The organism is Nocardiopsis potens DSM 45234, assembly GCF_000341105.1.
Lineage (GTDB): Bacteria > Actinomycetota > Actinomycetes > Streptosporangiales > Streptosporangiaceae > Nocardiopsis_A > Nocardiopsis_A potens.
The window spans coordinates 56,671-170,487 of the sequence record NZ_ANBB01000037.1; the positions used below are offsets into that span (position 1 = coordinate 56,671).

General features: G+C 75.2%; 93 protein-coding genes, 2 tRNA genes, 1 other RNA gene and 1 riboswitch (2 of these 97 cut by a window edge). Of the genes, 56 read left to right on the forward strand and 40 right to left on the reverse strand.

Features of this window, described 5'->3' with window-relative positions; all coding sequences use genetic code 11:
• Both D459_RS0114240 and D459_RS0114245 read right to left on the reverse strand, forming a co-directional pair.
• Positions 1 to 79, reverse strand: partial view of a DUF397 domain-containing protein gene (locus D459_RS0114240; protein WP_017593688.1) — the 5' end (the start) only. Its footprint begins 161 nt before the window's first position; the window shows 79 of its 240 coding nt (coding positions 1–79); it begins with the start codon at positions 77 to 79; its stop codon lies off the left edge, out of view.
• Positions 63 to 887, reverse strand: a complete 825-nt coding sequence (locus D459_RS0114245; protein WP_017593689.1) for a helix-turn-helix domain-containing protein — start codon at positions 885 to 887, stop codon at positions 63 to 65. Before D459_RS0114245 ends, D459_RS0114240 begins: the two co-directional genes overlap by 17 nt.
• A gap of 159 nt (positions 888 to 1,046) precedes the next feature.
• Between D459_RS0114245 and D459_RS0114250 the strand changes: the two genes are divergently transcribed.
• Entirely contained in the window at positions 1,047 to 1,976 is a 930-nt protein-coding gene (locus D459_RS0114250) for a hypothetical protein (protein WP_241485042.1), read from the forward strand.
• 1,666 nt (positions 1,977 to 3,642) lie between these two features.
• Here D459_RS0114250 and pgl read toward each other — a convergent pair.
• The 6 genes from pgl to tkt form a co-directional block, all read right to left on the reverse strand.
• Positions 3,643 to 4,425, reverse strand: a complete 783-nt coding sequence (gene pgl / locus D459_RS0114255) for a 6-phosphogluconolactonase (protein ID WP_017593691.1) — start codon at positions 4,423 to 4,425, stop codon at positions 3,643 to 3,645.
• On the reverse strand, positions 4,422 to 5,363 hold the full coding sequence (locus D459_RS0114260; RefSeq protein WP_017593692.1) for a glucose-6-phosphate dehydrogenase assembly protein OpcA: 942 nt from the start codon (positions 5,361 to 5,363) through the stop codon (positions 4,422 to 4,424). Before D459_RS0114260 ends, pgl begins: the two co-directional genes overlap by 4 nt.
• Positions 5,364 to 5,391: 28 nt before the next feature.
• The gene (gene zwf / locus D459_RS0114265) at positions 5,392 to 6,921 is read right to left on the reverse strand and encodes a glucose-6-phosphate dehydrogenase (protein WP_026120389.1); all 1,530 of its coding nucleotides are present in this window, start codon (positions 6,919 to 6,921) and stop codon (positions 5,392 to 5,394) included.
• Positions 6,922 to 6,932: 11 nt separating this feature from the next.
• A complete protein-coding gene (locus tag D459_RS0114270; RefSeq protein ID WP_017593694.1) occupies positions 6,933 to 8,576 on the reverse strand; it encodes a hypothetical protein in 1,644 nt (547 codons plus the stop codon).
• A 138-nt stretch (positions 8,577 to 8,714) separates the two neighbouring features.
• Positions 8,715 to 9,818: a transaldolase gene (gene tal, locus D459_RS0114275; protein ID WP_017593695.1), complete on the reverse strand. Its 1,104-nt coding sequence runs from the start codon at positions 9,816 to 9,818 to the stop codon at positions 8,715 to 8,717.
• Between the two features lie 34 nt (positions 9,819 to 9,852).
• Entirely contained in the window at positions 9,853 to 11,949 is a 2,097-nt protein-coding gene (gene tkt, locus D459_RS0114280) for a transketolase (protein ID WP_017593696.1), read from the reverse strand.
• A 523-nt stretch (positions 11,950 to 12,472) separates the two neighbouring features.
• On the opposite strand from tkt, the gene D459_RS0114285 reads away from it, so the two are divergent.
• Both D459_RS0114285 and D459_RS0114290 read left to right on the forward strand, forming a co-directional pair.
• Entirely contained in the window at positions 12,473 to 13,435 is a 963-nt protein-coding gene (locus D459_RS0114285) for a heme o synthase (protein ID WP_017593697.1), read from the forward strand.
• Between the two features lie 36 nt (positions 13,436 to 13,471).
• Positions 13,472 to 14,776, forward strand: a complete 1,305-nt coding sequence (locus tag D459_RS0114290; protein WP_017593698.1) for a PrsW family intramembrane metalloprotease — start codon at positions 13,472 to 13,474, stop codon at positions 14,774 to 14,776.
• On the opposite strand, the gene D459_RS0114295 is transcribed toward D459_RS0114290, so the two are convergent.
• Positions 14,727 to 15,779, reverse strand: a complete 1,053-nt coding sequence (locus D459_RS0114295; protein WP_017593699.1) for a COX15/CtaA family protein — start codon at positions 15,777 to 15,779, stop codon at positions 14,727 to 14,729. The genes D459_RS0114290 and D459_RS0114295 overlap by 50 nt on opposite strands.
• Positions 15,780 to 15,930: 151 nt before the next feature.
• Here D459_RS0114295 and D459_RS0114300 point away from each other — a divergent pair, with 151 nt between their 5' ends.
• The gene (locus tag D459_RS0114300) at positions 15,931 to 16,974 is read left to right on the forward strand and encodes a hypothetical protein (RefSeq protein WP_017593700.1); all 1,044 of its coding nucleotides are present in this window, start codon (positions 15,931 to 15,933) and stop codon (positions 16,972 to 16,974) included.
• A gap of 75 nt (positions 16,975 to 17,049) precedes the next feature.
• On the opposite strand, the gene D459_RS0114305 is transcribed toward D459_RS0114300, so the two are convergent.
• Positions 17,050 to 18,465 (reverse strand): FAD-binding oxidoreductase, encoded by a 1,416-nt coding sequence (locus D459_RS0114305; RefSeq protein WP_017593701.1) that lies wholly within the window; start codon positions 18,463 to 18,465, stop codon positions 17,050 to 17,052.
• 112 nt (positions 18,466 to 18,577) lie between these two features.
• On the opposite strand from D459_RS0114305, the gene D459_RS33635 reads away from it, so the two are divergent.
• Complete coding sequence (locus D459_RS33635; protein WP_017593702.1) at positions 18,578 to 19,285, forward strand: TetR/AcrR family transcriptional regulator; 708 nt, start codon at positions 18,578 to 18,580, stop codon at positions 19,283 to 19,285.
• A gap of 224 nt (positions 19,286 to 19,509) precedes the next feature.
• Positions 19,510 to 20,814 (forward strand): hemolysin family protein, encoded by a 1,305-nt coding sequence (locus D459_RS31610; RefSeq protein ID WP_017593703.1) that lies wholly within the window; start codon positions 19,510 to 19,512, stop codon positions 20,812 to 20,814.
• A gap of 1,855 nt (positions 20,815 to 22,669) precedes the next feature.
• On the opposite strand, the gene D459_RS0114320 is transcribed toward D459_RS31610, so the two are convergent.
• Complete coding sequence (locus D459_RS0114320) at positions 22,670 to 23,602, reverse strand: EamA family transporter (protein WP_017593704.1); 933 nt, start codon at positions 23,600 to 23,602, stop codon at positions 22,670 to 22,672.
• Positions 23,603 to 23,728: 126 nt separating this feature from the next.
• Between D459_RS0114320 and D459_RS0114325 the strand changes: the two genes are divergently transcribed.
• Positions 23,729 to 24,949: an arginine deiminase gene (locus D459_RS0114325; RefSeq protein ID WP_017593705.1), complete on the forward strand. Its 1,221-nt coding sequence runs from the start codon at positions 23,729 to 23,731 to the stop codon at positions 24,947 to 24,949.
• On the opposite strand, the gene D459_RS0114330 is transcribed toward D459_RS0114325, so the two are convergent.
• From D459_RS0114330 to D459_RS0114345, 4 genes are all read right to left on the reverse strand, one after another.
• On the reverse strand, positions 24,930 to 25,301 hold the full coding sequence (locus D459_RS0114330; RefSeq protein ID WP_017593706.1) for a hypothetical protein: 372 nt from the start codon (positions 25,299 to 25,301) through the stop codon (positions 24,930 to 24,932). The genes D459_RS0114325 and D459_RS0114330 overlap by 20 nt on opposite strands.
• A gap of 22 nt (positions 25,302 to 25,323) precedes the next feature.
• Complete coding sequence (locus D459_RS0114335) at positions 25,324 to 25,536, reverse strand: type II toxin-antitoxin system HicB family antitoxin (protein ID WP_017593707.1); 213 nt, start codon at positions 25,534 to 25,536, stop codon at positions 25,324 to 25,326.
• Positions 25,537 to 25,622: 86 nt separating this feature from the next.
• On the reverse strand, positions 25,623 to 26,414 hold the full coding sequence (locus D459_RS0114340) for an ABC transporter permease (protein ID WP_017593708.1): 792 nt from the start codon (positions 26,412 to 26,414) through the stop codon (positions 25,623 to 25,625).
• On the reverse strand, positions 26,411 to 27,361 hold the full coding sequence (locus D459_RS0114345) for an ABC transporter ATP-binding protein (RefSeq protein ID WP_017593709.1): 951 nt from the start codon (positions 27,359 to 27,361) through the stop codon (positions 26,411 to 26,413). Before D459_RS0114345 ends, D459_RS0114340 begins: the two co-directional genes overlap by 4 nt.
• A gap of 322 nt (positions 27,362 to 27,683) precedes the next feature.
• On the opposite strand from D459_RS0114345, the gene D459_RS31615 reads away from it, so the two are divergent.
• Genes D459_RS31615 through D459_RS0114385 form a run of 8 tightly spaced genes read left to right on the forward strand, consistent with a single transcriptional unit; the run spans position 27,684 to position 34,360 of the window.
• Positions 27,684 to 28,475: a helix-turn-helix transcriptional regulator gene (locus D459_RS31615; RefSeq protein WP_394296694.1), complete on the forward strand. Its 792-nt coding sequence runs from the start codon at positions 27,684 to 27,686 to the stop codon at positions 28,473 to 28,475.
• A 19-nt stretch (positions 28,476 to 28,494) separates the two neighbouring features.
• Positions 28,495 to 29,907: a Fe-S cluster assembly protein SufB gene (gene sufB / locus D459_RS0114355; protein ID WP_017593711.1), complete on the forward strand. Its 1,413-nt coding sequence runs from the start codon at positions 28,495 to 28,497 to the stop codon at positions 29,905 to 29,907.
• 1 nt (position 29,908) lies between these two features.
• Entirely contained in the window at positions 29,909 to 31,078 is a 1,170-nt protein-coding gene (sufD, locus tag D459_RS0114360) for a Fe-S cluster assembly protein SufD (RefSeq protein WP_017593712.1), read from the forward strand.
• Positions 31,071 to 31,400, forward strand: coding sequence for a non-heme iron oxygenase ferredoxin subunit (locus tag D459_RS0114365; RefSeq protein WP_017593713.1), 330 nt, complete (start codon positions 31,071 to 31,073; stop codon positions 31,398 to 31,400). Before sufD ends, D459_RS0114365 begins: the two co-directional genes overlap by 8 nt.
• A 12-nt stretch (positions 31,401 to 31,412) precedes the next feature.
• Positions 31,413 to 32,180, forward strand: coding sequence for a Fe-S cluster assembly ATPase SufC (sufC, locus tag D459_RS0114370; RefSeq protein WP_017593714.1), 768 nt, complete (start codon positions 31,413 to 31,415; stop codon positions 32,178 to 32,180).
• A complete protein-coding gene (locus D459_RS0114375; RefSeq protein ID WP_017593715.1) occupies positions 32,177 to 33,466 on the forward strand; it encodes a cysteine desulfurase in 1,290 nt (429 codons plus the stop codon). The genes sufC and D459_RS0114375 overlap by 4 nt, the downstream gene beginning before the upstream one ends.
• A 19-nt stretch (positions 33,467 to 33,485) precedes the next feature.
• Positions 33,486 to 34,001 (forward strand): Fe-S cluster assembly sulfur transfer protein SufU, encoded by a 516-nt coding sequence (gene sufU / locus D459_RS0114380; RefSeq protein WP_017593716.1) that lies wholly within the window; start codon positions 33,486 to 33,488, stop codon positions 33,999 to 34,001.
• Positions 33,998 to 34,360 (forward strand): metal-sulfur cluster assembly factor, encoded by a 363-nt coding sequence (locus D459_RS0114385; RefSeq protein ID WP_017593717.1) that lies wholly within the window; start codon positions 33,998 to 34,000, stop codon positions 34,358 to 34,360. Before sufU ends, D459_RS0114385 begins: the two co-directional genes overlap by 4 nt.
• 193 nt (positions 34,361 to 34,553) lie before the next feature.
• On the opposite strand, the gene D459_RS0114390 is transcribed toward D459_RS0114385, so the two are convergent.
• Together D459_RS0114390 and D459_RS0114395 are read right to left on the reverse strand one after the other, a co-directional pair.
• On the reverse strand, positions 34,554 to 36,641 hold the full coding sequence (locus D459_RS0114390) for a hypothetical protein (RefSeq protein ID WP_017593718.1): 2,088 nt from the start codon (positions 36,639 to 36,641) through the stop codon (positions 34,554 to 34,556).
• A gap of 312 nt (positions 36,642 to 36,953) precedes the next feature.
• On the reverse strand, positions 36,954 to 37,379 hold the full coding sequence (locus D459_RS0114395) for an SseB family protein (RefSeq protein ID WP_017593719.1): 426 nt from the start codon (positions 37,377 to 37,379) through the stop codon (positions 36,954 to 36,956).
• A gap of 349 nt (positions 37,380 to 37,728) precedes the next feature.
• Between D459_RS0114395 and D459_RS31620 the strand changes: the two genes are divergently transcribed.
• Positions 37,729 to 38,508 carry an SGNH/GDSL hydrolase family protein gene (locus D459_RS31620; protein WP_017593720.1) on the forward strand — a complete coding sequence of 260 codons (780 nt, stop codon included), beginning with the start codon at positions 37,729 to 37,731 and terminating at the stop codon, positions 38,506 to 38,508.
• Between the two features lie 344 nt (positions 38,509 to 38,852).
• Here D459_RS31620 and fabF read toward each other — a convergent pair whose 3' ends face one another.
• The 4 genes from fabF to D459_RS0114420 all read right to left on the reverse strand — a co-directional run bounded on the left by fabF (position 38,853) and on the right by D459_RS0114420 (position 42,354).
• Positions 38,853 to 40,085 (reverse strand): beta-ketoacyl-ACP synthase II, encoded by a 1,233-nt coding sequence (gene fabF, locus D459_RS0114405; RefSeq protein ID WP_017593721.1) that lies wholly within the window; start codon positions 40,083 to 40,085, stop codon positions 38,853 to 38,855.
• Between the two features lie 126 nt (positions 40,086 to 40,211).
• Positions 40,212 to 40,454: an acyl carrier protein gene (locus tag D459_RS0114410; RefSeq protein WP_017593722.1), complete on the reverse strand. Its 243-nt coding sequence runs from the start codon at positions 40,452 to 40,454 to the stop codon at positions 40,212 to 40,214.
• Between the two features lie 54 nt (positions 40,455 to 40,508).
• The gene (locus D459_RS0114415; protein ID WP_017593723.1) at positions 40,509 to 41,474 is read right to left on the reverse strand and encodes a beta-ketoacyl-ACP synthase III; all 966 of its coding nucleotides are present in this window, start codon (positions 41,472 to 41,474) and stop codon (positions 40,509 to 40,511) included.
• A complete protein-coding gene (locus D459_RS0114420) occupies positions 41,467 to 42,354 on the reverse strand; it encodes an ACP S-malonyltransferase (protein WP_017593724.1) in 888 nt (295 codons plus the stop codon). The genes D459_RS0114415 and D459_RS0114420 overlap by 8 nt, the downstream gene beginning before the upstream one ends.
• Before the next feature lie 346 nt (positions 42,355 to 42,700).
• On the opposite strand from D459_RS0114420, the gene D459_RS0114425 reads away from it, so the two are divergent.
• The 3 genes from D459_RS0114425 (at position 42,701) to D459_RS0114435 (ending at position 48,884) form a co-directional block, all read left to right on the forward strand.
• Positions 42,701 to 43,873 (forward strand): PucR family transcriptional regulator, encoded by a 1,173-nt coding sequence (locus D459_RS0114425; protein ID WP_020380178.1) that lies wholly within the window; start codon positions 42,701 to 42,703, stop codon positions 43,871 to 43,873.
• Positions 43,874 to 44,250: 377 nt separating this feature from the next.
• The gene (locus D459_RS33640) at positions 44,251 to 45,111 is read left to right on the forward strand and encodes a hypothetical protein (protein ID WP_026120393.1); all 861 of its coding nucleotides are present in this window, start codon (positions 44,251 to 44,253) and stop codon (positions 45,109 to 45,111) included.
• Between the two features lie 164 nt (positions 45,112 to 45,275).
• A complete protein-coding gene (locus tag D459_RS0114435) occupies positions 45,276 to 48,884 on the forward strand; it encodes a hydantoinase B/oxoprolinase family protein (protein WP_017593726.1) in 3,609 nt (1,202 codons plus the stop codon).
• A gap of 1,399 nt (positions 48,885 to 50,283) precedes the next feature.
• Here the strand turns inward: D459_RS0114435 and D459_RS0114440 are convergent.
• Positions 50,284 to 50,991 carry a GntR family transcriptional regulator gene (locus D459_RS0114440; protein ID WP_017593727.1) on the reverse strand — a complete coding sequence of 236 codons (708 nt, stop codon included), beginning with the start codon at positions 50,989 to 50,991 and terminating at the stop codon, positions 50,284 to 50,286.
• 229 nt (positions 50,992 to 51,220) lie between these two features.
• Here D459_RS0114440 and D459_RS0114445 point away from each other — a divergent pair, with 229 nt between their 5' ends.
• The 5 genes from D459_RS0114445 to D459_RS0114470 all read left to right on the forward strand — a co-directional run bounded on the left by D459_RS0114445 (position 51,221) and on the right by D459_RS0114470 (position 56,298).
• On the forward strand, positions 51,221 to 52,456 hold the full coding sequence (locus D459_RS0114445; RefSeq protein ID WP_017593728.1) for an NRAMP family divalent metal transporter: 1,236 nt from the start codon (positions 51,221 to 51,223) through the stop codon (positions 52,454 to 52,456).
• Between the two features lie 53 nt (positions 52,457 to 52,509).
• Positions 52,510 to 53,310, forward strand: coding sequence for a LamB/YcsF family protein (locus tag D459_RS0114450; protein ID WP_017593729.1), 801 nt, complete (start codon positions 52,510 to 52,512; stop codon positions 53,308 to 53,310).
• The gene (locus D459_RS0114455; RefSeq protein WP_017593730.1) at positions 53,298 to 53,909 is read left to right on the forward strand and encodes a 5-oxoprolinase subunit B family protein; all 612 of its coding nucleotides are present in this window, start codon (positions 53,298 to 53,300) and stop codon (positions 53,907 to 53,909) included. Before D459_RS0114450 ends, D459_RS0114455 begins: the two co-directional genes overlap by 13 nt.
• Before the next feature lie 641 nt (positions 53,910 to 54,550).
• Positions 54,551 to 55,465, forward strand: a complete 915-nt coding sequence (locus tag D459_RS0114465; RefSeq protein WP_017593732.1) for a 5-oxoprolinase subunit C family protein — start codon at positions 54,551 to 54,553, stop codon at positions 55,463 to 55,465.
• Positions 55,466 to 55,512: 47 nt separating this feature from the next.
• The gene (locus D459_RS0114470) at positions 55,513 to 56,298 is read left to right on the forward strand and encodes a putative hydro-lyase (RefSeq protein ID WP_026120395.1); all 786 of its coding nucleotides are present in this window, start codon (positions 55,513 to 55,515) and stop codon (positions 56,296 to 56,298) included.
• 1,223 nt (positions 56,299 to 57,521) lie between these two features.
• On the opposite strand, the gene D459_RS0114475 is transcribed toward D459_RS0114470, so the two are convergent.
• Positions 57,522 to 59,249, reverse strand: coding sequence for a DUF7800 domain-containing protein (locus D459_RS0114475; protein ID WP_020380179.1), 1,728 nt, complete (start codon positions 59,247 to 59,249; stop codon positions 57,522 to 57,524).
• Between the two features lie 160 nt (positions 59,250 to 59,409).
• On the opposite strand from D459_RS0114475, the gene D459_RS0114480 reads away from it, so the two are divergent.
• The 5 genes from D459_RS0114480 to D459_RS0114500 all read left to right on the forward strand — a co-directional run bounded on the left by D459_RS0114480 (position 59,410) and on the right by D459_RS0114500 (position 61,477).
• Positions 59,410 to 59,838, forward strand: a complete 429-nt coding sequence (locus D459_RS0114480; RefSeq protein ID WP_017593735.1) for a secondary thiamine-phosphate synthase enzyme YjbQ — start codon at positions 59,410 to 59,412, stop codon at positions 59,836 to 59,838.
• A gap of 136 nt (positions 59,839 to 59,974) precedes the next feature.
• On the forward strand, positions 59,975 to 60,406 hold the full coding sequence (locus D459_RS0114485) for a DUF3052 domain-containing protein (RefSeq protein ID WP_026120396.1): 432 nt from the start codon (positions 59,975 to 59,977) through the stop codon (positions 60,404 to 60,406).
• A gap of 143 nt (positions 60,407 to 60,549) precedes the next feature.
• The gene (locus tag D459_RS0114490; protein ID WP_017593737.1) at positions 60,550 to 61,011 is read left to right on the forward strand and encodes a peroxiredoxin; all 462 of its coding nucleotides are present in this window, start codon (positions 60,550 to 60,552) and stop codon (positions 61,009 to 61,011) included.
• 85 nt (positions 61,012 to 61,096) lie between these two features.
• On the forward strand, positions 61,097 to 61,369 hold the full coding sequence (locus tag D459_RS31630; protein WP_020380180.1) for a hypothetical protein: 273 nt from the start codon (positions 61,097 to 61,099) through the stop codon (positions 61,367 to 61,369).
• Between the two features lie 34 nt (positions 61,370 to 61,403).
• Positions 61,404 to 61,477: transfer RNA gene (locus D459_RS0114500), tRNA-Val, on the forward strand.
• 107 nt (positions 61,478 to 61,584) lie between these two features.
• Here the strand turns inward: D459_RS0114500 and D459_RS0114505 are convergent.
• On the reverse strand, positions 61,585 to 61,860 hold the full coding sequence (locus tag D459_RS0114505; RefSeq protein ID WP_017593739.1) for a hypothetical protein: 276 nt from the start codon (positions 61,858 to 61,860) through the stop codon (positions 61,585 to 61,587).
• A gap of 359 nt (positions 61,861 to 62,219) precedes the next feature.
• A complete protein-coding gene (locus tag D459_RS0114510; RefSeq protein ID WP_017593740.1) occupies positions 62,220 to 62,561 on the reverse strand; it encodes a hypothetical protein in 342 nt (113 codons plus the stop codon).
• A gap of 271 nt (positions 62,562 to 62,832) precedes the next feature.
• On the opposite strand from D459_RS0114510, the gene D459_RS35430 reads away from it, so the two are divergent.
• The 4 genes from D459_RS35430 to D459_RS0114535 all read left to right on the forward strand — a co-directional run bounded on the left by D459_RS35430 (position 62,833) and on the right by D459_RS0114535 (position 64,662).
• A complete protein-coding gene (locus D459_RS35430; RefSeq protein WP_017593741.1) occupies positions 62,833 to 63,003 on the forward strand; it encodes a TetR/AcrR family transcriptional regulator in 171 nt (56 codons plus the stop codon).
• Positions 63,004 to 63,417: 414 nt separating this feature from the next.
• Positions 63,418 to 63,831 carry a sensor histidine kinase gene (locus D459_RS34375; RefSeq protein WP_081620570.1) on the forward strand — a complete coding sequence of 138 codons (414 nt, stop codon included), beginning with the start codon at positions 63,418 to 63,420 and terminating at the stop codon, positions 63,829 to 63,831.
• 88 nt (positions 63,832 to 63,919) lie between these two features.
• Positions 63,920 to 63,985: riboswitch (guanidine-III (ykkC-III) riboswitch) on the forward strand.
• A gap of 16 nt (positions 63,986 to 64,001) precedes the next feature.
• Positions 64,002 to 64,316, forward strand: coding sequence for a DMT family transporter (locus D459_RS0114530; protein WP_017593744.1), 315 nt, complete (start codon positions 64,002 to 64,004; stop codon positions 64,314 to 64,316).
• Between the two features lies 1 nt (position 64,317).
• A complete protein-coding gene (locus D459_RS0114535; RefSeq protein ID WP_017593745.1) occupies positions 64,318 to 64,662 on the forward strand; it encodes a DMT family transporter in 345 nt (114 codons plus the stop codon).
• A 251-nt stretch (positions 64,663 to 64,913) separates the two neighbouring features.
• Here D459_RS0114535 and D459_RS0114540 read toward each other — a convergent pair whose 3' ends face one another.
• The 3 genes from D459_RS0114540 to D459_RS0114550 all read right to left on the reverse strand — a co-directional run bounded on the left by D459_RS0114540 (position 64,914) and on the right by D459_RS0114550 (position 68,041).
• Positions 64,914 to 65,987: a HEAT repeat domain-containing protein gene (locus D459_RS0114540; RefSeq protein ID WP_017593746.1), complete on the reverse strand. Its 1,074-nt coding sequence runs from the start codon at positions 65,985 to 65,987 to the stop codon at positions 64,914 to 64,916.
• A gap of 4 nt (positions 65,988 to 65,991) precedes the next feature.
• A complete protein-coding gene (locus tag D459_RS0114545; RefSeq protein WP_017593747.1) occupies positions 65,992 to 66,663 on the reverse strand; it encodes a HEAT repeat domain-containing protein in 672 nt (223 codons plus the stop codon).
• Positions 66,664 to 66,799: 136 nt separating this feature from the next.
• Complete coding sequence (locus D459_RS0114550; protein WP_017593748.1) at positions 66,800 to 68,041, reverse strand: FAD-dependent monooxygenase; 1,242 nt, start codon at positions 68,039 to 68,041, stop codon at positions 66,800 to 66,802.
• Positions 68,042 to 68,163: 122 nt separating this feature from the next.
• Between D459_RS0114550 and D459_RS0114555 the strand changes: the two genes are divergently transcribed.
• The 3 genes from D459_RS0114555 (at position 68,164) to D459_RS33645 (ending at position 71,045) form a co-directional block, all read left to right on the forward strand.
• Positions 68,164 to 68,766, forward strand: coding sequence for a TetR family transcriptional regulator (locus D459_RS0114555; RefSeq protein WP_017593749.1), 603 nt, complete (start codon positions 68,164 to 68,166; stop codon positions 68,764 to 68,766).
• An 84-nt stretch (positions 68,767 to 68,850) separates the two neighbouring features.
• Positions 68,851 to 68,922 (forward strand) — tRNA-Val (locus D459_RS0114560).
• Between the two features lie 221 nt (positions 68,923 to 69,143).
• Complete coding sequence (locus tag D459_RS33645) at positions 69,144 to 71,045, forward strand: hypothetical protein (protein WP_017593750.1); 1,902 nt, start codon at positions 69,144 to 69,146, stop codon at positions 71,043 to 71,045.
• 23 nt (positions 71,046 to 71,068) lie between these two features.
• On the opposite strand, the gene D459_RS0114570 is transcribed toward D459_RS33645, so the two are convergent.
• On the reverse strand, positions 71,069 to 71,620 hold the full coding sequence (locus tag D459_RS0114570) for a CGNR zinc finger domain-containing protein (protein ID WP_017593751.1): 552 nt from the start codon (positions 71,618 to 71,620) through the stop codon (positions 71,069 to 71,071).
• A 79-nt stretch (positions 71,621 to 71,699) separates the two neighbouring features.
• On the opposite strand from D459_RS0114570, the gene D459_RS31640 reads away from it, so the two are divergent.
• Complete coding sequence (locus D459_RS31640; protein WP_193790252.1) at positions 71,700 to 73,190, forward strand: MFS transporter; 1,491 nt, start codon at positions 71,700 to 71,702, stop codon at positions 73,188 to 73,190.
• A gap of 32 nt (positions 73,191 to 73,222) precedes the next feature.
• Here the strand turns inward: D459_RS31640 and D459_RS0114580 are convergent, their stop codons facing one another.
• Positions 73,223 to 74,002 (reverse strand): DUF3592 domain-containing protein, encoded by a 780-nt coding sequence (locus D459_RS0114580; RefSeq protein ID WP_017593753.1) that lies wholly within the window; start codon positions 74,000 to 74,002, stop codon positions 73,223 to 73,225.
• A gap of 963 nt (positions 74,003 to 74,965) precedes the next feature.
• Here D459_RS0114580 and D459_RS0114585 point away from each other — a divergent pair.
• The 5 genes from D459_RS0114585 to D459_RS0114605 all read left to right on the forward strand — a co-directional run bounded on the left by D459_RS0114585 (position 74,966) and on the right by D459_RS0114605 (position 81,065).
• A complete protein-coding gene (locus D459_RS0114585; protein ID WP_017593754.1) occupies positions 74,966 to 75,751 on the forward strand; it encodes a DeoR/GlpR family DNA-binding transcription regulator in 786 nt (261 codons plus the stop codon).
• A 29-nt stretch (positions 75,752 to 75,780) separates the two neighbouring features.
• On the forward strand, positions 75,781 to 77,175 hold the full coding sequence (locus D459_RS0114590; protein ID WP_017593755.1) for a GntP family permease: 1,395 nt from the start codon (positions 75,781 to 75,783) through the stop codon (positions 77,173 to 77,175).
• A gap of 9 nt (positions 77,176 to 77,184) precedes the next feature.
• Positions 77,185 to 78,531, forward strand: coding sequence for a four-carbon acid sugar kinase family protein (locus D459_RS0114595; protein WP_017593756.1), 1,347 nt, complete (start codon positions 77,185 to 77,187; stop codon positions 78,529 to 78,531).
• A gap of 79 nt (positions 78,532 to 78,610) precedes the next feature.
• Positions 78,611 to 79,636, forward strand: a complete 1,026-nt coding sequence (gene pdxA, locus D459_RS0114600) for a 4-hydroxythreonine-4-phosphate dehydrogenase PdxA (RefSeq protein ID WP_026120398.1) — start codon at positions 78,611 to 78,613, stop codon at positions 79,634 to 79,636.
• A 214-nt stretch (positions 79,637 to 79,850) separates the two neighbouring features.
• Positions 79,851 to 81,065, forward strand: coding sequence for a DUF2157 domain-containing protein (locus tag D459_RS0114605; protein WP_026120399.1), 1,215 nt, complete (start codon positions 79,851 to 79,853; stop codon positions 81,063 to 81,065).
• Positions 81,066 to 81,117: 52 nt separating this feature from the next.
• Here D459_RS0114605 and D459_RS0114610 read toward each other — a convergent pair whose 3' ends face one another.
• Complete coding sequence (locus tag D459_RS0114610) at positions 81,118 to 83,235, reverse strand: HelD family protein (RefSeq protein WP_017593758.1); 2,118 nt, start codon at positions 83,233 to 83,235, stop codon at positions 81,118 to 81,120.
• A 59-nt stretch (positions 83,236 to 83,294) separates the two neighbouring features.
• On the opposite strand from D459_RS0114610, the gene D459_RS0114615 reads away from it, so the two are divergent.
• A complete protein-coding gene (locus tag D459_RS0114615; protein ID WP_017593759.1) occupies positions 83,295 to 83,933 on the forward strand; it encodes a TetR/AcrR family transcriptional regulator in 639 nt (212 codons plus the stop codon).
• Positions 83,934 to 84,106: 173 nt separating this feature from the next.
• On the opposite strand, the gene D459_RS0114620 is transcribed toward D459_RS0114615, so the two are convergent.
• Positions 84,107 to 86,482 carry a Tex family protein gene (locus D459_RS0114620; protein WP_017593760.1) on the reverse strand — a complete coding sequence of 792 codons (2,376 nt, stop codon included), beginning with the start codon at positions 86,480 to 86,482 and terminating at the stop codon, positions 84,107 to 84,109.
• Between the two features lie 261 nt (positions 86,483 to 86,743).
• Between D459_RS0114620 and D459_RS0114625 the strand changes: the two genes are divergently transcribed.
• From D459_RS0114625 to D459_RS31645, 3 genes are all read left to right on the forward strand, one after another.
• The gene (locus D459_RS0114625; RefSeq protein WP_241485038.1) at positions 86,744 to 87,937 is read left to right on the forward strand and encodes a VLRF1 family aeRF1-type release factor; all 1,194 of its coding nucleotides are present in this window, start codon (positions 86,744 to 86,746) and stop codon (positions 87,935 to 87,937) included.
• A 387-nt stretch (positions 87,938 to 88,324) separates the two neighbouring features.
• Positions 88,325 to 90,118: a hypothetical protein gene (locus tag D459_RS0114635; protein ID WP_017593763.1), complete on the forward strand. Its 1,794-nt coding sequence runs from the start codon at positions 88,325 to 88,327 to the stop codon at positions 90,116 to 90,118.
• Between the two features lie 438 nt (positions 90,119 to 90,556).
• Entirely contained in the window at positions 90,557 to 91,228 is a 672-nt protein-coding gene (locus D459_RS31645) for an ArsR/SmtB family transcription factor (RefSeq protein WP_241485039.1), read from the forward strand.
• Positions 91,229 to 92,815: 1,587 nt separating this feature from the next.
• Here D459_RS31645 and D459_RS0114645 read toward each other — a convergent pair.
• On the reverse strand, positions 92,816 to 93,178 hold the full coding sequence (locus D459_RS0114645) for a hypothetical protein (protein WP_017593765.1): 363 nt from the start codon (positions 93,176 to 93,178) through the stop codon (positions 92,816 to 92,818).
• 26 nt (positions 93,179 to 93,204) lie between these two features.
• Positions 93,205 to 93,552 (reverse strand): hypothetical protein, encoded by a 348-nt coding sequence (locus D459_RS0114650; RefSeq protein WP_017593766.1) that lies wholly within the window; start codon positions 93,550 to 93,552, stop codon positions 93,205 to 93,207.
• A 203-nt stretch (positions 93,553 to 93,755) separates the two neighbouring features.
• On the opposite strand from D459_RS0114650, the gene D459_RS0114655 reads away from it, so the two are divergent.
• The 3 genes from D459_RS0114655 to D459_RS33650 all read left to right on the forward strand — a co-directional run bounded on the left by D459_RS0114655 (position 93,756) and on the right by D459_RS33650 (position 99,380).
• Complete coding sequence (locus tag D459_RS0114655; protein ID WP_017593767.1) at positions 93,756 to 95,924, forward strand: hydantoinase/oxoprolinase family protein; 2,169 nt, start codon at positions 93,756 to 93,758, stop codon at positions 95,922 to 95,924.
• 50 nt (positions 95,925 to 95,974) lie between these two features.
• A complete protein-coding gene (locus D459_RS0114660; protein WP_017593768.1) occupies positions 95,975 to 97,720 on the forward strand; it encodes a hydantoinase B/oxoprolinase family protein in 1,746 nt (581 codons plus the stop codon).
• 124 nt (positions 97,721 to 97,844) lie between these two features.
• Positions 97,845 to 99,380, forward strand: a complete 1,536-nt coding sequence (locus D459_RS33650) for a DUF11 domain-containing protein (RefSeq protein ID WP_161634166.1) — start codon at positions 97,845 to 97,847, stop codon at positions 99,378 to 99,380.
• 111 nt (positions 99,381 to 99,491) lie between these two features.
• Here D459_RS33650 and D459_RS0114670 read toward each other — a convergent pair whose 3' ends face one another.
• Genes D459_RS0114670 through D459_RS0114685 form a run of 3 tightly spaced genes read right to left on the reverse strand, consistent with a single transcriptional unit; the run spans position 99,492 to position 101,681 of the window.
• On the reverse strand, positions 99,492 to 100,355 hold the full coding sequence (locus tag D459_RS0114670) for a deoxyribonuclease IV (protein ID WP_026120400.1): 864 nt from the start codon (positions 100,353 to 100,355) through the stop codon (positions 99,492 to 99,494).
• Positions 100,348 to 101,160, reverse strand: a complete 813-nt coding sequence (locus D459_RS31655) for a DUF817 domain-containing protein (protein ID WP_040710096.1) — start codon at positions 101,158 to 101,160, stop codon at positions 100,348 to 100,350. Before D459_RS31655 ends, D459_RS0114670 begins: the two co-directional genes overlap by 8 nt.
• The gene (locus D459_RS0114685) at positions 101,157 to 101,681 is read right to left on the reverse strand and encodes an LURP-one-related/scramblase family protein (protein WP_026120401.1); all 525 of its coding nucleotides are present in this window, start codon (positions 101,679 to 101,681) and stop codon (positions 101,157 to 101,159) included. The genes D459_RS31655 and D459_RS0114685 overlap by 4 nt, the downstream gene beginning before the upstream one ends.
• A 116-nt stretch (positions 101,682 to 101,797) precedes the next feature.
• Here D459_RS0114685 and D459_RS0114690 point away from each other — a divergent pair, with 116 nt between their 5' ends.
• The 6 genes from D459_RS0114690 (at position 101,798) to D459_RS36930 (ending at position 106,306) form a co-directional block, all read left to right on the forward strand.
• Positions 101,798 to 102,646 (forward strand): Nif3-like dinuclear metal center hexameric protein, encoded by an 849-nt coding sequence (locus tag D459_RS0114690; RefSeq protein WP_040710098.1) that lies wholly within the window; start codon positions 101,798 to 101,800, stop codon positions 102,644 to 102,646.
• Positions 102,647 to 102,653: 7 nt separating this feature from the next.
• A complete protein-coding gene (locus D459_RS0114695; protein WP_017593773.1) occupies positions 102,654 to 103,394 on the forward strand; it encodes a zinc ribbon domain-containing protein in 741 nt (246 codons plus the stop codon).
• A 17-nt stretch (positions 103,395 to 103,411) separates the two neighbouring features.
• Positions 103,412 to 104,593, forward strand: coding sequence for a bifunctional RNase H/acid phosphatase (locus D459_RS0114700; RefSeq protein WP_017593774.1), 1,182 nt, complete (start codon positions 103,412 to 103,414; stop codon positions 104,591 to 104,593).
• 259 nt (positions 104,594 to 104,852) lie between these two features.
• An RNA gene (rnpB, locus tag D459_RS33660) (RNase P RNA component class A) lies at positions 104,853 to 105,236 on the forward strand.
• Between the two features lie 139 nt (positions 105,237 to 105,375).
• Positions 105,376 to 105,948: a hypothetical protein gene (locus tag D459_RS37360; RefSeq protein ID WP_017593775.1), complete on the forward strand. Its 573-nt coding sequence runs from the start codon at positions 105,376 to 105,378 to the stop codon at positions 105,946 to 105,948.
• 229 nt (positions 105,949 to 106,177) lie between these two features.
• Complete coding sequence (locus D459_RS36930; RefSeq protein WP_275041854.1) at positions 106,178 to 106,306, forward strand: hypothetical protein; 129 nt, start codon at positions 106,178 to 106,180, stop codon at positions 106,304 to 106,306.
• 21 nt (positions 106,307 to 106,327) lie between these two features.
• On the opposite strand, the gene D459_RS0114715 is transcribed toward D459_RS36930, so the two are convergent.
• The 3 genes from D459_RS0114715 to D459_RS0114725 all read right to left on the reverse strand — a co-directional run bounded on the left by D459_RS0114715 (position 106,328) and on the right by D459_RS0114725 (position 111,539).
• Positions 106,328 to 108,652 carry a SulP family inorganic anion transporter gene (locus D459_RS0114715; RefSeq protein ID WP_017593777.1) on the reverse strand — a complete coding sequence of 775 codons (2,325 nt, stop codon included), beginning with the start codon at positions 108,650 to 108,652 and terminating at the stop codon, positions 106,328 to 106,330.
• 363 nt (positions 108,653 to 109,015) lie between these two features.
• Positions 109,016 to 110,710, reverse strand: a complete 1,695-nt coding sequence (locus D459_RS33655; protein ID WP_026120403.1) for a hypothetical protein — start codon at positions 110,708 to 110,710, stop codon at positions 109,016 to 109,018.
• A gap of 331 nt (positions 110,711 to 111,041) precedes the next feature.
• Positions 111,042 to 111,539 carry a YbhB/YbcL family Raf kinase inhibitor-like protein gene (locus D459_RS0114725; RefSeq protein ID WP_241485040.1) on the reverse strand — a complete coding sequence of 166 codons (498 nt, stop codon included), beginning with the start codon at positions 111,537 to 111,539 and terminating at the stop codon, positions 111,042 to 111,044.
• Between the two features lie 298 nt (positions 111,540 to 111,837).
• Here D459_RS0114725 and D459_RS0114730 point away from each other — a divergent pair, with 298 nt between their 5' ends.
• Positions 111,838 to 113,817, forward strand: the 5' portion of a protein-coding gene (locus tag D459_RS0114730) for an ATP-binding protein (RefSeq protein WP_152522974.1). The gene runs 1,353 nt beyond the window's last position; only the first 1,980 of its 3,333 coding nucleotides appear in the window; its start codon is at positions 111,838 to 111,840; its stop codon lies off the right edge, out of view.

Sequence of the window (113,817 nt, forward strand, 5' to 3'; positions counted from 1 at the left end):
GCCAGGCGACCTCGACACAGCTGCCCTGGGCCGTGCTGTAGCTGCTCTTGTGCCACTGAAGGTCATCCTTCGTCGTCATCGAGTTCTTCCTTGACCTTCCTGATGAACTCGGCGCTTTGCCGAGGGGACATCGCTTCGGCTTGGAGGGCGCCGAAGATCGTCATGCACTGCTGGACCTTACGGCTGTCATCGATGAGAATCTCACCCTGCTGATACTCGGCAGAAGCGACCATGGGCTTGTCCGAGAACGAGTACACCCGGAAAGGTCCGGATGCGCCGGGGTGGCAGCCAGGGTTGGGCGGTACGACCTGAAGACGTATCACTTCCTTCTCTATCAGAGCCAGCACACGTTCCAACTGTGCGGATAGCACTTTGGGGCTGCCGATGATCCTGGTGACGGCACTCGCTTCCAATACCACGTAGATGAGCGGTGGGGTTTCTTTCTCCAAGATCGCTTGTCGTTGCAGTCGGGACTTGGCCATCTCTTCCAGCTCTGCGGCCGACACCCACGGAGCGGTATCTCGGTTGGCGGCCTTGATGTAGTCCTTGGTCTGGAAGAGGCCCGGGATCACCTGGCCCTGGTACTCGCGCAGCTCGGTCATCACGGCTTCCAGCTGCTCGACCTCTTCGTACCACTCCGGCAGCGACGTCGGTGTGTTCGCCGTGTTCCAAGCACGCAGAACTACACCAGAGGTACCGAACAGCTGGTCGAGTTCTCGCGCCCCCTCCTCCTGGAGTCCGCGGGTGCCGCACTCCCAGGCCGAGATCGTGGAGGGGACGACCTGCATCGCCTTCGCCGTCTGTACTTGGGTGAGTTTCGCGCGCTTGCGCGCCTTCCTGATCTCGGCCCCGAGACGGCGCCATGCGGGGTTCAGCCTGCGGTCCATGAGGGCTCCACCTCCACCAGAGAACTACCGGCACGACCAGTAGAGGACGAAGCATTTTCCAAAGTCCACCGAAACGACAAGACTGTGACCTCTTGGTGAGATGTATGGCACTCAGCGTGATCGGTCTTCAGGGTGTTGCCACGGACACACCGATTGGACGTGATCGACGTGGTGACGACCTCTTCCCCGCAGGGCTCCAACGAGTTCGGCCCCCTGCTCCCCGTCCCCTCCGCCCCCGACGAAGTGGCGCACGGCTACACCGCGATCCAGGTGACCCGGCTGGCCGCCTGGGCCGCCCGGGAATGCAACTGGGTCAACGGCATGGCCATGGAGCACCGCGCGCTGACCGCCTGGGAGGCGATCTGCGAGCACCTCGCCCTCGCCTCCACCCGCCCCGAGGAGACCGAGCTGATCGCCACCGGCTGGAAGGCGATGAAGTCCGAGCACTACCAGGACCTCAAGTCCCACGGCTGGGGCGGCCAGAACAAGAAGCTCATCTCCCGCGCCTTCCTGCGCTACTGGACCGACCACTCCGCACCCACCCGCAGCCCGGAGGACGCGATCGTGGACCGGATCGCGCTGGCCCAGATCTGGGCGGCGCTCCGCCCACGGCACCGAGACGTGCTCACCGCGCTGGCCGTCCACGACGACCGGCGCGCCGCCGAGCGGTCGCTCGGCATGGACCCCGTGACCTTCGCCCGCGCGCTGGGGCGGGCCCGGCGAGCCTTCTACGCGCTCTGGCACGAGCACGAGACCCCGTCCAAGATGTGGGGCTACGACCGCCCCGGCGCCCAGCACCAGAACGTCATGTACCTGGTCCGGCTCCGCAAGCGCAAGGCCGCGCAGCGCAGGGCCGAGTCCCGCCCGCGCGGCCGGATCGGCCGCCCGCCCAAGGACATCGGGATCTCGGCCCGGGGGCTGCTGGAGCGCTGGGAGGCGGGGGAGTCCTACTCCGGGCTGGCCCGCGCCTTCGGCGTCAGCAAGGAGATGATCCGCGACCGGATCCTCCGAGCTGAGGCCGAGCGGGCAGAGATAGAGCGAGCGCAGACGGAGCGGACGCAGACGGAACGGGTCGGAGTCCCGGCCTGAGAGAGTGTCGGGGGCGCGGCCGGCTCCACACGCTGACGCGCCCCACGGGGCGGGGTTCAAGCAGCGGCGACGGCAGAGGCAGGGGCGGGGCGGAGGCGGCCGCCCGGGCGCGGCGCCTCGCGTGGCGAGGGTTCAAGCAGGCGGCGAGGGCGGGAGGGGGACCGGCCGGTCGGTTAGGCGCGGCGCCCCACGGAGTACAGGTTCAGGCAGGCGGCAACGGCGCTGGCAGGGCCGGGGCGGAGGCGGTCGCCCGGGCGCGGCGCTCCGCGAAGCGAAGGTCAAAGCGGGCGGCGAAGGCAGCGGTGGGGACCGGCCGGTCGGTTCGGTGCGGCGCCCCGCAGAGCGAAGGTCAAGACGGGCGACGGCGGCGGTAGGGGCGGGGCGAGGGTGGTCGCCCGGGTGTCGGGCCCCACGGGGTCGGGGCTCAAGCGGGCGGCGAGGGCGGGAGTGGGCGGGGCGGCGTGTGCTCCCAGCGAGGGGAGCCGGCCCGCCTGCCCGCGCCCGGCAGGGGCCCTTATCCCTATATGCCTGGTTTGCAGCGAGGAACGGGCGGGGGTGGGGGCGCCCTGCGTACTGCGAGAGCACCCCGATTACATCTACCAGCGAGTAGTAAGCTCCGAGGCCCCCACCACCCCCTCATCGGTTACCCAGAGTGGCCAACCGAGGGGACGAATACGACATCCCGCCCCACGCCATCCCTCCCCGGGTTCCGGCCCCCTGCATCCCGGCCTTGCGGGTGGCTCGAACCCCCGATCACCGGCCCGATCGGGGTCATTCGGGCCTCTAGGGGCCTGTTCCGGGCCGGGATGCGCGCCCGGGAATCACCGGGGTGCTCTCGCGGTGCGCAGGGCGCCCCTCCTCGCCATCACCCTGTGTATTTGCCAAGGTCAGATAGGGGTAGCGGTTTCAAGGGCGGTCGGCCCCGGCGCCCGGGCGACGCGGGAACGGCGAACCCGCCACCCCACCTTGCCCCGACCGCCCCCACCCGCTCTGCCGCACCGGACCGACCAGCCGGCACGCTCTCCCGCCCTTGCCGCCCGCTTGAGCCCCGGCCCCGTGGAGCGCCGCGCCCGGGCGACCACCTGCGCCCCGCCCCTACCGCTGCCGTCGCCGCCTGCCTGAACCCCGACCCCGTGGGGCGCTGCACCGGACCGACCAGCCGGTGCCCACCACTGCCCTCGCCGCCCGTCTCGACCTTCGCTCTTCGGAGCGCCGCGCTCGGGCGACCGCCTGCGCCCCGCCCCTACCTTCGCCGTCGCCGCCGGCCTGAGCCTTCGCTCCGTGGGACGCCGCGCCCGACCGACCAGCCGGTCCCCCTCCCCGCCGTCGCTGCCTGCTTGAACCCTCGCCCCGTGGGGCCCGCGCTCGGGCGATCGCCTTCGCCTCGCCCCTGCCGCTGCCGTCGCTGCCTGTTTGGGCCTTCGCTTCGCGGGGCGCCGCGCCTAACCGACTGGCCGGTTCCTCTTCCTGCCCTCGCTGCCAGCCTGAACCGCCACCCCGTGGGGCCCGCGCTCGGCCAAGACGCTCGGCCAAGACGTCCAGCCGAAAGGCCGCCGGGAAACGCGCCGCGCCGCCTCGGAGGGGTCCGGGGCGGCGCGGGGCGGGTATCGGGAACAGGGGCCGGGGGCGGTGGTGCCGCCTTCGGGCCTCTATTCAGAGCGGTCCTCTAGAGCAGACCTGGGCCGGTGAGGTCCTCCGGGAGGCGGGAGGCGGCCGCGCGGTCCAGGAGGAACAGGGTGCGGGAGCGTCCCCGGGCGCCTGCGGCGGGGACCTGGACCGGGCCCGCCTCCGGGTCCAGGGCCAGGCGGACCGCCTCCGCCTTGGCCCCGCCCGAGGCCAGCAGCCACACCTCGGCGGCGGAGCGGATCGTCGGCAGGGTCAGCGAGACCCGGGTGGGCGGCGGCTTCGGCGCGCCGTGCACCGCCACCACGCTCCGCTCCTCCTCGTACAGCGCCGGCTGCTCGGGGAAGAGCGAGGCCACGTGGGTGTCCGGCCCCACCCCCAGCAGGCACACGTCGAACGCGGGCTCGCCCGGGCGGGCGGCGGCGCGCAGCGCCTCGGCGTAGCGCTCCGCCCCGGCCTCCGGGGAGTCGCCGCCCGGGCCGTCCGGGCCTCCCGGGGCGGGCATCGCGTGCACCCGCGCCGGCTCCAGCCCCACCCCGTCCAGCAGCGCCTCGCGGGCCTGGGTCTCGTTCCGCTCCGGGTCGCCGGCGGGCAGGTAGCGCTCGTCCCCCCACCACACGTCCAGCGCGCCCCAGTCCACCGCGTCCCGGGCCGGCGCCTTCGCCAGCTCGGCCAGGACCGCGATGCCGATGCCGCCGCCGGTCAGCACGATCGACGCCGAGCCGCGTGCGGCCTGCGCGTCCACCAGGCGGGTCACGATCCGGGCCGCGGCGGCCTTGGCCAGCAGCCCGGCATCGGGGTGGACGATCACGGCGGGTGCGCTCACCGGCGCGCCTCCTCTGCTCCCAGGGTGCCGCCCTCGACCAGCCCGGCCAGGTGGGCGGCGGTCCTCTCGTACATCTCGTCGGGGTCCAGCCGGCGCAGCTCCTCGGAGAGCGCCTCGGCGGCGCGCCGCCGGGCCAGCGCCACCACCTGGTCCGGCTGGCCCGGGCGGGACAGCGTCGCCACCCGGCCGTCCATCCGGTGCAGGGTGATGTCCCCGGCGTCGCTGGTGAGCCGGACCGCGGTGATGCCGGGGCCGTTGGAGGCCGACCGCCGCACCGGGACGTCCAGCTGCCGGGAGAGCCAGGCGGCGAGCAGCTCGGCGCTGGGGTAGTGCGGCTCCGCGGTGACCTCGGCGCCGGTCACCCAGCCCGGCGGGTGGTCCATGGCGCTGGCCAGCATCGACCGCCACGGGGTGAGCCGGGTCCAGGTCAGGTCGGTGTCCCCGGGCCGGTAGGCGCGGACCCGGGCGAGCAGGTCCTCCAGCGGGTCGCCGGCGCGCAGCGCGTCGGTGATCCGCCGGTGCGCCAGCCGGCCGACCGGGTCGGCCGACGGGTCGCGCGGGCCGGGGCCGGGCCACCACGCCACCACCGGGGCGTCCGGCACCAGCAGCGGGGTGATCACCGAGTCGGCGTGCTCGCCCAGCGGCCCGTAGAGCCGCAGCAGCAGCGCCTCGCCGGGCCCGGAGGTGCCCGGGCGGCGGATCTCTGCGTCGATCGCCGGCTCGGCCCCGGGGTCGCGCCGGATCAGCGCGATGATCCGGGACGGGTGCTCCCGGCCGGCCTCGGTGGCGGCGCGCACCGCGTCGTAGTGGTCCGCCTCGTCGGTCACCACCACCAGGGTGAGCACCATGTTCATCGCGCCGCCGCCGATGCTCAGCCGCTCGGCGGAGAGCGCCTCGGCGACCTGGGCGGTGTCGGTGCGCGGCAGGTACAGCGTCATCGCCGGTCCTTCCGGTCGTCGTTCCCGGTCACGGGCGCCTCCACTGGCGCCCCTCGCGGGCCAGCATGGCGTCGGCGGAGGCCGGGCCCCACTCGCCGGAGCGGTACTGCTCGGGCTGCCCGGACTCGGCCCAGTGCCGCTCCACCGGGTCCAGGATCTCCCAGGACAGCTCCACCTCCCGCTGGCGCGGGAAGAGCGGCGGGTCGCCGATGAGCACGTCCAGGATGAGCCGCTCGTAGGCCTCCGGGCTGGCCTCGGTGAAGGACTGGCCGTAGGCGAAGTCCATGGTCACGTCGCGGACCTCCATGGCCGCGCCGGGCACCTTCGAGCCGAACCGCATGGTGACGCCCTCGTCCGGCTGGATCCGCAGCACCAGCGCGTTCTGCCCCATGTCCTCGGTGTCGGTCTGGCTGAACACCTGGTTGGGGGTGCGCCGGAAGACCAGCGCCACCTCGGTGACCCGGCGGCCCAGCCGCTTGCCGGTGCGCAGGTAGAACGGGACCCCGGCCCAGCGGCGGGTGTTGACCTCCAGCCGCAGTGCCGCGTAGGTCTCGGTGACCGACTCCGCGGGGATGCCCTTCTCCTGCAGGTAGCCGCAGACCTCGGCGCCGCCCTGCCAGCCCGCGGCGTACTGGCCGCGGGCGGTCCCGGTGGACAGGTCCTCGGGCAGCCGCACCGCGGAGAGCACCTTCTCCTTCTCGGTGCGGATGGCGTCGGCGGTGAAGGAGACCGGCTCCTCCATCGCCACCAGCGCGAGCAGCTGCAGCAGGTGGTTCTGGATCACGTCGCGGGCGGCGCCGATGCCGTCGTAGTACCCGGCGCGCCCGCCCACCCCTATGTCCTCGGCCATGGTGATCTGCACGTGGTCGACGAGGGTGCGGTTCCACAGCGGCTCGAACAGGGCGTTGGCGAACCGCAGCGCCATGATGTTCTGGACGGTCTCCTTGCCCAGGTAGTGGTCGATGCGGAAGACCGAGTGCGGCGGGAAGACCTCGTCCACCACCGCGTTGAGCTCCTGGGCGCTGTGCAGGTCGTGGCCGAACGGCTTCTCGATCACCACCCGGCGCCAGGCGCCGTCGGCGGAGGACGCCAGGTCGGACCGCTTGAGCTGCTTGACCACGCTGGGGAAGAGCGCGGGCGGCAGCGACAGGTAGAAGGCGTAGTTGCCGCCGGTGCCGCGGTCGGCGTCGAGGCTGCGCACCGTGCGGGCCAGCTCGTCGAATGCCTCGTCGTCGTCGAGCTCGCCCTGGACGAACCGCATGCCCTCGCTGAGCTGGCGCCACACGTCCTCGCGGAACGGGGTGCGGGCGTGCTCGCGCACCGCGTCGTAGGCGACCTTCGCGAAGTCCTGGTCCGCCCAGTCCCGCCGGGCGAACCCGACCAGGCCGAAGCCGGGCGGCAGCAGGCCGCGGTTGGCCAGGTCGTAGATGGCCGGCAGCAGCTTCTTCCGGGCCAGGTCGCCGGTGACCCCGAAGAGCACCAGCACGCTCGGCCCGGCGATCCGCGGCAGCCGCCGGTCCAGTTCGCTGCGGAGCGGGTTCGGGGTCGCCCCCGGCATCGCCGGTTCCTTCACCGGGACACTCCTTCCAGGGAGCCGGCCGCCCGGCGCAGCTGCTCGATGCCGGCGGCGCGGTCGGTCAGGTGCAGGCGCACGGCGGGGCGGCCGCGCGAGTCCAGGGCCCCGAAGTCGCCCAGCGCCTGGGCGAGCTGGAGCCGGGCCAGCCCGTAGGGGCGGCCGGGGATCTCCAGGTCCTCCGCGGAGTCCGCGGTGATCTGCAGGAACACCCCGGCGGCCGGGCCGCCCTTGTGGTACTGGCCGGTGGAGTGCAGGAACCGCGGCCCCCAGCCGAAGGTGACCTGCCCCGGGCCGGCGGCGGCCAGCCCGGCGCGCAGGCCCGCCGCGGGGGCGTCGCCCACCCGGTCCAGGTAGGCCATGACGGCGAGGTAGCCGCCCTCGGGGACCGCGCCGAGCAGGCCGCGCAGCAGGCCGGCCAGGTCCTCGGCGCGCGGTGCGGAGCCGGAGGCGTGCACCTCCACCGCGCCCTCGGTGAACAGCGGCTCGCCGGCGGGCAGCGGCCCGGTGCCGGCCCGCTCCAGCAGCGCCTTGGTGTTGTCCTTGGACTCCTGCACGTTGGGCTGGTCGAACGGGTCGATGCCGAGCAGCCGGCCGGCGACGGCGGTGGCGTACTCCCAGGCCAGGAACTGCGCGCCGAGCGGCCCGGTGACCTGGACCAGGGCGCCGCCGTCCGGCGCCGGGCCCGCCTCGGAGCAGGAGACGGGGAGGGTGTCCGGGGCGTCGGTGAACCCGGGCGCGTTGGCGCCCTCGACCACCACCGGCAGCACGCCGGTGCCCTGCTTGCCGGTGGACTCGGCGACCAGCTGCTCGATCCAGTCGCCCAGCCCGATCGGGGTGGCGGCGGCCAGCGCGGCCAGGTTCCGGCCGGAGGCGCCCAGTGCCGCGCCGAGCAGCAGGGCGGGATTGTCCTTGCCCGCGGCCAGCGATTCGGCCAGCGCGGCCGCCTCGTCCAGCAGCGCGGCGACGTCCACCCCGGCCAGCGCCGTCGGCACCAGGCCGAACGCGGACAGCGCGCTGTACCGGCCGCCGACGTCGGGGTCGGCCAGGAAGGTGCGGTAGCCGCGCTCGGCGGCCAGGCCGGCCAGCGGCGAACCGGGGTCGGTCACCACCACGATCCGCTCGGCCGGGTCGATCCCGGCGTCGGTGAAGGCCTTCTCGAACACCCGCCGGTGGCTGTCGGTCTCCACCGTCCCGCCGCTCTTGGAGGAGACCACCAGCACGGTGCGGTGCAGCCGGTCGGCTGCCGCGGCGCGCACCTGCGCGGGGTCGGTGGTGTCCAGGACGGTCAGTTCCGCCCCGCGGGTCGCCGCGATCACCTCGGGGGCCAGCGAGGAGCCGCCCATCCCGGCCAGCACCACCCGGTCCAGCCCGGCGGCGCGGTTCTCCGCGGCGAGCCGGGACAGCTCGGGCAGCAGCTCCCGGGAGGTGTGCGGCAGGTCGAGCCAGCCCAGCCGGACCTCGGCCAGCTCGGCGGCGTCCGGCCCCCACAGCGTGCTGTCCCCGGAGGCCAGTGCGGCCGGGACCCCGTCGGCGGCCAGTGCGGCGACCGCTTCGGCGGCGGCCTCCGCGGCCGCGCCGCGCACCCGCACGGCCAGTCCGCCGGCGCGGGCCTCTTCGACTCGGTTCTCCGTGCTCAACGTGGGTGACCCTTCTAAATCAGCGAGTTCGGCGAAAACTTTCGTGGAGCCCCGTACCCGTTCCGACCCCGGGAAGACGAAGACGGGGGGCCGGGAACGCGGAGAGCGTTCCCGGCCCCCCGCGGGCGGCGGGAACGGTCAGACCGCGCCGAGCGCGGAGCCGACCTTGTCCAGCAGCTGCTCCCAGGACTTCTCGAACTTGGCCACGCCGTCCTCTTCGAGCAGGCGGAGCACGTCGTCGAAGTCGACGCCGGCGCCGGCCAGCGCGTCCAGGTCGGCGCGGGCCTGCGCGTAGCCGCCGCGGACCGTGTCACCGGTGATCCGGCCGTGGTCGGCGACCGCCTCCAGGGTGGCCTCCGGCATGGTGTTGACGGTGTCCGGGGCGACCAGCTCGGTCACGTACCGGGTGTCGTCGTAGGCGGGGTCCTTCACGCCGGTGGAGGCCCACAGCGGGCGCTGCCGGTGCGCCCCGGCGGCCTCCAGCACCCGCCAGGACTCCGAGCCGAAGAACTCCTCGTAGGCCTGGTAGGCGAGGCGGGCGTTGGCGACGGCGGCGCGGCCGCGCAGCGCCTTGGCCTCGGGGGTGCCCTGGGCGTCCAGGCGCTTGTCCACCTCGGCGTCGACCCGGCTGACGAAGAACGACGCCACCGAGTGGATCCGGGAGACGTCCAGCCCGGCCTCGCGCGCCTTGGACAGGCCCTCCTGGAAGGCCTGCATGACGGCGCGGTAGCGCTCCAGGGAGAAGATCAGCGTGACGTTGACGCTGATCCCCTCGGCGAGCGCCCGGGTGATCGCGGGCAGGCCCTCGACCGTGGCCGGGATCTTGATCATCAGGTTGGGGCGGTCGACCAGCCACCACAGGGCGCGCGCCTCGGCGACGGTGCGCTCGGTGTCGCGGGCCAGCCGCGGGTCGACCTCCAGCGACACCCGGCCGTCCCGGCCGCCGGTGGAGTCGAACACCGGGCGCAGCACGTCGGCGGCCTCGCGGATGTCGGCGCCGGTCAGCGCGCGCACCGCCTCGTCCACCGAGACGCCGCGCAGCGCCAGGTCGCGCAGCTGCGCGTCGTAGGCGTCGCCCTCGCCGAGGGCCTTCTCGAAGATCGTCGGGTTGGAGGTCACCCCGACGACGCTGCGCTCGGCGATCAGCTCCTTCAGGTTGCCGGTGCGCAGCCGGTCGCGGCTGATGTCGTCCAGCCAGACCGCGACGCCCTCAGCGGAGAGCTCGCTCAGCGGGTTCGTCATCGACTTCTCGTTTCTCCCTCGAATGGGTCGTGCGTCAGGCGGAGGCGGCGGCGAGGCTGCGGCGGGCGGCCTCCACCACGGCGTCGGCGGTCAGCCCGAACTCCTCGTAGAGCCTCTGGTAGGGGGCGGAGGCGCCGAAGTGCTCCAGGGAGACGGCCTCGCCGGCGTCCCCGGTGAACTCGCGCCAGCCCAGCTCGATCCCGGCCTCCACCGAGACGCGGGCGCGCACCGCGGGCGGCAGCACGCTCTGCCGGTACTCGGCGTCCTGGGCGCGGAACCACTCCACGCACGGCATGGAGACCACCCGGGTCGGGGTCCCCTCCGCCTCCAGGCGCTCGCGGGCGTCCAGGGCGATGGCGACCTCGCTGCCGGTGGCGATGAGGATCGCCTCCGGGGTGCCGGTGGAGGCCTCGGCCAGCACGTAGCCGCCCTTGGCGGTGCCCTCGGCGGAGCCCAGCACGGTGCGGTCCAGCACCGGCACGTTCTGCCGGGTCAGCGCGAGCGCGGCGGGCCGGTCGGCGTTGCCGATCAGGGTGCGCCAGGCGACGGCGGTCTCGTTGGCGTCGGCGGGGCGCACCACGTCCAGGCCGGGGATGGCGCGCAGCGACCACAGGTGCTCGACCGGCTGGTGGGTCGGGCCGTCCTCGCCCAGGCCGATGGAGTCGTGCGTCCACACGTAGGCGACCGGGAGCTTCATCAGCGCGGCGAGCCGCACCGCCGGGCGCATGTAGTCGCTGAACACCAGGAAGGTGCCGCCGTAGGGGCGGGTCGGGCCGTGCAGCGCGATGCCGTTGAGGATCGCGCCCATGCCGTGCTCGCGGATGCCGAAGTGCAGCACCCGGCCGTAGGGGTCGCCGGGGAACGCCTTGCTGGCGGCGCTCTCCGGGAGGAAGGACGGCTGCCCCTTGGGCGTGGTGTTGTTGGACCCGGCCAGGTCGGCCGAGCCGCCCCACAGCTCGGGGAGCTCCGGGGCCAGCGCGCTCAGCACCTCGCCGCTGGCCTTGCGGGTGGCCATCCCCTTGGCGTCGGCCTCGAACACCGGGAGGGCGTCCTCCCAGCCCTCGGGGAGCTTGCCGGACTCCAGGCGGGCGAAGAGCTCGGCGCGCTCGCCGGCCTCGGCCTGCCAGGAGGCGAACCGCTGCTGCCAGGCCTCGTGCGCGGCGCGGCCGCGCTCGGCGGCGGCGCGGGTGTGCGCGAGCAGCTCGGCGGGGACGTCGAAGCGGGCGTCGGGGTCCATGCCCAGCACCTGCTTGGTGGCGGCGACCTCCTCGGCGCCCAGCGCGGCGCCGTGGATGCCGCCGGTGCCCTGCTTGTTCGGCGACGGCCAGCCGATGATGGTGCTCAGCCGGATGAACGACGGCCGCGAGGTCTCGGCGCGGGCCGCCTGGATCGCGGCGTGCAGCGCCTCCACGTCCTCGTGGTAGGTGCCGCCGGCGGTCCAGTCCACGGTCTGCACGTGCCAGCCGTAGGCCTCGTAGCGGGCGGCGACGTCCTCGGAGAAGGCGATCCGGGTGTCGTCCTCGATGGAGATCCGGTTGTCGTCCCAGATCAGCACGAGGTTGCCGAGCTCCTGGGTGCCGGCCAGGGCGCTGGCCTCGTGGCTCACGCCCTCCTGCACGTCGCCGTCGGAGCAGATCGCGTAGACGTGGTGGTCGAAGAGGCTCTCGCCGGGGGCGGCCTCCGGGTCGAACAGGCCGCGCTCGCGGCGGGCGGCCATCGCCATGCCGACCGCGTTGCCGATGCCCTGGCCGAGCGGGCCGGTGGTGGTCTCCACGCCGGCGGTGTGCCCGTACTCGGGGTGGCCGGGGGTGGGGCTGTCCCACTGCCGGAGGTTCTTGACGTCGTCCAGCTCCAGGCCGTAACCGGCCAGGAAGAGCTGGATGTACAGGGTGAGGCTGCTGTGGCCGCAGGAGAGCACGAAGCGGTCCCGGCCGACCCAGTGCGGGTCGGTGGGGTCGTGCCGCATGACCTTCTGGAACAGCAGGTAGGCCGCCGGCGCGAGGCTCATCGCGGTGCCGGGGTGCCCGGAGCCGGCCTCCTCGACTGCGTCCATGGCCAGTGCGCGGACCACATCGACCGAGCGGCGGTCGAGGTCCGACCACGCAAGGGAGTCGGAGGTGTCGGTGTTCACGCGGGCTCAGGGCTCCTTTCGCGCATTCGACCGGTCCCGTGCGGCGTTGGGCCGGGGCACCGTGAATGTGAGGTTGTCCATGCTCATCGGGTCGGTGCGCCGTGCGTCGGGGCGCCGGTCGGCTCCCGGGGAGAGAACACGGCAGGATTGACCAGGTACGACCCTATCGCTCGCGGAAGGGGACGGGACTGTGCGACGCGGCACGTCGGCGCCCGCGGTCAAACGGGGGCAAAGGGGTGCGGGCGGCGCGGAAAGGCCGGGCGGTGCGCGGGCAAGCGGCCCGGCAAGAGCGGGGCCGGGCGGGCCGGCCGGGGGCGGGCCCTGCGGGGACGGAGCGGTCCGCACCGGGCCGGGCGCTGGGCGAGCCCCGGTCGAGGGGGCGGCGCAGGCAGTACTACAGTATGTCGTTGACGGGGTTTTACGGGCTCTTGGCCGGCTGCCGGAGATGCCCCGGATCCCGCTGTGGCGAGCAGTGCAGATCCCTATTTCTTCGAGGTACAGCGTGTCATTGTCCGTAGAGCGGGTGCCCCAGGGGGAGCGGTCCTCCGCGAGCGGCGCCGGCGAGAGCGGCGGGCCGGGGCGCCGGGCGTCCTTCGGCGCCTATGTCCGGGCCTACGTCGCGCTGTCCAAGCCCCGGGTCATCGAGCTGCTGCTGATCACCACGATCCCGGTGATGTTCGTGGCGGCCGGCGGGGTGCCGCCGCTGTGGACCGCGGTGGCCACCCTGGTCTTCGGCACCTTCTCCGCGGCCAGCGCCAACGCCATCAACTGCTACATCGACCGCGACATCGACCAGGAGATGCGCCGCACGCGGCGGCGCCCGGTGGCGATGGACCAGGTCACCCCGCGCGGGGCGATGGTCTACGGGCTGGTCCTGGCGGCGCTGTCCACCGGCGGGTTCGCGCTCTTCGTGAACTGGCTGGCGGCGGCCCTGTCGCTGTTCGCGATCCTGTTCTACATCTTCGTCTACACGATGCTGCTCAAGCGGCGCACCGCGCAGAACGTGGTGTGGGGCGGCATCGCCGGGTGCATGCCGGTGCTGATCGGCTGGGCCGCGGTCACCGAGCGGCTGGACTGGGCGCCGTTCGTCCTGTTCCTGGTGGTCTTCTTCTGGACCCCGCCGCACACCTGGGCGCTGGCGATGCGCTACCGGGACGACTACGCGGCGGCGAAGGTGCCGATGCTCCCGGTGGTCGCCACCGACCAGCGGGTGCTGCTGGAGTGCGTGCTCTACAGCTGGGCCACGGTGCTCACCTCGGTGCTGCTCTGGCCGGTCGCCGGGACCACCCTGTTCTACCTGGCGGTCGCGGTGGTGCTGGGCATCGTGCTGCTGGTGCAGGCGCACCGCCTGCTTGCGGCCAGCCGGGCCGGGGTCTCCGGGGCCAAGCTCAAGACGATGGGCTTCTTCCACCTGTCCAACGCCTACCTGGCGCTGCTGTTCACCGCGGTGACCATCGACCCGCTGCTGCGCGGCTGGCTGACCTGACCCGGGCGGGCCCCGGAGCGGTTACGATCTGGGGCCATGCCCGCTCTCGACAGCAAGGCCATTCTCGAAGGCCGCAAACCGGGGAGCAGGTCCTACGGCCTGCTCATCGGCATTTTCATCAGTGTCCTGTGCACCCTGGGGATGCTCGGCTACCTGCTGCTGTCCGGCCTGGTCACCGGCGGCGTCTCCGGTGTGGTCGGGTTCCTGGTCAGCCTGGTCGCCGCGGTCATCCCGGTGGCGATCCTGATCCCGCTGATCCTGATGCTGGACCGGCTGGAGCCCGAGCCCGGGTCCATGCTGCTGTTCGCGTTCCTGTGGGGCGCGGGCGTGGCGGTCGGCGTCTCGTTCATCCTCAACACCGTCGGCATGCAGCTGGGCACGGTGCCGCTGTTCGGCGCGGACACCGGCACCTACATCAGCACCGCGGTGGGCGCCCCGGTGGTGGAGGAGAGCGCCAAGGGCCTGGTGCTGGTGCTGCTGCTGTGGCGGCGGCGCTACGAGATCGACTCCTACACCGACGGCGTCATCTACGCGGGCATGGTCGCCACCGGCTTCGCCTTCACCGAGAACGTGCTGTACTTCCTCACCTCCTACTTCGAGGAGGGGTTCTTCGGCCTGGCGTTCACCTTCGTGCTGCGCGGCCTGATCGGCCCGTTCGGCCACCCGATCTACACCGCGATGATCGGCCTGGGCGTCGCCTACGCGGCGATGCGCCGCGGCCCGATGCGGCTGGTCGCCCCGGTGGCCGGCTGGGTGGCAGCGGTGCTGCTGCACGCGCTGTGGAACGGCTCGACCATCTTCGGCTGGTACGGCCTGGGCGCCGCCTACCTGGTGCTGTTCTTCGTTCTGGTGGCGATCATCGGCGTCGCGGTGCAGGACCGCCGCCGCCAGATCGCGGCCATCTCCCACTACCTGCCGCCCTACATCCCGACCGGGCTGGTCACGCCGGCCGACATCAGGATGCTGAGCAGCATGGGCGGGCGGCGCGCCGCCCGCGCCTGGGCCTCGCGCAACGCCGGCGTGCGCGGCCGCCGGGCGATGCAGGACTACCAGCTGGCCGCCACCGAGCTGGCGCTGCTCCACCAGCGCCTGGACCGGGGCGTGGCCCGCCCGCACTGGGAGGGCCGCCGGGACGCGTTCCTGGCGCTGATGCACGTGGCCCGGGAGGCGTTCCAGGGCCGGGTGCAGGCGCCCGCGACACCGGCCTGGGCCCCCTCGGCGACCGACTCCGGCTTCCTGCGCCGCTCGGACTTCTCGCACGTCATCGCGGAGGCGCAGGCGCGCCGCGGGTTCAGCGGACCGCCTCCGCAGGCGCCGCCGGGGCGGCCTCCGGGGCGCTGACCCGCTCGGCGGTGCCGAAGTAGAGGCGCAGGATCGCGATCCACACCAGCGCCGACCCGAGCACGTGCAGCACCACCAGCCACTCGGGCAGGCCGAGGAAGTACTGGACGTAGCCGATCACGCCCTGCAGCAGCACCGACCCGAGCAGCAGCAGGCTCTGCACCCGGGGGGTCCGCGCGCCGGCGCGCAGCGTCAGCACCACCATGGCCAGCGCGCCGGCCAGCACCGCCCAGGCCAGCACCGAGTGCACCCGGGTCACCAGCACCAGGTCGAAGCCCCACCGGGGCGCCTCGGCGTCGCCGCCGTGCGGGCCGGTGCCGGTGACCACGGTCCCCGCGACCAGCAGCACGAAGCCCAGCGGCACCAGCGCGGTGGCCAGGGTCCGGGCGGCCGGGCCGACGGTGGGCCGCAGCACCCCCTCGGGTTCGCGGCAGCGCACGTAGTAGGCGACGGCCACCACGACCACCAGGGTGGAGAGCAGGAAGTGCGAGGCGACCGACGCCGGGTGCAGGTCGCTCCAGACGGTGATCCCCCCGACCACGGCCTGGCCCAGCACGCCCAGCGGGATGACCGTCGCCATCACCCGCAGGTCCCGGCGGCGCGGCCGGAGCCGCAGCGTCGCGATGAAGACGATGACCCCCACGGCCAGCACCAGGAAGGTCAGCGTCCGGTTGCCGAACTCGATCGCGGCGTTGAACGCCGAGTGGTCGGTGCCCACCGGGACGAAGCTCTCCTCGGTGCACTTGGGCCACTCCGAGCAGCCCAGCCCGGAGGAGGTCACCCGCACGGTGGCCCCGGTGACCGCGATCCCCGCGTTGACCACGATGTTGCCCAGCGCCCACCAGCGCAGCGACGCGGTCGTGGGCCGCCACACGGTCCGGGCGAGCAGCGCCAGCGCCACCACGCCGACCACGGCGAAGGCCACCTGCCAGGCCCACAGCGGCAGGGACAGGATCTCGATCTCTTCGGCCGCCACCGGGCCCGGACCAGCGTCGATCAGCATACGACAGAGCGTAGTAGATTCTCGGGGCCGCCTGGATCCGGGGCGCCGGGACCGCGTGGCCTGCGCCGACGGGAGAGCGGAAGGCGCCCGCCGCCGCGGCCGGGTCCGGCCGGGAGGGAACGCCCGGCGGTGCCGCGGGGTCGGACCCGGCATGACCGCAGCTCCCCAGGACCCGCCGGACCCGCCCCGAGAGCTCCGCGCCTCGGACGCGGCCGTCGCGGCCTTCGTCCACGTTCCGGCGGCGTCCGCCGCCGTCCTCGGCTGGCTCATGCTGGTGCACAGCGGCTACCCCGCGCCGATGGCCGAGAACCTGCTCATCCTCCTTCCCGTCGCAGGCGCCGCCGCTCTGGCCTCGGGGACGCACTTCAGAGTGCGCAGCGTCCCCGCCCCCTACCGGATCGGCGCCCTGGCGGCGTTCGCGTCGGCCTTCTGCGCCGCCTTCGGCATCGACACGGGGATCTGGTCGACGGGCCGGGAACGGCTCCTCTACCTCGCCTTCCCGGTCTCCCTGGTCTTCGCCGCGCTGCTGGCCGCGGCGAGACTGCCCCGCGGCCGGCTCCGCGTCTCGCCCGCCTGGACCTCGGGGACCGCCTGGGCGGTCGCGGCGGCGGTGCTCCTCCTCGTCGACGGAGCGGTCCGCCACGCCGAGGCGCAGGAGGAGCAGCGGCGGGCGGCCGCCGCCCTGCGCGGGTACGACACCGTGGCCGTCCTCGACGCGCCGGGGTGGCGGCTCGCCCACGCCTACCACGAATCGGACTTCCCCGAGCTGGTCTACCGCGACCTGCTGGGCCGCACGGTCCTGCTCGGCTCCGCGCCGGGGCCGCTTCCGGAGGAGGCGGAGGAGTGGGAGCTCACCGCCGACGTCCTGGACCCCGGGAAGTGCGGCACCGGGCCGGGGGAGCCCAGTGAGGAGGAGTGCGAGGTGCGGGCGGGGATGCTCGTGGTGGAGATGGAGGGGGCGTCCGCCGACCGCTACCTGGGCGACGACACCGACCGGTGGCCGTCCGGGTGGACGGAGGTGCGGACGGAGACCGCCGACGGGCGGTACGTGCGCCTGCGCTCGGACTCCCCGGGCGTCGACCTGGTCGGGCTCGCCGGATCGATCGAGGAGGCGGACCCCGGCGACCCGCGGGCCGACGCCGCGGAGGCGTCCTGCCTGCTCCGCTGCCCGGTGTGGCGGAACTACCACCCGTGAGCGCGGGCGGCCGGGGGAGCCGGACGCCCGAGTGCGCACGGCGCCCCGCCCGCCGAGGCGGTGCGCCGGCCCGGCTCACCCGGCCGGGTCGATGTTGTGGTTGCCGGAGAAGAGGTTGCCCGGGTCCCAGGCGCGCTTGGCCCTGCGCAGCCGCTCGGCGTTGACCGGGGCGTAGACGCCGAGGGCGAACGGGTCGCCGTCGGCGCGCTCGTGGAAGTTGCCGTAGGTCCCGTGCCCCTCCCCGATCGCGGACCAGGCCTTCTCCAGCCGGGCGACGTCGCCGGCGCCGCTCCCCGGGGGGAGGACCCCGGTGAAGACCGCCAGCGCCTCGGCGTCCCGCCAGCCGAACGCGGTCGCGGTGGGCGCCACCCGGCCGAACGCGCCGCCGAGGGCGCGGACGGCCAGGATCGACCCGGGGGCCTGCCCGACCAGGCCGGCCAGGCCGTCGACCACCGCGTCGTCGAGCCGGAGGAAGGCGTTGCGCTCCTCCACGACGACGTCGTCGTGGCCGGCCCCGGGCGCGTCCGCCAGGGCATGCTCCACGACGCCCTCCAGGCCGTCGGGCTCGCCCCCGTCCTGGAGCACCGATACGTAGGAGCGGCGCTCGAACCGGGTGCGGACGATCCCGGGCAGTTCGAGCAGGGGCGCGACGGCGGCGCGGGCCCGGTGCCCGTCGCCGCCGCCCCAGACGGTGAAGATCTGGCAGTTCGCCGGCGCGCCGCCTTCGGCGGGCATGGCGAAGAGGGTGGAGTTCAGCCGCTCGTCGGCGCCGCGCATGGCGTCCCGCCATCCGCGGAGCAGGGCGGCCAGGCTCTCCCGGGACGGACTGACCGCGGTGACGGTGCCGTAGTGGACGGCGGGCAGCGGGTGGGCCTGGAAGGTGAACCGGGTGACCGCGCCGAAGTTCCCGCCGCCGCCCCGCAGCGCCCAGAACAGGTCGGGGTGGTGCTCGGCGTCGGTGTGCAGCACCTCGCCGGCCGCCGTCACCACCTCGGCGGCGAGCAGGTTGTCCAGGGTCAGCCCGTGCCGGCGCACCAGCCAGCCCACGCCGCCGGTGAGCGCCAGCCCGCCCACCCCGACGCTGTCGGTGTCGCCCGAGCTGAGCGCCAGCCCGTGCGGGTGCAGCGCCCGGGCGACCTGCCGCCACACGGCGCCGCCGCCGACGTCGACGCGGCCGCCGCCGCGGACCTCGACGGAGTCCAGCCGGGACAGCAGCACCAGCACCGCGCCGGCGCGGGCGGCGAACGCGCCGTGGCCGCCGCCGCGGACCGACAGGGGCAGCCCGTTCCCGGCGGCGAACCGCACCGTCCGGGCGACGTCCGCCGCCGTGGCGGGCCGGGCGATCGCGGCCGGCGCCGCGGTGCCGCCGTCCTGGGCCGCGGCCTCGGCGAAGCCGGGCTCGCCGGGCAGCAGCACCTCGCCGTCCAGGGCGGCGCGCCACGCGGCGAGCGCGGCGGCCGGTGCGGCCGGCGGTCGGAGTTCTGCGGTCATGGTCGCCTTCCCCGGGTCGTCGCCACTCTTTGTTTGCAGTGCAAACAAGGTCGGTTTGCACCGTACACTCGTCCCGGACACCGCCACAAGCCGCCGAAGGGGGACCGGGCCGATGACACCGGAGCACCGGGAACGGCGGGCGCTGAGCGTCCCGCTGATCGTGGAGGCCGCCATCGCCCTCGCCGACGAGCAGGGCCTGGACGCCGTCTCCACCCGCAGGCTCGGCGGGCGGCTCGGCACCTCCGGAATGGCCGTCTACCGCCACGTCAGCGGCCGCGGAGAGCTGCTGGAACTGATGGTCGACGAGATCGCCGGCCGCTTCGCCTACCCCGAGCCCCGGCCCTCCTCCTGGCGCGAGGCGCTGGAGGCGGCCGGATGGCAGGACTGGCGGGCCTACCGCGCGCACCCGTGGCTGGTCGCGGCGGCGGCCGGCACCCGCCCGCGGCTCGGCCCCAACTCGCGCGCCGCGATGGAGTGGACGCTGGCCGCCCTGGACGGCTTCGGCCTCGGCTCCGCCGAGCGGCTGCACCTGCTGGGGGCCGTCGCCTCCTACGCCAGGGGCCTCGCCCTGGCCTGGATGCCCGAGGGCGGCGCCCCGCCGCCCGAGCCGCCGGACATCGCCCGGCACTGGAAGGAGCGGTTCGCCCCGGGAGGGGACCCCGCCGCGGACCACCCCCGGCTCGCCGCCGCCGTCGCGGAGCTGGCCGGCGACCGGGGCGCGCCGGGCCCCGACGCCGAGTTCGGCTTCGGCCTGGCCCGCGTCCTCGACGGGATCGAACAGCACATCGAACAGCACCTCGCCCACCGGCGCGGCCGCTGACCCCCGGCCCGCCCGCTCCCGGCCGCCGCTGAATCGGTGGCGCCGCGACCGGCCCGGACGGAGACCGGTCCGGGCCCGGCCGGCCCCGGTGCGGCGGCGGCCCGGTCGGCCGGGAGGCGCGCCGGCGCGGCGGCCGAGGGCATGAGCGGGTACCGGAGCGGGAATGCATCCGGTCTCAGCGGTCGCGGAAGCGCAGTACGCGGCAGCCGCCGGGAGGCTCGGCCATGGGGGGCTATGCGACCCAGATCGGTCTCGTCGTGCTGCTGGTGGTGATCAACGCGGCCCTCGCCGGGACCGAGATAGCGCTGGTGACGCTGCGCGCGGGGCAGATCGCGCGGCTGGAGGCGAGCGGGCCGGGAGGCAGGGCGGTGGCGCGGCTGGCCCGCGACCCCAACCGGTTCCTGGCCACCATCCAGATCGGCATCACCCTGGCCGGGTTCCTCGCCTCGGCGACGGCCGCGGTCACCCTGGCCCAGCCGCTGATCGGCCCGCTGGGGTTCCTCGGCGACGCCGCCGGGCCGGTCGCGGTCGTGCTGGTCACCGTGGTGCTCACCTTCTTCACCCTGGTCGTCGGCGAACTCGCGCCCAAGCGCATCGCGATGCAGCGGGCCGAGGCCTGGTCGGCGCTGGCCGCGCGCCCGCTGGAGCTGCTGGGCACCCTCTCCCGGCCGGCGGTGTGGCTGCTCGGCATCTCCACCGACCTGGTCGTCCGGGTGTTCGGCGGGGACCCCCGGTCCCGGGGCGAGGAGGAGATCGGCGAGGACGAGCTGCGCGCCATGGTCTCCGGGCACCGGGGCATGACGCCGACCCAGCGCACCATCATCACCGGCGCCCTGGAGCTGTCCCAGCGCCGGCTCCGGCACGTCCTGGTGCCGCGCCGGGAGGTCGACGCGGTCTCCGCCGCGGCGCCCTCCCGGGAGGCGGCGCGGATCCTCGCCGAGCACGGGCACAGCCGCGCCCCGGTGGTCCAGGGCGACGAGCTGGACGATGTGGTGGGCGTGGTGCACTGGTGCGACCTGCTGCTCAACGACGACCACGCGGGGGCGGTGGCCCGGCCGCCGATGCTGCTCCCCGACACCCTGGGGGTGCCCGCCGCGTTCCAGCGGATGACCGCCGAGCGGCAGCAGCTGGCGGTGGTCATCGGGGAGACCGGCGAGGTGGCCGGCATCGTCAGCCTGGAGGACCTGCTGGAGGAGATCGTCGGCGAGATCTACGACGAGACCGACTCCGACGTCCGGGGCGCCACCCGGCTGGAGGACGGCTCGATCCGGCTGCCCGGCACCTTCCCGGTGCACGACCTGCCCGACGTCGGCGTCCACCCGGAGGACCTGCCGGACGGCTCCTACGTCACGATCGCCGGGCTGGTCATCGCGCACCTGGGGCACATTCCGGAGGCGCCCGGCGAGACCGTCGACATCGGCGGCTGGCTGGCGCTGGTCGCGGCCACCGAGGGCCGCGCCGTCACCGAGGTGATCCTCACCCCCGACGTGGCCGAGGCCGGCGAGGAGACCGGCCCTTCAGAGCGGTGATCTCGACGGCTGTCAGTGGCTGCCGGCGGCCTTGTCGCCGAGTGGCCGCCACAACGAGGAAGGGGAATCCGGGAAGGGGGAGGGGAGCGGGAGACGCCCCACCCGGGCGCGGCGCCTCACGGGACCCGGTGACAGCGGCCCGGGAAGGAACGGCGCGGAGGGCGGTCGCCCGAGCACGGGCCCCACGGAGCGGGGGTTCAAGCAGGCGGCGAGGGCGGGAAGGGGCGACCGGCCAGTCGGTCGGGTGCGGCGCCCCACGAAGTGAAGGTTCAAGCGGGCGGCGAGGGCGGTGGTGGGGGACCGGCTGGTCGGTCGGGTGCGGCGCCCTGCGGGGTGGGGGTTCAGACCGGCGGCGACGGCAGCGGTAGGAGCGGGGCGGAGGCGGCCGCCCGAGGGGCGGGCCCCACGGGGTGGCGGTTCAGGCTGGCGGCGAGGGCGGTGGTGGGGACCGGCCGGTCGGTCGGGCGCGGCGCCTCACGGGGTGGCGGCTCAAACCGGCGGCGACGGCATAGGAAGGGGCGGGGCCGGGCGCCTCACCCGAGCGCGGCGTCTCGCGGAGCGAAGGTTCAAGCAGCGGCGACGGCAGCGGTGGGGGCTGGGGGCAGGTGGTCGCCCGGGCGCGGGCCCCACGGGGTGAGGGTTCAAGCGGGCGGCGAAGGCGGGGAGGGACACCGGCTGGTCGGTCGGGTGCGGCAGAGCAGGGCGGGGGCGGTCGAGGTGGGCCGGGGCGGCGGGATCGCCGTTCCCGCGTCGCCGGGGGCACCGGGGCCGGCCGCCCCTGAAACCGCCGCACCTCCCTGAACTGGATGAATACGCAGGGTGATGGCGAGGAGGGGCGCCCTGCACACCGCGAGAGCACCCCGGTGATTCCCAGGCGCGCATCCCGGCCGGGAACGGGCCCCGGAAGCCCCGAATCGTCCTGATCAGGCCGGTGGTGAAGGGTTCAAGCCGCCTGGAAGGCAGCAAAGTAGAGGCCCGAAACTCGGGCAGGGGCGGCGCGGGGGCGAGATGTCGCTTTTGTTTCCTCGAGGGGCCCCGCCCTGGCCACTCCGGGTAATCAGCGAGGGGGCGATGGGGGTCTCGGGGCTCACTACTCGCTGGTAGATGTAATCGGGGTGCTGCGGAGGTGTGCAGGGCGCCTCCTCCTTCGGCTGTTCCCTGCTGCAAACCCGGCATATAGGGATAAGGCCCCAGGTGGGCCCGCCCTCGCCTTCACCGGGCCCCGCCCTGCTCCCCGCCGGAAGCATGTGCGGGCCGGACCGGTGAGCGCGGCGCCCGCCCCTCCTCGCCTTCGCTGCCTGCTTGAACCCTCGCCCTGTGAGGCGCCGCGCCCGGGCGATCGCCTCCGCCCTGTCCCTACCTTCGCCGTCGCCGCCCGTTTTGACCTTCGCTCCGTGGGGCGCCGCGCCGGACCGACCAGCCGGTTCCCACTGCCGCCTTCGCCGCCCGCTTGAACCCCGACTCCGCGAGGCGCCGCACCCGGCTGGAGCGTCAAGCTCCGTCCCCCCGCTGCCGTCGCTGCTTGTCTTGACCTTCGCTCTGCGGGGCGCCGCGCCGGACCGACCGGCCGGTTCCCACTGCCGCCGTCGCCGCCTGCTTGAACCCTGACCCCGCGAGATGCCGCGCTCGGGTGAGACGCCCGCCCCGTGCCTGCCGCTGCCGTCGCCGCCTGCCTGAACCTTCGCTCTGCGGGGCGCCGCGCCGGATCGACCGGCCGGTTCCCACTGCCGCCTTCGCCGCCCGTCTTAGCCCCCGCCCCGTGGGATGCCGCGCTCGGGCGATCGCCTTCGCGCCGTTCCTTCCCGGGCCGCTGTCGCTGGGTCCCGTGGGCACCGTGCTCGGGAGGAGTGAGGTGTCAGGCCGGGTCGGGAGGGCGTTGGCCGCGGGTGGCGCCGACGCTGGCGGCCACCACGCAGCCGATGGCCAGCCACTGCCAGCCGGAGAGCACCTCGCCCAGCAGTGCCAGGCCGACCAGCGCGGCCGCCGCCGGCTCCAGGCTCATCAGGATGCCGAACACCCGGGTCGGCATCCGGCGCAGCGCCTGCATCTCCAGCGAGTACGGCACCACCGAGGAGAGCAGGCCCACCGCCAGGCCGATCAGCAGCAGCCGCCAGTCGAGCAGGCCCGTCCCGCCTTCGGCGATGCCGGCCGGCGCCATCGCGAAGGCGCCCACCACGCTGGCGATGGCCAGCCCGGAGGTGCCGGCGAAGCGCCGCCCGGTGGACGCGCTGAGCAGGATGTAGGCGGCCCAGGCCGCCGCGGCGAGCAGGGCGAAGCCGACCCCGGCCGCGGTGATGTCGCCGTCGCTGCGGCCCAGCAGCACCACGCCGGTCCCGGCCAGCAGCACCCACAGCACGTCGATCCGGCGCCGCGAGCCCAGGATGGCCACGGTGAGCGGGCCGAGGAACTCGATGGTCACCGCGATGCCCAGCGGGATCCGGGCGATCGCCTGGTAGAGCGCGTAGTTCATGACGGCCAGGGAGAGGCCGAAGGCGACCGCCACCGCCCAGTCGGCGCGCGTACGCCCGCGCAGCACCGGCCGGGCCAGGGCGACGAGCACGATCGCGGAGGTGAGCAGCCGGAGCCAGACCACCGCGCTCGGCGGGAGCACCCCGAACAGGTTCTTCGCGATGCCGGCGCCGGCCTGCACCGACACGATGCCGACCAGCACCATCCAGGTGGGCGGGATGTTGTCGGCGAGCCCGCGCAGGCTCCCGGCGGCGAACGGGTTGGAGAAGAGGGGCCGGCCCGGGTACTCGGGGCGGCCGGAGGCTGCTTCGGCGGTCACGACCGATCATCCTAGGACCTGGGGGGCGCCGCCCGCTTCGGCCTCCCCCGGGTTCACCGGCGCCCCCGGGGGAATGCAGCCTTCGTCCGGAGCAGCCGGAACCCAGGAGACAGGAGAGGGGAGCGCATGGTCTTCCGCGTCGCATCGGAGGTGGGGCGCCTGCGGCAGGTCATCGTGCACCGGCCCGGCCTCGAACTCAAGCGGCTCACCCCGTCCAACAAGGACGCCTTCCTCTTCGACGACGTGCTGTGGGTGAAGCGGGCCCGGGAGGAGCACGACGCCTTCGCCGCCCTGCTGCGCGGGCACGGCGTCGCGGTGCACTACTTCCACGAACTGCTCCAGGAGGTGCTGGCGGTGCCCGAGGCCCGCGCCTTCATCCTGGGCGAGGTGGTGGACGAGCGGTTCCACGGCCCCCGGGCCGCCGACCCGCTGCGCGCCGCCCTGGACGGGATGGGCGACGAGGAGCTGCGCCGCTTCCTCATCGGCGGCATCACCAAGGCCGAGATCCTGGAGCGCTCCGCGGACCCCTCCTCGCTGTGGCTGCACTCCCTGGGCCCGGACGACTTCGTCCTCGACCCGCTGCCCAACCACCTGTTCACCCGGGACACCTCCTGCTGGCTGTACGGCGGGGTGTCGATCAACCAGATGCGGAAGAAGGCCCGGCGCCGGGAGACCGTCCACTACGAGGCGGTCTACCAGTGGCACCCGATGTTCGCCGGGGCCGGGTTCGAGGTCTGGAACCGGGGCCGGGTGCACGCCCCCGCCACCATCGAGGGCGGCGACGTGATGCCGATCGGCAACGCGTCGGTGCTGGTGGGGATGGGGGAGCGGACCCAGCCGCAGGCCGTGGAGCTGCTGGCCCGGGAGATGTTCGCCCGGGGCGGCGCGGAGCGCCTGGTCTGCCTGCGGATGCCGCACGCCCGCGCGGTGATGCACCTGGACACCGTGATGACCAACGTGGACCGGGGCGTGTTCACCGCCTACGCGGGCCTGGGGCTGCTGCCGTCGTTCACCATCGAGCCCGGCGGGGACGGCAAGGAGCTCAAGGTCACCGACCACCCGCCGGAGGACATGTACCGGGTGATCGCCGAGGCCGCCGGGGTGGACCGGCTGAAGGTGCTCACCCCGGTGCAGGACGTGTTCTCCTCCCAGCGCGAGCAGTGGGACGACGGGTGCAACGTCTTCGCCCTGGAGCCGGGGGTGGTGGTCGCCTACGAGCGGAACATGACCAGCAACGCCCACCTGCGGGACAACGGGATCGAAGTGCTCACCATCAGCGGCGGCGAGCTGGGCCGCGGCCGCGGCGGCCCGCACTGCATGACCTGCCCTATCGAACGGGATCCGTGACCGGCTCCGCGGTCTCCGCGGCCGGCGGCCCCCCGGCCGCGGGCCGCACCCGGCGCAGCCCGCCGACCGCTGCGACCAGCAGCAGCGCCCAGGCGGCCGCCTCCAGCCCGGGCTGCACCAGGATCATCGCCAGCCCGACCTCGGTGCGCCCGCCGATCCCGGCGCCGGCCTGGGCCAGCAGCCAGCCGAACGGCAGCGCCGCCGCGGCCAGCTGCACCGCCAGCGCGGCCCACACCAGCCCGCGCCGGGCCGGCCTCCGCCGCACCAGCAGCACCGCGCCGACCGCGAACAGCACCGCGGCGGGCCCGACCGCCCGCACCACCGCAACCCAGGGAACGTCGATGAACTCCACCGGCACACCCTACGGGGACGGCTCAGGCGGCCTGCACCGAGGCCGCGACGGTGGAGGGGACGGGGACCGGCAGGCCCTCGGCGCGGAGCCCGTCGAGGTGGAAGTCGATCGCCCCGCGCATCTCCTCGATGGTCTCGTCCACGGTGTCGCCCAGGGCCACGCAGCCGGGGAGGTCCGGGCACCATGCCCCGTAACCGTCGTGGCCGGGTTCGATGAGGATCACGTACCGGCTCATCCGAGTCCTTCCTTGCTCCCGCACCGGATCCGTCGGTGCCAGGATGCCGGAGCGGCCGCCGGTACGGCGGCTCTTCCGGCGGAAAGTCACTCCCAGCGGAAGAAGCGGGCCGCCAGGGCCGCGCCGGCCGCGGTCCACAGGGCCAGTACCAGGACCGGGGCCAGGGTCGGGGCGGCGCCGTCGGCGAGGACCGCGCGCAGGCCCTCGGCCAGGGCGGTGACCGGGAGGGCCTGGAGGAGCGGCTGGACCGCGTCGGGGAAGCGGTCGGTGGCGAAGACCACCCCGCCCAGGCCGAGCAGGACCACGTAGACCAGGTTGGCCGCGGCCAGGGTGGCCTCGGCGCGCAGGGTGCCCGCCATCAGCAGGGCCAGCGAGCTGAACGCCGCGGTGCCCAGCAGCACCAGCAGCACGCAGTAGGCCAGCCCGGCCGGGTCGGCCGCGGGGCGCCAGCCGAGCAGCACCGCGGTGGCCCCGATGACCAGGAACTGCAGCGCCTCCACCGCGAGCACCGCCAGGGTCTTGGCGGCGAGCAGCCCGAACCGGGAGAGCGGGGTCGCGCCGAGCCGCTTGAGCACGCCGTAGCGGCGCTCGAAGCCGGTGCCGATGGCCTGGCCGGTGAAGGCGGTGGAGAGCACCGCCAGGGCCAGCACGCCGGGGGTGAGGAAGTCGACGCGCGGCCCGGAGCCCAGGTCGAGCACGCCGGTGGTGCTGAAGCCGACCAGCAGCAGCACCGGGATGACCATGGTGAGCAGCAGCTGCTCGCCGTTGCGGAGCATGACGCGCAGCTCCATGCCGGCCTGGGCGGCGACCATCCGGTGCAGTGGGGCGGCGCCCGGCGCCGGGGTGAACGGGGAGGTCCCCGAGGCGGTTGGGGTCATGGTTCTCGCAGCTCGCGTCCGGTGAGTTCGAGGAAGACGTCTTCCAGGGTGCGGCTCTGCACGCGCAGCCCCTCGGGGTCGACGCCGTTGGCGGCGCACCAGGTGCTGACCGTGGCGACCAGCTCCGGGCCGATCCGGCCGTCGGCGTCCTCCCCGGAGACGGTGCAGGCGGTCCGTCCGCCGGCGCCCTCCGCGCGGACCTCCACCCTGGTCCCCTCGGGCAGGGCGGTGCGCAGCGCCTCGGCGTCCAGCCCGGAGCGGGCCTCGAAGCGCAGCTCCTGGCGGGCCCGGGTGAGCTCGGAGGTGCTGCCGTCGGCGACCACCCGGCCGGAGTCGATGATGACCACCCGGTCGGCCAGCCGCTCGGCCTCCTCCATGTAGTGGGTGGTCAGCAGCACCGCCACCCCGGCGTCGCGCAGTTCGGCGACCAGGTCCCAGGTGGCGTGGCGGGCCTGCGGGTCCAGTCCGGCGGTGGGCTCGTCCAGGAAGACGGCCTCGGGGCGGCCGATCACCGCCGCGGCCAGCGACAGCCGCTGCTGCTGGCCGCCGGAGAGCCGGCGGAACGGGGTGCGCGCCGCCGAGGTCAGGCCCAGCCGCTCCAGCAGCGACTCCGGGGCGATCGGGCGGGCGTGGAAGGAGGCCATCAGGCGCAGCCACTCGCCGGCCCGGGCGCCGGTGGGCACCCCGCCGGACTGCAGCATCACGCCGACCCGCGGCTTGAGCCGGGCGGCGTCGGCCACCGGGTCCATGCCCAGCACCCGCACCGTGCCGGCGTCGGCGCGGCGGAAGCCCTCGCAGATCTCGACCGTGCTGGTCTTGCCGGCGCCGTTCGGGCCGAGCAGCGCGGTCACCGCGCCCGCGGGCGCGGTGAACGACAGTCCGGCGACGGCGGTGGTCTCGCCGTACCTCTTGACCAGGTCGGTGACCTCGACCGCGGGTGTTCCCATGGCAGCAGAGTCTATGGGCGCCCCGCCGCCGGGCTGCACCGGCCCGGCCCGGCGGGGCGCCGCGGCCTCCGCCCCGGCCCCCGCGGCGCCGTGCCGGACGGGGCGGATGCGCACCGGCGGGACGTGCGGGGGCGCCGGGGCCGTCCCGGATACCGGTCGCCCTGTATCACATGCCGAGAGAATTTCGGCCCGGCCGCGGCCCGCTGCGGAGTGACGGACCGCTCTCTGCGGGTGAAACGCCTGCAAGGTAAGGCTTGCCTGGGTGATGAATGGCATGGATCACCGTTTGCCCCAACGGAACTATTTACGCCACACTGATGTTGTGAAAAAGGTGAGCGGCGGACAGAGGGCGCGCGAGGGCGGCGCGCACGATCCCGCGCGCACTCCGGCCGTGCCCGACCTGGGCGCCGAGACCGGGACGCGCGCGCGGGTCGCCCGACTCATCCTCGAACAGGGTCCGATCACCGCCTCCAGCCTGGGGGAACGGCTCGGACTCACGCCGGCGGCGATCCGCCGGCACCTTGACAACCTCATGGGCGAGGGCCTCGTGGAGGCCCGCGACGCCCGGCCGATCGGGCGGCGCGGCCGCGGCCGGCCGGCCAGGGTGTTCGCGATCACCGAAGCCGGGCGCGACGCGTTCGTGCACGGCTACGACGACCTCGCCTCCAGCGCGCTCCGCTTCCTGGCGGAGCGGGCGGGACCGGGGGCGGTCACCGAGTTCGCGCGGCGCCAGGTCGCCGAACTGGAGGCCCGCTACCGGCCGCTCCTGGAGGGCGTGCCCCCTCAAGCGAGGGTGCGCAAGCTCGCCGAGGCGCTGACCAACGACGGCTACGCGGCTGCCGCGGCCGAGGCGCCCGCGCCCGGCGGTGGACAGCAGCTCTGCCAGCACCACTGCCCGGTGGGGCACGTGGCGGCCGAGTTCCCGGAGCTGTGCGAGGCGGAGGTGGAGGCCTTCGCCCGCCTGCTGGGGACCCCGGTCCGGCGGCTGGCGACCATCGCCCACGGCGACGGCGTCTGCACCACCCACGTGACACCCCGGGACATCGAGGCCGGCGGTACCGCCCAGGCCCGCCAGACCCCCGCCGACGGCGGGCGAGACCAACAGGACGTCTGAGTCCAGGAGGATCCGCGTAATGACGTCTATCGCGCACCCCGAGCTCGAAGGGCTCGGAACATACGAGTACGGCTGGGCCGACTCCGACGAGGCCGGCGCCTCGGCTCGGCGCGGCCTGAACGAAGAGGTCGTCCGCGACATCGCGGGCAAGAAGTCCGAACCGGAGTGGATGGTCAACACCCGGCTCAAGGCGCTGAAGCTCTTCGACAAGAAGCCGATGCCCTCCTGGGGTGCCGACCTGTCCCGGATCGACTTCGAGAACATCAAGTACTTCGTGCGGTCCACGGAGAAGCAGGCCACCTCCTGGGAGGACCTGCCCGAGGACATCAAGAACACCTACGACAAGCTGGGCATCCCCGAGGCGGAGAAGCAGCGCCTGGTCGCCGGCGTCGCCGCGCAGTACGAGTCCGAGGTCGTCTACCACCAGATCCGCGAGGACCTGGAGGAGCAGGGCGTCATCTTCCTCGACACCGACACCGCGCTCAAGGAGCACCCGGAGCTCTTCAAGGAGTACTTCGGCACCGTCATCCCCTCCGGCGACAACAAGTTCGCCGCGCTCAACACCGCGGTGTGGAGCGGCGGGTCGTTCATCTACGTGCCGAAGAACGTGCACGTGGAGATCCCGCTGCAGGCCTACTTCCGGATCAACACCGAGAACATGGGCCAGTTCGAGCGGACGCTGATCATCGTCGACGAGGGCGCCTACGTGCACTACGTCGAGGGCTGCACCGCGCCGATCTACAAGACCGACTCGCTGCACTCCGCGGTCGTCGAGATCATCGTCAAGAAGAACGCGCGCTGCCGCTACACGACCATCCAGAACTGGTCGAACAACGTCTACAACCTGGTCACCAAGCGCGCCGTCGCCTACGAGGGCGCCACCATGGAGTGGATCGACGGCAACATCGGCTCCCAGGTGACCATGAAGTACCCCGCGGTCTACCTGATGGGCGAGCACGCCAAGGGCGAGACGCTGTCCATCGCCTTCGCCGGCGAGGGCCAGCACCAGGACACCGGGTCCAAGATGGTGCACTGCGCCCCGAACACCTCGTCCACCATCATCTCCAAGTCGGTGGCCCGCGGCGGCGGCCGCGCCTCCTACCGCGGCCTGGTCCAGGTCCAGGAGGGCGCCGACCGGGCCAAGTCCACGGTCAAGTGCGACGCGCTGCTGATCGACACGATCAGCCGCTCGGACACCTACCCCTACAACGACATCCGCGAGGACGACACGGAGCTCGGCCACGAGGCCACCGTGTCCAAGGTCAGCGAGGACCAGCTCTTCTACCTGATGAGCCGCGGCCTGGACGAGGACGAGGCCATGGCCATGATCGTGCGCGGCTTCGTCGAGCCCATCGCGCGCGAGCTGCCGATGGAGTACGCGCTGGAACTGAACCGGCTCATCGAGCTGCAGATGGAAGGAGCGGTTGGTTAAGTTGGCCGCCAATCTCGGAATCAAGGAGCACAGCCACGGAGCGGGCGAGCTCCCGGTCTCCCGGCTCGACGTGCACGGGTCGTTCGACGTGGACGACTTCCCCGTGCCGAACGGGCGCGAGGAGGAATGGCGGTTCACCCCGCTGCGCCGGCTGCGCGGCCTGCACGACGGCCGGGACATCAAGGACGGCAAGGTCTCCGTCGACGTGACCGCCCCCGAGGGCGTCACCCACGAGACCGCGCCCTCCGGCGACCCCCGGCTGGGCACCTCGTTCCTGCCCACCGACCGGGTCTCCGCGCTCGCCTTCCGCGACTTCGGCTCCTTCGGCGAGGCCACCGTGGTGACGGTGGCCCCCGACGCCAAGCCGGCCGACCCGGTCTTCATCAAGATCACCGGGCACGAGCACGGCGACGCCTACGGCCACGTGCTGGTCCGCGCGGGCCGGCACAGCGAGGCCACCGTCGTGCTGGAGTACGCCGGCGACGCGGTCTACGCCGACAACGTCGAGTTCATCGTCGAGGACGGCGCCCGCCTCACCGTGATCAGCCTGCAGGACTGGGACCGCGACGCGGTGCACGTCGGCCACCAGTACACCAAGGTCGGCCGGGACGCGAAGTTCAAGAGCTTCGTGGTCACCCTCGGCGGCGACCTGGTCCGGCTCTCGCCGAAGGTCGGCTACACCGGCACCGGCGGCGACGCCGAGCTGCACGGCCTGTACTTCAGCGGCGAGGGCCAGCACCACGAGCACCGCTCGCTGATCGACCACAACGTCTCGCACACCCGGAGCCGGGTCGAGTACAAGGGCGCGCTCAGCGGCGAGGGCGCGCACGCGGTGTGGATCGGCGACGTGATCATCGGCGAGGGCACCGAGGGCACCGACTCCTACGAGCACAACCGGAACCTCGCGCTCACCGACGGCACCCGGGTCGACTCCGTGCCGAACCTGGAGATCTTCACCGGTGAGGTGGAGGGCGCCGGGCACGCCAGCGCCAGCGGGCGGCTCGACGACATCCACCTGTTCTACCTCCGCTCCCGGGGCATCCCCGAGGACGAGGCCCGCCGCCTGGTCATCCGGGGCTACTTCGCCGAGCTCATCAACCGGATCGAGGTCCCCGAGCTGCGGGACCGGATCATGGCCGAGGTCGAAGAGAAGCTGGCCGAGCATGAGTGACGGCGGTTTCGTGAAGGTCTGCACGCTGAGCGACGTCCCCGACGAGGGGGCGCTCGGCGTGGAGGTCGGCGACACCCCGGTCGCGGTGGTGCGCAGCGAGGGAGAGGTGTACGCGATCAGCGACATCTGCTCGCACGCCGAGGTCAACCTGTCCGAGGGGGAGGTCGAGGACGGCACCATCGAGTGCTGGCTGCACGGCTCCTGCTTCGAACTCTCCTCCGGCAAGCCGATCAACCCTCCCGCCACCCGGCCGGTACCCACCTACGCAGTCAAGATCGATGGCGATGACGTGCTCGTCTCGCTGGACACCGAGAATTCCTGAGGCCTGAATCAGATGACGAAGTTCGAAATCCGCGGGGTGCGCGCCGATGTCCTCATCGGGGCCGAAGAGCGCGAAGAGATCCTGAAGGGCGTCGACCTCACCATCAACTCCGGTGAGACGCACGCCATCATGGGGCCCAACGGCTCCGGCAAGTCCACCCTGGCCTACGCGATCGCGGGCCACCCCAAGTACGAGATCACCGCGGGCGAGGTGCTCCTCGACGGCGAGAACGTGCTGGAGATGAGCGTCGACGAGCGCGCCCGCGCCGGCCTCTTCCTGGCCATGCAGTACCCGGTCGAGGTGCCCGGCGTCTCGATGTCCAACTTCCTGCGCAGCTCGGTCACGGCGATCCGCGGCGAGGCCCCCAAGCTCCGGCAGTTCTCCAAGGAGCTCCAGGGCCACATGAAGGACCTGTCCATCGACGGCTCCTTCGCCGCCCGCGGCGTCAACGAGGGCTTCTCCGGCGGTGAGAAGAAGCGGCACGAGATCCTCCAGCTGGAGCTGCTCAAGCCGAAGATCGCCGTCCTCGACGAGACCGACTCCGGCCTCGACGTCGACGCGCTCAAGGTGGTCTCCGAGGGCATCAACCGGGCCAAGGCCACCCACGAGATGGGCGTCATGCTCATCACCCACTACACCCGCATCCTCAACTACGTGAAGCCCGACCACGTGCACGTCTTCGCCAACGGCCGGATCGCCGAGTCCGGCGGCCCGGAGCTGGCCGACGCGCTGGAGAACGAGGGCTACGAGCGTTTCGTGAAGGCAGGCGCTTCGCAGTGACGGCTACCGAGCCGGGGCGGCTCGACGCCGAGGCGGTCCGGGCGGACTTCCCGATCCTCGCCCGGACCGTCCGCGACGGGCGCCCCCTGGTGTACCTGGACTCCGGTGCCACCTCGCAGAAGCCCCGCCGGGTGCTCGACGCCGAGCGGGAGTTCTACGAGCGGCACAACGCCGCCGTGCACCGGGGCGCGCACCAGCTCGCCGAGGAGGCCACCGACGCCTACGAGGCGGCGCGGGCCACCATCGCGTCGTTCATCGGCGCGGTCCCCGGCGAGGTGGTGTTCACCAAGAACGCGACCGAGGCGGTCAACCTCGTCGCCTACGCGATGGGCAACGCGGCCACCGCGGACGAGCCCTACCGCAGGTTCGCGGTGGGCCCCGGCGACGAGGTGGTCGTCACCGAGATGGAGCACCACGCCAACCTGGTGCCCTGGCAGGAGCTCTGCCGCCGGACCGGCGCGACGCTGCGCTGGTTCGGCCTCACCGAGGACGGCCGGCTCGACCTGTCCGACCTGGACGGGCTGATCAACGAGCGGACCAAGCTGGTCGCGCTCGCCCACCAGTCCAACGTGCTGGGCACGGTCAACCCGGTCCGCGAGATCGCGGAGCGGGCGCACCGGTTCGGCGCCCTGGTGCTGCTGGACGGCGCGCAGTCGGTGCCGCACATGCCGGTCGACGTCGCCGACCTCGGCGCCGACTTCCTGGTGTTCTCCGGGCACAAGATGCTCGGGCCCAACGGGATCGGCGTGCTGTGGGGCCGCGCGGAGCTGCTCGCCGCGATGCCGCCGTTCATCACCGGCGGCTCGATGATCGGCGTGGTGCACATGGAGGGCAGCACCTGGGCCGACCCGCCGCAGCGGTTCGAGGCCGGGGTGCCGATGGCGCCGCAGGCGGTCGGGCTGGCCGCGGCCTGCGACTACCTGTCCGACCTGGGCATGGAGAACGTCGCCGCGCACGAGCACCTGCTCACCGAGTACGCGATCAAGCTGCTCGGCGGGATCGACGGGGTCCGCATCGTCGGCCCCGCCGACACCGTGGACCGGGGCGGGGCGGTCTCCTTCACCGTGGAGGGCATCCACCCGCACGACGTCGGCCAGGTCCTCGACGACCAGGGCGTGGAGGTCCGGGTCGGGCACCACTGCGCCTGGCCGCTGCACCGCCGGTACCAGGTCCAGGCGACCACCCGCGCGTCGTTCTACGTGTACAACACCGTCGCCGACGTGGAGGCGCTCGCCGCGGCCGTCCGGGAAGCCCAGCGGTTCTTCGGCACCGCGCCGGCGCTCTGAGAGAGGTTGACCCACCCCGATGCGTTTGGACGCGATGTACCAGGAGATCATCCTGGACCACTACCGCAACCCGCATAACAAAGGGCTGCGGGACCCGCACGAGGGCGAGGCCCACCACATCAACCCCACCTGCGGGGACGAGGTGACCCTCCGGGTGCACCTGGAGCCGTCCGGGGCGTCCCTGGACGGCGGCGCCACCGTCGCCGACGTGTCCTACGAGAGCATGGGCTGCTCGATCAGCCAGGCCAGCGCATCGGTCATGACCGATCTGCTGATCGGGCGGACGGTGGACGAGGGCATGAAGATGCTCGACTCGTTCAACGAGCTCATGCACTCCAAGGGGCAGGGCGAACCGGATGAGGACGTGCTGGAGGATGCGGTGGCCTTCGCCGGCGTGTCCAAATACCCTGCCCGTATCAAGTGCGCCCTGCTCGCCTGGATGGCGTGGAAGGACGCGACCGTGCAGTCCCTGGAGAAGCAGTCCGCGGACGAGGAGCCCCGCCAGGCCGGGGCAGGACCGGAGGGTGTCTCATGACGGAGAACGAGACCGCGGCGCCCGCCCCAGAGCAGGGCGGCCCGGCCGTGGACGAGGAGCTGGTCGAGGAGATCAGCGAGGCGCTCAAGGACGTCATCGACCCTGAGCTCGGCGTCAACGTGGTCGACCTGGGCCTGCTCTACGGGGTCCGGGCCGACGACTCCGCCATCACGCTGGACATGACGCTGACCAGCGCCGCCTGCCCGCTGACCGATGTCATCGAGGACCAGGCCACCAGCGCCCTGGACGAGTTCGGCCGGGACGTCACGATCAACTGGGTCTGGATGCCGCCGTGGGGTCCGGACAAGATCACCGAGGACGGCCGCGACCAGCTCCGGATGCTCGGCTTCAACGTCTGAGGCCGGACCGGGCGGAAGCAGTGCGAAGGGGCCGCCGCGCCGAACGGCGCGGCGGCCCCTTCGACGTCTCCGGGCCCCGCCCCTTCCCCGCCGGTCTTGCCCTCCCGCGATGGTCCTGCGGCCCTGTCGGAGCGCTCCGACAGGGCCGCGACGCCAAGATCATCGCCGGCGGGCGGTTCTTCCGGGCCGGTCGTCAGTGCGGTGCGAACAGGCTCTGCCGCAGCTCCTCGGCGATGTCGTCGTCGCCGCGCCGGGCGAGCCGGTCGATCAGCTCCTGCGGGTCCGGGACCGGGGCGGCCGGGTCGGCGTCCTCCTCGCTGATCCGCCGGGAGATGATCCGCAGCGCCTCCTCCGCCGGGGCGGGCGCGGTGTAGCCGATCAGGTGCAGCGCCCTGCCGGTGGGGCCGTTGCCGCCCAGTTCGGCGGCGGGGAGCCGGCGGGCCTCCAGCCGGTCGCCGTCCACCGTGATGAAGACCCGGTCGCCGGGCTGGGCGGAGAGCCGGCGCAGCAGCGGCCGCAGCGAGTCGAACGCGGCCTGGTCCCGCCAGACCAGCACCAGCAGGTCGGCCCCGGGCGCGGTGAGGCAGAGCAGCCGGCCCGGCTGCAGCCCCAGGTGGGTGGCGTAGCCGGGGGGCACCGTGACCGGGGCGCCGTTGAGGTGGTCGGCGCCGATGTCCACCCGGTGCCACCAGCGCCCGTCGGGGGCGCGGAAGCAGCGCGGGGAGGACGCGACCCCGGGGCCGGGCGGGGCGGCCGCGGCCGGCCGGGAGGCCTGCTGCGCGGCGGCCGGGGGCGGCGTCCCGGGCCGGCGCCGGATCGGCAGCCCGCTGGCGGTGGCGGAGGGGGCGTCGACCAGCTCGGAGCGGGCCGGGGCCGGGGCGGGCCCCTCCTGCGGGGGCAGCGACGGGTCGAGGATGACCCGGCCGTCGCGGATCTCGATCCCCGGCGTGCTCAGCAGCCAGGCGCGCAGCGACTGCTGCCGGATGCCGATCCGGCCCAGCCGCACGCCCGCGTCGGCCAGGGTCGGCGCGTCGCCGAGCATCTCCCGGGTCTGCCAGCGCAGCCGCTCCGGGTCGTCGGCGACCAGCCAGCCGTTGTGCATCCGCCGGTCGGTGAAGAAGGTGATGACCACCCGCCACAGCGGCGCGTTCAGCGACGGGACGTCGACCGGGTGGTCCGGGTGCGCGTTGATCAGCTGGTCGATGGTGGTGGCGGCGCCGAGCCGGTCGCTCAGCTCGCGCATGTGCCGGCCGATCGGCTCGCCGTCGGGGGAGGCGAGCCAGCGCAGCAGCCGCTCCTCGACGCTGCGCTGGGCGGCGCGGATCTCCCTTATGTCGGTGCTGATCTGGTCGGCCAGCAGCCGGATGCTGATCGGCTCGGCGGAGAACAGCCGCTGCGCGGCCACCGTGCGCTCCAGCGGGCTCCAGCCGCGCAGCAGCTCCTCGATCAGGTCGACCAGCGGGTGCGCGCCCAGCTCGGGCCCGGTGGGCCCGGCGGGCTCGGGCGCGCCGGAGGCGGCCGGGGGGGCGGCGGGGGCCGCGGACGGCTCGGGCCGGGGCGGGGCGGGCGGCGGGGCCGCTTCGCCCGCCGCCTTCTCCTCGGCGTGCTGGGCGCGGAGCGCGCGCAGGGTGCGGATGGCCCGGGACGCGGCGCTCTGCGGCGGCTCCCCGGGGCCCCCCGCGACCTCGGGCGGGAGGGCCGGCGGGGCCTCGTCCTCGGCGCCGGTAGCGGTGGACAGGTAGCCCAGGGCGCGCCGGACGTGCTCGGGCGCGGTGTCGGGGAGCCAGTGCGCGATGGTGCGCACCGCCTCGATGATGAGCGCGGGGGAGGGCAGCGGGGTGCGCCCCTCATCGCCGCCGAACGGCTGCACGGCCCGCCAAGCGGCGGCCCCGATCACCTCGATCCGGCCGCACTCCTCGGTGAACGCCCAGGTCTTCATCTCGGCGGGGGAGGCGGTCACCAGCGCCTCCCAGCTGCCCGCGGTGGCCAGCACCGCGCCGCGCACCGGCTCGGCGATGTCGTCGACGTCCACCGAGGAGGCGAGCAGCGGCGGCAGGAACTCGCCGATGGGCAGGTGCTCCCAGTACTCGGCGGCCAGTAGCGCGAGGTTGTGCGCCAGCCAGGCGGTGCCCGCGATGTCGAGCACCCTGGGCAGCGGCACGGAGCGCCACCAGCCGTCGACGAGGCGGCTGTGCCGCAGGAAGGGGGTGAGGTCGGAGGGCCGGTGCCAGCGGAGGGCCGGGGCCAGGTCCGTCAGGCAGACCGGGGAGATGGCGTTCATCTGCTCGGGACCTCGGCCTCCAGGGAATCGGCGCGTTCGAAAGGAAAGAACCGCACGTGCATTGGGTCAGTGCTCCACTGTATGCGTCCTTTGCCGGTTTCGGGGCCGTGCGGCCGCGATGGGGGGTGGGCGGGCCGCGGACGCCGCGGGCCTGCCGGAGATCGTACGTCGCCGCACCGCCCATGGGTAGCCCCGGCGGTGCGCCGCGCGACCCGCGGAACCGCGCCCCCGCGCGCGATCCGCTCCCCGACCGAACCGTACTATGACCCGCGCCACATGTGCGGCCGGTCGGGGAGCGCGGTCAGCGGCGGGTCACGCGGAGGCCAGGGCCGGCACCGCCTCGGGCGGGACCGGCAGCCCGGCCGCGTTGCCCGGGTTGACGGCCAGGCCGACCCCCTCGGGGAGCACCTGGGCCAGGTCGCGGGCGTCCAGCACCGCGCAGGGGATGTCCCCGCTGCGCTGCTCGTACTGCTCCTGCGAGGTGAAGACCGGGATGAACACCGCGCCGTCGAGCTCCAGCGAGGGCAGTGCGACGGCGCCGTCCTCCTCCCGCCGGCCCGACCCCTCGGGCACCGGCACCCACACCCGGCCCGCGCCGAGCGCCTCCAGGAAGGCCGCGTCGGGCGCGGTGTCCTCCGGGTCCTCCCGGTCGGCCTCCAGGACCCGCAGGAGGGCCTGCTCGACGGGGTTGGCGGGGAACCCCGGGCCGTAGCCGGCCGGGGAGTCGTGGCTGGTCATGCTGGACGGATCCGTTCCTTCCCGGGGGCCGCGCCAGGTCACGGTAGGGACCTGCGCCGGTCTCGGTCGGGATTCACTCCCGCCCCCGGCGGATACGCGGCGGTATGCTTGTCGGGCACGCCGTACCCCCGTCCCTCGCCTCCGACACCTGGTCGCCGGTGTCGCGCGAGGCACACAGGCGGCGCTCCCAGCCCCGCGCACCGTCGGCGGAAGCGGCGTGCCCCGCGCAGCCGTGCGGGGCGACGACCGGCCCGACGATCGACCAGCACGATGGGTAGAAGTGACTGACCTGGAGATGAACCCCCCAGGAAGAGCGCAGGCGGAGAGCCCGGCGGTCATCCGCTCGTACATGGCGATCGGCGACAGCCTCACCGAGGGACTGGAGGACGTGGGTCCCGACGGCGGCTACCGGGGGTTCGCCGACCGGCTCGCCGAGCACCTCGCCGAGGGAGTCCCGGGGTTCCGCTACGCCAACCTCGCCGTCCGCGGCCGCCGGATGCGCCACATCGCCGGCGAGCAGCTCGACTCGGTCCTGGAGCAGCGCCCCGACCTGGTCACCGTGCACGCCGGCGGCAACGACGTGCTGCGCCCCAACGCCGACCTGGACGGGCTCGCCGGCCGGCTGGAGGAGGCCGTGCGGCGGATGCGCGCGGCCGGGGTCCGCGTGGTCCTGCTCTCCGGGCACGACACCGGCTGGGTGCCGGTGCTGCGCATCTACCGGGGGCGGATCGCGGTGTTCAGCATGCACCTGCGGGCCATCGCCGAGCGCACCGGCTGCGACATCGTCGACCTGTGGTCCATGGCGGCGCTCAACGACCCGCGGGCCTGGAGCGAGGACCGGCTGCACTTCAACGGGGAGGGCCACCGCATCGTCGCGGCCCGGATCGCCGAGCTCCTCGGCCGCCCGATGGGCCCGCGCGAGCTCTGGGCCGACCCGTGGGACACCCCCACCGAGCGGCTCCCCAAGATCCTGCGCCGCCGCGAGCACCGCCGCTGGGCGCGGACGTACCTGGTGCCCTGGCTGGGCCGGCGCGCCCTGGGCCGCTCCTCCGGCGACGGCCGCCTCCCCAAGCGCCCGCACCTGGAGGAACTCGCCCCCCGCGACGAGACCGAACCGCCCCGCGACTGAGCGGCCCCCGGCCGCCCTGCACCCGCCCGCGTCGCGCGGCACCGGGAACCGCGAAGAAGGGCGGACCGGGGGGTCTCCCCGGTCCGCCCTTTCTCTCCGTGCCAGGGAGGGGCGGTCAGGTGCAGCACCGTTGAGTGAATCCCAGCGTTCCTCGAATCATCGGGAAGCGCCGGTGAAATCCCCAGCAGTCGCCGGCCCCGCTGCGCCGGCCGTGCGCGCCGGCGCCGCCCGGCTCCTCTCCGGTGACGCTGCGCACCACGTCGGGGCCGGTGACGAAGACCCTGCCGCGCTCGGATCCCCGGGCACGGGGACGGGGCGGCGCGGGTCCGGCGGGTCCGGCCGGGTCAGACCCGGCGGAAGGCCACGGCGACGTTGTGCCCGCCGAAGCCGAACCCCTCGTTGATCGCGGCCACCGTGTCGGCGGGCAGGTCGCGCGGCTTGTCCCGGACGATGTCCACCACGACCTCGGGGTCGAGCTCGTCGATGTTGATCGTCGGCGGGATGCGGCCCTCGTGCAGCGCCAGCACCGTGGCGATGGACTCGACGGCGCCGGCGCCGCCCAGCAGGTGCCCGGTCATGGACTTGGTGGAGGTGACCGCCACCCGGTCGGCCGCGGCGTCGCCCAGCGCGCGCCGGATCGCCACGGTCTCGCCGACGTCGCCCGCCGGCGTCGAGGTGGCGTGCGCGTTGACGTGCGTGATCTCCTCGGGGCGCAGCCCGGAGTCGTCCAGCGCCGCGCGGATCGCGCGGACCTGGCCGTCGGGGTCCGGGGAGACGATGTCGTGGGCGTCGGCGGAGTAGCCGGCGCCGGCCGCGACCGCGTACACCCGGGCGCCGCGGGCCGCGGCGTGCTCGGCGGACTCCAGCACCAGGATCCCGGCGCCCTCGCCCATGACGAAGCCGTCCCGGGAGGTGGCCCAGGGCCGCGAGGCGCCGGCCGGGTCGTCGTTGTTGGTGCTCAGCGCGCGCATCGAGGCGAACGAGGCGATGTTCAGCGGGTGGATCGCGGCCTCGGTGCCGCCGGCGATGACGATGTCGGCGCGGCCGGAGCGGATCAGCCGGATCGCGTCGGCGACCGCCTCGGCGCTGGACGCGCAGGCGCTGACCGGCGCGTGCGCCGCGGCGCGGGCGGTGAACTCCAGGGAGACCGCGGCCACCGGGCTGTTCGGCATCAGCATCGGCACGGTGAAGGGCGACACGCGCCGCCAGCCCTTCTCCCGGAACGTGTCGTACTGCTCGAGGATGGTGAGGATGCCGCCGATGCCGCTGGAGACGACGGCGCCCAGGCGCAGCGGGTCGACCTCGGGGGCGCCGGCGTCCTGCCAGGCCTCCTTGGCGGCGACCAGCGCGAACTGCTGGGTGCGGTCGAGCCGGCGCAGCCGCGCGCGCGGGAAGAGTTCCGCGGGGTCCTGAGCGGCGCGCCCGGCGATGCGGACGGGCAGCTCCTCGGCCCACTCCTCGTCGATGGTGGTGATTCCGGACCGGCCTTCGAGGAGGGCGGACCAGGTCGAGGCGACGTCACCCCCCACAGGGGTGGTGGCGCCGAGGCCAGTGACGACGACTTCGGTGGTGCTCATCGGCCTTTATCGCCCTTCGGGTCTCGTCGGTCGGTTCCGGCCGCGGTGCGGCCGGCCGGGGGATGCGGCGGCGGTCCGGGCCGCGGAGGCGCGGGGAGCGCCGCCGCGGCCCCGCCGCGGCCGCGCCTACTTCTGGATGAAGTTGATGACGTCCTGGACCGTCTTGAGGTCCTTCAGCTGGTCGTCGGGGATCTCGCTGCCGAACTTGTCCTGAGCGGCGACGGCGATCTCCACCATCGACAGGGAGTCGATGTCGAGGTCGTCGACGAAGCTCTTCTCGGGGGTCACGTCGGCGGCCGGAACACCGGCGATCTCGTCGATGATCTCGCCGAGACCCTCGAGGATCTCCTTCTCGCTGTGCTGCGCCATGGTGTCGCTTTCTCCTTAGTTCGTTCTCTCACCGGGGGCGGGGCCCGCGGTGGGTCAGGGGATGCGCAGGACCTGGGCCGCGTAGGTCAGGCCGGCGCCGAATCCCAGGGTGAGCACGGTGCTCCCCGAGGGCAGCTCCCCGCGTTCGGTCATCCGGGCGATGGCCAGCGGAATGGACGCGGACGAGGTGTTGCCAGCGGAGACGATATCGCGGGCGACGACCGCCTGCGGCGCTCCGAGCCTGCGCGCGATCGACTCCACGATCCGCAGGTTGGCCTGGTGCGGGACGAACGCGGTCAGCTCCGCCGGGTCCACCCCCGCCCGCTCCAGCGCCTCCAGCGCGACCTTGTACAGCTCGGTGGTGGTCCACCGGAACACCGCCTGGCCCTCCTGGTAGAGGTAGCGGTGCTCGCGCAGGTAGATCTTGTCGGCCCGCTCGCCGGAGCTGCCCCACACCACGGGGCCGACGGCGTCCTCCTCGGCGGCCGAGACCACCGCGGCGCCCGCGCCGTCGGCGAAGATCACGCAGGTGGAGCGGTCGTCCCAGTCCACCCAGTCGGAGAGCTTCTCCGAGCCGATCACCAGCACGTTGCGGGCCGAGCCGCCGCGGACCGCGTCGGCGGCGATGCCCAGCGCGTAGCAGAAGCCGGCGCAGGCGGCGTTGACGTCGAAGGCGCCCGGCGCGGTGATGCCCAGCTTCGCGGCGACGCTCGCCGAGGCGTTGGGGATCTGGTCCTGCTGGGTGCAGGTGGCGACGATGACCAGGTCGATGTCGTCCGGGGAGAGGCCGCCGGCCGCCAGCGCCTTGCCGCCGGCGGCGACCGCCATGCTCACCACGGTTTCGGCGGGGCCGGCGATGCGGCGCTCGGCGATCCCGACCCGGCTGCGGATCCACTCGTCGGAGGTGTCCACCCGCTGGGCGAGGTCGTCGTTGGTGACCACGTTGGCGGGCTGGTACTCGCCGAAGGAGACCAGGCGCGCGCCGCGGGGGCGGTCGGTGCGGCCGCTGTCGTTACTCATCGGAGGGGCCTTCCACGAGGACGGCGTCGCCGGAGTGCTTCGCGACGAGCTCCTTCGCCCGCTCGAGGTCGTCCGGCGTCTTGACGGCCAGCAGCTCCACGCCGCGCAGGGCGCGCTTGGCCAGCCCGGTGAGCGTCCCCGCCGGGGGGAGCTCGATGATCGCGGTGACGCCCAGGTCCGCCAGCGTCTGCGTGCAGGCGTCCCAGCGGACCGGGGAGCTGATCTGGGAGACCAGCCGGTCCAGGTACTCGCCGCCGGACTCCACCACCGCGCCGTCGCGGTTGGAGAGCAGCCGGGTCCGCGGGTCGGCGGCGCCGACCCGGCCGGCGACCTCCCGCACCCGCTGCACCGCCGGGGCCATGTGCTCGGTGTGGAACGCGCCGGCCACCGACAGCGGGCGCAGCCGCGCCCGGGCCGGGGGCTCCTCGGCGAAGGCGGCCAGCCGCTCCAGGGTGCCGGCGGCGACGATCTGGCCGGAGCCGTTGTCGTTGGCGGGGGTCAGCCCGGCGGCCTCGATCGCGGCCAGCACCTCGGCGCGGTCGCCGCCGAGCACCGCGGTCATCCCGGTGGCGGTCGCCGCGGCGGCCTCGGCCATGCCCCGGCCGCGCTCGGCGACCAGGGCGAGCGCGTCCTCGGGGGAGAGCACGCCGGCGAGCGCGGCGGCGGTGAACTCCCCGACGCTGTGCCCGGCGACCGCGTCGGCCCTGGCGGCCGCGGTCTCCAGGTCGCCGAAGAGCGAGACGGCGGCCGCCATGCCGGCGCTGACGAGGAGGGGCTGGGCCACCGCGGTGTCGCGGATCTCGTCCGCGTCCGCGGTGGTGCCGTAGCGCACCAGGTCCAGCCCGGCCACCTCGGACCACGCGGCGAAGCGCTCGGCCATGCCGGGCGCCTCCAGCCACGGGGAGAGGAAGCCGGGTACCTGGGCGCCTTGGCCCGGAGCAACGATTACAAGCACGACAACCACCCTGCCCTGTAGGACATCACCAGTTGGATGAGGAGCATGACGAAGTTTAGGAGAGACCGCTTGTCGGACTTCTACAACATAGGGGCGGTTAGGCACCTGATCGGGGCCGGATGTGACCGGGGTCGCGCACTCGGCGGGTGCGGAGTGCGCCGTTCTTCCGGCGGGATGCCACTCTGGGAGCGTGAGCACTGGATCCGCTGATCAGAACGAACACGACCAGGAGAACGGGCGCCCCGCGGAGGAGGGCCCGGAGGCCGGCGCCGTGCGTGCGGCGACCGTGCAGCGCCTGGAGCGGGCCATGGGCGCGCTGGGCACCGCCGCCGTGGCGCGGATGGAGAGCCGGCTGTCCTGGTTCCGCAGGATGTCGGCGGAGGACCGCTCCTGGGTGGGGCTGGTCGCCCAGTCCGGGGTGGCGGCCTTCGTCGACTGGTTCAAGAACCCGGAGCGGGGCCGGCCCGCGATCACCGTCGAGGTCTTCGGCACCGCCCCGCGCGAGCTGACCCGCTCGGTCACCCTGCAGCAGACCGTCGACATGATCCGGGTCGTCATCGACGTGGTGGAGAACCAGGTGGAGGAGCTGGCCGCGCCCGGCGGCGAGCAGCAGCTGCGCGAGGCGGTGCTGCGCTACACCCGGGAGGTGGCGTTCAGCTCGGCCAAGGTGTACGCGCGCGCCGCCGAGGCGCGGGGCGCCTGGGACGCCCGGCTGGAGGCGCTGATCGTCGACGCGCTGCTGCACGGGGACCGGGACGAGGGGCTGCAGACCTGGGGGTCGGCGCTGCGCTGGACCCGCACCCCGGTGATCGCGATCGCCGGCCACGCCGGCGAGGACGGAGAGGCGGTCCTGGAGGACCTGCGCAACGCCGCGCGCCGGTCCGGCCACGACGTGATCGCCGGGCTCCAGGGCGACCGGGTGGTCGCGGTGCTCGGGGTGAACGAGAAGGACGTCCGCGACGACGGGGTGTCGGCGGCGGTCACCGAGCCGCTGACCGAGCTGTTCGGGCCCGGCCCGGTGGTGGTCGGCCCGCCGGTCGGCGAGCTGCCCCGGGCCGGCGCGTCGGTGCGCGCCGCGGTGAGCGGGCTGCGCGCCGCGGTGGGCTGGCCGGACGCGCCCCGCCCGGCGCTCGCCGAGGACCTGCTGCCGGAGCGGGCGCTGCAGGGCGACCCGAGCGCCCGGACCCAGCTGGTGGAGGAGATCTACAAGCCGCTGCGCGGGGCCGGGTCGCCGCTGCTGGACACCCTCTCGGTCTACCTGGAGCACGCCTCCTCGCTGGAGTCGACGGCGCGGATGCTCTTCGTCCACCCGAACACGGTGCGCTACCGGCTGAGCCGGATCGCGGAGCTGACCGGGCACATGCCGGCCGACGGCCGCGGGTCGTTCGTGCTCCGCATCGCGGTCACCCTGGGCAGGCTCGCGGAGACCGGCGAGGAGCCCTGACGCCCCGGTGGTACGGGGCCGTGCCGCGGACCGCGGACCGCGGAGCGAAGGGGCGATCGGGCCCACCGGAATCTCCCGGAATGTGGGGTGAACGGCGGAACGCGACGGTTGCCCCGCACGTTGTGACGGGGGAGGATGGGGGCGGTGCCGCGGAGCGGCGTCCCTCCCGGTGGGGCGGGGTTCGCGGTGCCCGAGGCATCGGTGCCGACGGTGTGATGCGGGCCGCTCCGGCGAACGCGCTCCCGGGGGTGAACCCCTTGCCGGGCGCGGGCGTCTCCTCCCCGGAGGCGGACGCGGGGTCAGGATTCGGGGCGGGCACCGGTCCGCCGCCGAAGAAGTCGGAACTCAGGCGGTGTGGGGGCATTGCGGTGAGAAAGATGAGCGCGGAGCCGGTGAAGCGGCTGTACCGCGAAGCGGTCGATGCGGTCATGGCGCCCGACGAGGCCGGGAGGCTCTGGCGCACGGTCCTGGTCTGCCTGCCCGCCCCGATCCCGATACTGGCCCTGGTCGCCCTGGCGGTGGGCGGCGGCTGGTCGGCCGCGGGCGTGTGGATCCTGGCGTCGGTCTCGGTCGCGGTGGCGGCGCTGCTGCTGGCCGCCGTGGTCCAGCCGTCGCCGCTGCCCGAGGGGCTGTCCACCGGCGCCTCGGTGCGCCGGTCGCTGCACCGCTACCGCCAGATCACCTCGCTGCGCCTCGCGCTCGGCCTGGTCCCGGTCGCGGTCGGCGCCGGCTGCTCCATCGCCGGCGGCGGACTGCTGCCGCTCGCGGCGGCGATGGCGCTGTCCTGGCCGCAGCTGGCCCTGGCCGCGCCGACCTTCTTCTCCATCACCCGCGCGCGCCGCGCGATGGAGGCCTGGGGGACCAAGGCCTACCTGTGGGCCGCCCTGGCGCAGCCCGCCCCGGTCGAGTGGCCGGTGCTCACCCCCACCGCGGCCTGGATCCGCGCCCGCCTGGACGCCCGCCGCACCGGGGGCGCGCAGCCGCCCGCCGAGGCGGCCGGGCCCGCCGCCGAGCCGGGCGAGGAGCCCGACGACGAGGCCGAGGCCGCGACCGGCCTGCCCACCCGGCTGGCCGCGCCCAGCGCCGCCCGGCAGGAGCCGGCCGACCTGGTCCCCGGCTTCCCGGTGCAGGACCCGGCCACGGCCACCGGGCCGCGCCCGATCGTGCGCGCCCCGGCCCCGGCCCGCCGCCCGCTGCGCCCGCTCCGCCGCGACCGCAGGTCCAAGACGAAGCGCTGACCCGCCCGGCCGCTCCGCGCCGGAGGGCCTGCGCGCACCCCGCCCGGCCGCTCGCCCCGAGCGGCCGGGCGGCGGCCGTTCGGGCCGGCCCGTTCGGGGGTAGGCCCCGGTGAGCGCGGGCCCCGATCCGCCCGCGCCGGGGACGAGGGCTCAGGAGGACCGCGGTGGCGACCGGGCGCTGGCAGTTCTGGGTGGATCGCGGCGGCACGTTCACCGACGTGGTGGCGCGCGGACCGGACGGCCGGATCACCACCCGCAAGCTCCTCTCGGACAACCCGGCGGAGTACCGGGACGCGGCGATCGAGGGGATCCGGTCGCTGCTCGCCGCCGAGGGGGAGGAGCTCGGCCCGGACCGGGTCGAGGTGGTGCGGATGGGCACCACGGTGGCCACCAACGCGCTGCTGGAGCGGCGCGGCGAGCGCACCGCCCTGGTGGTCACCCGGGGCTTCGCCGACGCGCTGCGGATCGGCTACCAGAACCGGCCGCGCATCTTCGACCGGCGCATCGCGCTCCCCGAGCCGCTCTACGAGCGGGTCATCGAGGTCGACGAGCGGATGAGCGCGGACGGCGAGGTGCTGGTCCCGCCCGACCTGGAGCGGCTCGCCGCCGACCTGAACCGGGCCCGCGCCGACGGCATCGACGCGCTGGCGGTGCTCTGCATGCACAGCCACCTCCACCCCCGGCACGAGCGGCTGATCGGCGAACTCGCCGAGCGGACCGGCTTCGCGCAGATCTCGCTCTCCAGCGAGGTCTCCCCGCTGATGAAGCTGGTGCCGAGGGGCGACACCGCGGTCGCCGACGCCTACCTCTCGCCGGGGCTGCGCCGCTACGTCGGGCGGGTCGCCGAGCAGGCGAGCGGCGTCCGGCTGATGTTCATGCAGTCCAACGGCGGACTGGCCGAGGCGGGCCACTTCCGCGGCAAGGACGCGGTGCTCTCCGGCCCGGCCGGCGGCATCGTCGGCATGGTCCGCGCCTCCCTGGCGGCCGGCCACGCCAAGGTGATCGGCTTCGACATGGGCGGCACCTCCACCGACGTCTCGCACTACGCCGGCGCCTACGAGCGGGTGCTGGACTCCCAGGTCGCCGGCGTGCGGCTGCGCTCGCCGATGCTGGACATCCACACCGTGGCCGCGGGCGGCGGGTCGGTACTCCGCTTCGACGGCGGCCGCTACCGGGTCGGTCCCGACTCGGCGGGGGCGGCGCCCGGCCCGGCCTGCTACCGCGCCGGCGGGCCGCTCACCCTCACCGACGCCAACGTGATGCTCGGCCGGATCCGGCCCGAGCACTTCCCCCGGGTGTTCGGCCCCGGCGGCGACCAGCCGCTCGACGCCGAAGAGGTGCGCCGCCGGTTCACCGGACTGGCCGCCGACATCGCCGGGCGGACCGGCGACGACCGCTCGCCGGAGCAGGTCGCCGAGGGGTTCCTGCACGTCGCGGTGGAGAACATGGCCAACGCGGTGAAGCGCATCTCGGTGCGGAAGGGGCGCGACCTCACCGAGTACGCGCTGACCACCTTCGGCGGCGCGGGCGGCCAGCACGCCTGCGCGGTCGCCGACGCGCTCGGCGTGCGCACCGTGCTGGTCCCGCCGATGGCGGGGATGCTCTCCGCACTGGGCATCGGGCTGGCCGACACCACCGCCATGCGCGAGCGCTCGGTGGAGGAGCGGCTCGGCGAGGCCCTGCTGCCCCGGCTGGAGGAGGTCGCCGGCGCACTGGAGGACGAGGCCCGCGCCGAGCTGCGCGAGGAGGGCGTGCCGGAGGAGCGGCTGCGGGCGCGGCGCCGGGTCCGGCTCCGCTACGACGGCACCGACACCGCGGTGGAGGCGGAGCTGGCGCCGGTCGCGGAGATGACCGCGGAGTTCGAGGCCGAGCACCGGCGCACCTACTCCTTCCTGATGGACCGGCCGCTGGTCGCCGAGGCGGTCGTGGTGGAGGCCACCGGCCTGTCCGAGCAGCCCGACCCGGTGCCCGAGTCGGCCCCCGAGTCGGCCCGCGGCCGGGCGGAGCCGGAGCGGGTGCGGATGTACGCCGGCGGCCGGTGGCGGACGGTGCCGCTGCACCGCAGGGAGGCCCTGCCGCCGGGCGAGGAGGTCGAAGGGCCGGCGATCATCACCGAGGACGGCGCCACCACCGTGGTCGACGAGGGGTGGCGGGCCGGGGCGGCGGCCACCGGCCACCTGGTGGTGCGCCGGGTCCGCCCGCGCCCCCGCAGCGAGGTCGGCACCGGCGCCGATCCGGTGATGCTGGAGGTGTTCAACAACCTCTTCATGTCCATCGCCGAGCAGATGGGCGCCCGACTGGAGGCGACCGCCCAGTCGGTCAACATCAAGCAGCGCCTCGACTTCTCCTGCGCGCTGTTCGACCCGGACGGCGGCCTGATCGCCAACGCCCCGCACATGCCGGTGCACCTGGGATCGATGGGCGCGACCGTGCGCGAGGTGATCCGGCGCCGCGCCGGGGACCTGCGCCCCGGCGACGTCTACGCGGTCAACGACCCCTACCACGGCGGCACCCACCTGCCCGACGTCACCGTGGTGACCCCGGTCTACGACGAGGCCGGGCGGGACGTGCTGTTCTACGTGGCCTCGCGCGGCCACCACGCCGAGATCGGCGGGATCACCCCCGGCTCGATGCCGGCGTTCAGCACCGACGTGCACGAGGAGGGGGTGCTGTTCGACGCGCACCTGCTCGCCCGGGACGGCCGGTTCCGCGAGGAGGAGACCCGGGCCCTGCTCACCGGCGCCCGGTACCCCTCGCGCGCCCCCGACACCAACCTGGCCGACCTGCGCGCCCAGGTGGCCGCGAACGCCAAGGGGGTGGAGGAGGTCGGCGCGATGATCGGCCACTTCGGCCTGGACGCGGTGCAGGCCTACATGCGGCACGTGCAGCGCAACGCAGAGGAGGCGGTGCGCCGGGTGATCGACGCCCTGGACGACGGGGAGTTCCGCTACGAGACGGACTCGGGGGCGGTCATCGCGGTGCGGATCTCGGTGGACCGGGAGCGGCGGTGCGCCGACATCGACTTCACCGGGACCTCGCCGCAGCTGGCCTCCAACTTCAACGCCCCCTCCTCGGTGGCCGCGGCCGCGGTGCTGTACGTGTTCCGCACCCTGGTCGCCGACGACATCCCGCTCAACGACGGCTGCCTGACGCCGCTGCGGATCACCATCCCCGAGCACACCATGCTCTCCCCGTCCTACCCGGCGGCGGTGGTCGCCGGGAACGTGGAGACCTCCCAGGCGGTGACCGGGGCGCTCTACGGGGCGCTGGGGGTGCAGGCCGAGGGGGCGGGCACGATGAACAACGTCACCTTCGGCGACGACCGGCACCAGTACTACGAGACGGTCGGGTCGGGCTCCGGGGCGGGGGAGGGCTTCGACGGCGCCTCGGTGGTGCAGACGCACATGACCAACTCCCGGCTGACCGACCCCGAGGTGCTGGAGTCGCGGCTGCCGGTCCGGGTGGAGTCGTTCGCGGTGCGCAGGGGCAGCGGCGGCGCCGGCCGGTGGCGCGGCGGGGACGGCGGGGTGCGCCGGATCCGCTTCCTGGAGCCGATGACGGTGAGCACCCTCACCGGCAACCGGCGCCGCGCCCCCTACGGCATGGCCGGCGGCGCCCCCGGCGCCTGCGGCGCCGACCACGTGGTCCGCGCGGACGGCACCGTCGAAGAACTCCAGGGCTGCGCCTCGGTCCGGATGGCCCCCGGAGACCTGCTGGTCGTAGAGACCCCCGGCGGCGGCGGATACGGCCCCCCGCAAGCCCGACCGGACTGACCCGCCCGCGCCCGCACCGCCCACGGGACGGGCGGATCCCCAGCGCCCCGGCGACCTTTCCGCCGGACGCGTCGGTCGGGCACGGCGAAGGAAGGCACAGCAAAGGAAGGCACAGCGAGGGTAGGGGCGGGGCGCAGGCCTCACCCGGGCGCGGCGCCCCACGGGGTCGGGCTTAAAGCGGGCGGCGAAGGCGGCGGTGGGGGCCGGCCGGTCGGTTAGGCGCGGCGCCCCACGGAGTGAAGGTTCAAGCAGCGGCGACGGCAGCGGTAGGGGCGGGACGAAGGTGGTCGCCCGGGCGTCGGGCCCCACGGGGTCAGGGTTCAAGCGGGCGGCGAGGGGGGGAGCGGGGCGAGGCTCCGCGTTCACCGGTCAGGGGCGGCGCGTGCTCCCGGTGAGGGGAGCAGGGCGGCGCCCCGGCGGCGCGGGCCGGCCCGCCTGCCCGCGCCCGCCAGGGGGCCTTATCCCCATATGCCTGCTTTGCGGCAGGGAACGGGCGAGCGTGGGGGCGCCCTGCGCATCGCGAGAGCACCCCGATTACATCTACCAGCGAGTAGTGAGTCTCGAAGCCCCCACCACCCCCTCATCGATTACCCAGAGTGACCAATCGGGGCCTTTTGGGGGAACGAAAGCGGCATTCCGCCCCTGCCTCTCCTCTTCCCGGGTTCCGGCCCCCTGCTTTGCGGCCTTGCGGGCGGCTCGAACCCCCGATCACCGGCCCGATCAGGGCGATCCGGGCCTCTCGGGGCCGATCCGGCCCAGGATGCGCGCCCAGGAATCACCGGGGTGCTCTCGCGGTGCGCAGGGCGCCCCACCCCGCCATCGCCCTGCGTATTTGCCCAGGTCAGAGAGGTGTGGCGGTTTCAAGGGAGGCCGACCCCGGCGCCCGGGCGGCGCGGGAACGGCGATCCTGCCGCCCCGGCCAGCCCCGACCGGCCCTCCCCGCTCTGCTGCACCCGACCGACCAGCCGGTTCCCCTGCCTGCCTTCGCTGCCCGCTTGAACACCCGCCTAGCGAGACGCCGCGCCCGGGCGATCACCTCCGCCCCGCCCCTACCTGTGCCGTCGCCGCCCGTCTTGACCTTCGCTCCGCGAGACGCCGCGCCGGACCGGCCGGCCGGTCCCCACTGCCGCCCTCGCTGCCCGCCTGAACCTCGGCCCCGTGGGGTGCCGCGCCCGGCTGGGGTGCTCGGCCCCGCCCCTACTGGCGCCGTCGCCGCCTGCTTGAACCCTCACCCCGCGAGACGCCGCGCTTGACCGACCGGCCGGCACGCCCTTCCGCCTTCGCCGCCTGCTTGAACCCCGGCCCCGCGAGATGCCGCGCCCGGCCGGGGCGCCTGACCGGGGCGCGGGGGGGGTGAGGCACCGGGGTGCCGGGGTGCCGGAGTACTGGGGCGCCGGGGTCAGGCCGGGGCGTGCCGCTCTGCGCCGTCGAAGGCCTCGACCAGCTGCCGCTCGGCGGCGTCGAAGTAGGCGGCGAGCCGCTCGGCGGCGGCCTCCGTGCGGCCCTCCCGGAGCAGCTCGTAGATCTCCCGGTTCAGCGCCACGTAGGGCACGTGGAACTCCTCGGGGGCGGCCATCACGTGGAAGACCAGCCGCAGCTCCGCGAGGAGCCGGCGCACCGCCTCGTCGGTCCGCGGGCTGCCGGCCAGTCCGGCGACGGCCTGGTGGAAGTGCATGTTGGCGGTGCCCACCGCCCACCAGTCGGCGCGGGCCGCCGCGTCCTCGGCCTCCTGCACGGCGGCGCCGACCCGGGCCACCGCCTCCGGGTCCGCGCCGCCGGCCGCGCGGAGCGCGGCCAGCTCCAGGGCGCGCCGCACCAGGTACAGGTCGGTGACGTCGTCCCGGGTCGGCTTGGCGACGAACACGCCGCGGTTGAACTCGTGCACCAGCAGCCGCTCGTGGCCGAGCAGCCGGAACGCCTCGCGCAGGGTGTTGCGGGAGACGCCCAGTGCCGATCCGATGGCCTCCTCGGACAACCGTTCGCCCGGCGCCATGGCCCCCGCGATGACCTGCGCGCGCAGGACGTCGGCGACACGCTCCGCGGTGCTGGAGCGCTCCAGCGTGCCGCGCAGTGCGGAGAGCCGGTCCAGTCCCTCGCTCGTGGTCACCCGTCCCCGCCTTCGCCCGCCGTCGCCGTCCGTCCTCCCATTGTGGCGGATCGCAGCGGTGGTCCGGCTCACCGGGGGGTGTGGCCTGGGACGCTCTCCGGGGGTACCATGGCAGCCGTTCGCTCGATCAGAGAATTGTTCAACAATCCTCATGTCGTTCGGGCGGACGCCCCCCGCCATTCCCCGCAACCCCCTCCTCCCCGGAGGGCCGGACCCCAGTGAGGACCGTATGAGCGGAACGAAGGGAACCGCCGCGCCCGTGCGGCGCGCAGCAGGGCGCAGCGCCCTCCTCGGGGCCGTGTTCCTGATGGCCACCAGCGCCGTCGGGCCGGGCTTCATCACCCAGACCACCGAGTTCACGGCGACGCTGGGCGCCGCCTTCGCGTTCGCCATCGCGGTGTCGATCCTGATCGACGTCGCCGTCCAGCTGAACCTGTGGCGGGTGATCGGCGTCGCCGGCCGCCGCGCCCAGGAACTGGCCGAACAGGTGCTTCCCGGCGCCGGGTACCTGCTGGCCGCGCTGGTGGTCTTCGGCGGCCTGGTGTTCAACGTCGGCAACGTCGCCGGGACCGCGCTCGGCCTGGACGCGCTGGCCGGGATCGACGTGAAGATCGGCGGCGCGGTCTCCGCGCTGATCGCGATCGGCGTCTTCGCCAGCAGACGCGCCGGGATGGCGATGGACCGGATCATCGTCGCCCTGGGCGTCGCGATGATCGCCATGACGCTCTACGTCGCGTTCACCTCGAACCCCCCGGTCGGCGAGGCGCTGCGGAACACGGTCCTCCCCGAGGAGCTGGGCTCCCCGATGTTCGTCGCGATCGTGACCATCGTCGGCGGCACGGTGGGCGGCTACATCACCTACGCCGGCGCGCACCGGCTGCTCGACGCCGGCGTCTCCGGGCCGGAGAACGTCAAGGAGATCACCCGGGCCTCGGTGACCGGCATCATCGTCACCGGCGTCATGCGGGTGGTGCTCTTCCTCGCGGTGCTCGGCGTGGTCGCCGGCGGCGTCTCGCTGGCCGGCCTGGACAACGCCCCGGCCGCCGCCTTCCAGCACGCCGCCGGGGAGTTCGGGCTGCGCCTGTTCGGGGTGATCATGTGGGCCGCCGCGATCAGCTCGGTGATCGGCGCCTCCTACACCTCGGTCTCCTTCGTCACCTCCTTCCACCCCTGGGCGGAGCGGAACCGCTCCTGGCTGGTGGCCGGGTTCATCGCCGTCTCCGCCGTGCTCTACCTGCTGCTCGGTCAGGCCCCCGCGCAGCTGCTGATCACGGCGGGCGCGCTGAACGGCCTCATCCTGCCGATCGGCTTCGCCATCATGCTGTGGGTGGCGGCCCGCCGCCGCGACCTGCTCAACGGCTACCGCTACCCGCGCTGGCTGCTCGCCCTGGGCATCGCCGGCTGGCTGGTGAGCGTGTACATCGCCTGGCAGGCGCTGTCCGGCCTGTCCGCGCTCTGGTCCTGACCGCCCCCATCGCCCCACCGCCCCCGACAGAGGAAACAGGAGGACGCACACCGGTGCGCATCGACCTCAACTCCGACCTGGGTGAGAGCTTCGGACGCTGGGAACTCGGCGACGACGAGGCGCTGCTGTCCATCGTCACCAGCGCCAACGTCGCCTGCGGGTTCCACGCCGGGGACCCGACCGTGCTCCGCCGCACCTGCGAGCAGGCGGTGCGCGGCGGCGTCGCCATCGGGGCCCAGGTGGGCTACCGGGACCTCGCCGGATTCGGCCGCCGGTTCATCGACGTGCCGCCCGAGGACCTCGCCAACGACGTGCTCTACCAGATCGGCGCCCTGGAGGCGATGGCCCGCGCGGCCGGCGGCCGGGTCGGCTACGTCAAGCCGCACGGCGCGCTGTACAACGCCATCGTGCACCACGAGGAGCAGGCCGAGGCGGTGGCGCGGGGCGTCCGCGCCTTCGCCCCGGACCTGGCCGTGCTCGGGCTGCCCGGGTCGGCCTGGCTGCGCGCCGCCGAGCGGGCCGGGCTGCGCCCCGTGCGCGAAGCGTTCGCCGACCGCGCCTACACCCCGGAGGGCACCCTGGTGCCGCGCCGCGAACCCGGCGCGGTGCTGCACGACGCCGAGGAGATCGCCGAGCGGTGCCTGCGGATGGCCCGCGGCGAGCCGGTGGCCGCCGTCGACGGCACCCCGGTCCGGGTCGGCGCCGAGTCGCTGTGCGTGCACGGCGACAGCCCCGGCGCGGTGGACATCGCCCGCAAGGTCGCCGAGCGGCTGCGCGGCGCCGGGGCCGCCGTCGAGGCGTTCGCCCCGCCGAGCCCCGCCGCACACCGGGAGGACCCGGCGTGCACGTTCTGAACTGCGCCGACTCCGGGGTGCTGGTCGAGGTCGAGGACCTGGGGCGGGTGCTGGCGCTGCAGGCCGCGCTGGCCGAGGACCCGATCCCCGGAGTGGTCGAGGTCGTCCCGGCGGCGCGCACCGTGCTGCTGCGGATCGACCCGGCGGCCCCCGGCGGGCCCCGGGCCGTCGCCGACGCGGTGCGCCGCCTCCGCCCCAGCCCCGGCGGCCGCCCCGCCGGGCCCGAGGTGGAGATCGAGGTGCACTACGACGGCGCCGACCTGGCCGACGCCGCCGCGCTCACCGGGATGACCGAGCGGGAGCTGGTCCGCGCGCACACCGCCGCCGAATGGACCGTCGCGTTCTGCGGGTTCGCCCCCGGGTTCGGCTACCTGGTCTGCGACGACCCCCGGCTGCGGGTGCCGCGCCGGGGCGAGTCCCGCACCCGGGTCCCGGCCGGGTCGGTGGCCCTCGCCGGCGGCTTCGGCGGGGTGTACCCGCGCAGCTCCCCCGGGGGCTGGCAGCTCATCGGGCGGACCGACGCCGTCGTATGGGACCTGGACCGCGACCCGCCGGGCCTCCTCGCCCCGGGCACCCGGGTCCGGTTCCACGAAGCATGAGCCGGACACCCCGCCGGCACGGGGAGGGCGCTCGGCGCCGGGGCCGGCGGTGACCACCGCGGATCGTGCGGCGGGCCTTCTCCGCCTCGGGGCCACTCACCGCCGGCGGGCAGGGGGCGCGGCCCTGAACGGGTGAGCGCTTCCGGGACGGCGGCCGGGCCGGTGCAGAGGGGGGCGGGGATGCCGTGCAGCGGCGGTCGAGGGCCGTGCGGGGCGGGTCTTCTCCGCTCTGCGGGACCGCCGCCGGCGGATAGGGCTGCGGCCCTGCGCCGGTGAACGGCTCCGGGCCGGTGCAGGCGGTGCAGGGAGAACGGCGGTGGCGGCCGCCGGCCGTGCGGCGGGTCTTCTCCGCTTCGCGGCTCGCCCGCCGCGGACGGCTCCGGGGCGCGGCCCTGCACGGGTGAGCGGATGCGGGCCGGCGGCCGGATCGGCGCCGGAAGAGGGGAGGCCGTAGGGCGGGCCCCTCCGCCGGTCGCGCCGCCCGTCCGCGGCCGGTCGGCGGGGACCGCGGTCCGGCCCGGCGAGCGGCCCCGGGGCGGCCCTAGGCCGGCGGGGAAGGGACAGGGAGAGTACGGGGGCGGCCCGCGCCGGGAACGGATCGGGCGCGGGCGGTTCAAGGAAGGTGGAAGATGACGGCGACGATGACGGCGCCGCTCCCCGGGGCGGGGGCGGCACCGGCGGAGGGACGCGGCGGAGCGGCACTGGAGGTGCTCGCTCCGGGGCCCTTCGCCACCGTCCAGGACGGCGGCCGGCCCGGCCGGGCCGCACTGGGCGTGGGCGCCTCCGGCGCGGCCGACCGGGCCTCCTACGGCCTGGCCAACCGGCTGCTCGCCAACCCGGAGGGCGCCCCGGCCGTCGAGGCGACCCTGGGCGGCCTGGAGCTGCGCGCCCGGGGCGACCTGTGGGTCGCGGTCACCGGCGCCGAGTGCGCCGTCACCGTCGGCGGCCGCGGCGGCGCGATGAACACCGTGCTGCGGCTGCGCGACGGCGAGCGGCTGCGGCTCGGCGCCCCAGCCCGCGGCCTGCGCAGCTACGTCGCGGTGCGCGGCGGCGTCGCGGTCCGCCCGGTGCTCGGCTCGTGCAGCACCGACGTGCTGGCCGGCCTCGGCCCGGACCCGCTCGCCCCCGGCGACCTGCTCCCGGTCGGCCCGCCGCCCGCGGCGGCCCCGGTGCTGGACGCCGCACCGGCCGCCCCGGTCGGCGCCGACTCCGCGGAGCTGCGGGTGGTGCTCGGCCCCCGGGACGCCTGGTTCGCCCCGGAGGCGGTCCGCGCCCTGCTCGGCGCCGACTTCGAGGTGACCGTCCGCAGCGACCGGGTCGGCATGCGCCTGGCCGGCCCGCCGCTGCCGCGCGCCGTCGACGGCGAGCTGCCCAGCGAGGGCATGGTGCCCGGAGCCCTCCAGGTGCCCCCGGACGGCGAGCCGGTGCTGTTCCTCGCCGACCACCCGGTGACCGGCGGATACCCGGTGATCGCGGTGGTGCTCTCCGCCGACCTGCCCGCCGCCGCCCAGGCCCGGCCCGGCACCCGGCTGCGCTTCCGGGCGGTGCGGCCGTGACCGGCCCCGACCGGAGAACCGACCCCGACCGGAAAGGCGGCGACGCCGTGACCACCGACCCCGCTGCACTCACCCCCGCCGAGGCCCGCGCGCTCTTCCGCGGCGGGCTGGTGACGCCCACCGCCGGCTACAGCGCCGGGTACGCCCAGGCCAACCTGATCGCGCTCCCGCGCGACCTGGCCTTCGACTTCCTGCTGTTCGCGCAGCGCAACCCCAAGGCCTGCCCGGTGCTGGACGTGGCCGACGCGGGCGAGGTCTCGGCGTCGGTCTTCGCCGGCGACCTCCGCACCGACCTGCCCGCCTACCGGGTGTACGAGCACGGCCGCCAGGTCGCCGAGACGGCGGACGTGCGCGACGTGTGGCGGGACGACCTGGTCTCCTTCCTGATCGGGTGCAGCTTCACCTTCGAGGCGCCGCTGCTGGCCGCCGGGGTGCCGCTCCGCCACCACGAGGCCGGGAGCAACGTGGCGATGTTCACCACGAACCGGCGGTGCCGCCCGGCCGGCCGGCTCTCCGGGCCGCTGGTGGTCTCCATGCGCCCGATCCCCGCAGGGCAGGTGGCCGACGCGGTCCGGGTGACCTCCCGCTACCCGGCGGTGCACGGCGCACCGGTGCACGTCGGCGACCCGGCCGCACTGGGCATCGCCGACCTGGACCGGCCCGACTTCGGAGACCCGGTCGAGGTCTGCCCCGGGGAGATCCCGGTCTTCTGGGCCTGCGGCGTCACCCCGCAGGCCGCGGTGGCGGCCTCCGCCCCCGAGTTCGCCATCGGCCACGCCCCCGGCCACATGGCGATCACCGACGCCCGGGACGCCGACTACCAGGTCCCCTGACCGGCCGCCGGCCCCGGGCCGCCCGCCCCGGGTCGCTGATCTCGGCTCTGCGGGCCCCTGGGCGCTGAGGAACCCGGGAAGGGGCGAGGGGCGGGGGAGGAGGGGATCGGCCGGGCGCGGCGCTTCACGGGGTGAAGGTTCAAGCGGGCGGCGAGGGCGGGAGGAGGGGCCGGCCGGTCGGTCGGGTGCGGCGTCTCGCGGGGCGGGGGTTCCAGCGGGCGGCGACGGCAGCGGTGGGGGCCGGGCACTCCAGTCGGGCGCGGCGCCTCGCGGGGCGGGGGCGCAGGCGGGAAGGGGACCGGCTGGTCGGTCGGGTGCGGCGTCTCGCGGGGCCGGGGCTCAGACGGGCGGCGAGGGTGGGAGTGGGCGGGCGCTGCGTTCACCGGTTCGGCCCGGCGCCTGTTCCCGGCGGGAAGAGGCGGCGCCCCGGCGGCGCGGGGGTCTGCCCGCGCCCACCAGGGGTCATATCCCATATGCCCGGTTTGTAGCGGGGATCGGGGCAGGGTGGCGCACCCTGCGCACCTCCGCAGCACCCCGATTACATCTACCAGCGAGTAGTAAGCCCTGAGGCCTCCACCACCCCCTCTTCGGTTACCCAGAGTGGTCGAGGTGGGCCTTTGGGTGGGACAAATGCGACATCTTGCCCCCGTCTCTGTCCTTCCCCGGGTTTCGGTCCCTGCTTCCCGGTCTTGCGGGCGGCTCGAACCCCCGATCACCGGCCCGACCGGGCCGATTCGGGCCCCTGGAGGGCCGAATGGCCCCGGGGTGCGCGCCCAGGAATCACCGGGGTGCTCTCGCGGTGCGCAGGGCGCCCCTCCTCGCCGTCACCCTGCGTATTCGCCCAGGTCAGGGGGGAGTGGTTTCAAGGGCGGTCGGCCCCGGCGCCGAGGCGGCGCGGGCGCGGCGATCTCGCCGCTGCTACCCGCCCCTGCCGCCCCGACCCGCTCCGCCGCGCCTGACCGACCGGCCGGCACGCCCTCTCGCCCTCGCCGCCTGTTCGAGCCTTCGCTCCGTGGGGCGCCGCGCCCGACCGACCGGCCGGTGCCCCTCCCGCCTTTGCCGCCCGCTGGAACCTTCGCCCCGTGGGGTGCCGCGCTCGGGTGATCGCCTCCACCCCGGCCCTTCCTTGGCCGTCGCTGCGGCCCCGGAGGCCGCTGCCCCTTTCCCCTTCCGGGCTCCTGCTGCAGAGGAGACCAGGAGACCCCCGCAGGGGCAGCGTGGGGTCAGTGCGGGGAGAGGACGTGGGTGGGGCCGTCCTCCAGTAGGGGGGAGCCGGAGTCGCAGCCCTGGGCGGCGAAGGACCAGCGGACCTCTGCGCGGTCGCCGTCGAGGAGCAGTGTCGCCACGGCGTTGCCGAACCACGGGCCCTCGTCCATCCCCCAGGTGAGGGGGGAGCGGGCCACGCCGGCCAGCCGGGCCATGACCGTGCCCACCGCGGCCGGGAGGCGCCGGGGCGACAGCCAGGCCGCCCGGCGGAAGTTGCCGGGCAGCCGGTTGCACAGCGGCGACGAGGTGAGCTGCGCGATCACCGTCCGGCCGGCCGCCGCGGCGGAGCCCGCGGCCCGCGTCGGCCGGGCCCGCGCCAGATAGGAGAAGTGCACGTCCCCGGAGAGCAGCAGCGCGGTGGCCGGCGGTGCGCCGCGCTCGCCCGCGGCGACCCGCACCAGCGCGCCCGCGACCGCGTCGAAGGAGCGGCGGAACGCCGCCCAGTGCTCCAGGTCGAGCGCGCGGCGCAGCCGCTCGCCGAAACCGCGCAGCCGGCCGCCCCAGGCGCCGGCGCACAGCGCCTCGCTCCACCCCTCCAGGTGGTGCACGGCCCGGGGGAGCAGGAACGGCAGCGTGGTCGCGACGACCAGGTGCCGGGTGCCGCCGCGCAGCCGCTCGTCCAGCCACGCCTCCCCGGGGCCGCCGAGGATCGACCGGTCCGCGTCGTCGGCCACGTCGCGCGAGGCCCGCGCGTCGACCATCAGCACCCTGCCGTCGCCGACGGCGTGCTCGTGGCTCCACAGCATGCTCTGCGGCTCGGTGTGCGCGCGCAGCGCGGCGGCGTCCACCTCCGCGCCCGCGTCGCGCCCGGCGGCCGCCGCCCGCCGCACCTCGGCGAAGAGCGGGTCCTCGGCGCGCTGCGCCGCGGTGAGGTTGCCCAGGTGCTGGTAGACCCAGTAGGAGCCGAGCCCGGAGACGATGCGCCGCCGCCACCACGGGGAGGCGTCCATGTCCCGCCGCCAGGAGCCCGAGGTGTTCCAGTCGTCGCGGACGTCGTGGTCGTCGAAGAGCATCAGCGACGGCACGGTGGACAGCAGCCAGCGCACGTCGGGGTCGGTCCAGGTCTGCCGGTACAGCTCGGCGTACTCGTCGTAGAAGACCACCTCGCCGTCGGGCGGGGCGGCCGCCGCGCGCTCCCCGGAGTCCTGGGCGCGCGCCTCGGCCAGGTGCGCCGCCATCCGCGGCTGCAGTTCGTCGGCGTAGACCTGGTCGCCGATGAGCAGCAGCGCGGTCGGCTCGTCCTCGCCCGCGTGGCCGCCCGCGGCGGCGCGCCGCCCGGACAGCCGCAGGGCGTAGGCGCGCAGCGCGTCGGGGCCGTACCGGGCGACGGCGCCGGGGGAGTGGTCGGTGGGCGTGCGGCAGGAGCCGAACGCCAGCCGGACCGGCCGGCCCGTCCCGGGCAGGGTGCGCAGCAGGCTCGGCGGGTGCGGGGAGGCGGCCGGCGGCCAGACGCGCTCGCCGTCCACCTCCACCGTGTAGGGCTCGGCGGAGTCCGGGGCGAGCCCGCCGACCTCGCACAGCGCGTAGTGGTGGCCGTGCACGGTGAACGTCTCCGCGCTCGCCGCGGCGGTGCCCGCGCGGACCCGCACCGTGCCGGGGGCGTCGGTCTCCACCCAGACCGTCGCGGTGGTCTCGGTCGTCTTCCGCAGGATCGGGCCGAGCCGGAGACCGGTTGCCACGCGCACCCCTTTGACTGATCGGCTGACTGGTCGGCACTGCAGGCCGCCCGGGGGCGGCGGGGCCGGAGCCCCAAGGGCGAGTATGGCGCCCCGGCGAGGCGGGCGTCACCCGGACGGCTCCCGGAAAGAGGTTCGGTACCGCCCCGGCGTGGGTAACCGTTGCCGCATGCGGACAAAAGAACTGGACCTCCGCACGGGGGACCGCGAGGGCGTCTTCGACATCACCGAGGAGTGCCGCGCGTTCACCGCGGAGGCGGGCGGGGACGGGCTGCTGAACGTCTTCGTGCCGCACGCGACGGCGGGCGTCGCCGTGATGGAGCTGGGCGCCGGCTCCGACGACGACCTGCTGGCCGCGCTCGCCGACCTGCTCCCGGCAGACGACCGGTGGCGGCACCGGCACGGATCGCCCGGTCACGGACGCTCGCACGTCATGCCCGCGATGATCGCGCCCTACGCCACGCTGCCCGTGCTGGACGGCCGTCCGGCACTGGGAACCTGGCAGTCGGTCGCGGTGGTCGACCTCAACGTGGACAACCCCCGGCGCACGGTGCGGCTGTCCTTCTTGACGGGCGGTGCGGACGGAGCAGGATGGTAGGTGGCGAGGCCGCCGGTGGGGCGCGCGTTGACGGATCGGTGCCGCAGCGTGTGAACTTAGGCGGCAGCAAGCGGGAACGAGCCGGTGACGGTACAGGACCGGTGGACACAGTGGATTTTCGTGGAGGAGGACTTTCGTGAGCGCGACCGCGGGCCAGGCGCAAAGTGAACGAGGCCTGGCCGATCGACTCGGGTTCAAACCGGGTCAGGTGGTGCAGGAGTTCGGCTACGACGACGACGTGGACGAGCGGCTGCGCGAGTCGATCGCCGAGCTGACCGGCGAGGAGCTGGTCGACGAGGACGACGACGGCATCTTCGACGCCGCCCTGCTGTGGTGGCGGAGCGACGAGGAGGGCGACCTCACCGACGCCCTGGTCGACGTGCTCGGGGCGGTGGAGGGCGGCGGCGCCATCCTGGTGCTGACCCCCAAGGCGGGTCGGGAGGGCCACGTGCCGCCGACCGACGTGTCGGATGCCGCTTCGACCGCGGGCCTGTCGCAGACCAGCGCGGTCAGCGTCGGCTCGGACTGGGCCGGCTTCAGGCTCGTGGCCCCGAAGGCCGGCCGCTGAGCGGCGCCGCACGGGGTCGCGCCCGGAGGGCCTCCGGCACCCGGCTGCCCTAGGCTTGGCCGTGCAGGGTGCCGCCCGCCCGAGCGCGGGCGGCACCCTCGCGGTGCGCATCGTCGATACAGAGAGGTACAGGTGCCGACCCCATGTCGATCGAGATCGGGCAGCCCGCCCCGGACTTCGAGCTCTCCGACCAGCACGGCCAGACCGTGCGGCTGTCCGACTTCAAGGGCCGCAAGAACGTGGTCGTGGTCTTCTACCCGCTGGCGTTCTCCGGCGTGTGCGAGGGCGAGCTCTGCTCCCTGCGGGACAACATCTCCGACTTCCGGAGCGGCGACGCCGAGCTGCTGAGCATCTCCGTCGACTCGATGTTCGCCCACCGGGCCTGGGCGGACCGGGAGAACCTGGACTACCCGCTGCTCTCCGACTTCTGGCCGCACGGCGCCGTCGCCAAGGCGTATGGTGTGTTCGACGAGGACAAGGGCGTCGCCGTGCGCGGCACGTTCCTGGTCGACAAGGAGGGCGTGGTCCGCTGGAAGGTCGTCAACCCCATCTCGGAGGCGCGCGACCTGGACGACTACCGCAAGGCCCTCGCCGAACTCAGCTGATCTCCGGAGGACCGTGATGCCCTGCTCGCTCTGCGGGGCGCGGCACACCGACCCGGCCCGTGGCGCGCGCCCATGGAAGCGCGGCGTGCGCCACGAGCGCCAGGTCCTGATCTGCCCGGAATGCCAGCTCGCCCGGGACTGGAAGGCGGACCTGGACCGCTGCCCCCGCTGCCGCTCCACCTTCCTCCTCTCCCGCCTCGGCGAGGTCGAGTGCCACAGCTGCGGCCACATCCGCCCGCAGACCTCCCCCTGCCCGGCCCCGGATCCGGACCCGGCCCTCACCAACGCGGTCGAACAGGCCCTCTCCCGCGCCCTGCGCGGCCTGTCCTTCCTCCCGGCCGACCGCACCCACCACTGACCCGACCCTGTACCATTTCTTCCGACCCGGTTCAGGGCGCATAGCTCAGTTGGCCAGAGCATCCGGCTTACAACCGGAAGGTCGCAGGTTCGAGCCCTGCTGCGCCCACCCAGCCACAGACCAGCGAGAAGCCCCGCCACCTGCACGGGCAGGCGGCGGGGCTTCTCTGCGCCCGGGGATCGCCGACCGGTTCCGGTCGGCCGCTCAGCGGGGCACTAGCTCCTGCTCACGCTCATGAGGTGCATCTTGGGGGGATTGCTGGTGACGCACCAGTAATAGCGGGAGGTCCCGGTGCCGATCGAGCTGTTGTAGAGGAAGGCCTTGGCCTTGCACTCCTTCTCCGAGAGGTTCTTCTCCTCGATCCTCGTGTCGTTCGGAGGGCCGTAGGCGCTCACCGTGTCGGCTCCGGCCGGCGCCGCGGCGAGGAGGATTCCGGATGCGGCCGCTGCGGCCACCAGGAGCGAGGCCGCTCCCTTCTTGATGCGGTTCACGTGGAGGACCTTTCTGCGGATGTCGGCGCCGGCTCCGGCGGATGAACGTGAAAACGGAACGGCCTTCTCCTTGGGAGAGCGCTCCGAATTCGCGGACCCCGACGCTATCCAGCGCCCGTGGCGGCCGCAAGGCGCCGGGGCTTTTCCCGATCGGACCGGAAAAGGGGGCGGAGAAGTGCACTGAGATCCCTGTTGACCTGGCCGTATGTCGCCATCGAAGGGGTGCCGTGCCTATTGCCGGGCATTTCGATCCTCGTTGAAAAACCCTGATGCGGAGAGTAAACCGAATGCGGGGAACGCGGGCCGTGTGAAGTGGGCCACTCGAATTCCGTGCTTCGGATGCCTCCCGGGTCGCCCGTTCAGTTCTGCAGGCGGGTGCCGATCTCGAGGAACGCCCGGACGAGGGGCGGGTAGGGGGCCGCCGGGGAGACGACCTGGGAGGCGTAGTGGACGACGACCAGTTCGAGCGCGGGGGAGATGAACAGGCGCTGGCCGTGGATGCCGCTCGCCATGAAGGAGCCGTAGGGGTCGTTCAGGATCCACCACAGGTCGTGGTAGGAGAGGGCGGCAGGTGAATCGGGCGGCGCCGCGGGGAAGCGGACCCGGTGCCCGCAGCCGTCCGGTACGTCGGAGGCGATCGCCGAGGCGACGGCCTCCGGGACGATCCGGCGGCCGCCGAGCACGCCGCCGAGCCGGACCATCTCGCCGAACCTGGCCAGGTCGCGGGCGGTGCCGGGCCCTCCCGCCCGGAGCGGGCGGGGGAGGGGGCCGGCGCCGCAGGAGCGCCGGGACGGGCGGTGTTTCCGCGCGGGCGGCCGGTGCGCTGGACGGGCCGGACACGAGGATCTCCCCGCCGGCGGAGCGGGCGACCTGCCGCCTTCGAGGCGTTGAGGCCGATTGAACCACGTTGTTCAATCGGTTCCCGGTGCCGCAGGGCCGGACAGGGGAAAGCCAGTGGAATCATCGACCCGATTGCAGATCCTGCTCACCGCGGAGCAGCTGTTCGCGACGCAGGGAATCGACGCGACCTCTCTCCGGCAGATCGGTTCCGAGGTGTGGAAGCGCAATACCGTCGCGGCCAAATACCACTTTCAGAACAAGAAAACCCTGATCAGGGCCATTTCAAGCACTGGCTCAGTGTGATCGCCGCCCGCTGCGCAGAATTCTTGAAAACGGCCGATGCCGACGGGCGACTCGACGATCCGCGGGCATTGGTGGGGATCCTCGTGCGGCCGCCCGCCGATCAGGCCACCGGCTCGGGGAGCCACTACGTGCGTTTTCTGCACCGGGTGTTCGAATACGTCGGACGCTATGTCACCGCCTTCCCGGAATCGGGCGGGCTCGAAGAGGCGGTGGCCGTCGGGCGCCTGGTCGCCGACCGGCTCCCCGGCCTGACCCTGCCGGCGCTGCGCCCCCGGATCACCTGGGCGGGCCGGCCGATCATCTCCGCCCTCGCCGACCTGGAAGGGGCGGAGGGGGCCGCGCCCCTCCGCGAGCCGGACGCCGAGACGTACGCGGCGGCGCTGATCGACGCGGCCACCGGCCTGCTCACGGCCGATTCCACCGCCCGGCCCACCGGGGAGCGGTGGCGGCCGGCCCGCCTCGGCCCAGACGCTCGGGGACGAGGAGCGCCTGCGGCAGGTCGTCACCAACCTGGTCGGCAACGCGGTCGCGCACACGCCGGCCGGAACGCCGGTCCGGATCGGCGTGGGCGCCGAGGACGGATACGCGGTGCTGGAGGTGGCCGACCAGGGGCCGGGCCTCCCGCCGGAGGAGGAGCGGCGGGTCTTCGAGCGGTTCTACCGGGCCGACGCCTCGCGCACCCGCGCCACCGGCGCCGGCGCGGGCCTCGGCCTGTCGATCGTGCACTCCCTCGTCACGGCCCACGGCGGCGACGTCGAGGTCGACAGCGCCCCGGGGCGGGGGTGCACCTTCCGGGTGCGGCTCGCCCTGCTCGGACCGGCGGACTGAGCGGGCCCGCGGCGCGGCGCCCCGTCCCGCCCGGCGCGCTGTGACGGGTTTCACCGGCCCTGCCTGCGAGGATGGCCTACCATGAGGCCGGGCCCCCGGAACCGGGTCCGCGGACGAGGGAGCCGTACCCGCACCACGACAAGACGGCCTCGAAAGGGGCTCGTTCTTCCATGGCCTGGTTCGTTCTGGTCGCCTCCGGCGTCCTGGAGGCCGTCTGGGCGCTGGCGCTCTCCGCCTCCAAGGGGTTCTCCCGATGGCGCCCCACCGTCCTCTTCCTCGTCGCCCTGACCCTGAGCATGGCGGGTCTGGCCTGGGCGATGACCTCCCTGCCGACCGGTACCGCCTACGCGGTCTGGGTGGGCATCGGCGCCACCCTGACGGTGCTGTGGGGCCTGGTCACCGGGCAGGACCGCGCGACCTGGAGCAAGTCCCTGCTGCTGGTCCTGCTCGTCGGTTCGATCGTCGGCCTCAAGGCGGTGAGCTGACATGCCGTGGATCGTCCTTCTCGTCAGCGCGGTGTTCGAGGCCGTGTGGGCCACCGCCCTGGGCATGTCCGAGGGGTTCAGCCGGCCGGTCCCGACCGCCGTCTTCCTCGTCGCCCTCGCGGTGAGCATGGTCGGCCTGGGATGGGCCGCCGAGCACATCCCCATCGGCACCGCCTACGCGGTCTGGGTCGGCCTCGGCGCCGCGCTGACGGTGCTCTACGCGATGGCCACCGGCGGCGAGAGCGTCTCGGCGGCCAAGATCGTCTTCCTCATCGGGATCATCGCCGCGGTCGTCGGGCTGAAGCTGGTGCGGGGCGCGCCCGAACCGGCCGCCGAGAAGCCCTGACGGCCGCCCGGGGCGGCGCTCCTCCGGGCCCGGCCGTGTCCCCGCCGGGCCCGGAGGCCGTTCGAGGAGCGGCGCCCGCCGCGCCCGCGGCCGCCGCTCCGTCCGCCACTCCGCCCGCCGGGCGGAGCACCGGCCGGCGCCGCTGCGTCCGCGACCGCGGGCGCCCGCCCACGCACCGCGGAGCCGCGGCCCTGCGGCGAGTGGGCGGGCGCATGCGCGGACGGCTCACCCGACCGGAGCCCTCCCGCCCGTCACCGAGGGGCGCGGGGGCCCGCACCGCCTTCGCCGCCCGCACCGCTCTCACCGTCCTCGCCGCCGGGCGGCCGGTCGTCGGAGTGCCGCGCCCTGAGCACGAACGACGCGGTCAGGGCGACGCCGCGGTCCGGGTCCTCCGCGAGCGCGGCCAGGACCGCGCGGGCGCGCGGGCCGGGGACCTCGGCGAGCGCGCCCGCGAGGCGGCGGCGGGCCGGCTCCGCCGCGCCGGCCAGCCCGCCGGCGACCGCGTGCGCGATCTCGTCCGCGCAGCCGTGCAGGCGGGCGAGGAGCCCGAGCACGTCGGCGGCTTCGACGTCGTCACTCCCCTCGGCGACCAGGGCGACGAGCGCGGGGACGGCGTCGGCCCGGCCGCGCGCGCCGCGTGCGAGCACCGCCCGCCGGCGCACCAGCGGGTCGGGGTGGCGGAACGCACCGGCGAGGGCGGCGGAGGCGCGGGGCGAGCCGATCTTCTCGAGCGCCGCCACCGCGCGCCGCCTCCGGTCGGCGTCCGGGGAGTCCAAGGCCTCCACCAGGACCGGGAGCGCGCGGTCGCCGGTCCGCGCCAGGGCCCAGCGCAGCGCGCCGGCGACGTTGGGGTCGGGCTCGTTCAGCGCCGCTTCGGCGAGGGGGACGGCGTCGCGGTCCTCCCCGCCCGGGAGCGACAGGGCGAGGCGCTGGCGCGCCGAGGGCGTGCCGGCGCCGAGCCCGCGCACCAGCTCGACCAGGCGCAGCACGTCGGACCAGGCGTCCGGGCCGCTCGCCCGCACCCGGTCGAGCCGGCGGAGCAGCTCCTCCTCGCGGGCGATGCGGTCGCGGGCGCGGGCGGTGAGCTGCTCGACCATGGCCGCCGGGCTGAACGAGAGGTCCCCGAGCACGTCGGCGATCTCGTTCAGGCTCAGCCCGAGCGAGCGGAGCCCCTCCACGTGGAACAGGCGGCGGACGTCCTGCTCCGAGTACTCCCGGTACCCGCCCGGCGTGCGCCCGCTCGGCGACACCAGCCCGATCCGGTCGTAGTGGCGCAGCATGCGGGTGCTGATGCCGGACCGCTCCGAGACCTCGCCGATCAGCACCGGTTCACTCCCCGGTGAGCGGTGCGCCGAGAAGCGTGACGATCCGCTCCGCCTCCGCGATCGCGGCGTCGAACCCCTCCTCGGGGTCGAGCATCAGGCGCTCGGTGGCGACGGCGTGCGTGCGCACGCCCTCGTCGGGGTCGGCCCGGGCCCGCTCGACGGCGGGCGCCGCCGCCGGGCCGAGCGCGACGAAGGCCCGGCTGAGGCTCAGCCGCACCTCGCGGCCCCCTCGGCCGAACTGGGTCGACAGGGTCTCGGCGAGGTCGGCCTCGAAGCCTTCCGGGACGAGCCCGGCGGCGGTGCGCCACGCGGCGCGGGCGACCTCGTCGTCCTCGTCCCGCAGCAGGTCCGCCGTGATCGCGGGCCACACCCGCCGGTCCCCGATCTTGGAGAGCGTGTGCAGGGCCTGGCTCCGGGCCTGCGGGTTCTCCGACTCCAGCTCGGGCAGGAGCAGGCCGACGGCGGCCTCCGCGTCGTGCTGGGTGAGCGCCCAGGTCAGCATGTCGCGCACGTAGAAGTCCGGCTCGGTGCCGCACCGCTCCACCAGGACCCCGACGTACTCGGGCGCGGGCCGCATTCCGGCGGCCAGCGCCGCCTGCAGCCGGGCCGACGACTCCGCGGCCTCCAGTGCGCTCTTCAACCGCGGCGCGATCCGGCCGCCGTGTTTCCCGTCCACTTCTGGACCACCTCCGCCCGCGATTCAAGACCTTGTCACAGTGGCAAGGTCAAGTCCTCGCGGCGGGGCCGTGCCGGGCGGGGAAAGCCGCCGGCCGCCGGCCCGCCCGCCCGCCGGAGCGCGGGGCGGGTGCCGGCTACCGGGCCGCCCGCTCGGTGGACCTCCGGATGGACCGCTGGACGGAGCGCTGGAAGAGGGCGCTCACCCCGGGAAGCCCGATGGCGCGCATCACCAGGTCGTTCGCCCGGACGTGGGCCCTGGTGGGCGGGGCGAACCGGGTCATCCCCTTGCGGGCCGAGGCCTGGCGCCCGCGGACCTCGGGACGGAGCCGCGCCTCCCAGGCGGCCAGCGCCGCCGGGACGTCGCCGCCGTGCTCGTCCAGGGCGTCGCCGAGTCGGTCGGCGCCGCTGAGGGCGAGGGTCGCGCCGTGCCCGGCGAACAGGGAGACGCACCAGGCCGCGTCGCCGAGCAGCACCACCCGGCCCCGGCTCCACCGGTCCATCGCGGTCTGGGAGACGGAGTCGAAGTAGGCGTCCTCCGGGGCGCCGGCGAGCAGCTCCAGCGCACCGGCCGCGCCCCCGCCGAGGTCCCCGAAGGCGGTGCCGAGCGCGCCGACCGGGCCGCGGTCCAGCTCGGCGTCCGGGTCGGCGCAGCGGTAGGCGAAGAACGCGGAGGACCGGCCCGGCCCCAGGTTGACCACGGAGGCGGTGCGCCCCGGGCCGATGAACACGGTGCCCGCGCCCTCGGGGACGTCCGCCGGGACGCGGGGGAGCGGGAACGCCGCCACCGCGTGCCGCAGGTCCACCCGGAAGTCCCGCTCCGGGCCGAAGACGGTCCGGCGGACGCCGGAGTGCAGGCCGTCCGCGCCGACGAGGAGGTCGGCCTGCTCGGACGTGCCGTCGTCGAGCGCGACCCGGACCCGGTCGGCGTCCTGCTCGACGGCCCGCACGGTGGTGCCGAAGCGGATCGCGGCGTGCTCCCGCACCGCCCGGTAGAGAGCGGACTCCAGGTCGCCGCGGAAGACCGTGAGCGCCCGGTCGCCGAGCGCGGCCTGCGCGAGCGCGGCCGGGACGGTGAACTTCGGCCGCCCGTCCGCCCTGACCATGACCGTGGTGAACAGGCCGAGGTCCCGGGGGGCCAGCGCGGGCAGCAGCCCCAGGCGCTCCGCGGCGGCGTGGCCGGGGCCGACCAGGTTGATCATGTAGCCGCCGCTGCGGCGGGCCGGGGCGCGCTCGACCACGAGCACCTCCCACCCCGCGTGGTGCAGCCGGAGCGCGGTGGCCAGGCCGGCGATGCCGGCCCCGGAGACGACCGCCCGTCCGGCCCGCGCTCCTCCGCCCGAACCCCGGGCGCGCCGCCCGCCGCCGATGTCCGCCATCGCTGCCTCCACCATCTCCGAGCCGGGTACGAACGGTTGCCCACGCCAAGTATGAACACATGTTCATTCTGGGGGCAAGTCGCCGGAAGCGCCCCGCGCACCGGGCGCATAGACTGGTCGGCATGCCAAGGGGCGTCGCCATTCCGGAGGTCCGGCAGCACCTGTTCGCCGCCGCCGAGCGGGTGATCGTCCGAGACGGACCCGCCAGGCTCAGCGGCCGGTCCGTCACCGCCGAGGCCGGGGTCGCGATCGGGCTGCTGCACCGGCACTTCGCCGACTTCGACGCGTTCCTCGCCGACTACGCCGTCGACCGCGCGTTCCTGATCTCCGCCGAGGCGGCCGCACTGCCGGACCGGGCCGGCTCGGGCACCGTCGCCGGCAACCTCCGCGACGCGCTGCTCGCCACCCCGCCGACCGCCCTGCTGGCACCGGTGCGGCTGCTCGCCTCGCGCCCGGAGCTGGCCGAGCGGGTCCGCGCGATCCTCGGCGAGCGGACGGCCGGCCTCGACGCGATCGAGAGCGCCGCCGCCGCCTACCTCGCGGAAGAGCAGCGCCTCGGCCGCCTGACCCCCTCGGCGGACCCCGGCGCACTGGCCCTCGCACTCGTCGGCGTCCTGCACCACCTCGTCCTCACCACCGGGGACGAGACCGCCGTCCGCACCCGCATCCGGCACACCGCCACCGCACTGGCCGACGGCTTCACCGCCCCCGCCCCGCACCACTAGCCGGAGGAGAGGCGCCGCACACCCGGACCCGGGCGAACGATTTCCCGTCGACTCCGCGGGTGCGCTAAAGTCGGTGTGCAGCAAGGGCGATTGGCGCAGCGGTAGCGCGCTTCGTTCACACCGAAGAGGTCACTGGTTCGAACCCAGTATCGCCCACATCGAAGAGAGCCCCACGGCCTGTATGGACAGGACGTGGGGCTTTTTCGTGTCTCGGGGCACCGCGGCCTCCTGCGGGAAGCGGCGCCGGACATCCCACCGAGGGCCCGGCGGGGCGGGCGATGCCGGTGGAGGTCGCCGGTTCCGGCCGGGACCGGAGCGCTTCACCGGGCGGAAACGCGGGGACGGGAAGCGGAGAGCCGCGGTGGGAGGGCGGGCGGATGCACGACGGTGAGAGCGGCGCGGCGCGCAACACGATCGGCGGTGACGTCGGCAGCGCGTTGCAGGCCGGGAGCATCATCGCCGGAAGGATCAGCGTCGGCGCACCGGAACCGGGGCCGGTGCCCGGCTGGGTGCGGGGTTCGCCGCGAGTCGCCGAGGCCGATCCGCTGGTGCTGGGGGTGAAGCGGGCCCGCTCGGCGAAGGGCGCCTCCCCGGTGCCCGAGTACGTCCCGCGAGACATCGACGCGCGGGTGCGCGCGCTTCTGGCGGGCATCGCGGCGAAGGGCGGCGGGCTCCTCCTGCTCCGCGGGGCGTCCACGGCGGGCAAGAGCCGCTGCCTGTTCGAAGCGGTCGCCGGACTGCTTCCCGAGTACCGCATCATCGCTCCTCCGGTCGGCGAGGAACTGGACGATCTGCCGGAGCACCTCGACCACGCCTTCCCCGGGGAGGGGCGGCTGCTCTGGCTGGACGGCATGGACCGCTACCTCGGTCCGCGCAGGCTCACCGCCGAGCTGGTCGCGCGCCTCGGACGGGCGCGGGTGCCGGTGGTGGCCACCGTCCAGGAGCAGGCGGTGGACCTGCTCGGTATCGGCGCCGGGTACGAGGTGCTGAACCTGGCCGAGCAGGTCACCCTGGCCCGGGTCTGGTCGGAGGATGAGCTCGGGCGGGCCGAGGACGCCGGTGATGATCGGCTGGTCGAAGCGGTTCGGGGACGAGGGCCGCACGGGATCGCGGAGTACCTGGCCGCAGCCCCCGTGCTGGACGCGGAGTGGCGGGGCGCCTGGCGGAGCACCGGCGAAGGCGGGCACCCGGGCGGGCACGCCTTGGTGGCCGCAGCGGCCGACCTGGCCGCGGCCGGCGTCGCCTCCGCGATCCCCGTCACCGAGTTGAGCGAGCTCTACCGCGAGTACCTGCGCGGCGGGGCGGCGCTCCGGCCGGAGCCGTTCGAAGAGGCGCTGGAGTGGGCGCTGCGCCACCGCTGCGGAGTGGCCGGTCTGCTCGTCCCGGAAGACCTGGAAGAGGAGTACGTCCGGCCGTTCGACTACCTGGTGGACGTCGGCCGGGCCCGCCGGGCACCGGAACCGCTCTTCCGCACCGCACTCCGCTTGGCCGTCACTGATCAGGAGCGGTCGATGGTCGGCCACATCGCCTTTCTGGCCGGCCACAGGGATGCTGCCGAGAGGGCGTGGGACTCGGTTCGCAGCGCATTCCATGTCTACATTGATGGATCAATTCTTTTTGAGTATGGGCACAAGGAGGCTGCGGAGAGGAGGTGGAGCTCGATATCGGAAGGTCATGAGGAGCTTTTTAGGTTGTCTATGGTCGCTCCGCTCATGGAGGCCGAGGGTCGTTCTGCCCTCTCTCGAAAATGGGTTGAGATGGCCAAAGGAAACAAGGAGGCCGTATATGCTTATATTTTTGGCCTCTTGTTTTTGGAGAGAGAGGGTAGGGAGGTGGACGTCGATGGGGCGATAGAAAGAGTGGTTGGCGGACTTTCTGGTGGGGGTGTCTCGCTTTTGTGTGTTCTTCTGGTGAGCCATGGTGAATTGGGGAGGGCTGATCGCGTCATCTCTTCTGGTGTAGCCGACTCTAGCGCAATGGTCACGTCTGGAATATTTGTTGGACTCGGGAGAGGCTTTTATGGTGAAAAATGGATCAGAAGAGCGATCTATAGAGAACCTGAGAATGTTGAATTTATGTACGTCTTGGCTTGGTTGTTGAGTGGGTGGGGGAGGGGGAATGAGGCGGATATTTGGCTGCGCAGAGGGAGCGATGCAGGAGATTCTCGAGCTGCTGAAATGCTGGGGAAATCTCATGAAGAGAGAAGAGGGATGTTCGACCTGGGGGTATGGGAGGATTTTTATGAGTCGGTTTGTTGGTCGCTCGGGAGAGGTGATTGAACCTCTCTGAGGCTGCCTTTGTGTTATCTCCTGCGGCGATGGGCCGCGACGCGGGTGCGGGTGGCGCAGCGGGGGGAGCAGAACCGGCGCGGGGCGGCGCCGGAGGCGAGGAAGACGCGGGGGCAGCCGGGGGCGGCGCAGCGGCCGCCGGGGAGGCGCTGGCGGTCCGCGATGAGCTGGGCGATGGCCAGGGCGCCCGAGGTGAGCAGCCAGTCGGCCCAGGGGGCGTCGTCCCGGGCGTCGATGTGCAGGTGCCAGTGGGCGGTGCCGTGGTGGTCGGTGAGCCGGGGCGGGTGGGCCGCCTCGGCGAGCAGGGCGTTGACCCGGCGGGAGGCCTCGGCGAGGTCGTCGGCGAGCAGGGCGGTGCGCAGCCGGCGGGCCGCATCGGCCAGCGCGGGGAGGTCGGCGGGGGCGAGGTCGAGCGGGTCGGTCTCGCCGTGCGCGCGCAGCGTCTCGGCCACCGCCTCCAGTGGCGGTTCCTCCGCTCCGGCGAGCAGGTTGACCAGGTCGGCGGTGCGCTCGGCGACCGCACGCACGGAGCGGCCGGCGAGCAGGCCGGTGACGCCGTCGGGCATGGATCCCCCGTTCGGTCAGGGGCGGGCGGATGTAACGCAGTCTAGGCGTACCACCGTTACCGCCGTAGCGTCGCCGGTCATGGAAAGACCTGATGCGGGGAGACCGGGCGCGGAGGGGCGCGGCGGGCGGCGTACCGGTCTGGGCGGCTACCTGGCCGGGGCGGGGGCGGCGCGGATCGGCGAGGAGATGGCCAAGCCCGCGCTGGTGCTGGCCGGGCTGGCGGTCACCGGGTCGGCGGCCGCGGCCTCGGCGCTGCCGGCCGGGCTGGCCGTCGCCGCGGTGGTCGGCGGGCCGCTGGTGGGGGCGGTCCTGGACCGCGGCCGCCGGCCGGGCCGCGCGCTGGCCGGGATGCTCGCCGGGTACGCGGCCGGCATCGGGGCGGTCGCGCTGCTACTGGGGCGGGCCCCGCTCGCGGCGGCCGCCGCGGTGGCGGTCGGCGCGGGACTGCTCGGCCCGGCGGTGGCCGGCGGGTGGAGCTCCCGGCTGGGGCGGGCGGTCGGAGCGGCCCGCCTCGCCCGGGCGAGCGCCCTGGACGCGATGACCTTCGGGGTCGCGGGCCTGGTCGGTCCCGCCCTGGTCGGCCTGGCCGCCGAGGCGGCCGGGACGGGCGCGGCGGTGGCACTGGCGGTACTGCTGCTGGCCGCAGCGGTGCCGTTCGCCTGGTCCCTGCCGGACGGAAAGGGGCCGCCGCCCTGCGGTACGGGACAGGGGTGCCGCCCGGCCGGCCACGGGGGCCGGGACGGGGGCGACGCGCGCCCGGGCGGGCCTCCGGGAGGCTCCGGTGGCGGGAGCGGTGCGCGGCAGGGCGGGGCCGCAGGCCGTTCCGGTGGCGGAGGGGGTGCGCGGCAGGGGCGGTCTTCGGCCGGCACCGGAGGCGGGGTGCGGCGGGGGGCGGTCCCGGGTGGAGGCGGCGTGGAGCGCCCGGCGCCGGTCGGGCCGCTCGCGGGGGCGGTCGCGCTCTTCCGCGGCCGGGAGCCGGCCCGGGCGACCGCGGCGACCACGCTCTCCGCCGCTCAGGACGGAATGCTGGTGGTGTGCTGGCCGCTGCTGGGCGCGGCCCTGCTCGGCGGGGCCGAGCGGGGAGCGCTGATGATGGCGCTCTCCGCGGCGGCGTCGCTGGCGGCCAACATGGTCCTGGCCCGCCGGCCGCCCCCGGTGCGGCCCGGCACCGTGCTCTGGGCGAGCAGCGCGCTGCTGGCCTGCGCGGTGCTCCTGGCCGCGTCGGCGACCGGCGGGTGGCCGCTGGCGGGGGCGGCGCTGCTGATCGGCATCGCCCAGGGGCCGCAGCTGACCGCGCTGTTCCGGGTCCGGCACCGGGCCTCCGACGAGCGGGTTCGGGGGAGCGTCTTCACCACCGGCGCCAGCCTGAAGATCACCGCGTTCGCCGCCGGGGCGGCGCTGGCCGGGCCGCTGGCCGCCCGCTCCCTCACCGGGGCGCTGCTCGCCGCGGCCTTCCTGGAGCTGCTGGCGCTGGCGGTGTTCGCGCTGATCACTCTGGTGGTTCCGGACCGGGCGGCAGGGGCGGGAAGGGGGCCGGGCCGGCCGCGGCCGCCTCTTTCCCGGGGTTGAGGCACTCCGCGGCCCGGCGGGGGGAGTCGGGGTCAGCCGAGCCAGATCGGGCCGAGGAGGAAGGCCAGGCCCAGCGGTGCGGGGACGAGTCCGATGGCGAGGAAGACGAACAGGCCGGTGCCGAGGGTGAGGACCGAGACGGGGGAGCGGTCGTCGACCCAGGCGGTCACCGGCCGGCCGGTGCCGAGGGAGGAGGCGTAGGAGGCCGGGCTCCACGCGCGGCGCACGGCACCGGCGTACTCGTACTCCACCTGGGCCTGGGAGGCCGGGGTGTCGTTGAACCGGATGTGCGGGTGGCGCCGGAAGGCGGCGACCCGCCCCCGGACACGGGTGCCGCGGCGGATCAGGGCGAGCACTCCGGCGAGTTTCCCGGCGGCCAGGAACGGCAGGGCGGAGAAGACCGCGCCCACCAAGCGGAGCGGACTCGCGGCGGGGGAGCCGGACGGGGCGGTCAGAGCGTGCGCGCCCAGGGCGAGCAGCAGCACGCCGTAGGCGAGGAGACCGGCCCAGAGCTCCTCGGCCGGGCGCGGGGCGGCGGCGTAGCGGCCCGGGGCATGCCGGGACGGGCGCACCATCAGCTCGTCGCCGGGGCGGAGCCAGGGGCCGGCCTCCTCCAGCACGCCCTCGGCGGGCCGGTGCGGGCCGGTGCCGACGACTTCGGCGCTCTGGTCCTCGGTCACGCGCACCACGGCGACCGGGAGCAGTGAGCGCGCGGTGCGCAGCCGACGCGCGCCCCACACCGCCCCGATCGCGGTGAGCACCGCTCCCGCGGCCGACAGCAGCCATCCGGCGTGCAGGTATTCGGGGAACATGGACGCTCCTCGGGGGCGGGGGAGAGGTGTCGAAGGCTGGGATGCGCCGGTGCCGCGGGCGGTTCCGTGCCTCGGCCCGGAGCGGAGCGCGCGGCGGCCCGGGGCCCGTTCCGCCGGCAGGGAAGGGGCGGAACCAGGGTACGCAGCGGGCGGCGGGCCGGAGAACGCGCCCCTGGGACGCCGCGGGGAGGAGGCGTGCCCGGGTGTTCGGCCGGACGCGCGTCCGGCCCCGTACCCACCCTGTTGAGCCCAGGGCCGCTGCTCTTTCCCTCGGTCCCCGGCCCCGCGCCCGCCTTGTTGAGCCCAGGGCCGCTGCTCCCCTCCACCCCGGCCCCGCGCTCACCTTGTCGAGCCCAGGGCTGTTGCTCTTTCCCTCGGTCCCCGGCCCCACGCGGGATCGCCGGGGCGGTGGGCCGGGCAAAAGCAACAGGCCGGGGCTCAACACCGTCGTGGTACCGCCGCGATGACGTCGAGCTTCGCGTCGTCGTCTTTGCCCGGCCCACCGGAGGCGGTCCCCTCATCCCCGAGCGGGAAGGGGTCGGGAAAAGACGACGACGCTGAGCTCGACGAGGTGGGCGCGGGGGCGGGGAAAGCGGGGCGGTGCGGGCGGGGCCTGTGCGGGGGAGGGGCCGGCGGAGCGACCGCTTCCCTGATCTTCATCGGACCAGCGGCTCAGGACACGAGAGGCGGTGCGGAAGGAGCGTCCCCGGCTTCCGGTGCCGGGGCGCCGGTCTCCTCCCGGGGGAGGGGACCGGTCCGGGATCGGTTTCGCGGGCCGTCCGGGGGCGGCCGCGGGCTCGGCGAGGCTCGGGCCGCCTTGCGCGGCAGGGGATTCCGGTGCGCGGAACGGGCGCCGACTACTGCGTGTAATGCGCAGTTCATCAAGGTGAGACTTGCGCTTCATGCTCATTTCGGTCATTCTTGCGCGAGAAACCTGCTTGAAATGAGCACGAAGGGGGCGCGGTGCGGCACCGGAAGCTGCTGGACGCGGTGACCGACGGGGTGGAGCGGGTCGACGACCTGGCCCGTGAGCTCGGCGTCAGCCCGTCCACGGTGCGGCGCGGCCTGACCGACCTGGAGCAGGCCGGCCGGGTGGTGCGCACGCACGGCGGCGCGGTGCCCGCGCCGGTCGGCGGCGAGCTGTCCTGGGTGCAGAAGGGCCGGCAGAACGCCCCCGCCAAGCGGCGCATCGCCGAGCGGGCCGCGGAGATGATCGAGGACGACCACATGGTCCTCCTCGACGCCGGCAGCACCACCGCCTTCATCGCGGAGCGGCTGGCCGGCCGGTCCGGCCCCACCGTGCTCACCACCGGCACCGGCCCGATGTCCGCGCTGCTCGACGCGGAGGGGATCGAGCTGATCCTGGTCGGCGGCCGGCTGCGGCGCCGCCGCGGCGCCATGGTCGGCGAGTACGTCCGCGGCGTCCTGGAGCGGGTCAGCGCCGACATCGCCTTCCTCGGCGCCGACGGCCTGGTCCCCGGGCGCGGCATCAACTGCCCCAGCCCGGAGCTGGCCGCGGTCAAGGAGCTCCAGGCGCGCGCCGCCCGGCGCACCGTGGTCGTCGCCGACTCCACCAAGATCGGCGCCGACGCCGAACCGCACTGGGCCCTGCTCCCCGGCCCCTACACCCTGATCACCGACGACGGGCTGTCCCCCGCGGCCCGCCGCGCGATCGAGGACGACCCGAACTGCACCCCCCTCATCGTCCCGGCCCCGGAAGCACCCCGCACCCCCGGCCGGACCGGCTGACATCCCCACCGTGAGAAAGGGGAACGGACATGGATCCGCTCCTTCTGGCGGCCCTGCTGCTGGGCGTGGCCTCCGCCGTCGCGCTCATCCTCTGGAGCCGCCTGGACGCCTTCGTCGGGCTGCTGGCGGGCGCCCTGGTCACCGGCGCCGTCGCGGGCGTCCCGGCGGCCGAGCTGATCGGCCACATCACCACCGGCTTCGGCAACACCCTGGCCGGGATCGGCATCGTCATCGCCATGGGCGTGATGATCGGCAAGGTCCTGGAGGAGAGCGGCGGCGCCGACGCGCTCGCCAAGATGTTCGTCCGGATGGCCGGCAAGGGCCGCGAGGACGCCGCCATGACCGCCACCGGCGCCGTGGTCTCCGTCCCGGTCTTCTGCGACTCCGGCTTCGTCATCCTGCACCCGCTGGCCAAGTCCCTGGCCCGGCGGTACGGGAAGCCGCTGGTGGTGCTCTCGCTGGCGCTGGCCGGCGGGCTGTCCATCACCCACCACCTGGTGCCGCCCACCCCCGGGCCGCTGGCCGCGGTGGGCCTGCTCCACGCCGACATGGGCACCGTGGTCGTGGCCGGCTCGGTGTTCGCGCTGCTGCTCGTCCCGGTCGTGGTGGTCTACGCCCGGATCATGGGCCCGCGCCTGGAGCGCCACCTGGACCCGAACCTGGTCGGGGTCGGCGCCGCGGCCGGGGGCGGTGACGGCGGCGCCGACGCCGGGGTGCCGCGCACCGCCGACGGCCGGCCCATCACCGAGGAGCCTGCGGACCCGCAGGTCGGCGCCTTCCGCGCGCTCATCCCGCTGCTGCTGCCGCTCGGCCTGATCATCGGCCAGACCGTCAGCGCCGCCGTCGCCGAGGGCACCGCGGCCGCCGAGGTGTTCGCCTTCATCGGCGCCCCGCCCATCGCCCTGCTGGTCGGCCTGGTCATCGCCGTCTACCTGCTGCCCGCCAAGGGCACGCCGCGGGCCACCGTGGTCGGCTGGCTGACCGCCGCCGCCTCCTCGGCCGGCATGATCGTCTTCGTCACCGGCGCCGGCGGCGCCTTCGGCGAGGTGCTCCGCCAGTCCGGGGTGGGCGACGCGCTGGCCGACGCGGTGTCCGGGTGGCCGGTGCCGATGCTCCTGGTCCCGTTCCTGATCGCCACCTTCGTCCGGCTGGCGCAGGGGTCCGGCACGGTCGCCATCATCACCGCCGCCACGCTCAGCGCCCCGCTGGTCGAGTCGGGCGGGATCGAACCCACCCTCGCGGTGCTCGCCGCCTGCTCCGGCTCCTTCGTCTTCTCCTACGTCAGCGACTCCTACTTCTGGGTGGTCACCCGGTTCACCGGGCTGTCCGGGGTCCCGGCGATGAAGATGTGGAGCGGCATGACGACCGTGCTGTGGCTGGCCAGCCTGCCCCTGCTGGGCGTGACCGCCCTGATCCTGGGATAGGAGTCCGATATGGCCCAGGTACTCGTCGTCGCCGACGACCTCACCGGCGCCAACGCCACCGGCGCCCGGTTCGCCCGCGCGGGCATGCGGGTGGCCACCGTCGCCCCGCGGCACGCGCCCCGGGCGGCCGCCGAGTTCGACGCGGTCGTGGTCGACCTGGACAGCCGGCACCTGCCCGCCGACGAGGCGGCCGCGCTGGTCGGCGAGGTGATCGACGCGGTCGGCCCGGTGCCGCTGGTGGTCAAGCGCACCGACACCACGCTGCGCGGCAACGTCGGCGCGGAGCTGGAGGCCGCCTGGCGGGCGGTGCGCGGCCGCACCCCGGCCGCGGCCCGGGTCCGCGCGCTGTTCGCCCCCGCGTTCCCCGCCTCCGGCCGGGTCACCGTGGACGGCGTGCAGCTGCTCGACGGCGTGCCGCTGGAGCGCACCGAGCTGGCGGTGGACCCGCTCAGCCCGGTCACCGGGAGCGTCGTCGCCGACATCGTCGCCCGGCAGAGCCCGCTGGCGGTGCGCCGGGTGTCGCTGCGCGACGTCACCGGCCCCGACCTGGCCGACCGGCTGGCCGAAGGGGACGAGCCGGTGGTGCTCTGCGACGCGCTCACCGAGGAGCACATCGCCGACACCGCCCGGGCCGCCGCCGAGGTGCACCGCAGGGACGGCACCGTGTGGGTGGCCGTCGACCCCGGCCCGTCCGGGGCGCTGCTGGCCGAGGCGCTCGGCCTGACCGGCGGCGGCACCGCCGCCGGGCCGCTGCTCGCGGTGGTGGGCAGCGCCACCGAGCTCACCCGCCGCCAGCTGGACGCGCTGGCCCGCGCGGGCGGCGTGCGCTTCGTCGACGTGGACGCGCGCGCCCTCACCGGCGGCGGCGCCGGGCACGCCGACGCGGTGCGCGCCCGGCTGGCCGCGCACCTGGACGACGCCGCGTTCCCGGAGGCGGTCGTGGTGCGCACCGCCTCCACCGCCCAGGACGTCGTCGAGCTCTCCTTCGAGGCCAAGCGGGCCCTGCCGGGCCTGCTGGCCGGGCTGGTCGCCGAGGCGGTGCGCGGCGTGCGCACCGCCCCCGGCGGCCTCTACACCAGCGGCGGCGACGTCACCTCGGCGGTGCTGGAGGAGCTCGGCGCGCACGCCTTCGAGGTCGGCGGGGAGGTCGTGCCGCTGGCCGTGCACGGCCGGCTGGCCGGCGGCCCGCTGGACGGCACGCCGGTGGTCACCAAGGGCGGGCTGGTCGGCGACGACGGCACCGCGGCGGAGTGCCTCGGCCGGCTCCGCCGGGAGGTCCGGGCGCGGGCCCGCACCGTCCCCGCGGAGCTGGGCGCCCGCCCCCGCACCGCTGAATCCGGAGCCGGGCGCGAATAGCCCGGCCGGCGCGAACGGAACACGGGCGGGGCGCGACAAGGGGAGCGCCCCGCCCGGCGACAGGGAGGAAGACCCGAATATGACTGAACGCCCGACCCTTGCCGTGACCGTCGGCGACCCGGTCGGCATCGGCCCGGAGATCACCGTGCGCACGCTCGCCTCGGTGGGCACCGGCGCCCCGGCGCGCGGCGTGGTGGTGGCCGACCCGGCCGTGCTCCGCCGCGCCGCGCGGGTCTGCGGACTCGACGTCCGGGTCCGCGGCTTCTCCTCCTGGAGCGAGCTGCCCGCCGAGGAGGAGGGGGTGATCGACTGCTACGACATCGACTCCCTCGGCGAGGCGGAGCCGCCCTGGGGCGAGGTGGACGCCCGCGCCGGCGCCGCCGCGGTGCGCGCCATCGAGGTGGCGACCAAGGCCGCGATGGAGCAGGACGTGGCGGGCATCGTCACCGGCCCGATCAACAAGGAGGCCATCTGGGCGGCGGGCAGCGAGCACCTCGGCCACACCGAGATGCTCGGCGCGCTGACCGGGGTCACCCGCCAGACCACCATGTTCGTGGTGCGCGGCAAGAAGATCTTCTTCGCCACCCGGCACCTCTCCCTGCGCAAGGCCCTCGACCAGGTCAGCGAGGAGCAGCAGGTCACCGCGATCGAGGAGGCGCTGACCGCGCTGCGGGTCTTCGGCCACGACGAGCCGCGCCTGGCGGTCGCCGCGATCAACCCGCACGGCGGGGAGAACGGCGCCTTCGGCGACGAGGAGATCGTGCACCTGGCCCCGGCGGTGGAGCGGATGCGCGCCCGCGGCGCCGGCGTCTCCGGCCCGGTGCCCGCCGACTCCGTCTTCCACCAGCTGCTCCAGGGCCGCTACGACGGGGTGCTGTCGCAGTACCACGACCAGGGCCACATCGCCGCGAAGACCTACGACTTCGACGGCACCATCTCGGTCACCGTGGGCCTGCCGATCCTGCGCACCTCGGTGGACCACGGCACCGCCTTCGACATCGCGGGCAAGGGCACCGCCGACCCGGGCACGATGACCTCGGCGTTCCTGCACGGCGCCGACTTCGCCCGGTTCGCCGGCCGGATCCGCGCCGAATACGGCGGCTGACGGGGGAGGGCCGCGCTCCGTCCGCCCGGCCCTCCCCGATGACCGGGGCCCCGCCGGGGCACTCCGCCGGGACCCCGGTCATCGCCCCGCCCCGGGGGGATGAGCATCCGTACTCATCCCCCCGGGGCTTTCCTGTGCTGGGATGGCGTGCGGACACGGGCAGCGGGAAGGCCCCGGGGCAAGGGGCGGAGCGGACGAGGAAGGGCGGTGCGCGGTGGCGGAGGAGCCGCAGGGCGCCAGAGGCGAGGCGCTGGACCGGCTGGTCGCCGAGGGGGTGATCACCCGGGGGCAGGCGGCGGCGGTCGCCGCCGCCCTGGAGGCCGCCGAGGCCCGGCCCGCGGTGCGCTGGGCCGAGGCCGTCGGCTACGTCGGCGGTGCCCTGGTGCTGGCCGCGGTGGCGGTCTTCATGGCGACCGCCTGGGACGCGATCACCCCCACCGCCCGGGCGCTGCTGCTCGCGGCGCTGGTGCCGGTGCTCGCGGCCGCCGGGGCGGTGATGGCCGGAGGGGTGCGCGCGCTCCGGCCGAGGACCGAGCCCCCCGCGGTGCGCCGCCGGATCGGCGGCACCCTGTTCGCCCTGGCCGCGGTCGCCGCGGCGCTCGCGACCGGGGTGTGGCTGGAGGACCTGGTGGACTCGTACGCCTCCCTCACCCCGCAGATCGCCGCCTCGGCGGTCGGCCTGGCCGCGGCCGCCGCGGGCTACGCGGCGCTGCGCTCGGCCCCGGGGGCGGTCGCGGCCTGGGGGATGAGCGCCTCCCTGGCCGGCTCCTCGGCCTGGGAGGCCGCCTACCGGATCACCGGCTCCATCGAGGACTACGACGACCCGGGCTACGCCTTCGCCCAGGACGCCATGGTGAACACCACCGGGCTGGCGCTGGCCGCGCTGGGCGCGGTCTGGATCGGCCTGGCCTTCGCCGGGGCGGTGCGCGAGCGCGGCACCGCCGTCGGACTGGGCGCGGCGACCGCCTTCACCGGCGCCGAGTTCCTCACCGAGCCGTTCGACCGCATCGGGGTCCTCGTCCTGGCGGCCGCCCTGTTCGCCTGCCACGTGCTCTGGCGGGGCAGGGCCGGCGCGGGGCGCGGCCCGGGCGCCGCGCTCGTCTTCGGGATCATCGCGGTGACCGTCGGCGTCCCGCAGCTCGTCTGGTACCTCACCGACGGCGAGATGTCGGCGGCCGGCGTCCTCCTGGTCGCCGGCGCGGTCCTGCTGCTGTCCAGCTGGCTCGGCCTCCGGCTGCACAGGAGCGGCGGCGGCCCGGCCGGACCGGGCGCGGGCGCCCCGGCCCCGCAGGGCCCGCCCGGCCCGCCCCCGGAAGCGGGCGCCCGGCCCGGGCCCTCGGAGCAGGCTTCCCCACCGCCGTCCCCCGCTCCCCGGGAGGAGGAGCCCCCGCCCCTGGTCGACCCCCGGGACCCGGACGAGCGGCTCTGAGCGGCCGGTGGGGCGTTGAGACGGAGACGGCGCCGAGCACGGCGCGAAGGGGTCAGGCGCCCGGGTCGGCCAGGGCGTCCGGCAGCGGGTCGGCGTGCACCACGTGCAGCCGGGTCACCGCGCGGGTGAGGGCCACGTAGAGCAGGCGCAGGCCGCGGGCGGGGCCGCCGGGGGCGCTCGCCGCGATGGCGGCCGGTTCGGCCGCGACCACGGTGTCGAACTCCAGGCCCTTGGCGAGCGAGGCCGGGACGCAGACCAGGCGCTCGGCCTCCAGCGCGTTCTCGTCGGTGCCGAGCAGGGCGGCCGCCAGCCCGGCGCCGAGCAGGGCGCGGTGCAGGTCCGGCAGGTCGGCGTCGGCGGCGATCAGCCCGACCGAGCCCTCCGTCCGCAGCGCGTCGGCGCATGCGGCGGCCGCGGCGGCGGCCAGGCCGCCGGGGGCGGCGCGGGTCAGCCGCAGCGCACCGGGGGCGCGGCGGGCCGAGACGGGAGCGCCCAGGCCGGGGGCGATGTGCGGGAGGAGCCGGGCGGCGAAGCCGATGACCTGGGCGGGGACCCGGTAGCCGCGGTCCAGCACCGCGCGCTCGGCGCCGGGGCGGCCCAGGTGGTCCAGCAGCTCGTCCCAGTCGCGCACCGCGCCGGGTCGGGTGGCCTGGGCGAGGTCGCCCAGCACGGTGGCCGACCCGGTCCCCGCCCGCCGGGCCAGTGCCCGGCACTGCATCGGGCTGAGGTCCTGCGCCTCGTCGACGGCCAGGTGGCCGACCGAGCCCGGCCGCTCGATCAGGCAGGCGGCCTCGTCGATGAGGGCGAGGTCGGCCTCGGACCAGCGGGCGCTCTCGGGGCCGCGGGGGCGGCCGGGCAGCAGGACGGCCTCCTGCTCTTCGGGGGTGAGCAGGCCCTCGGCGGCGCGGGCCAGCCGGTCGGGGTCGGTGAGCAGGCCGAGGACCAGCTTGACCGGGTCGGCCTCGGGCCAGATCGCGGCCACCGCGGAGGCGACCTCCCGGGAGCGGGCCAGGCGGGCGCGGGTGCGCGCGTCGCAGGGCCGCCCGGCGCGCTCCATCGCGGACTGGACCGCGCCGGCGATGCGCTGCGCGAGCAGGTCGCGCCCGGCCGCGTAGGGCAGGTCCTGCGCGGCGAGGCCGCCGAAGAGCGCGGCGACGTCCTCGGCGGGGACCCGGTAGCGGCGGGCGCCCACCGCCACGGCGACCTCCTGCTCCGGTTCGCGGAGCAGGGACCGCAGGTCGCGGCGGATCACCTCGGCCATCCGGGCGTCGCCCTTGACCCGGGCCGCCTCGGCGGTGTCGGTGCGCCGGGCCTCGCCCAGTCCGAGCAGCCCGGCCAGCGTCGTCTGCTCGACCCGCACTTCGCCCAGGGCGGGCAGCACGTTGCGGATGTAGGAGAGGAAGGAGCGGTTGGGGCCGACGATGGCCACCCCGGAGCGGTTCAGCCGGTCGCGCTCGGTGTAGAGCAGGTAGGCGATGCGGTGCAGCGCGACGGCGGTCTTGCCGGTGCCGGGGGCGCCCTGGACGCACAGCGTGGTCTCCAGCGGGGCGCGGACCAGGTCGTCCTGCTCGGGCTGGATGGTCGCGACGATGTCGCGCATCGGGCCGGTGCGCGGCCGCTCGATCTCGGCGGCCAGCAGCCCGCCGCCGCGCCCGTCCTCGGCTCCGCCGCCTGGTCCGCCGGCGGTGAGGTCCTCGTCCTCGAAGGCGGTGAGCTCCCCTCCGGCGCCGAACCCGTACCGGCGGCGGGCCAGCACGCCCATCGGGTCGCGCGGGCTCGCCCGGTAGAAGGCCGCCGCGACGGGCGCCCGCCAGTCCAGCACCACCGGGGTGCCGGTGCCGTCGTGCACGTTGCGGCGGCCGATGTAGCCGAGGTCGGGGGAGTCCGGCCGGTCGCCGTCCCGCGGCCCGCCGTCCTCCCCGTCGAACAGCCGGCCGCGCGGGAAGGCCAGCCGGCCGAAGAAGAGCGGCACGTCGGGAAGGTCGGCGAGGAGTTCGGCGCGCCGCTCCCGGGAGCGGCGCAGCACGGCGTTGGTGTACTTGTCCACCACCGCGTCGCCGAGCGAGGTCTCGGTGGTCAGGACGTCCTCGCGCATCCGGCGCAGTGCGTCGCGGGCGGCGTCCAGCCGGGCCCGCTCGGTGCGGATCTCCGATGAGAGTGCGGTCTCCATACCGATATCTTAACTCGGTCAAATTATTAACCGGGTCGGTGCCGAAGTAGGATGGCGGCATGGCGGAGCGCATCGGACTGCGGGAGGCGAAGCGGCGGCGGACCCGGGAGGCGATCTCGGAGGCGGCGATCGCGCTGTTCACCGCGGAGGGGTACGACCGGGTCCCGGTGGCCCGGATCGCCGCCGCGGCCCAGGTCTCCAAACCCACCCTGTTCGCCTACTTCCCCAGCAAGGAGGACCTGGTCCTGCACCGGATCGCCGACCACGAGGACGAATCGGCCCGGGTGGTGCGCGCCCGCCCGGCCGGCACCGCCCCCCTGGCCGCGCTGCGCGCCCACTACCTGGGCGCCCTCGACCGGCGCGACCCGGTGACCGGCCTCAACGACTCGCCGGAGGTGCTGGAGTACCAGCGCCTGCTGTACGGGACCCCGGCCCTGGCCGCCCGGCTCCCCGCCTACCTGGCGCGGGGCGAGAAGGCGCTGGCCGAGGCCCTCGCCGAGGCCGGCGCGCCCCCGGGGCCGGCCCGCACCGCCGCCGCCCAGATCGTCGCGGTCCAGCGCGTCCTGGGCGAGGACACCAGCGCCCGGATGCTCGCCGGCGAACCCGCCGACACCGCCGCCCCCGCCGCCCGCCGCCGCGCCGAGGACGCCTTCGACCTGCTGGACGGCGGGCTGGCCGGGCTGTTCGCCGGCGACTGACCCCGCCCCGCAGGGCCCGGGCGCGCGGGCGGACGGCGGCCCCCGTCCGTCCGCCGGGCCCCGCGCGGCGCGATCCCTTGCCGGCCCTCCCGTACCGGGGAGGGGCCTCCGGGCCGGGAGGCGCGAAAGGGCCCTCCGCCGCGCGGCGGAGGGCCCTTCCGGATCCGGGCGGATCAGTTGAGCTTGGACGGGTCCAGGCCGGCCCGGCGGAGGGCGTCGGCCATGGCGCCGGAGGGCTCGGCGGAGCGGCGGGAGTCGCGGCCGCCGCCCTTGCGGCCGCCCTTGCCGGAGCGGCCGCCCCCCTTCGGGGCGGCGGAGCGGTCGCCGCCGCGGCGCTCGGCGTCCTCGCCGGACGCCTTGCCGCCGACCTCGTCGTCCAGCCGCATGGTCAGCGAGATCCGCTTGCGGCGCACGTCCACGTCGAGCACCTTCACCCGGACGATGTCGCCGGGCTTGACGATCTCGCGCGGGTCGGAGACGAACCGCTTGGCCATCGCCGACACGTGCACCAGGCCGTCCTGGTGCACGCCGACGTCGACGAACGCGCCGAACGCGGCGACGTTGGTGACGGTGCCCTCCAGGATCATCCCGGGCTCCAGGTCGTTCAGGGTCTCCACGCCCTCCCTGAACGAGGCGGTGGCGAACGCCGGACGCGGGTCCCGGCCGGGCTTCTCCAGCTCGGAGAGGATGTCGGTGACGGTGGGCAGGCCCACGCCGCCGCCGGTGAAGTCCTCCGGGCGCAGCCGGGACAGCGCCGAGGTGTCGCCGATCAGCGACGCCACGTCGGTGCCGGCGGCCTCGGCGATGCTCCGCGCCACCGGGTAGGACTCCGGGTGCACCGCGGAGGCGTCCAGCGGGTCGCCGCCCTGGACGCGCAGGAAGCCGGCGCACTGCTCGAACGCCTTCGGGCCGAGCCGCGGCACCTCCTTCAGCGCGGCGCGGGAGCCGAACGGGCCGTTGGCGTCCCGGTGCGCCACGATGTTCTCGGCCAGGGTGGAGCCGATGCCGGAGACCCGGTTCAGCAGCGGCGCCGACGCGGTGTTCACGTCCACGCCGACCGCGTTCACGCAGTCCTCCACCACGCCGTCCAGCGACCGGGAGAGCTTCACCTCGGAGATGTCGTGCTGGTACTGGCCGACCCCGATCGACTTCGGGTCGATCTTGACCAGCTCGGCCAGCGGGTCCTGCAGCCGGCGGGCGATGGACACCGCGCCGCGCAGCGAGACGTCCAGGTCGGGCAGCTCCTGGGAGGCGAACGCCGAAGCGGAGTAGACCGAGGCGCCGGCCTCGGAGACCGTCACCTTGGTCAGCTTCAGCTCCGGGTGCCGCTTGATCAGGTCGGCGGCGAGCCGGTCGGTCTCCCGGGAGGCGGTGCCGTTGCCGATCGCCACCAGCTCCACCGCGTGCTCGGCGGCCAGCTTCGCCAGCGCCGCGATCGACTCGTCCCACCGGTTGCGCGGCGCGTGCGGGTAGATCGTGTCGGTGGCGACGACCTTGCCGGTGCCGTCGGTCACCGCCACCTTCACCCCGGTGCGCAGCCCCGGGTCCAGGCCGAGCGTGGGGCGGACCCCGGCCGGCGCGGCGAGCAGCAGGTCGCGCAGGTTGGCGGCGAACACCCGGACGCCCTCGTCCTCGGCGGCCTGCCACAGCCGCATCCGCAGGTCGATGTCGAGCCGGACGAACACCCGGGTGCGCCAGGCCCAGCGGACCGTGTCGCGCAGCCAGGCGTCGGCCGGGCGGCCCCGGTCGGCGATGCCGAACCGGGAGGCGATGGCCCGCTCGTAGGAGCTCGGCCCGGCCGGCGCCTCCTCGGCGGCGCCCTCCGGCTCCGGGTCGACGGTGAGCGAGAGCACCTCCTCCTTCTCGCCGCGGAACATCGCCAGCACCCGGTGCGCGGGCAGCTTCGCCAGCGGCTCGGCGAAGTCGAAGTAGTCGGCGAACTTCGCGCCCGCCTCCTCCTTGCCCTCGCGGACCCCGGCCACCAGGCGGCCCCGGGACCACACCCGCTCGCGCAGCTCGCCGATGAGGTCGGCGTCCTCGGCGAACCGCTCGACCAGGATCGCGCGCGCCCCGTCCAGCGCGGCCTGCGCGTCGGCGACGCCCTTCTCCGGGTCGGCGTAGCCGGCCGCCGCGGCCCGCGGGTCCTGACCGGGGTCGCCGAGCAGCAGCTCGGCCAGGGGCTCCAGGCCGGCCTCCCGGGCGATCTGCGCCTTGGTCCGCCGCTTCGGCTTGTAGGGCAGGTAGATGTCCTCCAGGCGCGCCTTGGTGTCGGCGGCGCCGATCCGGGCCTCCAGCTCGTCGTCGAGCTTGCCCTGGGAGCGGATCGACTCCAGGACGGCCGCCCGGCGCTCCTCCAGCTCGCGCAGGTAGCGCAGGCGCTCTTCGAGGGTGCGCAGCTGGGCGTCGTCCAGCCCGCCGGTGGCCTCCTTGCGGTACCGGGCGATGAACGGGACGGTGCTGCCGTCGTCGAGGAGCCCGATCGCGGCGGCCGTCTGGTGGCCGCCGACGCCGAGCTCCTCGGCGATCCGCTGTTCGATAGAGGTGGTCACGATGCCTTGTCCAACGTCGTCGAATGGTCCACGCCGCATTCTCCTGTGGCGCCGGGCGGTTGTCACGCCGGGGCGCCCGGGGCGAGGCCCGGTGGCGGACCCGGTGGCGGCCCCGATGGCGGGCCCGGTGGCGGACCGATTTCTTGGTTCTGGTATGGGGCGGTCCCGACCGATCGTTGATCCGTCCCCTGGTCTCCTGTTAAGCAGGGAAGAGATCTCGCCCCGGGGCACGGGGGGAGCACAACGCTGAAGATTGGCGGGATGATCATCGTGCACCTTGATCAGACATCGCTCCGGGATCTGGCGGCCTTGCGGGACGAGGTGGGGGTGCTCTCCGTCTACGCCACCGCAGACCCCCGGGACAGGTCCTCCTCTCCCGCGTGGCGGCTGCAGATCGCCAACGAGATCAACGCGCTGCGGAACGAGGTCTCCTCCAACGGGGACAAGCAGCGCAAGGCCGCGGTCCTGGCCCGGCTGGAGGAGCTGCGCCCGCAGCTCGACGATGTCCTGGACAGCGGTGCCGAATCCGGTGTGGGGCGGGCCCTGTTCGCCCCGATCGGCTCCGACGAAGTGCGGTTGCTGACGGTGCAGATGCCGCTGGACGACTGCGCGGTCCTGGACTCCACCGCCTACCTCAAGCCGCTGGCGACCGCCATGGCCGCCGGGGCCCCCGCGGGGGTGCTGGCCGTCTCGCAGGACGCGCTGCGCGTGGTCGACCTGCGGTTCGGCACCGCCGAGGACGTCACCAGCATGCCCATCACCCTGGACGACGAGGGGTGGCGGCCGGACCGGGCGCCGGCGTCCTCCGGCAAGCCCGGCCTGTACAACCGCGCCTCCGGCAAGGGCGACCGGTACGAGCGCAAGGTCTCCGAGCAGGTGCTGCGGTCGCTGAACGCGATGCGCCCCCGGCTCAAGGAGATCGCCGACGAGCGCGGCTGGACCGCGGTGGCCATCACCGGGGACCGGCGGCTGACCGGCTCCCTGGAGGGCCGGTTCGCCCAGGACAGCAAGCGCGACATCATCGTGCTGGAACACGTGCTGGAGGGGAGCGGCCTCCCGGAGATCGCCGCCCGGATCGGCCCGGAGATCGAGGCGCTCCGGGTGCGCCGGGCGACCGAGGCGGTCCAGGAGGCCAAGGACGCGGCGCTGTCCGGCGGCACCGGAGCCGTCGGGCTCAGCGACGTCCTGGGCGCGTTCCGCGAGGGCCGGGTCTCCCGGCTCTTCCTGGACGGGGCCCGCGGGCTCACCGGGCACCGCGCCCCGGACGGCGCCTACTACCCGGAGGACGAGCTGCCCCCGGGCGTGGACCGGGACGACATGGCCGCGGAGAAGGACATGGGCGAGCGGATGATCGAGCTGGCCCTGGCCAACGGCACCGAGGTGACCGTGCTGCCGGAGCAGGCGGCCGCGGCGCTCGCCGAGGACGACGGGGTCGCCGTCCGGCTGCGCTGGTAGCCGGGCGCGGGCCGGCCGGTCCGGAGCAGGGGGAGGGGGCGTCGCCGCGGCGCCCCCTCCGCCGTGCCGCGGGACGCCGCGCGGGCGCGCCGCGGAGCGGCGGGGTCAGCGGTGCGAGCGGTTCCTCTCGTGCCTCATCAGCAGGGTGCCGACGATCATGATCAGAGCGATGCCGACGAACAGGATGATCGGCATGAACAGGTTCAGCGTCGTCGTGTCCATGCCCTAGGGGTACCCGGGGGAGGGCGGGCCGACGCGTCGCCACCGGTCACCGGGTTTCGGCCGGCTCCGGGCGGAGGATAGGGCCCGCCGGATGGGGCGTCGCGGGGGCGGCCTAGGATCGTCGCGGCGGGCCGTCCGCCGTTCCGACCTTCCGAGGAGGAGCCGATGCCGGGTCCCGCCGCCCCCGCCGCCCGCGCCGGAGGCGCGCACCGGGCCGCCCTCCCCGCCGTCGGCGCGCTGCTCCTCGCCCTGGCCGCGGCGGCCCCGGCGCCCGCCGCCGCGGACTCCCCGGTGGCCGAGGCGGTCGAGGCGCTCTCCTCCGGAGAGGAGGTCTACGCCGCCCCGGACGGGCCGGAGGTCTCCGCGGAGTCGCTGGCGCTGGCCAGGGCCCGGCTCGCCGGGGCCGAGACGCCGGTGCGCGGCGCCCTGCTCGGCGGGGGCGACCCGGAGCAGGCCGTGCGGGCCATCGCCGAAGGGGTCGGCGAACCGGGCCTCTACATCGCCGCCACCGAGGAGCGCGGCGCCACCGGGGACACCACCACGACCCTCTCCTGGACCGCGGTCGGCATCGACACCGGCGGCGCCGACCTGGAGCACCACTTCTCCTTCTTCGGCAGCGGCCCGGTGGAGCAGATGATCGGCGCGGTGGACCTGCTCGACGGTGACCTGCTCCCCGCGGTGCGCGAAGCAGCGGCGGAGGAGGAGGCCGTCTACGTCCACCCGGCCGTCGCCGAGGCCCTGCCGGACCTGGACACCGGGGCGCTGGCGGAGCGGTTCGACGGCCTGGAGGACACCCGGGTCGCGGTGATCCCCGAGCCCGCGGCCGGGGGCGCCTCGGGCGGCTACGAGGAGGAGTACGCCGAGGCGCTGCTCGAACCGGTCGGGGACGAGGGCACCGCGCTGCTCGCGGTCTGGTCCGGCGACGGCTTCCGGCTCACCCCCGCCTCCGGCCCGGACGGGCCCGCCCCCAGGGACCTGGAATTCATGCTGCCGCTCGGCCCCGGGCCCGACGAGCTGCAGCCGGCGCTCAACGTGTTCGCCGGCGCCGCCGACGGGAGCGTGCTGGCCGACGCCCGCGCCGCGCTCGCCGAGGACCACCTCTACGTGCACCCCAGGGCCGGCGCCGACATCGGGGCCGAGGAGCGCGCCGAGCTCGACGCCGCGCTGGCCGGCCGGGGCGAGCCGATCCGGGTCGCGGTGCTGCCGGCCGGCGCCCGGCTGGAGGCCGGCGGGGACGGCGGCGACCAGGCGCTGGCCGACGCGGTGGCGCAGGGCCTGGACGGCGGCCCGGTCGTGGTCTACGCGCTGGACGGGGAGGGCGGGATCGACGCCTACCCGGTGCACGGCTCGGTCTCCGACCACGGCGACTACGATCTGGAGACCTCGGTCTTCTTCGGGCTGGACCACGGCAGCGCCCGGGCGTCGGTGGACGGCATGCTGGCGCAGCTGGGCGACGGCGCGGTGCTGGACGAGGACGCCCCGGCGGCCGGCGGCGACGGCGGAGACGGGGGCGGCGCGGCCGCGGTGCTGCCCTGGATCGGCGGGGGCGTCGCGGTACTGGTCCCCGCCTTCTTCCTCGTGCTGGGCCTGATCGGCTCCCGGGGGCGCCGCCGGGCCCTGGCCGAGCGGGAGGAGGAGCGCCGGCGCGCCGAGCGCGAAGAGGCCGAGACCATGGCCGAGCTGAAGGCCGAGGAGGCCGCCCGCGCCGCCGAGATCCAGGCGGAGAACGACCGCGGCATCACCGGGCTGGGCGAGGCCCTGGCGCAGGCCGAGCCGCCGTCGGTCGACCCGGTCGAGGTGTTCGAGACCCACCTCAAGGAGTACGAGCGGCTCAAGGAGGACAACGGCCGCGCCGGCGGCATCGACCGGGTCATCGCGATCCGCACCCGGATCGAGCAGGCCCGCGACCGCCTGGACCGGTGGAACCGCCGCCAGCGCGGCGCCCGGACCGACGACTGACCCGGCCCGGGGCGGCCGCTCCGCCGTCCGGCCTGCATCGCCGGGGCGCGTGTGCCGGATCGGGCGTGTGCCGGATCGGGTGGGAACCGCCCGGTCCCGGGGTCCGTTCGAGCGCCGGGGCGGCGGCACCGGGCGGCCGCCGGGCGCGCGGCCGGGCGTCCGGCCCTTGCGAAGCCGGCGTGGAAGGGGCGGCCTGGAAGGGGGCGGCGACCACGGATCCGGCGCGGTCGACCACCTGGAGGACCAGGGGGCCCGGCCGCCCCGTTTCGCCGGCGGACCGCAGAGAGGGGCCGGTCCGCGGCGGCCGTTCGGGCGGTCGGAGGCCGGAAACGGCTCTCCCGCTCCCGGCCATACTTCCGTGACCTGCGAAAACGAAAAGTCTGGCCGGATGCTGCCAACGAATCTTTGCAAAGGGATCGCGGCAATAGCGTCTCCGGCATGATGAAGCGACGACGCAGAACCGAGCCCGCCCGAACGCCGCCGCCGATCGACGTGGACGTGCCCACCCTGCGCGCGATGGCGCACCCCACCCGGATCAGGATCCTGGGCGAGCTCTCCTACCGGGGGCCCGCCACGGCCACCGGCCTGGCCCGCCTGCTCGGCGAGAGCAGCGGCTCCACCAGCTACCACCTGCGCCAGCTCTCCAGGTTCGGGCTGGTCGAGGACGACCCCGACCGGTCCCCGGGCGGCCGGGAGCGGTGGTGGCGCGGCCACCAGGGCGGCATCCGGATGAGCGGGTTCGCCTACCTGCGGGACCCGCACACCCGGGAGGCGGCGAACCTGGTCATCACCGAGCTGGAGCGCGGCCGCGCCGAGCGCCGCCGCGCCTGGGCCGAGTACTCCGGCACCCGGTTCGCGGAGGCCGCCCCGTGGACGGACTCCGCGATCGAGAGCAGCTACGTCCACCTGCTCACCCAGGAGGAGGCGGCGGAGATGGTCCGGGAGCTGGACGCCGTGCTGGAGCGGTGGAAGGAGGCCGTCCAGGGGAGGAAGCCCACCGGGGACCGCACGTTGGTCCCGGTGGAGACGCAGGTCTACTCGTTTCCGAACCTGGGCGCCGGGGACGGCGGGGACGGGCGGGTAAGGGAGGCCGCGCCCCCTCTCACCTGAGCCGGGCATACCATCCGGGCGCGGCGCCCCACGGGGTGGCGGTTCAGGCTGGCAGCGAGGGCAGGAAGGGGGACCGGCTGGTCGGTTCGGCGCGGCGCCTCACGGGGGCGAGGTCAAGACAGGCGGCGACGGCAGCGGTGGGGGCGGGGCCGGGCGTCCCGGCCGGGTGCGGCGCCCCACGGGGCGAGGGTTCAGGCTGGCGGCGAGGGCAGGAAGGGGGACCGGCTGGTCGGTCGGGTGCGGCGCCTCGCGGAGCGAAGGTCAAGACGGGCGGCGACGGCGCCGGTGGGGGTGGGGCGGAGGTGGTCGCCCGGGTGTCGGGCCCCACGGGGTGAGGGTTCAGGCTGGCGGCGAGGGCGGGGAGGGGACCGGCTGGTCGGTCGGGTGCAGCAGAGCAGGGCGGGCCGGTCAGGGCTGGCCGGAGCGGCGGGATCGCCGTTCCCGCGTCACCCGGGCGCCGGGGCCGGCCTCCCTTGAAACCGCCCTCTCTCTGACCTGGGCGAATACGCAGGGTGATGGTGGGTTAGGGAGTCCTGCGCACCGCGAGAGCACCCCGGTGATTCCCGGGCGCGCATCCCGGCCCGGAACAGGCCTCTAGAGGCCCGGATCGCCCTGATCGGGTCGGTGATCGGGGGTTCGAGCCGCCCGGAAGACCGCAAAGCAGGGGGCCGGAACCCGAGGAGAGGCGGCGCGGGGGCGGGATGTCGCTTTTGTTCTCCCGACAGGCCCCGTTTGGCCACTCTGGGTAACAGGCGAGGGGGCGGTAGGGGCTTCGGGGCTTACTACTCGCTGGTAGATGTAATCGGGGTGCTGCGGAGGTGCGCAGGGCGCCCCCGCCCCGCCCGTTCCTCGCTGCAAACCAGGCATATAGGGATAAGGGCCCCTGGTGGGCCCGCGCCGCCGGGGCGCCGCCCTGCCCTCCTCCGGGAGCACGCGCCGCCCCTGGCCGGTGAACGCGGCGCCCCGCCCCCTCCCGCCCTCGCCGCCTGCTTGAACCCCGGCTCCGCGAGGCGCCGCGCCCGGGTGAGGCGCTCGCCCCGCCCCTACTGCTGCCGTCGCCTGTCTTGACCTTCGCTCCGTGGGGCGCCGCGCCGGACCGACCGGCCGGTCCCCACTGCTGCCCTCGCTGCCCGTTTGGACCTTCGCTCTGCGAGGCGCCGCGCTCGGGTGACCACCCTCGCCCCGCCCCTACCGCTGCCGTCGCCGCCCGTCTTGACCCTCGCTCCGCGAGGCGCCGCACCCGACCGACCAGCCGGTCCCCCTCCCGCCGTCGCCGCCTGCTTGAACCCTCGCCCCGTGGGGCGCCGCGCTCGGGCGACCACCTCCGCCCCGCCCCTACCGCTGCCGTCGCCGCCTGCCTGAACCTGTACTCCGTGGGGTGCCGCACCCGACCGACCGGCCGGTCCTCTCCCGCCTTCGCTGCCCGTTTGAACCTTGGCCCCGTGAGGTGCTGTGTCCGGGGGAGGCGCCGACTCCGGCCCTTCCTTCCGTCGTCGCCGTCGGCTTGGGCCTTGACCCTGTGGGGCGCCCCCCCCGGGGCAGAGCCGTGCCGAGGTCGCGGCTTCGCCGTTCAGGGGTGGAAGGGCGTCAACCGCCGCTCGCCCCGTCCTCCTCGGGGTGCACGCTCCCGGCGTAGGAGCGCTCGGCGGTGTAGCGGGCGTGCGAGTCGGCGGGGATGGCGACGTAGCCGAGCACCACTTCGGACCCGGCCGGGCCGAACTCCCGCTCGGCGACGTAGTGGTCGCCCCGCCTCTTGGGGGCCACTCCGATCAGGGCGGCGACGCGGTCGATGTCGGCGAAGCACTCGGTGTCATCGCCCTCGGGGAAGACCGCCAGGGGCTCGGAAGAGGGGCAGAGCGGCACCTCGGGGTGGTCGTCCAGGAAATCGGCGAGGGCGCGCAGGCCCTCGATGACGGCGCGGCGCTCTTCCCCGGTGCGGGCTCTGATCACTGCTCCTCCTGGAGGTGCGGCGCCGCTCAGGACTCGCCGTTGAGCAGGTCCGGGGCGTAGTACTCGTCCAGTGGGATCGGGCCGCGGTACCCCTGGCACTTGCACTGCCGGTAGACGCCGTCGGAGGAGCCCTGGCCGGTCCAGCGGCCGGGGATGACCACCTGGGCCTGGCAGAGCTTGGATCGCTGGTCGTGGAAGACGATGTGGTGGCCGCAGCCGCAGATCGGCTGCGGGTTGGCGCCCGCCGGGGGAGCGGTGACCTCCGGCGCCTGATGCTGCTGGGGCTGCCGGCGTTCGCGGCGGGGCAGCATCCTTCCGATGAGGACCCCGCCCAGCGCGATGGCCCCGCCGACGACCAGGGTCACCGGATCCATCCCCCGCACCGCCCTTCCGTGTCGATCGCGACCGCTCACCGAACATTGTCGCCCAATCCCGCGGCGGCACGCTCCGCGGGAGCGGGTTTTCCGGAAAGAAAGACGGCCGGAACCGGTACCGGGTTCCTCCTCCGGGGAAAGGGCCGGAAATCAAGCCAAGCAACTGCTTGGTTTTTCGCCGGGTCTTCTCTAGGCTGCCGGGCATGGGCGGCGCAGCGGGAGCGGGCGGGACCGGGGCGGGCCACGCGCTCGGCATCGATGTCGGCGGCACCTTCACCGACGTCGCGGTGGTCCGCGGCGACGGCCGGACGGCCGTGGCCAAGGTGCTCAGCACGCACCGGGACCCGGTCGAGGCGGCGGTGCGCGGCGCCCGGGCCGCGCTGCGCGCCGCACGGGCCGACCCCGGCCGGGTGGAGCGGGTCGTGCACGCCACCACCCTGGCCACCAACGCCGTGCTGGAGCGCACCGGCGAGCGGGTCGCCCACCTGAGCACCGCCGGGTTCGACGGCGTGCTCGCCCTCGGCCGCTACGCCCGGGTCGAGGAGGACCGCTACGACCTGCGGTTCGACCCGCCCGGCCCGCCGGTCCCGGCGGAGGACAGGTTCGAGGTCCCCGAGCGGACCGGCCCGGACGGCACCGTGCTCACCCCGCTCGACGAGGACGCGGTCCGCGCCATCGCCCGGACGCTGGCCCGGCGCGGCGTCCGCGCCGTCTCGGTCTGCCTGCTGCACTCCTACGCCGCCCCCGGGCACGAGCGGCGCACCGCGCGCATCCTCCGGGCCGAGCTCGGACCGGACGCGTTCATCGCGCTCTCCAGCGACGTCTGGCCGGAGCCGCGCGAGTACGAGCGGGCCGCCACCACCCTGATGTCGGCCTACGTCGGACCGCTGCTGGGCCGCTACCTGTCCCGGCTGGAGGAGGCCCTGCACACCATCGGGGTGCGGGCGCCGCTCCAGGTCACCGACTCGCGCGGGGACGTGATGTCGGCCCGCGGCGCGGTCCGCCGCGCGGTGGCCACCATCGAGTCGGGGCCGGCCGCGGGCGTGCTGGCCGCCCGGGACGCCGCGGTGCGCGCCGGAACCGGCGACGCGATCAGCTTCGACATGGGCGGTACCACCGCCAAGGCCTGCGTCATCCGCGGCGGCGAACCCGACGTCACCCGGGAGTTCCACGTCGGCGGCCGGGGCAGCTTCGGCGGCCGGCGGGCCGGGACCGGGGTGCCGATCGCCGCGCCCGCCATCGACCTGGCCGAGGTCGGCGCGGGCGGCGGGAGCATCGCCTGGATCGACGGGGCGGGCACGCTGCGGGTCGGGCCGCGCTCGGCCGGCTCCGACCCCGGCCCCGCCTGCTACGGGCGGGGCGGCGAGGAGCCCACGGTCACCGACGCCGACCTGGTCCTCGGCCACCTCGACCCGGACGCGTTCGCCGGCGGCGGCCTGCCGCTCTCCACCGCCCTGGCGGAGAAGGCGGTGGACCGGCTGGCCCGGCCGCTGGGCGTGCCGCGCGAGCGTGCGGCCCAGGCCGTCCGCGAGATCGCGGACGCCGCCATGGGGGCCGCGGTGCACGTGGTCACCGTCCAGCGCGGCATCGACCCCCGGGGCCTCACCCTGGTCGCCTTCGGCGGCGCCGGGCCGGTGCACGCGGCCGGGGTCGCCGACCGGTTCGGCATCGGCTCGGTGGCGGTCCCGCCGCGCTGCGGGGCGGCCTCGGCGGCAGGGCTGCTCTTCGCCGAGCTCGGCACCGAGCGGGTCCGCTCGCTGGCCGTGCCCGGGGCGGAGCTTGCCGCCCGGGCCGGCGAGGTGGAGGAGGCCTTCACCGCGCTGGCCGGGGAGGCCTGCGCCGAGCTGGGGGCGGACCCGGACGCGCCCGGGCTCCGGCTGCTCCGCTCGGCCGACGTGCGCTTCACCGGGCAGACGCACCGCCTGGCGGTGCCCTTCGCCGGCCGGCCGCTGACCCCGGAGAGCGCCGGGGCGGCCCTGGCCGAAGCGGCCGGGCGCTTCGCCGAGCGGCACCGGGCGGCCTACGGCGTCGACCACCGTGGCCCGGTGGAGTTCACCGCGTTCCGGGTGCGCGCGGTGGCGCCGGCCGCCGGGCCCGCCCCGCACCCGCCGGACCCCGCGGCCGCCCCCGGCGGGCCGGTCGCGGTCCGGCGGGCGCTCTTCCCCGAACCGGGCGCCGGCGCCGCCGGGACGGCGCCGTGGACCGGGCGGGACACCCCGTTCCGGCCCCGCTCCGCACTGGCCCCCGGCACCCGGCTGCCGGGCCCGGCGGTGCTCACCGACGACGCGTCGACGATCGTGGTCCCGCCCGGCTGGACCGCGAGCCCCGCCCCGGACGGCGGCACCCTGCTGGTCCGCGGCGCGGCGCGGTAGGGCGGCCGGAGATCGCGGCGGAGAGGGCGGTAGAGAGGACGGTGCGGGCGATGGCGGAAGAGGCGGGCCCCGGCGGGGCGGCGGCGGAGATCCTGCACCACGCGCTGCTGGTCGCGGCGGAGGAGGCGAGCATCGCGGTGGTGCGCTCCGCGCACTCGGCGTTCATCGTGGAGGGCTCGGACGCCTCGGCGGCGGTGCTCGACGCGGAGGGCCGGCTGGTCGCGCACTCGGTGGCGACCACGCTGATGAACAGCATGGCGCTGGCGGAGGCGCTGCCGCCGCTGCTGGAGCAGATCCCGGCCCGGACCATGCGCCGGGGGGACGTGTTCATCACCAACGACCCCTACCGGGGCGGGGTGCACGCCAACGACCTGATGGTGTTCGCCCCGGTCTTCGCCGGCGGTCGGCCCGCCTACTTCGGCGCCGCCCTGATCCACGTCGCCGACCTGGGCGGGCTCTCCGCGGGCGGGATGGCGCCGCTGGCCACCGAGGTCCACCTGGAGGGGCTGCAGCTGCCCGCCATGCGGATCGCCGACGCGGCGGGGGTGGACGACCGGGTCGCCGCGCTGCTCCGGCTGAACAGCAGGACGCCGGACGCGGTGATGGGGGACGTCCGGGCGCTCATCGCCGGGGCCGGGACGGCGGCGGCGCGCACCGCCGGGCTGCTCGCCGAGTACGGGGAGGAGCGCCTGGCCGCCGGGATCGAGGCCGCCCTGGACGCCGCCGAGGCGCGCACCCGCGCCGCCCTGTCCCGGCTGCCGGCCGGCGTGTACCGGGCGGAGTACCCGATCGACGACGACGGCATCGAGCCGGGCCGCGCGCACACGGTCCGGGTCGAGGCCTCGGTGGGCGGCGGGGAGGTGCTGCTCGACTTCTCCGGTACCGACCCGCAGGTCCCGGCGGCGATCAACGCGAGCCTGTCGCAGACGCTGGCGGCGGCGGTGTTCGCGGTGCGCTGCTTCACCGACCCGGCCGTCCCGATGAACGCGGGGAGCCTGCGCCCGATCCGCACCCGGGTCCCGGCCGGGAGCCTGCTCAACGCCACCCCGCCGCACCCGTGCGGCGGGCGGTTCGTCCCGGTCTACGCGGCGATGGAGGCGGTGCTCGCCGCGCTCTCCGAGGCGGTCCCGGAGCGGGCCGTCGCCGCCTCGGGCATCCTCCAGCCGTTCTCCATCGCCTCGGTCGGCGCCCCGTACTGGATCCACCTGGCCTACGACTTCGGCGGGGGCGGCGCGCGGGCGGGCGGCGCGGGGAAGGACGGGCCGGACGCCACCGGGGTCCACTTCGGCCTGGGGCGCAACTCGGTGCCCCAGGTGGAGGCGGTGGAGGAGCGGTTCCCGATCCGGGTGGAGGAGGTGCGGACGGTGCCCGACTCCGGAGGCCCCGGACGGTACCGGGGCGGCCTGGGGTCGCGCACCGTGTTCCGGCTGCTGGCCGACGCGCACGTGAGCGCGCGCGGCGACCGGCTGCGGCTGGCGCCGCCGGGCCGGGACGGCGGGGGAGCGGGCCGGACCGGCGGGTTCTACCGGGTCTCCGCTTCCGGGGAGGCGGAGCGGCTGCCGGCGAAGGCGAACAACGTCCGGTTCGCGGCGGGGGAGGCGCTCGCGGTGGAGACGACCGGCGGGGGCGGCGTCGGCGACCCGCTGCTGCGGCCGGCCGCCGAGGTCGCCGCGGACCTCGCCGCGGGCCGCGTCACCCGGGACGGGGCCGAACGCGACTACGGGGTGCTTTTCGACGCGGAAGGCCGACCGCACCGCCCAAGCCGCAAAAAGGGCAAATCGGAATCTACATTGTAAGAGCGGCAATGAGGTGAAGCCGTCCGGCATGGCGCGGCGATGGCGCGGCCCGCACGCATGTTATGAAATTCGCAGACGATGCGTGACCGTGGCTTCGCAGAACGTGATATGGGGGCGTTTACCCATGGACCATCCCCGTGCCGCAGCAGGGGCCGTACTGCTCGCAGCCCTGGCGGCGGTGCCCCTCGCCGGGATCCCCGGGGCGGCGGCCGCGGGGGCGCCCTCCGCCGCCGCGGACGGCGTCCAGGTCCGCGTCGGCGCGGCCGGGGACGAGGCGCGGGTGCACGGCACGGTCGACTACGCCGTCACCGTCGCCAACACCGGCCCGGAGGACCTTCCCGACGCACGGATCGTGCAGCTGCTGCCGGAGGGCCTGGACGGCATCGAGGCCGGGCAGGACGGCGAGGCCGGCGACGGCGAGGTGGTCTGGGAGCGCGGGCTGCCCGCCGGCGAGGCGGTCGAGCTGGAGTCCTCCGGCACCGTCCGCGCGGACGCGGGCGGGCGGCTGGCCACGACGGTCTGCGTCCGCCCGGCACCGGGGGAGGGGCTGGTCGGCTGCGCCTCGGACTCGCTCCCGGTCGGCCCGGTCTCCAAGGCCTGGATCGCCGCCTGGACCGCCGCGGCGGCGGGCGCGCTGCTGCTCCTGGCCGTCGGCGGGCGGTGGCTGCTCCAGATGTACCGGCGGTTCCGCGAGGACGGCGTCCGGATCGAGTACGTGACCGGCCGGGTGGCGATCCCGGAGCCGCCGCTGGCGCTCGCCCGGATGCCGTGGCGCTACCGCCTCCAGCTCCTCCAGGCCGTCCCGGCCACCGGAACCCGGACCGGGGGCGGGGAATCGACGCAGGCCCTGGCCCCGGAGGCCGCCGCCGGGCCCGCCGAAGCCGCCCTGGCCGACCCGGAGCAGGACCGCGCCGAGGCGCCCGAGGCCGCAAAGGCGGTCTCCGAGACGCCGGCCGAGGACGTGCGGACCGGCGCCGCGCACGACGACGAGGCGCGGAAGGACGCAGAGCCGGAACCGTCCGGCGCCGCGTCCGAGGACACCGCGGAAGAGCCCGCCGCAGAAGAGCCCTCCGCGGAGCCGGACGCCGGGGACGGCGGGGACCGGGACGCGGTCGGCGCGGAGGCCGACGGGCAGAGCGCCGGCGAGGCGGCCGGCGCGGAGCCGGAGGAGGCCGCGGAGGACCGGGAGACCGCGGAAGCGCGGCGAGAGGAGCCCGCCGCCGGCGGCGAGGACGGCGCCCCCGCCGCCGGTACGACCGGTGCGGAGCCGGACGCCGGGAAGCCGGACGCCGAGGAGGAGCGGCCCGCCGGCGAAGGCGCCGCCGCCGAGCGGGAGGCCGGGGAAGAGGCCTCCGAAGACGGCGCCTCCGACACCGGGGCCGCCGCAGAGGAGCAGGACCCGGCCGGGGACCGGCAGGCCGGAGAGGCCGGAGGGGACCGGTCGGCGGAGGCCGTCACCGAAGGGACCGGCGCCACGGAGGAGGACGCCGCCGTTCCGGCGCAGCGCGGCCGCCGCAAGGGGCGGAAGCCCTGGTCCCGCAAGCGCAAGCCGCGCCGGGCCGAGCGCGGCGTCCCCGAGCAGGCCGCCGGGGACGGCTCGGCGGGCACCGCGGAGGACACCGCCGCCGAGCGCGACCTGGCCCCCGCCGAACGGGACTGACACCCGGCCCCGCCCGCCCCGCCGGTCGGCGCGGCCGTCCGCCGGGAGGCGGGCCGGGACTCGTGCGGCGGCCGTCCCGCGACGGCCGTCCGCCGGGACGGCCGCGGCGGGTCAGGAGTCGAGGGCCTCGGAGCGGAGCTTCTTCAGCAGGGCCGTGTCCGCCGCGTGCGGGCCGACAGGGCCGGGGGTCTCCAGGGTCAGGGGGACGCCCGCGGAGACCGGGTGGACGAAGAGCTCGGCGAAGGGCTCGGCGCCGATCCGGCCGGCGCCGATGTTCTCGTGCCGGTCCTTGTTGCTGCCGCAGTCGGCCTTGGAGTCGTTGGCGTGCACCAGGCCGAGGCGGTCGGCGCCGACCGCCTCGCCGAACCGGTCCAGCATGGCGGCCATGCCCGCGCGGCTGGAGATGTCGTGGCCGGCCGCGAAGGCGTGCGCGGTGTCCAGGCAGACCCGGGCGCGCGGGTGCCAGTCCAGGGCGTCGAGGTAGCCGGCGAGGTCGTCGACGGTGGCGCAGAGCACCTGGCCCTGGCCGGCCATCGGCTCCAGCAGCACCGGGGGGACGTTCTCGCCGAGCCGCTCCAGCAGCGGCAGCAGGCGGGAGCGCATCCGGTCCAGGCCGGCGGCGCGGCCGCCGCGCACCGCGGATCCGGTGTGCACCACCACGCCCAGGGCGCCGATCGCCGCGCCGCGGCGCAGCGAGTGCTCCAGCGAGGCCACCGACTTGGCGGCCACCTGCTCGTCCGGGGCGCCCAGGTTGATCAGGTAGGGGGCGTGCACGAAGACCGGGAGGCCGGAGCGGTCGCGCAGGGCGGCGTCCTCCTCGGGGACGCCGGGCGTGGTGGCCCAGCCGCGCGGGTTGCTGACGAAGACCTGGATCGCTTCGGCGCCGATCTCGTCGGCGTAGGGCAGGCCCTTGGTGGCCAGGCCTCCGGACACGGGTACGTGCGCCCCGACGGGCGAAATGCGTGCGTCATTCATGGCTGGGCACCAGCCTATTGCGCCCGGGGCCCTGCGCCTCACTCGGCTTCCACGAGGCGACCAGCACGAACGACACGGTCACCAGCAGCGCCCAGGCGCCGAACTTGGCCGGGTGCACCAGGGCCCAGGCGTCGGCCTGGTGCGGGTAGCGCCAGGCACCGAGCAGGGTGGAGGCGTTCTCCGCGACCCACAGGAAGAACCCGATCAGCACGAAGGAGAGCGACAGCGGCATCCGGTAGCGGGCCGCCCCCACGGTGTAGTGCACCCAGGCGCCCCAGGTGACCGCGATCATGGCGGCGGCCAGGAGCACCCGGGCGTCGGGCAGCCAGTGGTGGGTGAGGAAGTTCGCGTAGATGAGCGCCGCGACGACCGCGGTGGCCGCGGCGCGGTAGCCGGTCACCTCCAGCTCCAGCAGCCGCCAGGCGCGCACCACGTAGCTGCCGACCGCGGCGTACATGAAGCCGCTGTACAGCGGGACGCCGCCGATCTTGGTCCAGGCCTCCTCCGGGTAGGCCCACGACCCCATGTGCACCTTGAACAGCTCGAAGACGAGGCCGACGACGTGGAAGCCGAGCACCGCGAGGACCTCGCGCCCGCTCTCCAGGCGGAGCGCCCAGAACAGCGCGGTCAGCGCGATGCCGTAGGCGAGCAGGGCGTCGTAGCGGGGGATCTCCGGGGGGAGCAGCGAGGACAGGGCGAGCCCGATGAGGATCCCCGCGGCGAACGCGCAGGATCTGACCTGGAGCAGGGCGAAGCGGAGGAGCTGGGCGGCGCCGTGCCGGAGCGCGCGGGCGGCCCGGCTCAGTCCTGCTCCTCCTCTTCCTCCTCTTCCCGGCCGTCCTCGGTGAGCGAGTCCACCGCGACCGCGACGGCGATCACCAGGGCGGGGTCGGCGGCGATGTCGGGACGGTGGGTGTTGGCGTCGACGGCGTAGGTGTCGCGGACGCGGAACCACTTCTTGGAGATGTGCGCGACGGTGCCCTGCTCGTCGCTGATCACGTACTCCTTGCCGAGCAGGTCGCCGTGGACCTCCCACTCGCCGCCGGCGGCGAGCTCGACGATGAGCTTCTCCTTGATCGGGTTGAACATGCGCTCCCGGACGGTGGCGACGAGCTCGTCGTCGCGGGTGATCCGCATCTGGTCGCGGATGTGCAGCAGCTTCTCCTTGATCTCCAGGAGAGGCTCGCCGTCGGGGGTCTTGAGCTGGAAGGTGGTGCGCAGCCGCATGGCCTTGCCGTCCACCCAGTAGATCCGGTTGTCCTCCTCGTCGGTGACCCAGAAGTCGTCGCCGATGTCGAAGATCCGTTCGCGCACGAGGTATTTCATGGGGGCGAGGCTAGCCCGTGCGGGAGGAGCGGCACCACCCTGCGCCCGGCCGCCTGTGGACGGGGTCTGTGCACGACGGCGCGCGGGCGGAGCGCGGAACCTATAACCTGCGGTCCGTGAGCACAACGAGCGCACCGCCGACCCTGCAGGACGTGACCGACGCCTTCGAGGAGCTGTACCCGTCGGCCTGGGCGGCCTCCTGGGACGCGGTCGGCCTGGTCGCCGGGGACCCGGACCAGGCCGTGCGGCGGATCCTGTTCGCCGTCGACCCGGTGGCCGAGGTCGTGGACGAGGCGGTCGAGTGGGGGGCGCAGCTCATCGTCACCCACCACCCGCTGCTGCTGCGCGGGGTGACCAGCGTGGCGGCCACCACCCCGAAGGGGCGGCTGGTGCACCGGCTCATCCGGGAGGGGGTGGCCCTCTACACCGCGCACACCAACGCCGACACCGCCGACCCGGGGGTCTCCGACGCGCTCGCCGCCGCGGTCGGGCTGGCCGGGCCGCTGGTGCCGCTCGACCCCGACCCCTCGGATCCGGCGGGGCGGCGCGGGATCGGCCGCATCGGGCGGCTTCCGGAGCCGATGCCCCTGGCGGAGTTCGCCGCGCAGGCGGCGGCCGGGCTGCCCGGCACGGCGGGCGGGGTGCGCGTCGCGGGCGACCCGGAGCGCGAGGTGCGCACGGTCGCGGTGTCCGGCGGGGCGGGCGATTCGCTGCTGGACGCGGCGCGCGCCGCGGGCGTCGACGCCTACCTCACCTCGGACCTGCGCCACCACCCGGCCTCGGAGTTCACCCAGGACGGCGGGCCCGCGCTGCTGGACGTCGCGCACTGGGCCGGGGAGTGGCCCTGGCTGGCCGACGGGGCGGAGCGGCTCGCGGGCGCCCTGGGCTCCCGGGGGGCTACCGTTGAGACCCGCGTATCCACCACCGTCACCGACGCCTGGTCGCAGGCGTTCCGAGGAGACTAGAGAACACGTGAAAGCCGCACCCGAACACCAGCTGCGCCTGCTCGACGTGCAGCAGGCCGACACCGCGATCGCCCGTGCCGAGCACAGGGCCCGCAACCTCTCGGAGGCCGAGGAGGTGCGGGAGCTGGACGCCCGCATCACCGGGCTGAAGGACCGGGCGGTGTCCGCCCGGACCGCCCTGTCCGACCTCGACCGGGAGCAGCGCAAGGCCGAGTCCGACGTCGACCAGGTGCGCTCCCGGGCCGACCGGGACCGGGCCCGGCTGGACGCGGGCCACGTCTCCTCCCCCAAGGAGCTGGAGGGGCTGCAGTCGGAGATCGCCTCGCTCCAGCGCCGCCAGGCGGAGCTGGAGGAGGTCGTTCTGGAGGTGATGGAGCGCCGCGAGGCCGCGGAGTCGGAGGCGGCGTCGGTCACCGCCGAGCTGGAGCGGGCCGAGGCCGACCGGGAGTCGGCCGAGGAGCGCCGCTCCGCCGCGGCGCTGGAGATCGAGGACGAGCGCGCGACCGAGCGGGACCGCCGGGAGCGCCTGGCCAAGGAGGTCCCCGAGGACCTGCTGGCGCTCTACACCAAGCTCCGGGACCAGTACGGGATCGGGGCGGCCGCGCTGCACTACGGCCGGTGCGAGGGGTGCAAGCTGGCGCTGAGCACGGCCGAGCTGGGCCGGATCCGCCAGGCCCCCGCCGACGAGGTGCTGCGCTGCGAGGACTGCCGGCGGATCCTGGTGCGGACCACCGAATCGGGGCTGTGAGGACGGGGGAGCCCGGGATGGGGCGCAGGCTGGCGGTGGAGGCCGACGGCGGGTCGCGGGGGAACCCGGGGCCTGCCGGGTTCGGCGCGGTGGTGCGGGACGCGGTCGGCGGAGAGGTGCTGGCCGAGGTCGCGGAGCCGATCGGGACGGCCACCAACAACGTGGCCGAGTACCGGGGGCTGATCGCCGGGCTGGAGGCGGCCGCGCGGATCGACCCGGACGCGGCGGTCGAGGTCCGGATGGACTCCAAGCTGGTCGTGGAGCAGATGTCGGGGCGCTGGAAGGTGAAGCACCCGGCGATGAAGCCGCTGGCGCAGCGGGCCGGGGAGGTCGCCTCCGCGCTCGGCGCGGTGTCCTACACCTGGATCCCGCGGGCGGAGAACGCGCACGCCGACGCGCTCGCCAACGAGGCGATGGACGCCGCGGCGCAGGGGCGCCCGGTGCGGCTCGCCGCCCCCGGGGAGGCGCCGGCGGAGCCCGCCGCCGAGGCCCCGGCCGCAGCCGAGTCCCCGGCCGGCGCCGCGGAGGCGGCGCGCCCGGCGCCCGGCACCGGCTGGTCGGCCCCGGCGGACACCGAGCCCACCCGGCTGCTGCTGCTGCGGCACGGGCAGACGCCGCTGTCGGTGGAGCGCCGCTTCGCCGGGGTGGGCGACATCGAGCTGACCGACGCGGGCCGCGCCCAGGCGCGGGCCGCGGCCGCCCGGCTGGCGGGCGCCGGGATCGAGGCGGTGGTCGCCTCGCCGCTGCGCCGCACCATGGACACCGCGGGGATCGTCGCGGCGGGCCTGGGCCTGGAGGTGGAGCCGGAGCCGGGGCTGCGGGAGACCGACTTCGGCGCCTGGGAGGGCATGACCTTCGCCGAGGTGAACCGGGACCGCCCGGCCGAGCTGGCCGCCTGGCTGGCCGACCCGGAGGCGGCGCCGCCGGGCGGGGAGAGCCTGGCCGAGGCGGCCCGCCGGGCGGCCGAGGCGCGCGGCTCCCTGGTGGAGCGGTACCGCGGCCGCACGGTGCTGGTGGTGAGCCATGTGACCCCGATCAAGGCGATCGTGGCGCAGGCGCTGGGCGCGCCGGTGGAGGCGCTGTACCGGATGCACCTGGACGTGGCGGCGCTGAGCGAGATCGACTGCTACGCCGACGGCCCGATGCTGCTGCGCTCCTTCAACGACATCTCCCACCTGGCCGGGGAGGCCCCGGCCTGAGCCCGCCCGCCGCCGGAGGCCCGGCGGCGGGCCCCGCCGGGCGGCCCCGCCCCCTGCGCCGGGTCCCGTGCCGGGTGCGGCGGACCGAAGCGCATGCCTCGCCCCGCCTCCGGGAGTACCGCGGACCCCGCCGCGCCATGCTCCGCGCACCGCCGCCGTCCCGGGGCGGTCGGCGGTCCGAGCGGCGCAGGCCGCGCAGGTGCCGCCGGACCCGCGGTCGGCGCGCGGCGGACCGGTTCCGCGATACGATGCATACCGGGGAGTCGGCCAGGCGGTCGCGGCGCCGTCAGGGCGTCGAGGAAAGTCCGGACTCCACAGGGCAGGGTGGTCGGTAACACCGACCCGGGGCGACCCGCGGGACAGTGCCACAGAGAGCAGACCGCCACCGTTCGCGGTGGTAAGGGTGAAACGGTGGTGTAAGAGACCACCAGCGGCCGGAGTGATCCGGCCGGCTCGGTAAACCCCACCCGGAGCAAGGTCGAGAAGGAGGGCTCCGGCCCTCCGCGCGGACGATCGAGGGCGGCCCGCCCGAGGTCCGCGGGTTGACCGCACCGAGGTCGCCGGCAACGGCGGCCCCAGATGGATGGCCGCCCGGCCCCTTCCGAGGGGCCGACAGAATCCGGCTTATCGGCCGACTCCCCCTTTTCTTCTTCTCCGCCCGGCCCGCTGGAGCGCTGCAAGGCGCTCGCGGGCCGGTCCTCCGGGCCCCGGCTCTGTCGCCCTCGGGGGCTAGTCTGCCCGCCGATTCCTGGACCAGCCCTATCGGATGGAAGGAGCCGGCGATGGGCTACACCACGGTGTTCAGCGGACAGGTCGCCGTCACGCCGCCGCTCAACGAGCACGAGATCGCCTACCTCACCAAGTTCTCCCGGACCCGCAGGGTCGACCGGGAGAACGGCCCGTACTACGTCGAGGACGCCTCCGGAGGCGGGACGAGGGACGCCTCCGGGTACGCGACGAGGGGCGCCTCCTCCCGGGTGACGGAGCGTGCCGCGGACGTCCGCGACGCCGACCGGCCGCCGGAGGGGCAGCCCGAGCTGTGGTGCCAGTGGGTGCCCACCGAGGACGGGGCCGCCATCGTCTGGGACGAGGTCGAGAAGTTCTACGGCGCCGAGGAGTGGATGCGCTACCTCATCGACCACTTCCTCAAGCCCGGTGCGCGGGCCCAGGCCGATCCCGGCCCCGTCCCGCCCGCCGAGTTCGCCCGCTTCACCTTCGACCACTCGGTGTCCGGCGTGATCGAAGCGGAGGGGGAGGACTTCGAGGACCGGTGGCGCCTGGTCGTCGAGGACAACCGGGTGACCCGGGTGGAGGAGGAGCCCGGGGACCCGTGGGGCCCGCCGGCGGCGGAGTGACCCGCGGGGAGGGCGCCGGGCGGTCCGGAGGGCCGCGCACCGCGGGGCCGCCCCTCCCGGAGGAGGGCGGGGCGGCCCCGTCCCGGAGGTCCGCCGGCGGGGCCGCCCCGGATCGCCTGCGGCTGCGGGGTTGCGGGGGCGGAGAGGGCCGCCGGGCGCTACATTGGGAGACCGGTACGGCGTCCCCGTATGCCGGCGAGCGGGAAGTCGGGTGTCTTTGGGTATGGACATGAACCTGGTCTGGGTGCTGATGTTCGGGCTGCCCATCGCGGCGATCGCGGTGATCATCGGCTTCGCCCGATACCAGGCGTCCGAGGTGCAGAAGGACGGCCGGGACGACCGGCCCGACGAGGAGTAGCGCCGGGCCGGCCGCGCCGGGTCAGGAGGGGGCCGGCTCGTCCGCGGGGCGGTCGTCCTCCGCGTCCCGGGGGCCGGGCGCCGCGCCGGAGGGGACCGGTTCGAAGGCGCCGGTCCGCCGGTCCAGCACCAGCACCTGGGCGGTGTCCAGGTCGTAGAACATACCGGTGAGCTCGAGCCGCCCGGCCTCGGTGCGCTCCTGCACCACCGGATGGGTGATCAGGTTCTCCAGCTGGCGGATGACGTTCTCCTGGGCGAGGATCCGCAGCGCCTCCGGGTCGCCGGCGGCCGCGGCCCGCTCGGCGCGGGGCCGCTGCAGGGAGCCTCGGGCGAAGCAGAGCCAGCGCTGCAGCCGGCCGGCGCGGGCCCCGCCCGGGTCGGTGTGCGCCCCGTCGAGCAGCGCCTTCATCGCGCCGCAGTGGGAGTGCCCGCACACCACGATGGAGGGGACGTCCAGCACCTCCACGGCGTACTCGATCGCGGCCCCCACCGAGGAGTCCAGTCCGGAGTCGTCGTGCGCGGGCACCAGGTTGCCGATGTTGCGCACGGTGAACAGGTCGCCGGGCCCGCTGGAGGTGATCAGGTTCGGCACCACCCGGGAGTCGGCGCAGGTGATGAAGAGCGCCGAGGGGTGCTGCCGGTGGGCCAGGCCGCTCATCAGGGAGCGCATCCGGCCGGCGGTGTTGGAGTGGTACTCCCGGGCGCCGGCCAGCAGCAGGCCGGTCGCGGGGACGGACCGGTCGAACCCGTGGCGCATCCCCCAGGGGGCCCACCAGCGGGCCGGCCTGCGCGGCGCGGTCTTGCCGATCGGCGGCGACCGCCGGGAGTTCCGCTCGTACCAGTTCTCGTGCACCTCGTCGATGTCGACCCGGCCGCCGGTGCGCTCGTGGTCCACCCGCCAGGCGTGGATCGCCTCGAACGAGGCGTGGTCCATGAAGTCGACGTTGAGGTCGAGGTCGACGCGGGCGCCGGCGGGCACGGTGCGCAGTACCTGGTTGACCCGGGGGACCCCGAGGAAGGTGAGCGAGCCCTGCACCACCACGTGCCAGCGGCCCCCGGACTCCTCGGTGGACACGGTGAGCCGGGTGAGCCGGCGCAGCGCGACGACCAGGGCCAGGGCGAAGCCGATGATGACGCCTTCGAGCAGGCCGAGCAGGAGCACCGCGCCCATGGTCGCCAGGTAGACGCTGGCCTCGTGGTGGCGGCGGAGGTCGTTCAGGTGGGCCAGGTTGACCATCTGCAGGCTGACGAAGACGAGCAGCCCCGCCAGCGCCGCCATCGGGATCATCTCCACCACGCCGGCGAAGAGCGCGGAGAAGAGCAGCACCCACACGCCGTGCAGGACGGTGGAGAGCGGGGTGCGCGCGCCGGCCCGGGCGTTGGTGGTGCTGCGCACGATGACGCCGGCCACCGGGAGGCCGCCGAGGGCGCCGCTGACGGTGTTGGCCGCGCCCTGGCCGATGAGCTCCCGGTCGAGGCGGATGCGGGGGCCGTTGTGCAGCCGGTCCGCGGCCAGGCCGGACAGCAGCGACTCCACACTGGCGACCAGGGCGACGGTGACCGCGCCGATCACCACCGCGTGCACGTCGGCGCGGTCGGGCGGCATCGGGCCGCTCCACACCTGCGACAGGGAGTCGGGCAGGTCCACCCGTTCGACGGGCAGGTCGGCCAGGGCCGCGGCGGCGGTGGCGGCGCCGACGGCCACCAGCGCCGCCGGGACCGCGCGCAGCCGGCGCCCGGGCAGGCGCGGCCACAGCCCCATGACCGCGATGGTGAGCAGGCCGACGGCGACGGCGGGGGTGTGGTTGTCGAGCACCTGGCCGGGGAGTTCCAGCGCGTTGGCGACGGCGGAGCTCTGCGGGGCGCCGCCGAGCACCACGTGCAGCTGGGCCAGGGCGATGGTGATGCCGAGCCCGGCGAGCATGCCGTGGACGACGGCGGGGGAGACGGCCAGCGCGGCCCGCGCGATCCGGGAGGCGCCGAACAGTATCTGCAGCAGCCCGGCGAGCATGGTGATCAGGCAGGTGACCTGCCAGCCGTGGGCGAGGATCAGGCCGGCGACGATCACCGTCAGGCTGGCGGTCGGGCCGCTCACCTGGACCTGGGAGCCGCCCGCGAGGCCGGCCACGACGCCCGCGACGACCGCGGCGATGAGGCCGGCCACCAGCGGGGCCCCGGAGGCGACGGCGATGCCGAGCGAGAGCGGGACCGCGACCAGGAAGACGACCAGCGAGGCGCCGAGGTCGCCGATCGGGTTGCGGAGTAACGGCAGCGGGGTGCGCGGGGCGGAGGCGCTCTTCCGCTCCGGCGGAGGGCCGGCGGGTGTTCCCTGGGCGTCGTGGTGCATGTGTCCCCCTCATGGGTCGGACGGGCTGGCGCTCTGGGGACAGCGGCCTTCCGGTGGATGAGGGCAGGGGGTCGCCGGGCCGGCAGCGAGGCGGCGCGGGCGGCCGGACACGCACCGGACGCTGTCAGTGACTCACTGTAGTCAGTCGAGGCGGTGCGGTGCGGGCGCGTTCTGAAGTGACGTTGATAACCGTTCCCCCCGTGCCGGGCCGGAACTTTTCCGCTGCCGGGGCGGAAGCGCGGATGAACCGGTGCGAATCAGAAGGGGGTCCCGGCATGCGGAAGCGGCCGGGAGGCGGAACCGTTCTCCGGTCCGCCTCCCGGCCGCTCGGGATGCTCTTCGGCCCGCCGCCCGCGGCGCGGCTCAGCGCCGGCCGTAGCCGTCCGGCGGGTAGGGGGCGTCGGGGTCGGCGCCGTACGGGCTCCAGCCGCCGGGGGAGGGGGCGCCGGGGGCCGCCTGGCCGCCGAACACGTCGCCGTGGCCGGGGGAGGGCGCGGGGCCGAGCGGGTCCGCCGCGGGCCGGGAACCGTACAGGCCCTGGTCGTACCCGCCGGCACCGAGCGCCCCGCCGTCGTAGGCGCCGGCGCCCGGGGCCCCGCCGCCGTAGGCGCCGGAGGCGAACGAGCCGGTGTCGAAGGAGGCTGGGTCGTAGCCGCCGGGCCCGGCCGGTCCGCCGTAGGACGGCGCGGAGGGCGGCGGGGCCTGCTCGAACCCGGTGCGGGGGGCCATGGACGGCAGCCCGCCGCTGCCCCCGCCCCAGGAGGGGTCGGTATAGGGCGCCGGGTCGCCGAACGAGGACCGGTCGAACCCGCCGGTCTCACCGGACCAGGCCGGCGGCTCGGAGGCCGGCGCGGCGGAGTGCCGCGGCCGCCGGTCGAACGCCGGGTCGCCGAGCGGGTCGGCCGCGGGCTCCGGCCGGTAGGCGTCCGCGGCGGGCCGGCCGTAGGAGCCGGTGTCGTAGCCGTCGGGGCGGCTGTAGGACCCGGTGTCGTAAGGGGAGCCGGCGTCGTAGGGGGAGGGGGACGCCGGACGGGAGTGCGACCCGGTGTCGTAGGAGGCCGCCCGGCCGTAGGAGCCGGTGTCGTAGCCGCCGGGGCGGCTGTAGGACCCCGTGTCGTAGGGGGACGGGGCGGCCGGCCGGGAGTGCGACCCGGTGTCGTAGGCCGCGGGCCGGCTGTAGGAGCCGGTGTCGTAGGGAGAGGGGGACGGCGGGCGGCTGTGCGACCCGGTGTCGTAGCTGCTGGGGCGGCTGTAGGACCCGGTGTCGTAAGGGGAGCCCGGGAGGCCGCCCGTGCTCTGCGGGGCGGCGGGCGCGCCGAAGGAGGGGGAGGGCGCGGAGGAGGAGAGGGGGGAGGGGCCGCCGAGCGGGTCGTCGTCGCGCGCGGCGGGCGGCAGCGGAGCGGGGGAGGACTCCGCGGGCCAGGGGGCGGGCGCGGCGGCCGCGGACCGGCCGGCGAGGGGCGCGGCGAGCGGGTCGGCCGCGGGCTGCGGGGCCGGCTCGGGCTCCGCGGCGGGGGGGAGGGCCGCGGCGTCGCCGCTGCCGAGGCTGGCCAGCTTGGCCAGGCCCTCCGCCGCGGGCTCGGCGGGGCTCTGCGCGGCGGGCTCGGCCGGCTCCTCGGCCCGCCGGGCGCGGCGGCCGCGGGAGCGGCGGGGCTCCGGGGCCGGCTCGGGCTCCTCGTCGGGGAGCGCCTGCATCGCGCGGGTGGACTCCTCGGCCGGGGCGCGGCGCCCCGCCGACCGGCGGGCGGGGGCCTCCTCCTCCGGTCCGCCGTCCTCGTCGCCGAGGCTGGACCAGAAGGAGTTGCCGGACAGGTCGTCCTCCTCCCAGCGGTCGGAGGCCCGGGAGCGCCGGGACCGGGAGCGGCCGGTCGGACGCGGTTTCGCGGGTTCGACCGGGTCGTCGTCTTCGTCGTCGTATCGGTCGTCCCGGGCGTCGTAACCGTCGTCATAGGCCTCGTCGCGGCCGCCGGCGTTGAGCGCGCGCATGCCGAGCAGGATGAGGACGAGGACGAGGAGGACGACGATGATCGCGACGATCGTGACGATCAGAACGGTCATGCTGCTTGCACCACCCTTGGGGCCGCGGCCTTGTCGAGGACGGAGGTGCCACCGGCGGGGGTGACGTGCTCGGGAAGGTGGCCCCCCGTGTGCGGGACGGCGCGGACGCACCCGGAGGGGAGGGCGGAGGCGCCGGCGCCCGACGGTCGCCGAGGGCGGCGTCCGCGGTGTCGCACACGTTCGAAAACAGATTCGGTCATCAGAAAATCACTGGGGGGCACGGCCCCACTTTATGCGCAGATGTGCCGCAGGTGCAGCGGGCGGACGGCGGTTTTTACCCGCAGGGCCGCCGCGCGGCGCCGGTGGGGAGGGGACGTGCCCTGGTCGCAGGCTACTCGTGGGTCGTGGTGAGCGATCCGCGCGCGATGGTGTGCTGCGAGATCACCTCCAGCGACTCCTCCAGCGGGGCGCCGGCGGCCAGCTCCGGCATCGCGTCCAGCGCGTAGACGGTGAACCGGTAGTCGTAGTGCTCGTCCTGCTCGGGGCAGGGCGCCGCGTAGTCGGCCTCGCCGGAGCTGTTCAGGCCGGCCCGGGCGGACTGCGGAAGGCCGCCCTGGCGGATCTCCACGGTGGCCGGGTCCAGGCCGTAGACCACCCAGAACACCTCGGCGGAGCCGGGGTCGTCGGCGACGATGGCGAAGGAGCCGACGTCGTCGGGCTGGCCGGACCACTGCAGCGGCGGCGACACGCCCTCCTCGGCCTCGCCGTGGCAGGTGAAGGTGTCCGGGAGCATCCTGCCCTCCTGGAGCAGGGTGCTCGTGACGTTGATGTCGTCGGTGAGCTCCCCGTTGCCGGAGGTCAGGCCGGAGCAGCCGGCGGCCGCGGCCACCGCGGCCGCCCCGCACACCAGGGCGGACCCGCGCCGGAAGCGGGCACGTGACGGGACCGCGCGGCCAGAGCCGGAGGAACGGTGACGTGCTGCCGAGAACATGGGGCTCCTGCGAAGAAGGGTCGGTGCGGCCGGGCGGCCGAGGGACGGGGCGGCCCGGTTTCCCGCCCGGCTGCGGCGCCGGGCCCGGACGGCCTCCACCGCACCTTACTGCGGTCGGCGGGACGCCGGGCCCGCCCGGGGGCGGCGCGTCCCGCCGGCCGGCGGAGGAAACCGTTCAGAGGAGGTGCGGGGGATCATGGATCATGGGACGGTGCGGTTCTCCATACTCGGTCCTCTGACGGTGCTGGACGGCGCGGGCGCCCCGGTGCCGGTGGGCGGTGCCCGGCTGCGGCGCCTCCTGGTACTGCTGCTGCTGGAACCCGGGCGCACGGTGGGCACGGACCGCCTCATCGACGGCATCTGGGGCGCCGACGCCCCGGCCAACGCCGCCAACGCCCTGCAGGCCCTGGTCTCCCGGCTGCGCCGGCAGCTGGGCTCGCCCTCGGTGATCCTCGGCGACGCCGCCGGCTACCGGCTGGACACCGACCCCTCCCAGGTGGACCTGTGGGAGTTCGACGGGCTGGTGCGGCGCGGCCGCCGGGCGCGGGCCGCCGGCGATCGCCGGGAGGCGGTGCGGCTGCTGGAGGCGGCGCTGGGGCTGTGGCGCGGCGACCCGGTCCCGGAGCTGGGCGAGGCCGGCGGCGAGGGCGAGGCCGCCCGGCTGGCCGAGCAGCACCGCGGCGCCCGGGGCGAGCTGCTGGAGGCGAGGCTGGAGGACGGCGAGCACTCCGCGGTCCTGCCCGAGCTGGAGGCGCTGGCCGCCCAGGAGCCGCTCCGCGAGCACACCACGGAGCTGCTCGTCCGGGCCCTGGCGGCGTCCGGCCGGACCGCCGACGCGCTCGCCGCCTACCAGCGGCTCCGCTCCCGGCTCGCCGAGGAGCTGGGCATCGACCCGTCGGAGCGGCTGGCCGGCCTGCACCTGAGGCTGCTGCGCGGGGAGGCGCTGGAGCCGGCCGAACCGGCCCGGGAACCGCTCGACCTGGGGGCGCGGCCGGCCCCGGTGACCCGGCTCCCGTCCATGCTCACCAGCTTCGTGGCGCGCGAGGAGGTGGGCACCGCGCTGGGCCTGCTGGCCGAGGAGCGGCTGCTGACCCTGGTCGGCCCGGGCGGTGCGGGCAAGACCCGGCTCTCGGTCGAGGTCGGCGGCCGCCTCGCCGCCGACCGCCCCGACCTGGTGCCGGACGGGGTGTGGTTCGTGGACCTGTCGTCGCTGCGCGCCGAGGGCGGCGTCCCGGTCACCCTGCTGGACGTGGTGGGGATGCGCGAGCGGGTGGTCTCCCCGCTGCAGATCGCCGAGCACACCGACCCGATCGAGCGGGCCCTGGAGGTCTTCGGCGACAAGCGGCTGCTGCTCATCGTGGACAACTGCGAGCACCTCATCGACGAGGTGACCGACGTGGTGGCGCGGATGCTGCCGGCCTGCCCCGGGGTGCGGATCATGGCGACCAGCCGGGAGCCGGTCGGCATCACCGGGGAGCGGCTGCTGGCCGTGCCGCCGCTGGAGCTGCCCCCGGAGGGCGCCTCCGCCGCGGAGGCCCGCGGCTACCCGGCGGTGCAGCTCTTCGCCGACCGGGTGCGCGCCTTCTCTCCCGGGTTCGAGGTGGACGGGGGCAACGCCGCGGCGGTGGTGCGGATCTGCCGGGAGCTGGACGGGATGCCGCTGGCCCTGGAGCTGGCCGCGGTCCGGGTGCGCGCGATGCCGCTGCCCCAGCTGGCCGAGCGGCTCTCCGACCGGTTCCGGCTGCTGGCCGGCGGCCCCCGCTCGGTGCGGCCCCGGCACCAGACGCTGGAGGCGGTGGTGGACTGGAGCTGGGAGCTGCTGGACGAGGCGGAGCGGACGCTGCTGCGCCGGCTGGCGGTGTTCGGCGGCGGCGCGGCGCTGGACGCGGTGGAGGCGGTCTGCTCCGACGGCGGCGGCTCCGGCGACGTCGCCGGGCGCGACGTGTGGTCGGTGCTGTTCTCGCTGGTGGACAAGTCGCTGGTGATCGCGGACGGGGCGGCCGAGGCCGACCGGGGGCAGCCGCGCTACCGGATGCTGGAGACGGTGCGCGCCTACGGCATGCGGCGGCTGGTGGAGAGCGGGGAGCTGGAGCGGGTGCGCCGGGCGCACGCCCGGTTCCTGATCGGGCTCTGGGACGGCGCCGCGGAGCGGCTGCTCGGCCCGGACCAGCTGGTG

What these genes read in the sequence shown, in the direction of transcription:
- D459_RS0114245 (WP_017593689.1), bottom strand. Translation starts at nt 887, where the DNA reads ATGGACCGCAGGCTGAACCCCGCATGGCGCCGTCTCGGGGCCGAGATC.
- D459_RS0114260 (WP_017593692.1), bottom strand. Translation starts at nt 5,363, where the DNA reads ATGACGCTGTACCTGCCGCGCACCGACACCGCCCAGGTCGCCGAGGCG.
- zwf (WP_026120389.1), bottom strand. Translation starts at nt 6,921, where the DNA reads ATGCCGGGGGCGACCCCGAACCCGCTCCGCAGCGAACTGGACCGGCGG.
- tal (WP_017593695.1), bottom strand. Translation starts at nt 9,818, where the DNA reads ATGACGAACCCGCTGAGCGAGCTCTCCGCTGAGGGCGTCGCGGTCTGG.
- D459_RS0114290 (WP_017593698.1), top strand. Translation starts at nt 13,472, where the DNA reads ATGCCCGCTCTCGACAGCAAGGCCATTCTCGAAGGCCGCAAACCGGGG.
- D459_RS0114295 (WP_017593699.1), bottom strand. Translation starts at nt 15,779, where the DNA reads ATGCTGATCGACGCTGGTCCGGGCCCGGTGGCGGCCGAAGAGATCGAG.
- D459_RS0114300 (WP_017593700.1), top strand. Translation starts at nt 15,931, where the DNA reads ATGACCGCAGCTCCCCAGGACCCGCCGGACCCGCCCCGAGAGCTCCGC.
- D459_RS0114305 (WP_017593701.1), bottom strand. Translation starts at nt 18,465, where the DNA reads ATGACCGCAGAACTCCGACCGCCGGCCGCACCGGCCGCCGCGCTCGCC.
- D459_RS33635 (WP_017593702.1), top strand. Translation starts at nt 18,578, where the DNA reads ATGACACCGGAGCACCGGGAACGGCGGGCGCTGAGCGTCCCGCTGATC.
- D459_RS31610 (WP_017593703.1), top strand. Translation starts at nt 19,510, where the DNA reads ATGGGGGGCTATGCGACCCAGATCGGTCTCGTCGTGCTGCTGGTGGTG.
- D459_RS0114325 (WP_017593705.1), top strand. Translation starts at nt 23,729, where the DNA reads ATGGTCTTCCGCGTCGCATCGGAGGTGGGGCGCCTGCGGCAGGTCATC.
- D459_RS0114335 (WP_017593707.1), bottom strand. Translation starts at nt 25,536, where the DNA reads ATGAGCCGGTACGTGATCCTCATCGAACCCGGCCACGACGGTTACGGG.
- D459_RS0114340 (WP_017593708.1), bottom strand. Translation starts at nt 26,414, where the DNA reads ATGACCCCAACCGCCTCGGGGACCTCCCCGTTCACCCCGGCGCCGGGC.
- D459_RS0114345 (WP_017593709.1), bottom strand. Translation starts at nt 27,361, where the DNA reads ATGGGAACACCCGCGGTCGAGGTCACCGACCTGGTCAAGAGGTACGGC.
- sufB (WP_017593711.1), top strand. Translation starts at nt 28,495, where the DNA reads ATGACGTCTATCGCGCACCCCGAGCTCGAAGGGCTCGGAACATACGAG.
- D459_RS0114365 (WP_017593713.1), top strand. Translation starts at nt 31,071, where the DNA reads ATGAGTGACGGCGGTTTCGTGAAGGTCTGCACGCTGAGCGACGTCCCC.
- sufC (WP_017593714.1), top strand. Translation starts at nt 31,413, where the DNA reads ATGACGAAGTTCGAAATCCGCGGGGTGCGCGCCGATGTCCTCATCGGG.
- sufU (WP_017593716.1), top strand. Translation starts at nt 33,486, where the DNA reads ATGCGTTTGGACGCGATGTACCAGGAGATCATCCTGGACCACTACCGC.
- D459_RS0114385 (WP_017593717.1), top strand. Translation starts at nt 33,998, where the DNA reads ATGACGGAGAACGAGACCGCGGCGCCCGCCCCAGAGCAGGGCGGCCCG.
- D459_RS0114390 (WP_017593718.1), bottom strand. Translation starts at nt 36,641, where the DNA reads ATGAACGCCATCTCCCCGGTCTGCCTGACGGACCTGGCCCCGGCCCTC.
- D459_RS0114395 (WP_017593719.1), bottom strand. Translation starts at nt 37,379, where the DNA reads ATGACCAGCCACGACTCCCCGGCCGGCTACGGCCCGGGGTTCCCCGCC.
- D459_RS31620 (WP_017593720.1), top strand. Translation starts at nt 37,729, where the DNA reads ATGGCGATCGGCGACAGCCTCACCGAGGGACTGGAGGACGTGGGTCCC.
- fabF (WP_017593721.1), bottom strand. Translation starts at nt 40,085, where the DNA reads ATGAGCACCACCGAAGTCGTCGTCACTGGCCTCGGCGCCACCACCCCT.
- D459_RS0114410 (WP_017593722.1), bottom strand. Translation starts at nt 40,454, where the DNA reads ATGGCGCAGCACAGCGAGAAGGAGATCCTCGAGGGTCTCGGCGAGATC.
- D459_RS0114415 (WP_017593723.1), bottom strand. Translation starts at nt 41,474, where the DNA reads ATGAGTAACGACAGCGGCCGCACCGACCGCCCCCGCGGCGCGCGCCTG.
- D459_RS0114420 (WP_017593724.1), bottom strand. Translation starts at nt 42,354, where the DNA reads ATGGCCGAGCGCTTCGCCGCGTGGTCCGAGGTGGCCGGGCTGGACCTG.
- D459_RS33640 (WP_026120393.1), top strand. Translation starts at nt 44,251, where the DNA reads ATGAGCGCGGAGCCGGTGAAGCGGCTGTACCGCGAAGCGGTCGATGCG.
- D459_RS0114445 (WP_017593728.1), top strand. Translation starts at nt 51,221, where the DNA reads ATGAGCGGAACGAAGGGAACCGCCGCGCCCGTGCGGCGCGCAGCAGGG.
- D459_RS0114465 (WP_017593732.1), top strand. Translation starts at nt 54,551, where the DNA reads ATGACGGCGCCGCTCCCCGGGGCGGGGGCGGCACCGGCGGAGGGACGC.
- D459_RS0114480 (WP_017593735.1), top strand. Translation starts at nt 59,410, where the DNA reads ATGCGGACAAAAGAACTGGACCTCCGCACGGGGGACCGCGAGGGCGTC.
- D459_RS0114490 (WP_017593737.1), top strand. Translation starts at nt 60,550, where the DNA reads ATGTCGATCGAGATCGGGCAGCCCGCCCCGGACTTCGAGCTCTCCGAC.
- D459_RS0114510 (WP_017593740.1), bottom strand. Translation starts at nt 62,561, where the DNA reads ATGGTCCGGCTCGGCGGCGTGCTCGGCGGCCGCCGGATCGTCCCGGAG.
- D459_RS0114530 (WP_017593744.1), top strand. Translation starts at nt 64,002, where the DNA reads ATGGCCTGGTTCGTTCTGGTCGCCTCCGGCGTCCTGGAGGCCGTCTGG.
- D459_RS0114535 (WP_017593745.1), top strand. Translation starts at nt 64,318, where the DNA reads ATGCCGTGGATCGTCCTTCTCGTCAGCGCGGTGTTCGAGGCCGTGTGG.
- D459_RS0114550 (WP_017593748.1), bottom strand. Translation starts at nt 68,041, where the DNA reads ATGGCGGACATCGGCGGCGGGCGGCGCGCCCGGGGTTCGGGCGGAGGA.
- D459_RS0114555 (WP_017593749.1), top strand. Translation starts at nt 68,164, where the DNA reads ATGCCAAGGGGCGTCGCCATTCCGGAGGTCCGGCAGCACCTGTTCGCC.
- D459_RS33645 (WP_017593750.1), top strand. Translation starts at nt 69,144, where the DNA reads ATGCACGACGGTGAGAGCGGCGCGGCGCGCAACACGATCGGCGGTGAC.
- D459_RS0114570 (WP_017593751.1), bottom strand. Translation starts at nt 71,620, where the DNA reads ATGCCCGACGGCGTCACCGGCCTGCTCGCCGGCCGCTCCGTGCGTGCG.
- D459_RS31640 (WP_193790252.1), top strand. Translation starts at nt 71,700, where the DNA reads ATGGAAAGACCTGATGCGGGGAGACCGGGCGCGGAGGGGCGCGGCGGG.
- D459_RS0114580 (WP_017593753.1), bottom strand. Translation starts at nt 74,002, where the DNA reads ATGTTCCCCGAATACCTGCACGCCGGATGGCTGCTGTCGGCCGCGGGA.
- D459_RS0114590 (WP_017593755.1), top strand. Translation starts at nt 75,781, where the DNA reads ATGGATCCGCTCCTTCTGGCGGCCCTGCTGCTGGGCGTGGCCTCCGCC.
- D459_RS0114595 (WP_017593756.1), top strand. Translation starts at nt 77,185, where the DNA reads ATGGCCCAGGTACTCGTCGTCGCCGACGACCTCACCGGCGCCAACGCC.
- pdxA (WP_026120398.1), top strand. Translation starts at nt 78,611, where the DNA reads ATGACTGAACGCCCGACCCTTGCCGTGACCGTCGGCGACCCGGTCGGC.
- D459_RS0114610 (WP_017593758.1), bottom strand. Translation starts at nt 83,235, where the DNA reads ATGGAGACCGCACTCTCATCGGAGATCCGCACCGAGCGGGCCCGGCTG.
- D459_RS0114615 (WP_017593759.1), top strand. Translation starts at nt 83,295, where the DNA reads ATGGCGGAGCGCATCGGACTGCGGGAGGCGAAGCGGCGGCGGACCCGG.
- D459_RS0114625 (WP_241485038.1), top strand. Translation starts at nt 86,744, where the DNA reads ATGATCATCGTGCACCTTGATCAGACATCGCTCCGGGATCTGGCGGCC.
- D459_RS0114635 (WP_017593763.1), top strand. Translation starts at nt 88,325, where the DNA reads ATGCCGGGTCCCGCCGCCCCCGCCGCCCGCGCCGGAGGCGCGCACCGG.
- D459_RS31645 (WP_241485039.1), top strand. Translation starts at nt 90,557, where the DNA reads ATGATGAAGCGACGACGCAGAACCGAGCCCGCCCGAACGCCGCCGCCG.
- D459_RS0114650 (WP_017593766.1), bottom strand. Translation starts at nt 93,552, where the DNA reads ATGGATCCGGTGACCCTGGTCGTCGGCGGGGCCATCGCGCTGGGCGGG.
- D459_RS0114655 (WP_017593767.1), top strand. Translation starts at nt 93,756, where the DNA reads ATGGGCGGCGCAGCGGGAGCGGGCGGGACCGGGGCGGGCCACGCGCTC.
- D459_RS0114660 (WP_017593768.1), top strand. Translation starts at nt 95,975, where the DNA reads ATGGCGGAAGAGGCGGGCCCCGGCGGGGCGGCGGCGGAGATCCTGCAC.
- D459_RS33650 (WP_161634166.1), top strand. Translation starts at nt 97,845, where the DNA reads ATGGACCATCCCCGTGCCGCAGCAGGGGCCGTACTGCTCGCAGCCCTG.
- D459_RS0114670 (WP_026120400.1), bottom strand. Translation starts at nt 100,355, where the DNA reads ATGAATGACGCACGCATTTCGCCCGTCGGGGCGCACGTACCCGTGTCC.
- D459_RS0114685 (WP_026120401.1), bottom strand. Translation starts at nt 101,681, where the DNA reads ATGAAATACCTCGTGCGCGAACGGATCTTCGACATCGGCGACGACTTC.
- D459_RS0114700 (WP_017593774.1), top strand. Translation starts at nt 103,412, where the DNA reads ATGGGGCGCAGGCTGGCGGTGGAGGCCGACGGCGGGTCGCGGGGGAAC.
- D459_RS37360 (WP_017593775.1), top strand. Translation starts at nt 105,376, where the DNA reads ATGGGCTACACCACGGTGTTCAGCGGACAGGTCGCCGTCACGCCGCCG.
- D459_RS36930 (WP_275041854.1), top strand. Translation starts at nt 106,178, where the DNA reads ATGAACCTGGTCTGGGTGCTGATGTTCGGGCTGCCCATCGCGGCGATC.
- D459_RS0114715 (WP_017593777.1), bottom strand. Translation starts at nt 108,652, where the DNA reads ATGCACCACGACGCCCAGGGAACACCCGCCGGCCCTCCGCCGGAGCGG.
- D459_RS33655 (WP_026120403.1), bottom strand. Translation starts at nt 110,710, where the DNA reads ATGACCGTTCTGATCGTCACGATCGTCGCGATCATCGTCGTCCTCCTC.